This window comes from Microbacterium sp. PM5, from assembly GCF_003293595.1.
In the GTDB taxonomy this organism is placed as follows: domain Bacteria; phylum Actinomycetota; class Actinomycetes; order Actinomycetales; family Microbacteriaceae; genus Microbacterium.
Window position 1 is genome coordinate 2,147,073 of record NZ_CP022162.1, and the last position, 115,343, is coordinate 2,262,415.

The window sequence follows — 115,343 nt, forward strand, 5'->3', positions numbered from 1 at the left end:
CCGCCGAGCAGGACGCAAAGGCGCCCATCACGGTGTGGGTCGACTCCTCCCGTGAGCCAATCGCCAACGCCTTCAAGGCGGCAAACCCCGACCTCACCGTCAACGTCGAGACCTACGACGGCAACTCCGGCGGCAGCGACTCGTTCAAGACGAAGATCGCCCTGTTCGACCAGTCGGGCTCGGGCTGGCCCGACGTCGTGTTCTCGACGCAGCAGAACGACACGTCGTGGGCCAGCAAGTCGACCAACGGCGGTCAGCCGTTCGCGGCCGTGCTCAACAAGGGGCTTCTTTCGGACGACTTCCTCAACGGCTTCACCAAAGGCGCGCTCGACCCGATGACTGTCGACGGCAACGTCTACGGCGTGCGCAACGACCTCGCGCCGGTCGTGTACTGGTACAACGACGCGCTGATGAAGCAGTTCGGCTACGACGTGCCGAAGACGTGGGAGGACTACCAGGCGCTCAGCGACAAGGTCGCAGCCGAGCACCCGGGCTACATCCTCGGCTCCGTCGGTGACTCGTTCGAGGGTCCGTACATCTACTACTGGGGCGCACAGGCTCCGGTCTTTCAGGTGAATGGTGACACGTTCACGAGCAACTTCTCCGACCCGAACGCGGTGAAGGCCACGAAGCTCATCGACCACATGCTCGCCAACAAGACGCTCGTCAACGACAGCGTGTTCGGTGCGGACTTCGTGTCGAAGTACAGCGGCAAGGTGCTCGGTATGCCTGGGCCGGCGTGGTACTCCGGAGCGCTCTTCCAGAACAAGGACAGCCTGAACGCGCCCACCGGTACCGTCGGCGCCGCCGCCCCGCTGTACTGGAGCGGCTCGGACAAGGTCACCGGCAACGTGGGTGGTGGCGTCTGGTACGGCTCCAGCCACTCGAAGAACCTCGCCGCCGTGGCGAAGTTCCTGCAGTACGCAACGAGCTCCGACGACGCGGTCAAGCTGGCTTCGGGTCTTCCGGCCTATCAGTCGGCGGCAGACAAGTGGCTCACGCAGCAGGCCAGCTCCGGCTACTACGTCGGCGACTTCAAGTCGGCGCTCACGACGGCGGCGAGCAGCGTGTGGAGCGGTTGGGGATACCCTTCCTTCAGCCCCGAGGTCGCCTACGCCTCGATCGTCATCCCCGGCATCTCGGCCGGAAAGACCCAAGCCGACCTGGTCACGCAGCTCCAGAAGGAGTACGACAACCAGGCCCAGGTGCAGGGCTACACGGTCAAGTAATTCCCGTTCCACGCGGATGCCTCGGCATCCGCCGCGAGCAAAGGAAACTCTCATCACCACTTCGCTCACGGCTCCCGCCGCCGCCGTGGCCTCTTCGGAGGCCCGGCGGGGGCGGGAGCCTCGCTCCTCCGCCCGACGTCGCCCGGATCGCTCACAGAGCAGGATCGGATACATCTTCGTCTCCGGCTACGCGATTCTGCTGCTCGCGTTCGGCATCATCCCGACGCTCTATGCCGTCTTCCTCTCGTTCACGAAGAACGGCTCCTTCGCCGGCTTCGACAACTTCGTCAAGGTCTTCACCGACTATCGTTTTCTCCCCGCGGTGATGCACGTCGCGATCTACCTGGTCTTCTACCTCGTCTCGCTCCTCGTCTTCGTCGTGCTCCTCGCTCTTCTCGTGCACGGTGTGGGGCGCCGGTGGCTGTCGACGAGCTACCGCTTCGTCTACTACATCCCCGGAGCCCTCGCCGGCGCGTCGAGCGTCATGCTGTGGCTGTTCCTTCTCGACCCCACGGTCAGCCCGGTCGCCTTCCTGCTTCGTGCTTTCGGCTTCGAGAACTTCGTGCAGACGGTCTCGGTGGACAACCTGCCGATCATCTTCACGATCATCGCCTTCTGGACCGGCGCCGGCGGCTGGATCGTCATCATGTACGGTGCCCTCAACAACATCTCCGCCGATGTGCTCGAGGCGGCCCGCATCGACGGCGCCGGGGCAGTGCAGACCGCGATCCACATTCAGATCCCGCTCATGCGCAAGTGGATCTCATATATGGCCGTGATGTCGCTCGCGGCGGGCACGCAGCTGTTCGTCGAGCCTCGTGTGCTCTCCCAGGCCTCCAAGGGGGTCGTTCCGCCCGACTACTCCATCAACCAGCTCGCGTACCTGTACGCGTTCCGCCAAGGCGACTTCAACGGCTCCGCCGCGATCTCGCTGCTGCTCCTGCTCGTCGCAGGCGCCCTGTCGGCGATCTTCGTCTTCCGAGGAGGACTCTTTGAGCGCGATTGATCTCGACGTGCGCGCGCGCCGCCGAAACGGTGCGGCGATGTCACCCGCCCGGTGGATGGGCAGGGCCCTCGTCACCGTCGTTCTGGTCTTCTTCACCCTCTTCTTCGTCGTGCCGATCGTCTGGCTGCTGCTCGCGCCGACGAAGACACCGCGCCAGCTCCTACTGGACGGACCCTTCACCTTCGGAGGATTCGACACCCTGGCGAGCAACTGGAACGAGCTGATCCAGTTCCAGGGCGGCATCGTGTGGACCTGGATCGGCAACTCGGTGCTGTACACCGGTGTGGCCCTGCTCGTCACTCTCGTCGTGACGATCCCTGCGGGCTACGCTCTCGCGCTCACCGAGTTCCGTCTACGCAAGACGCTGCTGATCGTCACCCTGGTCGTCATGCTCATTCCGAGCACGGCGCTCGTGCTGCCGGTGTTCCTCGAGATGTCGGCGCTGAAGCTCGTCGGCAACCCGCTCGCGGTGATCCTGCCGTTCTCCTTCTTTCCCTTCGGCGTCTACCTGACCTACATCTACTTCTCGACGAGTGTGTCCAAAGACCTGTTGGATGCCGCGCGCATCGATGGGGCCGGCGAGTGGCGCGTGTTCGGGCGCATCGCGATGCCGCTGGCAACGCCCGTCATCGCGCTCGTGGGCTTCTTCAACCTGGTCGGAAACTGGAACAACTACTTCCTGCCGTTCGTGATGGCCCCGGGGCGCAAGTCGCCGATCCAGGTCGGGCTGGCGGAGCTGCTGTCGAACGTTCCGCTGTTCAACCCGACAAGTGGCGCATCGATCACGATCTCGTTGCCGGTCCTGGCGCTCGCCACGCTCGTCTCGGTCGGTCCCGTGCTCGTGATCTTCCTCTTCTCGCAACGCTTCCTCGTGACCGGCATGACCGCGGGCGGGACGAAGGAATGAGGATGTCGTCGACCCCGGTCCGTCGGTTCGGCATGGCCGCCCGACTCGTCCCGGAGAAGCGGGCGGAGTACCTTGAGCTGCACGCAGCCGTCTGGCCGCACGTCGAGGAGATGAACACGCGCTGCGGCATCCGCAACTTCACGATCTTCGTCCTCGACGACGTGATCCTCGGGTACTACGAGTACGTCGGCGACGACTACGAGTCCGACCAGGCGATCATGGCGCAGGATCCGATCTGTCAGCAGTGGTGGTCGTACACCGCGCCCTGCCAGCTGCCGCTGCGCAGCGGCTCACCGAGCCCGAACTGGGAGCAGTTCGCGGAGGTCTGGCACCAGGATTGACGTCAGGGCTTGCGGGCGGTGGGCTGACGCCGGCGCTGCCACGCGTCGAGGATGTGTGCGCGCATCGCCCTCTCGGCGGCCGCGGCATCCCCCGCCTCGATCGCCTCGAGAACGCGGCGGTGCTCCTCCAGGGTCAGATGGAAGACATCCTTCGACGGGTTCGTCGTGAAGCGGGCCGACTCGCGCGCGCGTGAGTACAACGTGCGGGTGATGCTCTCGGCGAGCGGGATCTGCGACTGCCGCATCACTTCGAGGTGAAAGAGCATGTCGGCGTCGTTGTACTCGTCCTCGTGATCGATGGTGTGCTCCATGCGCTCGTAGGCTGCGCGCAGGGCATCGAGCTCGGCATCCGATCGACGACCCGCCGTCGCGGCGGCCATCGCGCCTTCCAGCGCGCCACGCACGACCGCGAGATCGTCCAGTACGCCCAGCGACGCGTCGTTCTCGAGCATGACCTGCAGAACCACCGGATCGAGGACGTTCCAGGACTCGCGCGTGCGCACGGTCGTCCCGCTGCCCTGCACGACGGCCACGAGGCCCTTCTCCTCGATGCGCTTGATGGATTCACGCACGACCGTGCGGCTGACGCCGAAATGCGCGCTCAGCTCCGTCTCGATCGGCAGCATGGTGCCTTCGGGGATCTCCTCGGTGATGATCGCCGTCACGAGGTCGTGGACAACCGCGACGCCGAGCCGCGACACCGGGGTGCGCGCCGCCTGGCGATCGAACACGCGCGGCGGTGCGGCCTCCGGCCGAAGATCATTCATCGCAACATTCTATGCGTCGCGGTGCGTGGCGGGAGAAGACCCGGCTCGTCTCTCGGCAGCAAGGCTGAGCCCCGCGCGCAGGGGTCGCACGTGCGGTCCCGCGGACTGCAACCAGTCGCCGTCGTGGACCGCGGCACCGATCGCCTGCTCGTCCACGGTCAGTCCTGCGCCTGGGGCATCGCCGAGGATGATCCCTCCCTCGTCGACGTGCTCGTCGACGAGGACGCCGAAGGGCATGCCGAGGTCCTGGACCTCCGCGGTGAGGTGGTTGGGCACCGCCGCGGCGGCGTGACTCACCGCGGGATTGCTGGTCAGGCCGACCGGACTGATCGGCAGATCGCGTGCATGGGCGGCGTAGGCCAGTCGCAGGAAATGCGTGATCCCCCACACGGCGCCGGTCTGCACGACGTCGACGGCGCCGAGGTCGAAGAGCGCGCGGAACTGCTCGAGGCCGGTCAGGTTCTCGCCGGTGGCGACGGCGGCGCGCACCGACTGCGAGAGCCGCGCGTGGCCGTGGGCGTCCCAGCGACGCAGCGGCTCCTCGATCCACGTGAGATCGATCTCCGCCTCCACGGCGCTCACGTAGCGCACGGCCTGCTTCAGGTTCCATGACTCGTTGGCGTCGAGCATGAGCGCGGGATGCTGCGTGTTGCGCGCCAACTGCTCCTGAACGATACGCAGGCGGCGCAGGTCGGTCTCGACATCGCGTCCGCCCTTGAGCTTGCCACTCGTGAAGCCGCGCTCCGCCATCGCCGCGTAGAAGTCCGCCAGTCGCTCGTCGCTGAGAGCGATGTCGAGGCCCGACGCGTACCCCGGGACGAAGCGGTCCCGACCGCCTAGTAGACGCCACAGCGGCTCGCCGAGGGCCTTGGCCTTGATGTCCCAGAGAGCGGCGTCGAGCGTGGCGATCCCCCCGAACGTGGCCCCGTTGTGACCCGCCTTGAAGACGTGGGCGAGCATGCGGTCGTACAGGCCGGAGACGCCGCGGGGATCCTGGCCTTCGAGGGCGGGGAAGATGCGGGCGATGTCGTGGTCGGAGCCGACGGCCACCCCCTCGATCCCCTCATCGGTCTCCACGATGACGATCGGCACCTCGGTGATGCCGGATGCGATGAAGCCGTTGACGTCGCCCACGGGCCGCCCCCAGTCACGGTGGGTGCGGAGCGTGCGGTAGCCCGTGATCTTCATATCGTCCTTGACACTTTCCGGGGTGAATTCCTGCTATAGAGCATACATCATATGAACGATGAACGGACGCGGAGATGAGTCACACCCCCGTCCACCTCCAGCGCCGTGCCCGTGGTGGATCCCGCGCGGGGACTGGCGAGGTACAAGATCGCGTCGGCGACCTCCTCCGGGGTCACCATCCGCCCCGTCGCCTGTCGCGCATCCAACGCGGCCCGCTCGGCGGTCGGATCGGGGAACTGCTGCAGCATCCGCTCGACGAACGGCGTCGACACCGTTCCCGGGCTCACGCAGTTGACACGCACGCCCTCCGACACGTGGTCCGTCGCCATCGCGTACGTGAGCGCGAGGACGGCGCCCTTCGACGCGTTGTAGACGGCGCGCTGGGGCAACCCGTTGAGAGCGCCGATCGAGCACACGTTGACGATCGCTGCGTGCGCGGATGCGCGCAGATAGGGGAGAGCGGCGGCGCTGACGCGCGCCGTGCCGCGGACGTTGATGTCGAGAACCCGCTCCCAGTCGTCCTCCGTCGCCTCCTCGACAGTACCCACGCAGCTGACCCCGGCGCTGTTGACGACGACATCGATCCCGCCCAGACGCTGAGCGATGGCCTCGATGGCCACGTCGACGGAGCGCCGGGAGGTGACGTCGGCCTCGAAGCCCATCACCGCGGGCGGCAGTGCGGCGAGGGAGCGGTCGAGCACGGCCACCGTCGCTCCCGACGTGACGAGGGCGTTGACGCTGGCCAGGCCGATGCCGGACGCACCCCCGGTGACGACGGCGACGATGCCGTCGAAGTCTCCGGTGCTCATGCGTCGGCCAGCCGTTGCGCCGCCCGCCCAAGACCGTCGATCTCGAGCTCGACGAGATCACCGGCGCGCAGATACGGATGATCCGCCCGGCCGAGGGCTACCCCCGCGGGAGTCCCGGTGTTCACGAGGTCGCCGGGGCGCAGCACCATGAACTGCGACAGGTACCAGATCACATGGGCGACGGAGAAGATCTGCTGCGCGGTCGACCCGTTCTGTCGTTGCGCGCCGTTCACCCACAGGCGCAGGCCGAGCGCCTGCGGGTCGTCCACCTCGTCGGCGGGAACGAGAACCGGCCCCAGGGGATTGAACGTCTCACAGCTCTTGCCCTTGTCCCACTGCCCGCCGCGCTCGAGCTGGAACTCGCGTTCCGAGACGTCGTGCGAGACGACGTACCCGGCGACGTGTCGGAGGGCCTCGTCGGGCGAGGTGAGATAGCGGGCGGTGCGGCCGATCACCACCCCGAGCTCGACCTCCCAGTCGGTCTTCTGGGATCCGCGCGGGATGAGGATGTCGTCGAACGGGCCGACGATCGTGCGGGGATCCTTCATGAAGACGACCGGTTCGCCGGGAACCGCTGCGCCCGTCTCGGCGGCGTGATCGTGGTAGTTGAGGCCGATGCAGACGATCTTGCTGGGGAAGGCGATCGGCGCGCCGGTGCGGAGGTCCGCGGCATCCGGCAGAACCGTCAGCCGGCCGGCGTGCCACGCTTCCCGCACGCGCACCAGTCCGTCGTCGGCGAGGAAGGCGCCGTCGATGTCAGCGGTGAGGGGGCGCAGATCCCACGCGACGCCGTCGCGCCACATCGTGGGGATTTCGTGTCCGAGGGGTCCGAGTCGTGCGAAGCTCATGGGCTGTCTCCGAGGGTGTGGGGGTGACGATCAGCGGACAACGGTGATCCCGAAACCCTGATCGAGGTCGGACTGTCGCGCGGCACCTTGCCAGTCGCCGGGGTGCAGGCAGGCGAATGCTCCACACCGGGTCGCGACCCGCAGCCGCTCGTATGCAGGGTGCCCCGCCGCGCGCGCGGCGAGGTAGCCGGCGGCAAAGGCGTCACCGGCGCCGACCGTGTCGACGGGGGAGATCTTGTCGGCGGCGATCAGGTGCGCGGCGCCGTCGATCTCGGCGATCGCGCCTCGATCACCGAGCGTCACGACGGCTTCGCGTGGGCCGAGTGCGCCCAGGGCCCGCGCGAGCTCGGCGAGCGGGGCGGCACCCGAGGGTCGTGACACCAGCTCGGCCTCCTCATCGCTCGCGAAGACGATGTCGACACGCGGGAGAAGATCGAGATAGGCGGCGCGGGCCCGATCGCGGTCCCACAGCTTCGAGCGGTGGTTGACGGCGAAGGAGACGAGCAGGCCGTGAGCGCGGGCGCGGTCGACGGCCTCGTGCACCGTCGCACGAGCGCTCGCCGAGAGCGCGAGCGTCACGCCCGTGATGTGGATGATGCCGTAAGCGGCGAAATCGAGCCGATCGAGGTCGGCGGGGGTGAGGCGGCTTCCCGCGCTCCCGGCCCGGTAGTACTCGATCACCGTCGTTCCCGCCCTCGGCGTGGACTTCAGCATGAGACCGGTCGGCGCCGCGGGGTCGGTGATCGCGAGCACGTCGACCCCCTCCGCGCGCAGGTCACCGCAGACGCGACGCCCCAGCGCGTCATCGCCCACGCGTCCCAGCCACGTCACGGGCACGCCCAGACGCGCGAGCCCGACGGCGGTATTGCCCTCGGCGCCTCCCGTGTCGATGGATGCCGCGGGCAGGCGCTCGAAGCCGCCGATGCCGTCTCCACGGAGCAGACCCATGCTCTCTCCGAGGGTCAGCACGCGCAGGGGGGCGCTCATGCCGGGCCTCGCACCGCGTCGCAGAGCTCGCGGCACGCGCGTGCGAGATCGCGGATCGCCCCGAAGCCACCTGCCGCGATCTGCGCCCGCGGCACCATCCAGCTGCCGCTGCCGGCGAACACGGTCGGGCGACGCAGGTAGTCGCCGAGGTTGTCGGCACTCACACCTCCGCTGGGCAGGAGGCGAACGTCGGGAAACGGGCCGGCAAGAGCGTCGAGGTAGGCGGGTCCGCCCAAAGCCGAGGCCGGGAACACCTTGAGATGCGTGTAGCCGTCCTCACGCGCGCGTTGCAGTTCCGTCGCCGTCGCGATGCCCGGGATCATCGTGAGGCCGCGCTCGCGTGCCCTCACGTTGACGCCCGCGGCGTAGCCTGGCGACACCAGGAACCGCGCCCCGGCATCCGCCACGGCATCCACTTGGTCGGCGCTCAGCACCGTGCCCGCGCCCGCGATGAAGCCGTCGACGGCGGCCGCCGCGCGCAGCGCCCCCAGACCCGCTGGCGTACGCAGGGTGAACTCGGCGCAGCCGATACCGCCGTCTCGCAGCGCCTCCGCGAGCGGAGCGCCATGGAGGGGGTCGTCGAGGACGACGACCGGCACGATGCCGATGCGACCGATCGTTTCGAGCGTGTCCACGGTGCCGATCACCGGCCGAGCCAGCCGCCGTCGACGGGGAGGGCGATGCCCGAGACGTAGTCGGAGGCGGGTGCGGCGAGGAAGACGGTGGCGCCCGCGAGGTCGGACGCCTCACCCCAGCGTCCGGCGGGGATGCGCTCGAGGATGGAGCGCGAGCGGTCGATGTCGGCGCGCAGCGCCTCGGTGTTGTCGGTGGCGATGTAGCCGGGGGCGATCGCGTTCACGTTGACGCCGTGCGAGGACCACTCGTTGGAGAGTGCCTTGGTCAGACCGGCGATGCCGGACTTCGCGGCGGCGTACCCGGGAACGTTGATGCCGCCCTGGAAACTCAGCAGCGACGCGGTGAAGATCACCTTGCCGCGTCGGCGCTCGAGCATCTGACGGGCGACGGCCTGGGTGAGTCGGAACTGGCTGGACAGGTTGATCTGGATGACCCGGTCCCACAGTTCCTGCGGGTGCTCGGCGGCGGGGGCTCGTTCGATCGTGCCGGCATTGTTGACGAGGATGTCGACGCGGCGTTCGGCGAGGGTCCGGCCCAGAGCGTCGACGGCATCGACGTCGGCGAAGTCGCACGCGATGCCCTCGAAACGGCGGCCCGTCGCCGTGACGGCGTGCTCGATGTCGCTGCCGGATGCCGGTTGCGAGGCGCTGACGCCGATGATGTCGGCACCGGCCCCGGCGAGGGCCACGGCCATCGCGTATCCGATGCCGCGGCGCGCGCCGGTGACGACAGCCGTCGTTCCCGTCAGGTCGAACAGGTCGCTCATGACTGACCGGCCACGTCGACGAGGATCTTCATGGCACGGCCGGCTTCGAGGTCGGCGAAGGCTTCCGCGGTGTCGCCGAGCGAGACGATGCGCGTGATGAGTCGGTCGGCGGGGATCACACCCTCGGTGATGAGTTCCACCGCCGTCTCGAAGTCGGCGCGCTGGTACACGCGTGCGCCCAGGATGCGAAGTTCGCGCCAGAACACCCGCTGCAGGTCGATCGGACGGGGAGTCGGGTGGATCGCGACCACGACCAGGGTGCCGCGGACTTTGACGAGGTCCGTCGCGCCGAGAACGGCGGGTGCGGCGCCGGAGACCTCGAAGACGACGTCGGCGCCCGCGCCCGCTGTCCACTCCTCGACGGCATCCTTCTGGTCGCGCTCGCGCGGATCGAGGGTCGCGAAGCCGAGCTCGGCGATCTGGGCGCGTCGCTTCTCGTCGAGTTCGATCACGAGCACGTCGGCCCCGGCATGACGGGCGACGGTCGCGATGAGCAGACCGATCGGGCCGCCGCCGATCACGACGGCCTTGTCGCCCGGGACGAGCTCGCTGCGGCGGACATCGTGCACGGCGACGGCGACGGGCTCGATGAGGGCGGCATGGTCGAGCCGTGTGTCCGCGGGCACTCGTACGAGTGCGCGCACGGGCACGTTCCAGCGCTGTTGCAGCGAGCCGGGGGAGTCGATGCCGATGAAGTCGAGGTTCTGGCAGATGTGCTCATTGCCGGCAACGCACGCGGGGCACGTGCCGTCCCAGTCGAGCGGCATGACGGTGACGGCCTCACCCACGTCCCAGCCCGACACCCCCTCGCCGAGCGCGGCAACGGTTCCGCTCATCTCGTGCCCGAAGACGAGCGGCATGCGGACACGCGCGTCCATGTTCCCGTGGAAGATGTGCAGATCGGTGCCGCAGAGGCCGGTGTAGGCGACCGCGAGCTGCACCTCGCCTGCGGCGGGGGGTGTCGCGGGAGCGTCCACGGCGATGAGTTCGCGGTTGCCGGCGTAGGCGAGACCGTTCACGCTGTCGTCCTCTCGAGGGTCGGGGTGGAAGGAAGTCGGTAGAAGGCGCTCGCCGTGCCGCCGAGCGCGGCGTCGCGATCGGCGGCATCCCAGCCGCCGATGATCTCGGTGAGCGCGGCGTGGGCGCGGTGATGCCCGCCGGCGCGCACGACGATGGGCCAGTCGCTGCCGTACATCAGCCGTGCGGGGCCCAGGATCTCGACCGCGTCGTCGATGAACGGACGGATGTCGTCGACCGACCAGGCGGTCGTGTCGCCCTGAGGCGGGTAGAGTCCGGAGAGCTTGGCATGCACGAGCGGGTGCGCGGCGGCATCCCGCAGCAGTTCGCGCCAGCGCAGTCGCTCCTGGGCGGTGCCCCCGATCGGCGGCTTGCCGAGATGGTCGATGACGATCCGCAGCGCGGGATGGCGCCCGGCGAGGCCGGGGATCTCGCCCAGCGCCTCGGCGGAGGAGGTGACGAAGTCGAGCGCGAGGCCGGCCTGCGCCAGCAGGGCGAGCGCGTGGTTCTGCGCCGAGCCGGACAGCCAGCCCGGCTCGCGGTCGTGGATGAGATTGCGGATGCCGACGATCAACGGATCGCCGGCGAAGCTCTCGATGCCGCGCTCGAGGGCCGCGGGGTCGTCCAGCGGCAGCCACGCGACGATGCCGGCCACACGGCGCGGGTGTCGCCGCGCCTCGGAGCGCATGAGCTCCGTGTCGGCCGCGTTGTCGGCGGCCTGGACGAGTACGACGCGGTCGACACCGGCGTGGTCGAGGTCTGCGGCGATGTCATCGATCAAGAGGGTGCGATCGATCGGATGCAGTGCCGACGTGAGCCAGGGGTAGGGAGCCCGGGTCGGGTCCCAGACGTGCAGATGCGCATCGACGATCATGCGGTCTCCAGTTCCGTCCAGGCCTCGTCCGAGATCGGTGTCTCGTACCTGTCGACCGTGCTGTTCACCTGGGCGGCGTTGCGCATGCCCACCACGACCGAGACCACCGCGGGGTCGCGCAGCGGGTACTGCACCGCCGCGTCGGGCAGTGTGATGCCGTGGCGGGTGGTGATGTCGGCGAGGCGCCGTGCGTGGGCGATGACGTCGACGGGCGCGGGCCCGTAATCGTAGGTCGCATCGTCACGGACGATGGGACTGCTGAGCAGGCCCGAGTTGTAGACGGCGGCGGAAACCACGGCGACGCCGCGCTCGTGCGCCAGGGGCAGCATTTCGTCCTGGGCTCGGCGGTCGAGAAGCGTGTGCCGTCCGGCGACCATGACCACGTCGACATCGCAGTGAGCGATGAACTGCGTGAGCATCTCCGCCTGGTTCATTCCGGCGCCGATCGCACGGACCACACCTTGTTCGCGCAGTTCGACGAGCGCATCGATCCCGCTCGTGGACGCCTCGTCCCAGTAGTCGTCCGGATCATGCAGGTAGGCGATGTCGATGCGGTCGAGCCCCAGCCGATCGAGGCTGCCCTCGATGGAGCGGAGCACGCCGTCGCGGGAGAAGTCCCACTTGCGCTGGTGCGTGGCCGGTGCGGCGAAGCCGTTCTCGTCGTCGAGCAGTCCCGCTGCCGCACGGGCGGGGGTGGGGATGAGGGCGCGTCCGACCTTCGTCGAGACGACGAACGCGTCACGCGGCCGGCCCTGCAGCGCCCGTCCGAGGCGCAGCTCCGACAGTCCCACGCCGTAGTGCGGTGCGGTGTCGAAGTAGCGGATGCCGCGGTCCCACGCCGCCTGCACGGCCTCCGCCGCCTCGACGTCGGAGGTCTTGCGATAGAGGTTCCCCAGCTGCGCGGCCCCAAACCCCACTTCGGAGACATCGATACGGCCGCCGATGGCTCGCTGACGCATGTGACCTCCTTGTTCACAAATGATCATACATCACATGTGAGGTCACATCGAGAAGTGCGAACCCGCCTCCTGCCGGTCGCGGCTCAGACGTGCGGCCTGACCAATGGCGCACCCGCGGTGAACGCGTGCGCCGCGAAGCGAACGCCCATCCGCTCGTAGGCGGCGGCGTTCGGGTGAAGCCCGTCGTCGAGGTCAGCCACCTCGGTATCCGGAAGCAGCTCTCGACCGTCGAGGAAGAAGAGTCGCGCATCGTCCGCGCGCGCCGCGAGCACCCGCGCGAGCGCCTCGCGCACGACGCGGAGGTTCATCGCCCCGCGCTCGATCTCCGCCGGCGTCCCCGCGCTGCGTGCGCGGCCGCGATCGTCGAGAACGGTGGGACCCGGCGCCTCTTCGTGGGCCGGGCAGGGTATCGGCCCGAGCATCAGCACCGGCGCCTGTGGATGCCCTTCGCGCACGGTGTCCAGAAATCCATGCAGCACCGGTTCGAACATACGGCGACGCATGAGGTCGCCGTTGACGACGTTGATGCCGATCTCGATGCTGATCGCATCGGCCGGCTGGTCGCGGATCGTTCGAGCGACGAACGGGTCGCCCACCGCGTTGCCGCTGAAGCCGAGGCTGCGCAGGCTGTAGCCGCCGTGCGCCGCGGCGATCGCCGGCCATGTGCGGGTGGGCGCCGACGCTTCTCCGCACTGGCTGATGGACGACCCGTGGTGCACCCAGACGGGTCGATCGTCGCGCGGCGGCGTCACGGGTGCGTCGGCGCAGAGCGCGACGAGCTCGACGGCCGTGGTGTGCGGAAGCCAGATCTCGATCTCGCGCTCGCGTCGAGTGGCGCCGGTGTGGAACGTCACGGCGACGGGCGGGTGCTCCTGGGTCACCGTGCCGTCCGCAGCGACGAGGGTCTGGGCCGCGCCCGGCACGAAGACACGCTCGCGGTGCGCGCCGTCGACGACCAGATCGAGCACCGCCGGCGCTGCCGGGCGTACGCCGGTGTCGATGCCGATGATCGCGAGCTCCAAGGTCACACGCGTCGCCCCCGTGCGAGCGGCGATGCGCACACCGGATGTCATGCCGACGACGAAGTCGAAGACGGGGTCGGGGATCTGCCGTCGCGTCCAGGGCGGAAGCCGCCGTGGGCGGGGGCCGTAGATGCCCGGCACGCTGTCCAGCGCGCCGACGACGGACACCGCCGTCGAGGGAAAAGCGGTCGTGAACACCGTGTTCATCCGTGGGGCGAGTCCGTGCGCGACGTGCCGATGACGGGAGGTGCGGTGACCGTGCGCAGCAGGGTCTCGACCAGGCGATGACGGCGGTCGTCCCCACCCCGGGTCGTCGCCCCTTCGACGAATCGGGGAACGACGGGAGACGCATCGGCATCCTCATCGTCCAGGCTTCCGATGAGGTGACGGGCGGCGCGCTCGCCGACATCCGTCAGCCGAGGATCGATGGATGCCAGGTAGGGATCGATGTCGTCGCCGTAGCCCGCGACGTGGTCATAGCCGACGATCGCGACGTCCTCGGGAACGCGCAGGCCGGCCGCCTCGAACCCCGCGGCCAACCCGATCGCGATGGCATCGCTGCCGGCGAAGACGGCGTCGACGGCCGGCGTGCGAGCGTGGAGGATCTCGGCGGCGAGATGGCCCCATCCCCGGCTGAACGACCCGTGGAGGACGGCGGCCGGCTCGAGGCCCGCCTCGCCGAGCGCAGCAGCGAATCCGCGCGATCGCTCGCGGACGGAGGGGAGGTGCTCCTCGGCGGTGACGTGGGCGATGCGCCGGCGCCCGAGTGCGATGAGGCTCTGCGCGGCCAGCGCGCCCCCCGCACGCTCATCGGGGTGGATGCTGCTGGCATTCGTCGCATGGTGCGGTCCGAACGCATGGACCACCGGCCCGGAGAAGGAGACACCGAGGTCGTCGATCGCGACATCCGGACCCTCCCCGATGACGATGATGCCGTCGACTTGGCGATCGATCATGTGCCGGATGTGGTCGCGGCGCAGGTCCGGCTCGTGCTGAGCGTCGTACAGGACGCTGGCGAGGTCGTGCGCGCTGAGCGCCCGGTTGATGCCGATCAGAACGGGCATGCAGAACGCGCCGGCCGCATTCTCCGCGAGGACGCCGATCGTGCGACTGCGGCCCATGGCGACACTGCGGGCGAGAGCGTTGGGCCGATAGTCGAGGTCGCGGGCGGCCGCGAGCACCCGCTCCCGCGTCGCGTCCGCGACGCGACCGGTGTCGTTCATGACCTGCGATGCGGTCGGCACCGACACGCCGGCGGCACGGGCGACATCGACCAGGCGGGCAGAGCGCTGCGGCATCCTCACCATCCCTCGCTCCCGGTAGGGCACCGGGGCCGTGTTTTCGATGAGCAGTCTATGCCAAAGCGGTTCGGCATAGACTGCTCATGTGTCCAATGATGGTGCCACCGAGATCGCCGTGCACGGCGACGTCCGCTCCGATTTCGCTGCCGTGCGCTCGGCCTTCGCCGACGTCCTCCAGGCCGACCGAGCCGGGGGCGCGCTCTGTGTCGTCCACCGGGGCGAGACCGTCGTCGATCTGTGGGGCGGTGTCGATCCCCTCTCCGGGACGGCGTGGGAGCGCGATTCCACGACGCTCGCGTTCTCGGCGGCCAAGGGCATCGTCGCGATGCTGGTGGCCCAGCAGATCCAGCGGGGAACGATCGATCCCCTGGCGCCCGTCGCGGCCTACTGGCCGGAGTTCGCGGTCGCGGGCAAGGCGTCGATCACGGTCGCCGATGTCCTCACGCACACGGCGGGGATGCCGACGCTTCCGCTCGATGACGCGCGGGATCTTCTCGATCCCGTGCGGTTGGCCGCACGCGCCGCGCAGCGTTCCCCCGACTATCCGCCGGGCAGCGCCCGGGTCTACCACGTGCTCAGTTACGGCCTGCTGGCGGGCGAGATCCTTCGTCGCGTCACCGGTCTCGACGCCGGTGCGCTGCTGCAGCGGGAGATCGCGGCGCCGCTCGGCGCCGACCTCTGGCTGGGTACGCCTCCCGAAGCCGACGGTCGGTTCCGGCCGGTGCTGATGGACCCGATCGTGCCGCCTCCCGAGCCGGGCGGCACCGACTCCGCGTCCGGGGCCGCCTGCCGATCCGCCTACACGAGCACCCTGCAGATCGTGCCCCTCTTCGAGCGGGAGGACGGCGTGCAGGGAACGGAGCTCGTGAACGGCAGCGACTTTCGGAGGGCGCTCGTTCCCGGGGGCGGGCTCGTCGCCACGGCGCGCGGCATCGCGCGCGCCTACGGTGCCTGCGTCGCGCCCGTCAACGGCGTCCGACTGCTCGACGACGACACGGTGGCGAAGGTCTCGGCGGACTGGCTGGACGGCGTGGCCGAGCCGGCATGCAACCCCGCCGCGGCACTGACCACGCGCTGGGGCCTCGGCTTCGAGATCGCTCACGAGCTCTGCCCTATGCTCGGGCCGGGCTCGTTCGGCCACGCCGGCATGGGCGGGCGTCTCGCCTTCGCTCATCCCGGATCACGCACGGGCTTCGCCTTCATCGGTCAGCGGATGCTCTTTCCCGAACCGGGGCGCGACCCACGCTGGCGACGTCTGCTCGACGCGCTGGCGCCGGCGCTCGGCTGAACGGGGGGGGTGCTCGCGGCATCCGCCGGGGGTGGATGCCGCGAGCAGCTCATCCGTGCGCCGCTGCGCTCCGCGCGGCCTTCTCGCGTTCGAGCTGCGCCAGTCCGCGATAGTCGGGATCGGGATCGCTCGCCGCGTGGGCGGTGCGGACCGCCGCGCGCACGCGCTCGGGCGTGAACACCGCGGGGTGTGCCGTGCGTATCCGCCAGATCTCGTGCTCGCCCGGCAGGAGGGTGATCACGTTGCGGTCGGCGTGCGCGTCGGGGTCGAGAGCATCGACGAGCAGCGTCACGTCGCGCAGGAGCGTGTGCGCGTCGATGCGGATGCCGACACCGTCCGGCGCGACCTCTACGTTCAGCTCGAACGCCGGAACGCGATCGGGAAACTGCCGGTCGGTCCCGCCGAGCAGCGAGCTGCGGGTCGGACCGTCCGGCGCGAGCGCCGTGGCGATCAGGAGTTCGTCGGGCGCGAGCGCGGCGGCGATCACGGAGAGGTCTACGCGGGTCGAGCGATGCGGTTCTGCGACGACACGGAGTGAGCACCGCTCGACCAGACTGTCCGGACGCCAGCGCTGCACGTCGACGTCCACCGACCAGACCGTGCTCGTGCTGTTGCACACGAACAGCGCCGGAACACCGTCTTCGTGGCGCAGCACCACGATGCGATCGCGATGCGCCTCGCGCACGGCGTAGGCGACGGGCTTGAACCGATCGTTCACGTCGATCATCGACCAGGACAACGCGGGCCAGCAGTCGTTGAGCTGCCACACGATCGTTCCGCGGCAGAAGGGTTCCAGAGAGCGGAACCGTTCCACGCCGTACCGCACCGCCCGCGCCTGATCGAGTTGGGCGAGCCAGTACCACTCGTCGAAAGCACGCGGGACGCCGAAGTGCGCCGCGAGCACGTCGTTGATGCGCTCCGTTCCGCCCTCGGCCTTCTGCCGCTGCACCGTTCCGGGGGAGAACGGAGCGGGATCCGCATCGTGCGTCACGGCGTCGAAGGTCACACGTGCGGGAGGACCCTGGAAGCCGAACTCCGAGACGAAACGCGGCCTGACGTCGTCGTAGGCGCGATAGTCGTCGGGTATCCACCAGTGCACGACACCCCGTGTCGGATCGTTGGGATCGTCCCACCGCCCGCCCGAGGACGGACTGCCGATGAGGTACGTGCGCCCCGGGTCGAGCTCGGCGGTGACTGTCGGCAGGAGGTCGGTGTAGAACCCTTCGCCCCAGGTCGCGCCGTCGAGGGCATGCTCCCAGTCGTGCAGGAACCAGAACCAGAGGTTCTCGTTGTTGCCGTTCCACAGCGCCAGGCTCGGATGGGGCATGAGGCGGGTGATGTTCTCGCGCACCTCCGCCTCGACCTCGGTGCGTAGCGGCTCCTCCTCCGGGTAGGCCGCGCACGCGAAGAGGAAGTCCTGCCAGACGAGCATTCCGGCCTCATCGCACGCTCGGTAGAACTCGTCGGACTCGAAGACGCCACCTCCCCAGACCCGCAGGAGGTTCGCCCCCAGGTCGCGGGCCTCCGCGACACGTCGACGCACGTCGTCCTCTGTCACCGCGGCGAGCGACGTGTCGTCGGGGATCCAATTGAACCCGCGGACGTACAGCGGCACGTCGTTGACGGTGATGCCGAAGCTACGCCCGACCTCGTCGTCGACCTGCTCGACGACGAGGTCGCGGAAGCCGACGCGACGCGTCTGCGTGTCGAGCACGTCGCCATCCGAGGTCGTCAGGGTGACGACCAGATCGTGCAGGGTCTGCGGGCCGAGTCCTGCGGGCCACCAGCGCTCTGGCGCGGGAACGTCGAGGCGAGCATGCGCGCGGACGGCGCCGGGTTCGACGTCCACCTGGACGCCGACGTCCCCGATCCTGGCGATCATGATGAGGGCTGAGTCGGAGCCGACCGCACCCGAGCGCTCCAGTTCGACATCCAGGTCGACGACGCCGTCCACGCCGTCCAGGCGAATCGTCGGTCGCAGCGCGCTCAGACGGGCGGTCGACCAGGCTTCGATCTCGACGCGGCGCCAGATTCCCGACCCGGGCAGCGCGGGGCCCCAGTCCCAGCCGAACGCGCAGGCGTTCTTGCGGATGAACGGAGACAGATCGCTGAAGACGCTCCATCGTGCGCCGAGACGGTCGCGTTCGGCGGTGGCGACCGCCACGGGCGAGTCGATGTCGATGCGCAGGGCGACGGCATCCGCGGCGAGCTCCGGGACGGGGACGCGCCACGTGCGGTGCATGTTGCTGAGGCGGGCGCGCTCGTCGCCGTCGACCCGCAGCACCGCATGTGTATCGACGCCGTGGAGAACGAGGTCGATGCGTTCCGCGGTGGTGTCGATCTGCTCGAGAGTGGTCTCGTACGACCAGTCGGACTGTCCGATCCACGCCAGCCGGCGCTCGTTGTCGCCCTCGTGGGGGTCGTCGATCGCGCCCGCGCTGCGCAAGGCCATGTGGACGTCGCCGGGAACGGGGGCGGCAAAGCGACGCGGGGTGCCGTCGGGTGCGTGGGCGACCGCATCCGGCACCGGGCCGGACAGGGCGGTGAGCTGCCACGTGGCAGGGGTGGGTAGGCGCAGGAGCACGTGTTTTCATCCTTGAAGTCGGTCGCTCGGAGGCGGATGTGGTGATGCGGTCTTGCATCGTCGGCCCTTCGGGGGCTATCGTGCAAAAGCGCTTTGGCATCCCGATGAGTTCAAAGTACAACACGCACCGAGTGTCGGCAATCCGGCACCAGAAAGAGGAGTTTCGATGAAGAGACCACTCCGCATCCGAGGTTGGGTGGGCGCTGCAGCCCTCCTCGGCCTCGCATCGACCGGGCTCACCGCATGCAGCGGCGGCGCGAGCCCTGACCCGACCGGCCCCGTCGAGATCGTCATCGGCAATCAGCCGGCCGCGACCGAGACGGCGCGACTCGCGCAGTTCAACGCGCTCGTGGAGACCTTTAAGAAGGACCACCCGACGTACGTCGTCACCACGACCGAGGACGGTTGGGACGCTCAGACGTTCTCCGCCCGCCTCGCCGCCGGCGACCTTCCCACCGTCATGGGCGTGCCCTTCACGGAGATCCGCGGCCTCATCGAGCGCAAGCAGGTCGCCGACATCACGGATGCCGTCGACCAGCTCGGTGTCACCGCGAAGCTCAATCCGCAGCTGGTCGATCTGGTCAGCGCCGACGGGCGCTCCTACGGCGTTCCGACGATGGCGTACGCCATGGGGCTGGTGTACAACCGCGCCCTGTTCACGGCCGCGGGCCTCGATCCCGACTCCCCGCCCACGACGTGGGACGAGGTGCGCACGGCAGCCAAGACGATTCACGACAAGACCGGCGCCTACGGTTTCGCACAGGTCACCACCGACAACCAGGGCGGCTGGGTGCTGGGAGCCGAGGCGGCGTCGCGGGGCGGATCCCTCGTGAACGACAAGGGCGATCAAATCACCTTCGATGACAGTGCGACGACCGACGCGCTGCGCCTCATCCACGACATGCGCTGGACCGACGCCAGTATGTCGCCGAACGGGCTCATGGCGGCGCTCGACCTGGCGCAGGCATTCGCCGGCCGCCAGGTGGGGATGTTCGTCCTCCAGTCGGATGCCTATCGTCCGCTGACCGAACAGCTGGGCTTCCCCGGTTCCGACTTCGGCTTCGCGGCGATGCCGACCGCCACCGCCGGCCAGGCACCCGTCACGCTGTCCGGCGGCAACATCGAGGTCGTGCGCCCCGACGCATCTCCGGCACAGGTGAAGGCCGCCGTCGAGTGGGTGCAGCTGTCCGCTCTGGCGAAGTACGAGAGCAAGGATGCGGCACAGGCCGACGCGAAGGCCCTGGCCACGCAGGGCTCGGCCGTCGCGATCCCGGGCCTGCCCGTGGTCACCAGCGCGGCGTACGACCAGTACCTGTCCTGGATCTCCGACCTCAACAACGTTCCGCTGGCGAACTTCCGGCCCTACCTCGACAAGGTCGCCGAGCAGAAGGTGCAGTCGGAACCGCCTGTGAAGGGCCAGGACATCTACGCGACGCTCGATCCGGTCGTGCAGGCCGTCATCACCGACCAGAACGCCGACATCGGCACCCTGGTATCCGACGCGGCGAAGAAGGCGCAGGCCGTCTTGTCCCGGTGAGCACCGCGCTCGCCCGCGGTGGGGCGGCGGCGCGCCGCCCCACCGCACCCCTCTCGACACCGACGGAGTCCCGCATGTCCGCCCGCTCTCGACGCCACCGGCGCAGCGATCTGGTCGCCCTCGCGATCGCCGCGCCGACGATCGTCGTCTTCGCCGCCTTCTCCTGGTGGCCCATCGTCCTCGGCGCGCTGATGAGCTTTCAGCGCACGACCTTCATCGGCCCCGTCGACTGGGTCGGGTGGGACAACTTCGTCTATGTGCTCGAGGACCCGCAGCTCGCTCAGGCGGTCGTGAACACGCTCTGGTTCACCGCGCTCGCGATCGTGTTCGGATTTCCGCTGCCCCTGGCGCTCGCCGTCGTGATCTCGACGGTGCGGGCGCGCGCCCGCGGGGCGTATGCGGCGCTCGCCTACTTCCCGGTGATCGTTCCGCCCGTCGTCGCGATTCTGCTGTGGCGGTTCGCGTACGACCCGGCGCCGACGGGCCTGTTCAACAGCGCGTTGCGGCCACTCGGAGTGGGCCCGTTCGCCTGGCTCAACGATGCCGCGCTGGCGATGCCGTCCATCGTGCTTCAGGCGACCTGGGCCGCTGCCGGGACGAGCGTCCTCGTCTACCTCGCGGCGCTGACCGCCGTGCGACCCGAGCTGTACGAAGCCGCCACGCTGGACGGCGCCGGTGTGTGGGGGCGAATCTGGCATGTGACGCTTCCGCAGATGCGCACGATCATCCTGATCATGCTGCTGCTCCAGCTCATCGGGGCCGCACAGGTATTCACCGAACCCTTCCTCATGACCTCCGGCGGACCGCAGAACGCCACGCTGACCGTGCTTCTGCTCATGTACCGCTACGCGTTCGGCGGGTCGGCGGATTACGGCGCGGCGACAGCGCTCGGAGTGCTCCTCGCGGTCGTGCTCGCCGTGCTCTCCACCGTCTACCTCCGACTCACCAGGAGGTGGCAAGAGTGAGCGAGGTCGCGATCCTCACCCCGGCCGAGCGCCGCCGCCGCGGCGTCGCGGTACCGCTGTTCGTCGTGCATGCGCTCGTTCTCGTCGGTCTCGCGGTCGCCGGACTCGGCCCTCTGCTGTGGCTCGTCGCCGCATCGCTCGGAGAGACGGGCGACGTGCTCGCCGACCCGCTCGGCGTGTTCGCCCGGATGACCGAGTGGCAGCACTACGTCGACGCCTTCCGTGGCGTCGACACGGCGCGTCTGCTCGGTAACACCCTCGTGCTCGCCGCAGGTTCCGCCGCTGTGACGGTGGTGGTCGCCCTGAGCGCCGGATACGTCATCGCGATCATGCGCCCCCGATGGGCTCCGATCTTCTCGGCCGCGGTGCTCGCCACCATCTTCCTCCCGGCGATCGTGTCGTTCGTTCCGCTCTACCTGACCGTCGTCGACCTGTTCGGGACCGGTGTCTCGCTGCAGAACACCTATTGGGCCGTGTGGCTGCCCGCGGCGGCCAACGCGTTCGCGGTGCTGCTGGTCACGGGCTTCCTGCGAGGCCTGCCGCGCGAGCTCATCGAGGCCGCGCAGATCGACGGGGCCGGTCCCCTCCGGATCATGTGGAGCGTGGTCCTGCCGCTTGCGCGCCCGATCCTCGGCGTCGTCGCCCTGCTCGCGGCGATCGGAGCCTGGAAGGACTATCTCTGGCCGTCGCTGGTGCTCACCGACCCGAAGCTGCGCCCGATCTCGGTGGCGCTGCCGATGCTCGAGCGGACGAACGAGTTGACGACGTTCTTCGCGATCCTCGTGGTCGCCGCTGTCGTGCCCATCGCACTCTTCCTCGTCTTCCAGCGGCCGCTTCTCGCGAATGCGGGATTCTCGGCCGGCATGAAGGACTGAGGATCGCACTCCGTCCGCAACGGTGCGGACGGTGCACCTGAAGGAGAACCCATGAAACGACGGATCGTCCCCCTCCGTCTGCGCATCGCGAGCGCTCGCCCGCGGCCCCGGACGCTCGGCCGTCTCGCGCTCGCAGCGGCGATCGTCGCCGGCGGCCTGACGGCCGGCGCCGTGTCGGCCCCCGCCGCGATCGCGGCCGGAACGACCTATTACATCGACAGCGCGACCGGCAATGACGCCGCGGCGGGCACCAGCCCGGCGACGGCGTGGAAGTCCCTCGCCGCGGCCACGTCGCGCACGTTCGCGGCGGGAGACAGCATCCTGCTCGCACGCGGTGGTGCGTGGAGCGGTCAGCTCGCGCCCAAGGGCTCCGGTGCGTCGGGGGCGCCGATCACGATCTCGGCCTATGGCACCGGCGCGGCGCCGTCGATCTCGGGTGCACCGCTGGCGACCGGCGGCGCCGTCCAGCTCGAGAACCAGAGCTGGTGGACCATCGAGAATCTCGCCATCACGAACAACTCCGGCACCGACAACTTCGGCGCGACGACGCCGGGCACCGCGCGCGCCGGCATCCAGGTGCGAAACTCCGCGGGCAACACGACCCTGCGGGGGATCGTCATCCGCGGCAACACCGTGAGCGACGTGAACGGGTGCTTCGCATGCAGCGGCCTCGACGCCCATGACAACGGTGGCATCGTCGTCGACACGACCGCCATGGGTGCCAACTTCGACGGCGTGCTCATCGAGAACAACCACGTCGAGAACGTCGGCCGCACGGGCATCGTCGTCTGGGACAACAGCTACTTCACGACCAGCCAGACGGTCGTCGTGCAGTCCGCACTCACGTCGAACGTGCGCGTTCGCGCCAACACCGTCATCGATCCCGACAGCGACGGCATCCTCGCCTTCGGAACCGACGGCGCCGTGCTGGAGAGCAACGTGGTGCGCGGTGCCGGTCAGCGCACCTTCGAGGGGTCGGACATGCCCGCATCCGCCGGCATCTGGCCCACCCGGGGCATGAACACGCTCGTGCAGTTCAACGAGGTGTCCGGCACGCGCCTCCACAAGACGGACGGCCAGGGCTTCGACGTCGACATGGGCAGCACGAACACGCGCGTTCAGTACAACTACTCTCACGACAACGAGGGCGGCTTCCTCCTGCTGATGGGCGGCTTCTCGAGCGATGTCGTCGTGCGCGACAATCTGTCGATCAACGACGCGTGGGGCGGTCAGAAGGGCGTCATCACGTTCTCGTGGGGTGTGCCGGCGCCGGTGCGCATCTACAACAACACCATCGTGATCCCCCCGGGTTCTCCGGCCAAGCCGATCTACTGCGACGGGGATGCCGGGGCGTGCGCGTCCTCGACGCCCGGCCAGTGGTGGTTCACGAACAACATCGTCGACAACCGCGGCACGGGGGAGTACACCTACCCGGGCCTGGGGACGAACGCGGTCTTCTCGTCGAACCTCTTCTCGGGGAACCATCCAGTGAGTGAGCCGGCGGACGCGGCGAAGATCACCGCCGATCCCGGGTTCGTCGCTCCGGGGACGACGGGTGACGGCATCGGCGTGGCGAACGCGTACAAGCTGACGGCTGGATCCCCGGCGATCTCCAGCGGCGCCGTACAGTCCGCCAACGGGCTGCGCGACTTCTTCGGCAACGCGGTCTCGCCCACCGCGGCACCCTCACGCGGCTTCCATGAGGCCGCACCGCCGACGCCCGCCCCGGCGCTGTTCGATCCGGCGGCGGACTGGAGCATCAGCACCGCGCGATCGGCGAACATCGTCATCGACACGACGGGGCCGCTGTCGAACATGGCCGGCGACGCGGCGCGGTTCAAGCGCAGCAACAACGCCGCCGGCTGGATCCGGTGGGATGCGGCACCGGGCAAGGTCGTGACCCTCACGACCTTCCACTTCTCGCAGCCGCCGTCGGCGATCACGATCGTGGCACTGGACGCCTCGGGGGTCGAGACCGCCGTGCCGACGACGGCGACGGCCGCGGTCGCGACGACCAACGGATGGACCACGCGCACCATCACGAGCGGGGCGCTGCCGGCGGCGACCCGAGCCGTCGAGGTGCGCTTCGGGCCGGTCTCCGCCTGGGGCATCCAGGTCGGCGACGTCACGATCAATTGATGACCCCTCGGCGGCGGTGGCGGACCCGAACCCGCCGCCGCCGAGGCGACCACGCTCCACCGGAGGCGATGATGATCGAGCACGCTCTGATGCTGCGCGCACCCCGCAGCGACGACCGCGTGGTCATCGATGGTGCGCCGCGATTCACCCGGATCATCGAGATTCCTGCGCGACACGGCCCCGTGGTCACCGCTCGGCTCGCCGTCACCGCGGAGGGTCTCGTGGAGCCCGCCATCGACGGCGTCGGTGTGGGCTGCGACGTGCTGAGCCCGGGATGGACCTCCTACCCGTGGCGGCTGCGGGTGGCCACCCACGACGTGACGGCGATGATCGTCGCCGGTGCCCGTCACGAGCTGCAGCTCACCGCGGGCCGGGGATGGTACTGCGGCCGTCTGGGCTGGTGGGGTGCGGAGCGTCTCTACGGTGACGAGCCGGGTGTGGCGGCCGCGCTGGAGATCACCTTCGCGGACGGCTCGACGCTCGGCGTGGTCACGGACGCGACGTGGGACGTCACCGCGTCGGCTGTCGTCCGTGACGATCTGTACGACGGGCAGACCATCGACCTCACCCGGGACGGCGGCCCCTCGCATCCCCCCGACACGGAACGGATCGACGCGACGCGGCTCGTGCCGAGGCTCGGCCCGCCGATCGTGCGACACGAGCTCATCTCACCCGCGGAGATGTCGACCGACGGGCCCGACGCGGCGATCGTCGACTTCGGTCAGAACCTCGTCGGGTGGACGCGACTGCGCGTGCAGGGCCCGCGCGGTCACGTCCTCCGCATCCGTCATGCCGAGGTGCTCGAACACGGAACGCTCGCCACGAGACCGCTGCGTTCGGCCCGCGCCGAAGACATCGTGACGCTGAGCGGCGGCGAGGACGTCATCGAGCCGACGTTCACCTTCCACGGCTTCCGGTACGCCCGCATCGAAGGGTGGGATGCCGTCGAGGGGTCGGTCGAGGCGGTGGTCGTCGGCAGCGACCTCGAACGCACGGGACGCTTCTCCTGCGGTGATGCCCTCCTCGACAGGTTCCACCAGAACGTCGTGTGGAGCCTTCGCGGCAACACCGTCGGCCTCCCCACCGACTGTCCGCAGCGCGATGAACGCCTGGGATGGACCGGCGACATCGCGGTCTTCGCACCCACGGCCTGCTTCCTGTTCGACATGTCGGCCTTCCTGCGCGACTGGCTCGCCGATCTGCGGGCGGAGCAGCGGGCCGCACAGGGTCGCGTGCCGTACGTCGTACCGGATGTGCTGCGCAGCTGGACGGTCGATCCGGGTGCCGAGCCGGAGTCCGCGGCGATCTGGAGCGACGCCGCCGTGTGGGTGCCGTGGGCGATATGGGAGGCCTACGGCGATGTCGCCGTGCTGGAGGAGAGCTACGAGAGCATGTCCGCACACGTCGAGCGTGTGTGCGGACGGCTCTCCGCGCGCGGCGTGTGGGAGGGCGACTTCCAGTTCGGCGACTGGCTCGATCCGACGGCACCACCCGACGATCCGTTCGCCGCGGTCGCCGATCGCGATGTGATCGCCACCGCGGCTCTGTATCGGAGCATCGCCATCGTGGCGCAGACGGCGCGCGTTCTGGGGAGAGCGGAGGACGCCCGCGACGCCGAGCTGCGGGCCGATCGTCTGCGGCGCGACTTCGCACGGGTCTACGCCACGGCGAACGGGCGCCTGCACTCGGACGCCCCGGCCGTCTACGCCCTCGCGATCGTCTCCGGTGTGCTGACAGCGGATGCCGCGCGTGCAGCCGGCCGCCGCCTCGCCGAACTGGTTCGCGCCGCCGGTCACCGCGTCAACGCCGGCTTCGCGGGCGCGCCGTACCTCTGCGACGCGCTCACGCGCACCGGCCACCTCGACGACGCGCACGCGCTGATGCTCAACGTGAACCCGCCGTCCTGGCTCGCCCCCGTGGCGCAGGGCGCGACGACGATCTGGGAGCGGTGGGACTCGCTGCTGCCCGACGGCAGCGTGAACCCCGGGGAGATGACGAGCTTCAACCACTACGCCCTCGGCGCGGTCGCCGACTGGATGCATCGCGTCATCGGCGGTCTCGTCCCGGCGGCGCCGGGGTGGGCTCGGGTGCGCATCGACCCCCGTCCGCCGCTGGGCCTCCCCTGGGCATCGACGAGCATCGACTCTCCGCACGGGCGCATCGCGCTCTCCTGGTGGCGAGACGGGGAGGGCGCTCTGCGCGCCGAGTACGAGGCTCCGAACGGCGTCGAGGTCGACATCGCGCCGGCAATGGCCGGTCGGGTGAAACGCGTCGACGTCGTCACGCGGGCCGCGCCGCACCGCGTCGACGGGTGAGGCGGCCGCCGCGATCTCAGCCCGCGGCGGCCGACTCCACGATCGACAGTCCGCGCCCGCGCAGGCGCAGGCGGTCCTCGGACAGCGAAGCGAGCAGCCGGTCGCGCGTGCCGCGGGCGTGCGCGACGACGAGCGCCCGTGCGCGCTCGGCATCCCGGGCGGCGACCGCGGTCACGATCTCCCGGTGTTCGGCGGCCGCCTGGGCCCGGGAGGCGGCGCTGCGTACCTCGAGCCACCGCGTGCGGCTGAGGCGCAGAAGCGTGCCGGCGATCGCGTCGACCAGGAACGGGTTGCGCGACAGTCGTGCGAGGGCGACGTGGAAGTCGCTGCCGTCGCGCAGGACCGCGTCGGCATCGTCGTGCTCGCCGCCGGCGCGAGCGATCGCATCGAGGCTTTCGAGGTCCGCATCCTCGGCACGGTCCACGGCGAGCGCCACGACCGCGGTCTCGAGGGCCTCGCGGTACTCCATGAGCGCACGGATCTCGCTGAGGTCGATCGGAGTGACCCGCCAGGTGCGGGCGTCGCGAAGCGTCAGGCCTTCGTTCTCGAGGCGCATGAGGGCGGCGCGGATGGGGGTGCGGGATGCGCCCAGCATCGACTCGAGGCCCCGTTCACTCAGCCGCTCACCCGGCAACAGGTCGAGGGACAGGATGGCGGCGCGAAGGCGCTCGTACGGACCGCTCGTCTCGGGGGAGGTGGTCATCATCGCTCCTCTGGTGCACCAAAGTGGTATACCAGAGTGTACCCGACGGAGGATCCGACGATGCCGAGCACGAACACGACGACAGCCACGCCCACGCGGGCGTGGCTGATGCTGGCCCTGGGTGTGCTGGCGCAGGCCGCCGGCACCCTCCTGGTGTCGGCGCCGGCGTATCTGATCCCGCTCCTGCACACCGAGCGCGCCATGCCGCTCGCGCAGGCCGGGCTTCTGGCATCGGCGCCCACCATCGGCATGGTGTGCACGCTCGTCGCGTGGGGGGTCCTCACCGACCGCTACGGCGAGCGGCAGATCATCGCCGGCGGACTCGTCCTCACCGCGGTGTTCTCGCTCGCTGCCGCCGCAGCGAGCGGCGACGGATATCTCGTTCTCGGCGTGCTCCTCGCCTTCGGTGGCGCCGCCTCGGCCAGCACGAACGCCGCCAGCGGCCGCGTCGTGATCGGCTGGTTCCCCGTGGAGCGCCGCGGACTCGCGATGGGCATCCGCCAGATGTCCCAGCCGCTCGGTGTCGCCACCGCTGCGCTGATCGTTCCACCGCTGGCCGACGGCGGGCTCGCCGCGCCCTTCGTCGTGGTCGCCGTCGTGACGGCGGCGCTCGCCGTGCTCTGCGCGTGGGGCATCCGCAATCCTCCGCGACCTGCGCGCCGCGCGGGTGGAGCGGATGCCGCGGCCAACCCCTATCGCGCCGGCGCGTTCCTGGTCCGCATCCACGTGGCCTCGGCTCTGCTCGTCGTCCCGCAGTTCGCGCTCTCGATCTTCGGCCTGGTGTGGCTGGTGACGGCGATGGGGTGGAGTGCGGCGGCGGCCGGCGCGCTCGTGGCGGCGTCGCAGTTCGTGGGTGCGCTGGGCCGGATCGTCGTCGGCCACCTCAGCGACCGCGTCGGCACGCGCGTCGGTGTGCTGCGGTGGGTGGCCGGCGCCGGTGTGGTGGCGATGGCGGCGCTCGCGGTCGCCGGCGCCGTGCACGCCGACGCGCTCGTCGGCGTGCTGTATCTCGTCGCGTCCACGATCGCGGTCGCCGACAACGGCCTCGCGTACACGTCGGTGGCCGAAGCGGCCGGACCCTTGTGGTCGGGTCGCGCCCTCGGCATCCAGAACACCGGGCAGTTCGTCGCGGCGTCGGCGGTCGGCCCGCTGGTCGGGTCGCTCGTCACCCTGGTCGGCTACCCCCTCGCCTTCGCGCTGGTCGGCGCGACGCCGCTCGCCGCGCTCGCGATCACTCCGCGCCGAGACCGCGGCATGCACGGTTAGCGTGGTGTCATGAACGACCCGCATCGCTCCACCGTCGTCGTCTCCGGTGCCGGCACCGGTATCGGCCGTGCCGCCGCCCTCCGCCTCGCCGCATCCGGTCGCCACGTCACCCTCGTCGGCCGCCGGCGGGCACCGCTCGAGGAGGTCGCCGCCCACGATCCGTCGTCGTTCCTCGTCGTGGATGCCGATGTCAGCACCCCCGACGGCGCGCGCCGTGTGGCGGATGCCGTGCGCGACGCGGGGCTGGGCTGTGTCGGTGTGGTCGCCTCCGCTGGCGGGAACGCCCCCGCGGCGTCCGACGACAGCCTCGAAGCCATCCGCGATCATTGGCGTGCGGGATTCGACCTCAACGTGATGACCGCGGTCCTACTGGTCGAAGCGCTGCGACCCGCGCTGGAAGCCGACGGGGGACGCGTCGTGCTGCTGTCGTCGGTCTCGGCCCTGCGTGGCTCGCGGACCGGTTCGTACGGTGCGTCCAAGGCTGCCCTGCACGCGTGGATGTTCGATCTCGCTGCGCAGCTGGGCCGCTTCGGCGGCACCGCCAACGTCGTCGCACCGGGATTCGTGCCCGGGACCGAGTTCTGGGCGGGGGTCTCGGACGACGTCGTGCAGAACCGCATCGCGCAGACCCTCGTCGGCCGGGTGGGCACGGCCGAGGAGATCGGCGGGATCATCGCCTGGCTGCTCGGTCCGGATGCCGGGTGGGTGACCGGCCAGATCGTCTCGGCGAACGGCGGCATGGTGCTCGGACGCTGAACGCCGCCGGTCACTCGGCATCCGCCGACGCGCATCGGCGCGGGATCAGTGCAGATCGTGGAGCCGTCGCAGCGTCTCCTCGGCGCCGCGACCGTCGCGCTCGGCGAGCTGGCGTCGCAGCGCGTCGAAGAGGTCGACGCGACCGGCCGCTGCCGTGAGGAACGGGTCCCAACCGCGCAGATTCCGCTCGATCGTCAGCGCCACCTCGCGAACGACGCCGATGAACACCGTGTTGTGGGTGGCGCGGGTCATGAGCTCGAACATCTGCGTACAGCGGGAGAACAGCGACGCGATGTCGCGGTGCGCCGCGCTGTCGACGACGGTGCCGGCCACCGCGACGATGCCGTCGAGCTCGTCGTCGGTGGCGTTGGCGAGCGCGAGACGGATCGCGTTGCCCATGAGGTAGGCGGTGAACACTCCGGTTTCGCGTCGCACGCGCTCGTCGGGCACGGACACGCGGGTGTAGCGTCCGACGGCGATCTCGACGAGGCCGAAACGCTCCAGGCGCTGCAGAGCCTCCCGCACGGGAGTGCGCGAAATGCCCAGCTGCGCCGCGATGTCGCCGTCGCGCAGACGTTCTCCGGGCGCGAGGGAGCCATCGACGATGGCCGCGCCGATGCGCGCGTAGACCTCGTCGCTCAGGCTTACGCCAGTGGTCAGATCGTCGTGATCGATCGGTCGAAGAAAAGTAGACATCTTGCTGAGACGGTTCGGGTCATCTCAGTGACGAGTGTACGGCTGCCGGCCGCCGGCGGGCGAGCGTGTCGGGGTTGCCACCTTTGGCTGTGTTCTTGCAACGTTTGTGTCACCTTGTCTCATCTGATACTGCACGAGGCCATGCCGACCGTTAGCGTGGAGCCCGTCGGCGCACTCGCGTCGTCATCGCACGTCAGTAAGGCAGTTCATGAGCACCAGCGGTACCGTCAAGTGGTTCAACTCGGAGAAGGGCTTCGGGTTCATCGCTCCCGATGAGGGCGGCGCTGACGTCTTCGCCCACTACTCCGCCATTCAGTCGGGCGGCTACCGCTCGCTCGAGGAGAACCAGCGCGTCGAGTTCGAGATCGCCCAGGGCCCCAAGGGCCTGCAGGCGGAGAACATCCGACCCCTGTGAGTTCGACGGCCCGCTTTTGAGCGGGCCGTTTTCACGTCGGAGCGAGCCGTCGTCCACACCGTGTGGGACGACGGCTCGTTCGTCGTGAGCGAGGATCACTCCAGATCGAGCCGCACGATCTGCTCGGCGCCGACGGCGGCAGCGGCGACGGCGGCCACGAGGTCGGGGTAGGCCGGCAGGATCTCCGGCGTGCGCTTCGATGATCCCGGCAGCCCGAGCAGCCAGCGGCGGGTGGTTCCCGTCGGATCGACGACGACGAGTCGGCGGCGGGGATAGGCGGGCGGGCTGAGACGCACGGCGCGCTGCTGTGCGAGGAAGAAGGTCTGCCCGTCGACCGTGACGGCACCCGCCGACACGTCGACGCGTCCGGGTACCGAGCGAGCCCGCGCGGCGGTGACGAGCGCGACGACGCCCAGGATCACCGCGAGTACGAGCAGCAGTGGCACGACCACGACCGACACGATCTCGCGATCGTCGCGCACCAGCACGCCCGACATCGCCACGGCGATCGCGACGGCGGCGATGGCGACGACAACGGCGGCCGCGACGCCGGCGCGACGTGCGCTGCGCCGCACTGCCGTGGCATCGGGGCTGAAGCTCCGCGTGCCGACGAGAGACGCAGCGGTGTGGATGCCGTCGGCCTCTCGGACGGCGACGTGTTCCGTGAGCGGCGAGAGCAGGGCCACCAGCTCGGTGAACGCCTCGCGTGACAGCGGGACGTTCACTTCGTCGCGGCGGCCGGGCGACTCCACGATCAGCGTGCGATCGACGCCGGATGGGATGCCGTTGGTGTAGCGCTTGGTGATGCGACTGGTGAACGCCGCGTTCGAGCGCTCCCACCGATGCAGCAGCTGTCCGGGACGGCGGATCTCGACGGCGTCGCGGTCGACGATCACGCGCGTGTTCGCATACCAGAGCGCGCTGCCCCACACGAGGGCGACGACGATGACCGCGGCCGTGATGGCGAGAGTGGCCCGCGTCGACCTGCTCGTGGTGACGGGCAGAAACGAGGGCAGGGCGAACAGTGCCAGGGCACCGAGGATCGCCGACAGGACGAGGGCGCCGAGCGCCCGTCGGGCGAGAGAGCCGCGGAAGACGACCTGCTCGCCCGACGGCGTGCTCATCGGGCGGCGCCGGCGAGGCTGCCGGTCACCTTGCCGGACCGGTCGTAGACGATGCACGAGATCAGGCGGTCGTCGGCGCCCTCCCAGCTGTCCTTCGTCGGGAACAGGTAGCTGAACTCCAGCGTCGACTCTTCGTACGGCACGCCGACGAACGTCGAGAAGGCGTCTCCGCATCCCTTCTCGGCGGCGTCGGTCACCGCGCTGTCGCCGGGGTAGTCACCGGCCGGCATCGTCAGGTCGTAGTACACCTCGTTGTCGTGCGGGTCGGTGCAGGGCACGGCGGGAACATCGCTGATCTGCTCGCCACTCTGGTCGTTGAAGCAGTCGCCGACCTTGATGGTGAACGCGTCGGCCTTGCCGGATTCCGTCACCTGTCCGGTGTCGGCGTCGCGGACGGCCTGATCACCCCCGATCAGGTTCGTGATCGTGGAGCAGCCTCCGAGGAGGATCATGCTCGACACGAGGGCGGCGGCGGGGATGATGCGGTGCAGGCGCATGGGGCACTCTTTCCGGTTACGTATGTCGACTCACACTGGCCGCACGCTCCCACGCTCCGCGTGAGAGAGACAGGGGCACGTCACCGACTCCCGGCCGTGCCCCGACCGTGCAGCGCCCCCAATATATCGGTAGAGCTCAGCCGGCGTGAGACGCCGTCTCATCATCGATGAGCAGCAGTGACCGCAGCTGCGACGCATTTTCCACGGCGGCCGACGCGCCATCGGCCTCGTGGGGCCAGCTGAAGCCCCACCGCACGAAGACCACCGGCACTCCTTGCGCGGCGCCGCCCTCGACGTCGTGGTGGCGGTCGCCGATGAGCACCGGGCGGCTCGTGTCGACGCCCGCCGCGCGCAGGCGGCGCAGGGCTTCGGCGACGATGTCGGACTTCGATGCGAGCGTCTTCTCGTCGGGGGTGGAGCCGACCATCGCCGTCATGTGCGGCGCCAGATCGAAGTGCTCCATGAGTGCGACGACCTGCACCTCCGGCTTCGAGCTCGCCGTCGCCTGGGAGATTCCCGCAGCGTCGAGGTCGGCGATGATCTCGGCCACCCCCGGGTACAGTCGCGCTCCCGTGGTGTAACCGTCGGCCTTGCCCAGGGTGCGGTAGTACGCGACGGCCTCGGTGGCCTGCTCCGGGGTCATGCCGACGTTGTCCTGGAACGAGTTGAACATCGGCGGGCCGATCCAGTGCACGAGCTCGTCACGCGTCGGTGCGGGCTTGCCGAAGTGCTCGAGGGCGGTCGTGAGGCGCCGGAGGATGCCGTCGGAAGCGTCGACGAGGGTCCCGTCGACGTCCCAGAGCACGCACGTGAAAGGGGATCGCATCGTCATGGGTCCAGCCTAGGGTGCCGTCAGAACAGTCGCGGCGCGCCCGATTCGACGCCCTTCATGCCTTCGTAGTCGAGGGTCACGCAACGGATGCCGCGGTCGCCGGCGAGCGTCTTGGCTTGCGGTTTGATCTCTTGGGCGGCGAACACTCCCGCCACCGGTGCGAGGTGCGGGTCGCGGTTGAGCAGCTCCAGGTACCGGGTGAGCTGCTCGACGCCGTCGATGTCGCCACGGCGCTTGACCTCGACCGCGATGGTGCCGCCCGCGGGATTGCGCAGCAGCAGGTCCACGGGGCCGATCGCCGTCGGGAACTCCCGGCGCACGAGAGTGAGGCCGTCCCCGATCACATCGACCTGCTCGGCGAGCAGGCGCTGCAGGTCGGCCTCGACGCCGTCCTTCTGCAGGCCGGGATCGACACCGAGCTCGTGCGACGAGTCGTGCAGAACCTCGTAGATCCGAACGAGAAGCGCATCGCCGGTCTTCGCGTGGGTGACCCGCCAGTGTTCGATCACCCCGGCCGACGCCGACTCGGCATCCGGGGCCTCGACGGTGAGGGTGCACGGAGGGCTCATCCAGTTGAGCGGGGCATGCTGAATGTCCCGATGAAATGCGACGGTGCCGTCGGCTTTGATCATGATCAGGCGGGTCGCCAGCGGAAGATGGGTGTTCAGCCGTCCGGAGTAGTCGACGGAGCAGCGGGCGATGATGAGACGCACTCGTCCAGTCTCGCAGGGCGCGCGGGGAGAACTCGCGCGGTCGCTCAGAAGGGTGGCACGGATTCCGCGGGTGGATGCGATGGTGGGTCGACCGTGAACGCCACCAGGGGGACGGGGGCGTCTTCTCGGTAGACCCGTCCGGTGGGCGAGGTCCATTCGAGGATGCCGTCGGGGTGTTGTCGCACTCTCCAGGAGGTGAACTGCTTCATCGAGTGGTGCCGCTGACACAGGTGGGCGAGGTTCCAGAGGGCAGTGGGGCCGCCCTGCGCGTGGTCGACGGTGTGGTCGATCTCGCAGCGGATCGCGGCCCGTCGGCATCCGGGGAACCGGCAGTGCTGGTCGCGCGCGCGGAGAAATCGGCGCTGCGACTGTGCGGTGCGGTACCGATCGACGGCGATCACGGTCCCGTCGACGGGGTCGGTGAGGATCCGGGTGAGCGTGGGCGCGTTTGCGGCGAGAGCGCGGGCGGTGTCGGCGTCGACCGGGGTACGTCCGACGAGGTCGGCGGGTCCGTCGTCGGCGTCGAGCAGGGTGAGTGCGGGGACGATGACCTGAACCTGCGCACGGATCGCGCCCAGGGCCCCGGGCCGGTCGCCGACCGCGCTGGGGTCGAGGGTCGGGCTGCCGGTGAGCAGCATGTCGCTGAGCGCGCCGGCGCGAATCTGATCCATCGTCCGCGTATCGCCATCGCCATCGCCATCGCCAACGCCGTCGCCCTCGTGATGGCGGCTGTCGGCGATCACCATCGCCTGCTGCGTAAGACGGTCGAGGATGCCGTGGGCGATGACCGTCGGCACTGTTGCGACGAGGTCGGACATGCCATCAGCCCCGGGGATCACCCGGACCAGGCGGCACGCGCTCGCCGTGCGGTGGCGCTCGGTGAAGGAACGCTCCGCGGTGCGTTCGGCGAGAATCTCCACCGCCGCCCGCACCCGGTTGGGCGTATCCCCCTCACAGAGCCGGATCGCCTCCGCTTCGAACTCCGCCCGCCGCTCGGCGGGAACGAGCCCGCCGGCATCCACGATCACCCGCACATGACCACGCGTGATCCGCTCCGCCTCCCACGCGTCGAGGGTCGCGGGGTAGCTTTCGACGAGTCCACGCGCCTCACCGATCCGCTGCTGCACCGTCCGATCGGTCACCCGCAGCACCCCACCCAGCTCCGCCGCGATCGAGCGCAACACCATGTCGTGCTCCCGCACCGACCCCCGCTGTGCCGCCGCCTCCCGCTCCGCGAGCTGACCCGCCCGCGCCAGCACCCGCACCTCCGCGACCTGCGCCGCCGTCACAGCGCGAGCCACCACCTCAGTGTCCGCAACGAGACCCGACAGCACAGCCACGAACCGGCCGCCGCTGTCGGTCTCGATGACGCCCCCCGGCGCGATCTCCGTCATACCCCGAGTATACGGCGACCTTCGGACATTTGTTCGATCTCTCCACAGGTGACCGTCGCGGCATCCCGGGGAGAGCGACCGCCTCAGTGGTGTCCCGCGCCCACCTTCGAACCCGCGATCGGCTTGGCGGCGCCGGATGCCAAGCCGCTCATGGCGATGAGCCCGACGATGATCCAGAGGGTGTTCAGGATGCCGATCTGGTGGCTGACCCAGCCGAGGACGGGCGGTCCGCAGAGGAAGGCGACGTAGCCGATGGTCGCCGCCGCAGAGACGGATGCCGCGGCCTTGCGGGGATCGTCGGCCGCAGCCGACATGCCGAGGGGGAAGCCCAGCGACGCGCCGGCGCCCCACAGGGCGACGCCGATGAAGGCGACCGGAAGGTTCGGCGCGAGGATGAAGACGACCAGGCCCACCCCGGCGGCCACCGACAGGGCTCGCAGGGTCCACACGCGACCGATGCGGTCGACGAGCGGGCCGCCCACCGCGCGGAACACCGTCATCGCGACGGAGAAGACCGTGAGGAAGACCGCTCCGGTGGCCTCCGACTCGTTGTGACCGTCGACGACCGCGATCGTCAGCCAGTCGTTCGCACTGCCTTCGGCGAAGGCCATGCCGAGGATGATGGCGCCGATCGCGTAGGTGCGCGGATCGCGCCAGACCTCGAGCGCGGCGTGCAGACGCTCACGGCGCCCCGGAGACTCGGCATCGGGGTCGACCGTGACCTGCGCCTGCAGGGGGATGGATCGCAGCGCGTTGGCCGTGATCGCGAGCCAGACGACGGCCACGGTGCCGAGGTGCCATGATGCACCGACGCCCCAGGCCGTCATCGCGACGCCGATACCGGCGCCCGCGACGGTGCCGAGGCTGAAGAACGCGTGGAAAAGCGGCATGAGAGTGCGCTCGAACGCCTGCTCGACCTCGGCCGCCTCGACGTTCATCATGACGTCCGTGGCGCCGAAGCACAGGCCGAGGGTCGCCAATCCGATCACCGTCAGGGGATAGGACGACAGCGCGTCCACTCCCAGCGCGGCCAGGAACAGGCCGATGGCGATGCCCACGATCGTGACGGACAGCCCGCGCTTGGCGCCCCAGCGAACGACCACGACGTTGGCCGACATCACGCCGATGAGCGAGCCGGCACCCATGGCGAACAGCAGGATGCCGACCTCGAAGTCGTCGATCGCGAGGTTCTGCTTGACGGCCGGCAGCCGCGACGCCCAGGACGCGAAGGTCACGCCGCACAGGAGGAACAGCGTGAAGATCGAGGTGCGCCAGCGGACGAGCTGGCGGCGGTCGAGGCGGGAGCGGGAGATCACCCCCTCACTGTATCCACATTTCTCGAATCGATTCGATGCCTCGACGACGAGCGCGCCACATCCCCGATCTCCGGCCCGAAACGATTCGACGCGGGTTAGCATCGGGGAGTGACGAACCGCCGGGCCACCATCGCCGACGTCGCCCGCGTCGCGGGCGTCTCGCCGTCGACGGCGTCCGTCGTCTTCAGCGGCAAGACCCCGGTCTCGGACACCACGCGACTGCGGGTCATCGAGGCCGCCGACTCGCTCGGCTACACCGGGCCCGACCCCCGCGCCGCCTCGCTGCGTCTGGGCCGCAGCGGCATCGTCGCCGTCGTCGTCGGTTCATCCTTGAACTTCATGTTCGTCGACCCCGTCCAGCGTCTCCTGATGGACGGCCTCGCCGAGGCCGTCGCCCCCCTCGGTGCGGGCCTCCTCCTCCTTCGCCGCGATGCCGAGCTCGACATCGAGAACGCCCCCACCCTGACGACGGCGTCCATCGACGCCGCGGTGCTCATCGGCTGCGATGGGTCGCTCCGCGCGTCGCTGCCGATCGTCCAGGCCCGCGGCATCCCCGTCGTGGTGGTCGAAGGAGACGCCGGCGAGGGCATTCCCCGCATCGCGCTGGACAACCGCGACGCCCAGCGGCGTGCGGCGGAGCACATCCGCGATCTCGGACACACCCGGGTGGCGATCGTCACCCTTTGGCAGGACGCGGCGGGTACGGTCGGGTGGATCGCGCCGGATGCCGAGATCGCGGTCGACGTGACGCGCGATCGTCTTCAGGGAGCTCGTGACGTCTTCCCCGACGCGCCGGCCTTCGCGTGCGCGGGCAGCTCCATCGACGACGGATTCGCCGCGGGGCGCGTGCTGTTCGCCGACCCGCGCACCCGGCCCACCGCCGTCATCGCGCAGAGCGACCTTCTGGCCGCCGGTGTCATCCGCGCCGCCGAGGATGCCGGTCTGCGCGTGCCCCAGGACGTCAGCGTCACCGGGTTCGACGGCGTTCCCGTCGACGGGCTCGCCCCCTACGAGCTGACCACGCTCGTCCAGCCCGCGACGGCCAAGGGCCGCGCGGCAGGCGCCGCGATCGCTGCGATGCTCGACGGGCGTGAACCGGAGTCGGTCGACCTCACTTCTACATTCCGCATCGGTAATACGACCTCGCGCGCCGGGTGACACCGGGCGCCCGGTAGACTGGCCTTCCGACCCCCGCGACCTGTCAGGAGGCCAGATTGCTCGTGCTCCTGGCTGCGTTCGCGGTGATTCCGCTGGCGCTGCCGTGGCTGGTCGGGCGAATCGGCTCGCGAGCATTCTTCGTCGCAGCGCTGCTGCCGGTCGTGGCCTTCGTCCATGCCGCCATGGCCACGCCCGAGGTCATCGCCGGTCGGGTGCCGGCCGAGTCCGTTCCTTGGATCCCCCAACTCGGCATCGATCTCTCGATGCGCATGGACACCCTCAGCTGGGTCCTCACGCTCATCGTCACCGGGGTGGGAGCGCTGGTCCTGCTGTATTGCCGCTGGTACTTCGACGGCAAGACGCAGGGCGTCGGCCTGTTCGCCGCGGTGCTCCTCGGGTTCGCGGGGGCGATGTACGGACTCGTCCTGGCGGACGACATCATCGTGCTCGTGATGTTCTGGGAGATCACCAGCATCCTGTCCTACCTGCTCATCGGCTTCTACCACGCGCGCGGCGCGAGCCGACGAGCCGCCCTCCAGGCGCTGCTCGTCACGACGCTCGGCGGACTCGTGATGTTCGTCGGCGCGGTCATGCTCTCGGTGATCTACGGCACGAACAGCATCACCGCGATCGTGAGCGGTGCGGCGGCCCTGCGGCCGGGAAGTGACGGACTGCTCGCCACCGCGATCGTTCTGCTGCTGGTCGGTGCGCTCAGCAAGTCGGCCATCTTCCCCTTCCACTTCTGGCTCCCCGGTGCGATGGCCGCGCCCACGCCCGTGAGTGCGTATCTGCATGCGGCCGCGATGGTCAAGGCCGGCATCTATCTGATCGCCCGGCTCGCGCCGGCGTTCGCCGAGAACGAGCTGTGGCGACCGATTGTCATCGGTCTGGGCATCTTCACGATGCTGCTGGGCGGCTTCCAGGCGCTGCGCGAATCCGATCTCAAGCGCATCCTCGCGTTCGGCACGGTGAGCCAGCTCGGCATGCTCACGGTCGTTCTGGGCTACGGAGAGCGCAACTCCGCGCTCGCGGGCCTCGCGCTGCTGATCGGCCACGCGCTCTTCAAATCGGCGCTCTTCCTCGTGGTCGGCGTCATCGACCGTCAGCTGTCGACCCGTGACATCGGTGAACTGTCCGGCGTGGGTCGCCAGGCGCCGACGCTCGCGGTGGTCTCGATCATCGCCGTCGCGTCGATGGTGGGGTTCGCCCCCGCCGTCGGTTTCGTTGCGAAAGAGGCGGTGCTCAGCTCGCTGCTCGAAGGCGGCACGCGTCCTGATGCGCTCATCCCTCTGCTCGGCATCCTTCTCGGCTCGATCCTCACGACCGCGTACGGTCTGCGTTTCGTGTGGGGCGCGTTCTGGACGAAGAAGGATGCCGACGGCGCGGCCCGCCCTGCCACGCAATGGCCCGATCCACCGCTGGGCTTCCTCGCGGCGCCGATCCTGTTGGCCGTCCTGACTCTCGCCGCCGGCTTCACGGCACCGCTGCTCGATCACGCCTTCTCCGGCTACGCCGACACGCTCCCCACCGCTGGCGGATATCCGTATCACCTGGCGCTCTGGCACGGATGGGAGCCTGCTCTGTTCCTGTCGCTGGGCAGCATCGCTCTGGGTGCGGTGGTGTTCACGATCGCGCAGCGCACGGGCCGCATGCCGCGTCGCGTGCTGCCGTTCACGGCCGCCGACGTCTACAACCTGGTGCTGCGCATGATCGCGCGCATCGCCGTGTGGACCACGACCTTCACCCAGCGGGGTTCGCTTCCGGTGTACGTCGGCACGATCTTCGTCGTCTTCGTGGCGGCCGAGGGCACGGCGCTGTTCGCGGGCCGCGACTGGCAGATCTCGCTCGACGCCTGGCAGACGCCGATGCAGCTGGTCGTCGCGCCGATCATGATCGTCGCGGGCATCTTCGCGGTACGGGCTCGGAAGCGCTACACCGGCGTCGTCCTCGTCTCGGCGACCGGACTCGGCATGATCGCCCTGTTCGCGACGAGCGGGGCACCCGACCTCGCACTGACGCAGATCCTCGTCGAGACGGTCACGCTCGTGGCGTTCGCACTGGTGCTGCGACGGATCCCCGCGCGCCTGGGCGAGCACAACGCCTCGGTCAAGCCGATCCTGCGGGCGATCCTCGCCGTCGCCGTCGGCGCCACGATGGCGATGGTCGCGATGGTCGCGACCGGTGCGCGCGTCGCGACGCCGATCTCCGATCGCTTCCCCGACCTCGCCTATGAGCTCGGGCACGGAAAGAACGTCGTGAACGTCGCCCTCGTCGACCTGCGCGGCTGGGACACGATGGGCGAGCTGTCGGTCCTGATCCTCGCCGCCACCGGGGTGGCCTCGCTGGTGTTCGTCACCCACCGCTCCGATCTCATCTCGCGATCGATCTCGGCGCTGCCGACGGGGGTCACCCGCACGCGGCGGCCCCTCATCGAGACCGCGGAGGGGCCGCGTCCCCGCGGAAGCGATCCCGACAGCACGCGTCAGACATGGCTCGTGGGTGGACAGAAGGTACGCCCGGAGAATCGGTCGATCCTGCTCGAAGTCATCGTTCGGATCCTCTTCCACACGATCATCGTCGTGTCGATCTACCTGCTCTTCGCCGGTCACAACCTTCCCGGCGGCGGCTTTGCGGGTGGCCTGGTCGCCGGTATGGCGCTGGTCATGCGCTACGTCGCCGGTGGTCGGTACGAGCTCGGGGCGGCCGCCCCCACGGATGCCGGGCGCCTTCTCGGTGCGGGGATGACGCTCGCCGTGGCCTCCGCGGTGGTGCCGCTGCTGTTCGGCCTGCCGCCCCTGAAGAGCGTGTTCTGGGAGGCGGAGATCCCGGTCGTCGGTCACATCGAGTTCGTGACGTCGACGCTCTTCGACATCGGTGTCTACCTCGTCGTGATCGGTCTCGTGCTCGACGTGCTGCGTTCGCTCGGTGGCGAGGTCGACCGGCAGACGCAGGAGCTTCGCGAGAGGGGGGTGCTCGTCTCGTGACCGTCTCGGCCGTTCTCATCGTCATCATGGCCGCCCTCTTCGCGTGCGGCGTCTACGCCATGCTCGAGCGCAGCCTCACCCGCGTGCTCATCGGCTTCCTGCTGCTGGGCAACGCCACCAACCTGTTCCTGCTCGTCGTCATGGGCCGCCCCGGCATCGCCCCGTTCTTCGGTGCGGGCGGCGTCGACGAGATGAGCGACCCGCTGCCGCAGGCGCTGACGTTGACGGCGATCGTCATCACCTTCGCCGTCTCGGCCTTCCTGCTCGCGCTCATCTACCGCTCGTGGCAGCTCGGCCAGGCCGACACGGTGGTCGACGACGAGGAAGACATCGCCGTGCGTGATCGCGGTGCCGTCGAAGAGGACGAGATGGACGACGAGACGTCCATCGAGGACGAGGACGAGGACGCGACGACCGACTTCATCGGCACCGAGACCGCCCCGATCACGGTCCTGCACCATCGCGATCTCGACGGCATCCGCGACGACGCCCCCGTCGACCGTCCGGGTCGAGACGGCCGAGAGGGCGGTGATGCGCGATGAGCGCTCTGGTTCCCCTTCTCGTCGCCCTGCCGTTGCTCGGCGCCGGCATCGCGCTCGTCTTCGGTCGCCAGCGCCGCGTTCAGGTCGGTGTGTCGGTCGTCACGCTCACCCTCGTGCTGGCGATCGCCGCCGTGCTCCTGTACACCGTCGACTCGTCGGGGCAGGCGATCGCCGTGTCGGTGGGCGGCTGGCCGATTCCGTTCGGGATCGTGCTGTACGTCGATCGTCTCGCGGCGCTGCTCGTGGTGATCTCGAGCATCGTGCTGCTTGCCGTTCTGCTCTTCTCCGTCGGGCAGGGCGCCGCCGACGGCGACGACGACACCCCCGTGACGATCTTCCACCCCTCGTATCTCATCCTGTCGGCGGGCATCTTCAACGCGTTCATCGCGGGCGACCTCTTCAACCTGTACGTCGGCTTCGAGATCCTGCTGGTCGCCTCGTACGTGCTCATCACCCTCGGTTCCACGGAGTCGCGCATCCGCGCCGGAGTCGTCTACATCGTCGTCTCGCTCGTCTCCTCGATCCTCTTCCTCGCCGCCATCGCTGCCATCTACGGTGCCTTGGGCACCGTGAACATCGCGCAGCTGGCCGAGCGGATGACAGAGCTTCCCGATTCGACGCAGCTCGTCCTGCATCTGATGCTGCTGCTCGCCTTCAGCATCAAGGCGGCCGTGTTCCCGCTGTCGTTCTGGCTGCCCGACTCGTACCCGACCGCGCCGGCACCCGTCACCGCGGTCTTCGCAGGCCTTCTGACGAAGGTCGGCGTCTACGCGATGATCCGCACCGAGACGCAGATCTTCCGGGACAACGACGTCAACACGCTGCTGCTGATCGTCGCGCTGGCGACCATGATTGTCGGCGTCCTCGGCGCGCTGGCCCAAGCCGAGCTCAAGCGCATCCTGTCGTTCACACTCGTCAGCCACGTCGGCTACCTCGTGTTCGGGCTCGCGATCGCGACGCCTCTCGCTCTCGGCGCGACCATCTACTACATGGTCCACCACATCATCGTGCAGACCACGCTCTTCCTCGCGGTCGGGCTCGTCGAGCGTCGTGCCGGCTCGACATCGATCCTCAAGGTCAAGGGGCTGATGCGCGCCGCACCCCTGCTCGCGGTGCTGTTCTTCATCCCGGCGATCAACCTCGGCGGGCTGCCGCCGTTCTCGGGATTCATCGGCAAGCTCGCGCTGTTCGACGCGGCGGCCGAGGTCGGCACGCCGCTCATGTACCTCCTGATCATCGGCGGCATCGTCACGTCGCTGTTGACCCTGTACACCCTCATGCGCGCGTGGAACCTCGCCTTCTGGCGCGAGGACGACGACCATTCGGAGGAGACCGGCGTCGTCGAGCGCATCTCGTACCTCGGTGACGCCCCGGCAGCCGACGACGAGGGCGCGCGTCGCGTCATTCCGCGCATCATGACCGCGACGACGGCGGGGATGGTCGCGGTCACGGTCGCCCTCACGGTCTTCGCCGGTCCCCTCTACGCGCTGTGCGCGAGCATCGGCGACGCGCTGCTCACGCCCGTGACACTGGTGCAGCTCGACGACGGGGGCGGATCATGAGTCCGACGTCGTCGGTGGCGGCTGCCGTCTGGCGCCAGCTTCCCTTCTTCGTGTGGCTGGTCGCCCTGTGGATGCTGCTGTGGGGTCAGTTCACGGTGCTCGCCGCCGTGACCGGCGTCGTCGTGGCGCTCGTGGTCACCCGCGTGTTCCGCCTGCCGGCGGTCGAGCTGTCGGGACGGGTGAATCTCTGGTACGGCCTCGTCTTCGTGGTGATGTTCTTCCTCGCTCTGATCCGTGGTTCCTTGCTCGTCGCGTGGCAGACCCTCAATCCGCGGCGCTATCCGGGCACCGCGGTGATCGCGGTGCCGCTGCGCACCGACGACGACCTGATCATGGCCCACGTCGGCGTGACGGCGTCGCTCATCCCGGGCTCGCTGATCGTCGACGTCGACCGTGACCGGCGCATCCTCTTCCTGCACGTCATCGGCGTCTCCTCCGCCGAGGATGTGGAGAAGCAGCGCCGCGCCGTGCAGGGCTGGGAGGCGCGCATCGTGCGCGCGGTGGGATCGCGCGCCCAGCTGCGGGCCATTCAGCAGATCGGTGCGCGCTCGCCGCGGGAAGGCGGCGCACCTCGATGACCGTTCTCATCATCGCCATCTACGTCGTCTTCGCGGCGGCGGGCCTTCTCACGCTGTGGCGCATCATCGTGGGGCCGTCGATCCTCGACCGCGCCGTGGCATCGGACGTGCTGCTGACGCTCGTCATGTGCGCCCTGGGCGCGGACATGGTGATCAACCACCACACCCGGTCGCTGCCGGCGCTGCTCATCATCGCCGCCGTCGGTGTCTTCGGCTCCATCGCAGTGGCGCGCTTCGTCGCACGAAGGGACAACACCGACCGATGAACGATCTCCTCGACATCGCGGCCCTCGTGCTCGTGCTCATCGGCGGCTTGCTGTGCGTCACGGCGGCGATCGGGCTGCTGCGCTTTCGCGATGTGCCGACGCGGCTGCATGCCGCGACGAAGCCGCAGGTGCTCGGGCTCATTCTCATCTGCCTCGCGATCGCGCTGTCGCTGCGGAGCTGGCCGGTGGTCGCCTTCCTCGTCCCCGTGGTGATGATGCAGCTGGCCACCGCGCCGCTGTCGGCGCACATGGTCGGACGCCAGGCCTATCGCAACGGCACGATCGACGAACGCTCGCTGTACGTCGACGAGCTCGACGAGGCCCGTCGCACGCCCCCTGCGGCGGGCGGCTGAGCGCGAGAACTCCTCCCCATCGGCGGATGTGCGGGCGCTGCCGGCGGCACGTGTGGACAACGGCGCACACGTCCGGCATCGCCGCCACACTGGACGAGTCGGGGGCCGGACCGTCAACTGGGGGGTCACAGGTCCGGCCCCGGCATCCCTCCCCTCGGTCCGCGGCCGTGTCCCCCGATCGGCGGGAAAGTCCGGTCGCTCGGGCGATGCGGCCGACGCGGCGTGCTGGTGGACTGGAAGAACCGCGTGAGAGAGGCACGAATCATGACAACCGCGAGCACGCCACCCCTGACGCTCGAGCCGGCGATCCGCGACGACCTCGCCGACGTCGGTCGGCGCATTCAGGCGGCTTTCGCCCCCGCCGTGGAGAAGGAGACGGGGCAGCCCAGCACGGAACCCATTCCCAGCGATCGTGAGCTCGCAGAGTCGTTCGATGCTCCCGATGCCGAGGTGCTGCACCTGCTCGAGAACGGCGAACGCGTCGGAGGGGCGGTCGTCGTTCCGGGCCGGGAGGCGGGCCGCCGCGCGCTGGAGCTGTTCTTCATCGATGTCGGTCGCGAGGGCAAGGGACTCGGTCGGCGGGCGTGGCGCGCGATCGAGGAGCGCTACCCCGACACCCGCGTCTGGGAGACCTTCACGCCGCACTTCGAGGTGCGCAACATCCACTTCTACATCAACGTCTGCGGCTTTCACGCGGTCGAGTTCTTCCACGAGGGCCACCCGCATCCCGGCCCGCTCGAGGAGCCGGATGCAGCGGATCGACCGGGTGAGAGCTTCGACGGCGAGGATCGCGGCTTCCGTTTCGAGAAGGTCATGCTGCCGCTGCGGTGACGCGCCTCGCGCAGCGACCTCAGGGTGCGAGTGACGGCGTGCGGGCCATCCCGAACTCGTGTCGCAGCACACTCCGCGCGGCGAACCATCCCGACTGCCCGTGCACACCCGGCCCGGGGCTCGTCGCCGCGCCGCAGAGGTAGACGCCCGGCAGGGGTGTTCGCCATGGCTCAGTACTGAGCACGGGCCGTGCGAGCAGCTGGCGCAGGGTCGCGGCGCCGGCCGCGATGTCGCCGCCGATGTAGTTCGGGTTGTCGGCCTCGAGCTGCGCGGCCGACGTGCTGCGCGACGTGATGATGACATCGCGGAATCCGGGTGCGACGTTCTCGATCGCGCGGGTGACGGCCTCGGTCTGGTCGAGCGTCGAACCGGCCGGCACGTGCGTGTACGCCCAGAGGGCGTGGTGGCCGTGCGGCGCCCGTGTCGCGTCGAAGACCGATGGCTGGGAGACGAGCACATAGGGGGATGCCGCGTGTCGCCCGGCGAGCACCTCGCGTTCGGCCGCAGCGATGCGGGCGCGCGTGCCGCCGATGTGCACCGTGCCGGCCTCGGCGATCCGCTCGTCGGCCCAGGGGACCGGACCCGAGAGAGCGAACTGCACCTTGGCCGAGCCGCTGCCGTAGCGGAACCGCTCCAGGCGCCGCCGGTAGCCGCTCGGCAGCCGCTCGCCGGCGAGCCGCACGAGCGCGCGCGGGGTGACGTCGAGCACCACCGCGCGGGCGTTCAGCTCGTCGAGCGAGGCGATCTCGTGGTCGAGCACGATCTCGCCGCCGTGTGCGCGGAGATCGTCGGCGAGGGCGTCGGAGATCGCCTGGGAGCCGCCCATCGGGATCGGCCAACCGGCCGCGTGCGCGTGCGTCTGCAGGGCGAGGCCGGCGGCCGCGGCGATCAGGCTCGGCTGCGGCGCGATCGCATGGGCGGCGACACCGGTGATCATCGCCGGAGCGACGGCGCCGCTGAAGGGCGCATTCCAGGCGGCGCTGCCCTGCAGAACCGCCCGCGCGCCGAAGCGGGCGCTGACGAGAGGATGCGGAGGCACGCGCAGCAGAGGGGAACCCGTGAACCGGGCGATCTCGCGCGAACGCGCGGCGAGCGGCGCGATCAGGCGGCGGTAGGTGGCGCCGTCGCGGCCCAGGCTTTCGACCGTGCGCTCCAGATCGCGATAGGCGATGCCGGAGCCGCCGTCGGCGGCGCTCAAGGGATGTGCGAACGAGATCTCCGGTGTGACGAACTGCACGCGACGCGCGAGCCCGAAGGCGCGGAAGAAGGGTGAGGCCAGGGCCAACGGATGCACGGCCGAGCACGTGTCGTGCTGGTATCCGGGCGCGACCGTCTCGGCGGTGCGGGCTCCGCCGCCGAGGTGCGACATCCGCTCGAAGACGCGCACTGACAGGCCCGCCCGCGCGAGCGTGACCGCGGCGGCCAGGGCGTTGGGGCCCGATCCCACCACCTCGACGTCGGTCATCGGCCATGCGCTGGTCGCCATGGAGCCTCCTCCGGGGTCCCTTCCCATCGTAGAGGCGGGCCGCCCGCCGCCGCCGGGCGGGCGGCCGACGGGACGATGCCCCGGCGCCCTACCCGATGAGACTCGGCTGCAGGTCGCGGAGCGTTCGGCGGTGGGTCATCCGGGTCACCCCCACCGCCGCCAGCGCCAGCGCCCCGCCGAGCCACAGCAGCAGCACGCTGATGTCCGTGCCCACGCGGGCGAGGTCACCGCCGTACATCAGCTGGCGCATCGCGTCGACGACGTAGCCCATCGGCAGCACGTGATGCAGCGCCGCCAGCGGTGCCGGCAGCGTCTGCCAGGGGAAGGTGCCTCCCGCCGTCACGAGCTGCAGCACCATCAGCACGAGACCGACGAACTGGCCCACCGAGCCCAGCCAGACGTTCAGCGCCAGGATGATCGCCGCGTAGGTGAAGGAGGCGAGCATCAGGATGCCGAGAGTGCCGAGTGGGTTCGCGAACCGGAAGCCGAGGGCGAACGAGAGCACGCCGAACAGCGCGACCATGCCGACGCTGCCCAGGAGAGCCGGGGTGAGCCAGCCCGCGATGGTGACCCGGACCGGTGAGCGCAGCGCCGTGACGGCTCGGCGCGAGATCGGCTTGACGATGAGGAAGAGGGCGTAGATGCCGATCCAGCCGGCGAGGGCAGCGAAGAACGGCGCGAGCCCGGCACCGTAATCGCCCGCGGAGGTCTGCGCACTCGAGCTCACCGCGACCGGATCGGAGATGGTCTTGGCCTGGGCGTCGCGGGTCGCGGCATCCGTGTCGGGAATCGCCTGCACCCCCGAAGCCAGACCGTCGCGCAGCTGTGACGCGCCGCCGGCGACCTGGCCGGCACCGGACGCGAGGGTCGCTGCGCCGGCCGCGGCCTGGTCGGCGCCGTCGCGGAGCGAGCCGGCGCCGCCGGCGACCTGCGTCGCCCCGGCGGAGACCTGCGCGGCGCCGGCGGCGACCTGCGCTGCCCCGGACGCCAGCTGATCGACCTGTGACACGGCCGCCTGAAGACGGTTGTTGCCGGTCACCGCGGCGTCGCCGATGGGATCCAGCGCGGCGAGCACCCGGTCGATCGTGGCCTGGTCGACGCCGCGGTCGGCCAGCAGCGTCGCGATGTCGGCGCGAGCTTGCGGGAGGGCGGCGACCACCTGCTGCCCCGCGGATGCCGCGCGATCGGCGTACCCGTCGAGCGTCGCCGTCCCCGCCGAGACGCGACGGGCGCCGTCGGCGACCTGCGTGGCGCCCGCGGCGACCTGGTTGGCGCCGTCGGTGAGCGTTCCCGCGCCCTGCGCCAGTGCGGCGGTGCCCTGCGCCAGTGTCGTGCTGCCTCCGGCGACCTGGGCGGCCCCGTCTGCGAGGGTCGTGGCGCCGTCGGACGCCTGCACGAGCTGGGCGCGGATGTCGGCGAGCCCTCCCAACAAGCGCGAAGCCGCCTCCTGGCCGACGAGCTCGGCGACCGAGCGGCGGATCTTCTCGACGGCCTGGGTGCCGATGGTCGATGCGAGGTAGTTGTTGGCGTCGTTGGTCTGCAGGCCGATGGACGCCTGGCGCGGTGCGGAGCCGCCGGAGGAGACGAGGGCCGCGGAGAAGTCCGAGGGGATCGTGACGATGAAGTCGACCGTCCCCTCGTGCAGAGCGGTCGCGGCATCGGCGGCGCTCATCGCGCGCCAGTCGAAGGCGTGGCCGTCGATCAGCTGCTGCGAGACCTGGCTGCCGTACTGCGCCGCATCGCTGCCGGTCCCCGACCCCTCGTCGAGATCGACCAGGGCGACGGGAACCTCGGAGAAGTGCCCGTACGGGTCCTGGTTGGCCCACAGGTACAGCCCGCCGTAGAGGACGGGCACCAGCATGAGGGCGACGAGAGCGATGACCGACATGCGCGTCGCCGTCAGGCGCCGCAGCTCGGCGGCGATCATGGCGGGGATCTTCATCGGTGGCCTCCGGCGAGGGGAGCGGTGGTGCGCAGGCGCACCCGACTGGGCTTGAGGACGCGGGCGCTGGAGGGATGCGGCGCCAGGGATGCCGAGGTGTCGACCAGGGCCGACGCGGCGGCCTCGCCGGCGATGACGAGCACGGCGTAGCCTCGCTCGCCGAACTCCTCGGCGAGCTCCCACCACTGCACGGGGTCGCCCCCGTGGCGGTCGGGGGAGACGAGGACGAGGCCGTCGACCCCGGGGCGCGCAGAGGCGAGTTCGAGAAGGATGCGCAGTCGGTGCGCCGGTGCGAGGTCGGCGATCGGCAGTCGCGCCGACGAACGGAGGTCGTGCTCGTCGAGCCACCGTCGAGCCGACAGGGGGTCGGAGGCGAGGCCTGCGAACATGAGCTCCTCGGCGACGACACCGGCCACCGCGATGTTCGGGGCAGGCTCGCTCACGTCGGGAGCATCGACCAGAGCGACCCGGCGGCGCAGCGCGTTGTGTGCGCGGCGGTCGGTGGCGTCGTCGAGTGCGACGGTGCCGGCGTCGGGGCGCATACGCCCCGACGCGATGAGACCCAGCACGGTGGGGCGCTGTTCGGTCTCGGCGACCGCGAGCGTGGCGCGCCCGCTGCGGTAGGTGAGGCTCGTCGCCCCCAGGGCCTCGCCACGGCGCCCCTTCTGCACCTCATCCAGACGTACGCGCATCACTTCGTCTCCAGCACATCGGGGTGGGCGTTCAGCAGGGCTTCGGACTCCCGCCAGGACAGCCCGGCGATGCTGAGGACGGCCCGCACGGCCAGCGAGGTCGCGATGGGCGACGATGCATCGATGCGGCTGACCGCCGCGCGCGCCGTCTCCTCGATGAGGCGGGCGAGAGTCGGGGCGGCCATGTCGGCGCGAAGGGTGCCGTCGTCCTGGCCGGCGCGGACGACCTGGACGAGGGTGCGCCGCAGGGGGGCGAGTGCGGCGGCGGTCTGCTCGAGGCGGGTGTCGTCGAGCGCGAGCGCGGCGGCCACCTGCACGTGGGCGGCCTCCGCCCACAGGGCCGCCGTCAAGCGTGCGAGAGCGAGCGGGGGATGCGGCTCGTGGAGCGACGAGGCGATCGCATTGAAGCGCTGGGCGCCGGCGGCGATGAGCTCGGTGAGCAGTGCCTGACGGTCGTCGAAGTGTCCGTACAGCGCACGCCGTGACAAACCCGCCGCGCGCGCGATCTGATCGATCGAGGCGGACGGATCGAGCGCCAGGGTGGTCGCGGCCGCCTGCAGGATGCCGGCGCGATTGGCAGCGGCATCCTTTCGGGGGCGTCGAAGGGGTGGGGTGGTGGTCACCCGGTCAGTGTATTAACTTGCACAACGGTGTGCAAGTTTCCTTGGTGGGGAGCGCAGCGACGAGTCGAAACGCGGACGAGTCGGAGCGCAGGCTCAGTCGGCGCCGAAGTCGAACGACGCCGACTCGGATGCCTCGTCGACCGCCTCGGCGAGCTGTTCGCGCGCCTCGTCGAACGGAGCCGCATGCCCGGTGATCTCCGCCGACGCGCCCGACGCGAGCTCGCCCACCAGTTCGGCGGTCGCGCCGCCGATGAGCCCGAGACCCGCGTACTGCTCGAGACGGGCCCGCGAGTCGGCGATGTCGAGGTTGCGCATCGTGAGCTGGCCGATGCGGTCGGTCGGACCGAACGCGGCGTCTCCGACGCGCTCCATCGAGAGCTTCTCCGGCGCGTACGACAGGTTCGGCGACACGGTGTCGAGGATCGTGTAGTCCTCGCCGCGGCGAAGACGCAGGGTGACCGTGCCGCTGATGGCGGAGCCCACCCACCGCTGGATCGACTCGCGCAACATGAACGACTGCGGCTCCAGCCAGCGTCCCTCGTACATGAGGCGGCCGAGCCGGCGACCCTGCTCGTGATAGGTCGCCAGCGTGTCTTCGTTCAGGATGCCGTTGACCAGGCGCTCGTACGCGATGAACAGCAGCGCCATGCCCGGCGCCTCGTAGATGCCGCGGGACTTCGCCTCGATGATGCGGTTCTCGATCTGGTCGCTCATGCCCAGTCCGTGACGGCCGCCGATCGCGTTGGCCTCCTTCACGAGCGCGACGGTGTCGGTGAACTCGGCGCCGTTGATGGCGACGGGACGACCGGCCTCGAAGGTGATCGACACGTCTTCGGTCGCGATCTCGACCGCCGGATCCCAGAAGCGCACGCCCATGATCGGGTCGACGACCTCGAGTGAGACGTCGAGGTGCTCGAGGGTCTTCGCCTCGTGTGTGGCGCCCCAGATGTTGGCATCGGTGGAATAGGCCTTCTCGACCGAATCGCGGTACGGGAAGTCATGGGCGACGAGCCACTCGCTCATCTCCTTGCGACCACCCAGCTCGGTGACGAAATCGGCGTCCAGCCAGGGCTTGTAGATGCGCAGGGCGGGATTGGCGAGCAGGCCGTAGCGGTAGAAGCGCTCGATGTCGTTGCCCTTGTAGGTGGATCCGTCGCCCCAGATGTCGACGCCGTCCTCCTTCATCGCGCGCACGAGCAGCGTGCCGGTGACGGCGCGGCCGATCGGTGTCGTGTTGAAGTAGGTACGGCCGCCGGAGCGGATGTGGAACGCGCCGCACGAGAGGGCGACGAGCCCCTCTTCGACCATCAGCGGCTTGCAGTCGATGAGGCGCGACTTCTCGGCGCCGTACTGCAGCGCGCGACCGGGGATCGATGCGATGTCGTCTTCGTCGTACTGCCCCAGGTCGCCGGTGTACGTGTACGGAACGGCGCCCTTATCGCGCATCCACGCAACCGCAACCGACGTATCGAGCCCCCCGGAGAAGGCGATGCCGACGCGCTCGCCGACGGGCAGGGACTGAAGGACCTTCGACATGGAACCTCAGTCTACTGAGCGGCGGCGGTGCAACCTGCGGAGGTGGCCCCCGCACTCGCGGGGGTCACCGGATTCGCATAGCTGTGCATGTATGCCCTATGGTCGGACCCACGTGCGCCCTCCGATGTGGGATCGGGGCTGCCGACGTGGGGTCGGTGGCAGGGGCGCTCTACCTTGGGGGTAGTTGGCATGCGCGCTGCGCGCTCTTCCGTCGTGTCCGCGAAGCGTCCGTTCGTCGCGGGGCTTCTCGTCGTTCTTCTGGCGCTGGGCGGAGTCGTCGGCGGCATCGCGCCGGCAGCGACCGCCGCCGGTGGTCCCGGCGACTACCTGCAGATCGACAAGAGCGTCGACAAGCCGACGCCGCTTCCGGGTGACACGTTCACGTACACGGTAAAGGTCACGTGTTCGGAGCAGGACTGCTTGGGCGCTCAGCTCACCGATGCCTTCCCCGCTGCGCTCGTGGGCTTCGACATCGAGAGCGTGCGATTCGCTCCCGACACCACCCCGTACGCCGTGACCTGGACCGGGGGAGCGAGCACCCCGCCGGCGAAGGTCGCCGCCGGCACCGCCGTGACGGTCGACATCAAGGAAACGACCGACACCCCCGTCGGCGTCGGTATGTCGGCGGGCACCACCTTCTCGATGCTGGTCAGCCTCCGCGTGCCCGACAACTACCCGCCCGGCCAGAGCGGCGACATCGTCAACACCGCGAGGGTCACGGCGACCAACGCGAACCCCGTCGACAGCTCGGCGACGATCAACATCAACGTTCCCGAGAACATCGCTGTCGGCGTGACGAAGACATGGTCGCCGAACCGTCTGTCGTACGCGCCCGGAGCCGCGTCGGCCATCGCCCTCGGCGTCTCCAACGCCTCGAACGTCAACGTCGACAAGCTCGTCATCCAGGAGCCCAAGACCGCCGTCGACGGAGCGTCCACGCTCGACGCGAGCAACCCCTTCACGATCACCGACTTCACGGGGTTGCAGAACGTCTCGCTGCCGGCGTCGTGCACGTCCGTCCAGGTCGACGCGTATGTCTTCCAGGGCGGTACCTGGACGTGGAAGACGGGCCCGCCCGCCGCCACCCCGACCCTGCCGAACGGCGTCACGAATGCGCAGGTCGGCGGCATCCGCCTCACCTGCGTCGGCACCATCGGGCCCGGTGACACCGTCGCACTGGGGCTCGGCCTCGCCCAGCGCTCCACCCAGCGCGACACCGGAGCCGATCTGTCCACTGCCGAGCACCGCGTCGACAACGTGGCCAACGGCATCGCGGCCGTCGGTACGCGCACGGCCACGAAGGATGCCACGGCCAGCTACACGGTCGCACCCTCGATGCCGACGGTGCAGACCGCGAAGAACATCGCTCCCGGTCAGATCACCGCCGGCCAGAAGGCGTCGTCGACGCTCTCCGCCACCAACGGCGCGGTCCCCGTCAGCGAGCTGCGCGTGGCCGACCTCGACTTCTTCTCTACCGACGTGGCCTTCGGCGGGTTCACCGCCGCGCCCGTGTGGCCGGCCGGCGCCAGCGCGGCGAAGGTCGTCTACCACCTCGCCGCCGGCGGAACCCAGGATGTCTCCTTCGCGAATGGCGCCGTGCCGGCCGCGCCCGGAGGGCCCGTGACCGGCTTCGAGCTCGTCTTCACCGGCTCGCTGATCCAGGCGAACGCGACCGCCAACGCCGCCTTCACGATCGCCACCACCGAGAACGCGACCGGCGCAAAGCCGAGCGTCACGCTGACCAACACCGTCGCCTCGACGGTGACCGCCCCCAACGGTCTGACCGCGAAAGCGACCGACGATGCCACACTGACGGTCATCGACCCGTCGGTCTCCGTCACGATCGACAAGACGGTGCGCCCGGGTGCCCCCGTCGCCCCCGGTGACAGCGTCATCGCCTCCCTGCGCACCGTGGCCTCGGCCACCGGTGACGGAGCCCGCATCAATGACATCGTCGTGGAGGACGCCTGGAACGGCGCGCAGGACGCGTTCTGGAACGCCTTCAGCTTCACCTCCGTCGCGCCCACACAGGTGCCGGCCAACACGACGCTGACCGTGCAGGTGCGTCGTCACGACGGAACGTGGGTGACGCTGGCGACCGCGCCCGCGCAGGCGCAGGCGTTCGTCTTCCAGATGGATGCCGCGGCCACCGCGGCCGCCCTCGCGCCGCTGGCTGCCGCCGACGTGGAAGGCATCCGTTTCACCTTCCACAGCGACGCGGGGTTCGCCGATACCACCAACGTCACGCCGAACCTCGTCTTCGACGCCCGCGCCGATCGTCGCACGGGCGGCGCGACGACTCCCGGCCCCGACAAGCCCACGACCTACACGAACACCGCGGTCTCGAGCGTCACCGGCAAGAGCGACGGCGGCAAGACGCTGATCGACGATGCGACCGACACGGCACCGGGAACGATCCAGACCGAGCAGAACCCGCCGGGCCCCGGACCCGACATCCAGAAGCGGTGGACGCGTGACTTCCTCGATGCCCAGTCCGGGCAGCGTGCCGACACGACGCTGCGCTGGAACGTCTCCTCGGGCTTCGCGCCGGTGACCATCACCGACCCCGCCACCGACGCCGGCACACCGTCGTCGACGGCCTATGACGCGTTCGACCTCGTCTCGGTGGCGGCGATCGCCCCGAGCGCCGACCCGTACAGCAACGGTTGGTACCTCAAGTACGACACCGTGACCGCGGTCGAACTCTTCTTCGACGGCACGTGGCACACCGTCGCCGCGCCCGGTGGCAGCTGGATGACGGCAGGCCGCGGCTTCGTCGGATACACCCTCACCGCGGAGGAGTCGGCGAAGACCACCGGCGTCCGCCTGGTGATCGATGAGACGGCGGCCGACACCGCGGCCCGTCAGGCCGCGCGCCAGACCGGTCCCGCTTTCGATCCGTTCGCGCCCGCCCCGGGCTCGGGAGTCGGCTCCGGCAGCGTGCAGCGAGAGTTCGACCTCACCTGGCAGCTGCGTGACGTCACGCGCTCCTCGGGAACCCCGATCACGGCGGACTCGCTGCTGAACACCTCCACCAAGGGCATCGTCGACAACGCCGTCCAGATCAGCTCGCACCCTCTCGCGGGCGGCGCGGACATCACCGACGGCGACCACGACACGATCCAGATCCTCAACCAGCCGCCGGGAGTGAAGGTCACCAAGTCGGCCACGCCGACGAGCCAGATCTTCACGCCCGTCACCGGCACGCCCGCGCAGAGCTATCCGACGGCGCAGTGGACGATGACCGCGCACAACGACGCCACGGCCAAGGCGAGCGCGTTGCGGATGACCGATCCGGCCACCTGCAGCCAGACCGCACTGGCCGGGTGTCAGTCCGATGTCTCCGCGGCCTTCGCCGACCCGTTCGACACGTCGAAGAACTACCTCACGGACAGCGGCACTCCGACGCCCTTCGATCGCTTCGACGCGACCAAGATCACGATTGCCTCGAGCATTCCTGCCCAGATCGACGCGTCGGGCTCCACGGTATGGCTCCTGCATTACTCCGGCGGCACGTACACGACGACCTCGCACACCATCGCTCAGGTGAACGCGTTCACCGCCGAACAGCTCTCCGACGTCGTGGGCGTCAGCGTCACGTTCCGCGGCGTGAGCGCGGCGAACACGGGCACGATCGACCAGAGCAACGTCTTCACGGTCACGATCGACAGCCGACTGCGACCCACGCTGCGATCCAGCGGCGATGCGCAGGTGCTGCCGGCAGGAAAGACGGTCGACGTCTCGAACCGCGTGTTCGCCCAGTCGTACGACCCGGTGCTGGCGCCGACCACGAAGACGGGTGACGTCGCCGACGCGAAGGTCGTCCTCACCGGCGGTGTCGTCAACATCACCCCGACGAAGTCGGTGAGCGCGGCCTCCATCGCCGAGCCGGCGAAGAGCACGCCCGTCACGGTGACCCTGGGTGCGAACCAGGGATCGAACCCGCGCAGCACCCTCTCTCCGAACGTCGTCGTCGTCGAGGACTTCGCCGACGCGACCGCCTTCTGGAACACGTTCGACCTCGTCGGGCTCGGCGCGGTGACCCTGCCGGCAGGCGCCGACCGCGTGCGGGTGGATGTGCACACCGGGGGACGCTGGATCCAGGGAACCGCCGCGGCCACCGCCGCGCTGCCCACGGGCACCGACGTCACCGCTGTCGACGGCATCCGCTTCACCTTCACGCGCGCCGACGGTGCTCTGTTCTCCAACACGATCCCGGCGGCCAACTGGTCGGCATCGGCGGCCTTCACCGTGAAGGTGCGCGACGCCTACCGCGACGCCAGCGGTCCGGTGAGCTTCGACCACACCGTAACCAACACGCAGTCCTCGCAGTCGACGCGCGTCGACGGCAACGACTCCGCCCTGAAGCAGGCGTCCGCCCAGATCGCGCTCACGCAGGGCACGCACCAGATCGCGGTGAACAAGCTGAGCAACAACGGCGACCGCCTCGTGTCGGTCGGCTCGCCCGTGCCGTTCGATCTCACCTTCCAGAACACCGGCACCGGCTTCCTGACCGTGTCGGAGCTGACCGACACGCTGCCGGTGCAGCTGGACTACCTGACGACACCGGCGCCCGTGTTCACCAAGCAGGCCGACGGCCTCCTGTCGGACAAGGTCACGGTGGGCCTCAGCCCCGACGGTCGCACGGTCACGTTCACGTGGCCGTCGGACGGCAACCGCATGAAGCCCGGTGAAGTGTTCAAGGTGCGGCTGTTCCTCGAGCTGCAGCCCGGACTGTCGCAGGGCGACCGCGCGACCAACACGATGACGGTGAAGACGGCGCAGCAGCTCACCGCGTGCCGCAACACCGTGCCCGGCGGATCGACGACCAGCGCGTTCGCGAACGACCCCACGACGTGCGGCACCACCGACTACGTCGGCGTGGTCGCCGGCTCGAACCTGTACACCGTCAAGGGTGTTTCGGGCGCGCTGCCCGGTGCGTACCAGCCGGGCGCCTCGGATGCGATCTGCCAGCAGAATCTCGTCGTCGGCGACAAGGGCTACTTCCGGTCGCCGTGTGTCGCGAACTCCGAGGTGGGCGGCACGGACGAATGGGTGCTGCACAACGTCAACGCGGGGACCGTCCCGGTCGCCGAGATGACCGTGTTCGACCAGCTGCCGACGCCGGGTGACACGCTGCTCATCTCGGGCACGGGTCGCGGCTCGACGCTGCGCCCCGAGCTCCTGGCGGGCTCGCTCAAGGTCGCCGCTCCGGCCGGCACGACGCAGACCGTCGAGGTCACCACCAGCACGGGAGTGTGCGTCAACACGTGGTCGACGCTCACGACCGCGCCGGTCTGCGAGCAGAACGGTGAGAAGTGGACCGTCGCGTCCGACGGCACCGATTGGTCGAAGGTCACCGGCATCCGCGTGCACCTCGACTTCCGCACGACGCCGGCCAAGGCGCTCACGCCGGGTCAGGCTGCCGACGTCACGTTCTCCACCGTGAACAAGCCGGCCGCCGCTGACCGTCCCGACGGCGCGTCGACGAGCGTCCCCGCGAGCGATCAGTTCGCCTGGAACCAGTACGGCGTCAAGTACGAGCTGACCACCGAGAGCACGTTCCGCAAGATCGCTCCGGCCGTCGTCGGCAGCCACCTGCGCTTCGGCTCGATCGCGGTCACCAAGAAGATCACGGGACCGGCGGCGCAGTACGCGCCGACGAGCTTCCTCGCCGATGTCGTCTGCTCCGCCGGCGGGTCACCGCTCGACCTCGGAGCGGCGTCGACCGTCACCCTCAGTGCGGCCAACGACTACACGGCGCGCATCGACGGCATCCCGCTCAGCGCCGAGGGCACGACGTGCACCGTCACCGAACAGGGCGCCGTCGGCGCGTTCGGTGAGACCTCCCGCAGCGGATCGCCCACGACGATCGCCGTTACCGAGCCGGCCCCGCAGGACGGTGATGCGGGCGACGTGCCCGCGCTGCAGGTCGCGACGCTGACGAACGACTACCAGTACAGCGGCCTGTCGGTCACGAAGCAGGTGCAGACCGAGGCGACGGCCGGCGAGTTCGGACCGTTCACTTTCTCGCTGACGTGCACGAGTGCGACGGGAATGCCGGTGGCGTTCGACGATCAGGGTTCCCACAAGCTCACCTTCACGCTCGAGGCGGGCCAGACCTGGACCGCTCCGGCCGACCGCATCCCCGCCCGGGCACGCTGCACGGTGACCGAGACGGACTCGTTCTTCGCGAACCACATCGTGTTCACGGGCACGAACGTCGTCGACGCCGGTGACGGCTCGGCCACGGTCACGCCCGGGGTGGAGGCCGCCGCGGTCACCGTGACCAACGGGTACGACGCGGGTCGACTCACGGTCGGCAAGGTCGTGACCGGTGCGGGCGCCGACCTCTACGGCACGGGTTCGTTCGACTTCTCCGCCGTCTGCACGTACCAGGGTCAGAGCCTGCTCGACCAGCGCTTCTCGCTGCGCCACGGCGACACCGAGACGTTCGGTGTGTACCCGACCGGCACCGTGTGCGACGTGAAGGAGCTGACGACGGGGGGTGCGACCGCGGCGACGCTCGACCCGGCCGACGGCCAGGTCACGATCGTGGCGCCGACCGACCCGGTCGCGATCGGCGACGTCAAGGTCACGGCCACCAACCGCTTCGACCTCGCCTCGTTCGACGTGGTCAAGGAGCGCCAGGGCAACATGCTCAATCCCGGTGCGGCGGGACCGTTCACGGTCAGCGCGGTCTGCACGTACGTCGTGGACGGCACCGTCACCGACATCGCGGTGCCCGGGGGAGCGGAGCGCCAGCTCGCCGCCGCGAACGACTACCGGGCGGCCTACACCGACCTTCCCGTCGGCGCGACGTGTGAGGTCACCGAGACCGTCACCGGTCACGCGGCCTCCACGAGCATCACGGTGGACGACGCCGACCCCGTGACCGGGACGAGCGCGACGATCGACCTTCACGGGGGCGACGAGCCGCAGCTCATGACCATCGCCAACACCTTCACCGCCGGTCAGATCTCGGTGACGAAGACGGTCAGCGGCACCGCGGCATCCGCCCACACCGGCGACACCTTCGGTGTGACGCTCGTGTGCACCTGGTACGGCGAGAACCTGCCGATCCCGGGCGGCGCCGTCCGCGATCTCACCGTGGGAACGCCCGTCGTCTACACCGATCTGCCGACGGATGCCGCGTGCGTGCTCACCGAGACGCGCACCGGCGAGGCGAAGCAGGTCACCATGACCGTCGACGGCGGCCACTCCGCCAATCCGGCGAGCGTCGTCATCACCGCCGACAGGACGATCGCGGTCGGCGTCGACAACCGCTTCGACAAGCCGTTGCCGGCCACCGGTGGCAGCTCGGCGCTCGTGCTCGGGGTGTCCGGCTTCGGGATCGCAGGTCTGATCGTCGGCATCGTGCTGTTGACGCGCCGCCGCCGTCGCGAGATCTGACGGATGCGCTGAGCGGACGGGCGAGGTGACCCTCGCCCGTCCGCTCAGCGGTGTCGGAGCGCAGGACGGGCCGCTCGATAGGATGGGGTGTACCGGCATTCCCGGTGCAACCGTCCGATATGCGCCAGAAGGCCGAAAACGGGGGAGCAGTCCATGCCAGGAATCGTGATCGTCGGCGTCCAGTGGGGAGACGAGGGCAAGGGCAAGGCCACCGATCTGCTCGGTGAGCGCACCGACTGGGTCGTCAAGTTCAACGGCGGCAACAACGCCGGTCACACCGTCGTCATCGGCGATGAGAAGTATGCACTGCACCTCTTGCCCTCCGGCATCCTGTCCCCCGGCGTCAACGCCGTCATCGGCAACGGCGTCGTCGTCGACCTCGAAGTGCTCTTCGCCGAGCTCGAGGCGCTCAACGCCCGCGGCCTCGACACGTCGCGCTTGAAGATCAGCGCGAACGCGCATGTCATCACCCAGTACCACCGCACGCTCGACAAGGTCACCGAGCGCTTCCTCGGCAAGCGCATGATCGGCACGACCGGTCGCGGCATCGGCCCGACGTACGCGGACAAGATCAACCGCGTCGGCATCCGCATCCAGGACCTCTTCGACGAGAACATCCTCCGCCAGAAGGTCGAAGGCGCGCTCGATCAGAAGAATCACCTGTTGGTGAAGGTCTTCAACCGCCGCGCGATCACCGTCGACGAGGTCGTCGACGATCTGCTCTCCTACGTCGAGCGCCTGCGCCCGATGGTCTGCGACACGGGGCTGCTGCTCAGCCGTGCCCTGGATGCCGGCGACGTCGTCGTCTTCGAGGGCGGCCAGGCCACCATGCTCGACGTGGACCACGGTACCTACCCGTTCGTGACCTCCTCCTCTGCCACCGCCGGTGGTGCGTCGACCGGGTCGGGGGTCGGTCCCAACCGCCTCGATCGCATCGTCGGCATCGTCAAGGCCTATACGACGCGCGTCGGTTCCGGACCCTTCCCGACCGAGCTGTTCGACGACAAGGGCGAGTGGCTCCGCAAGCGCGGCTTCGAGTTCGGCACGACGACGGGTCGGCCCCGCCGCGTGGGCTGGTACGACGCGCCGATCACGCGCTACGCGACCCGCATCAACGGCATCACCGACCTCGTGCTCACCAAGCTCGACATCCTCACCGGGCTCGAGCAGATCCCCGTGTGCGTCGCGTACGACGTCGACGGCGAGCGGTTCGACGAGGTGCCGGTCAACCAGAGCGACTTCCACCACGCGACACCGATCTTCGAGTACTTCCCGGGCTGGCAGGACGACATCTCCGGCGCGCGGAGCTTCGAGGACCTGCCCGTCGCGGCGCAGGAGTACGTGCTCGCTCTGGAAGCGATGAGCGGCACGCGCATCTCGGTGATCGGTGTGGGTCCCGCCCGGGACGCGGTCATCGTGCGCCACGATCTCGTCGACTGAGGTGCGCTTCTTCCTCGGCGGGTATTCCGCCGACATGGGCGGTCGCGCGGAGGGCATCGGCACGCTCCTGGCTGGAGACCCCGATGATGGATCGGCCGGGGGAGAGCTCGCCCGGCGCGCGGAGGTCGCCGTCGGTGCCGAGTCGCCGTCATGGATCGCGTGGCATCCGACGCGTGCGGTCGTCTACGCCGCGCTGGAGGGGCGCGGCGTCGTGCAGGCATATCGCCGCACCGGCGAGGAGGGCTTCATCGCCCTCGGCGCTCCCGTGGAGGCCGGCGATGCCGTCTGCCATCTCGCCGTCGCCCCCGCCGGCGACGCATTGATCGCGGCCTGCTGGGGTGATGGGCGCCTCGTGCGCATGTCGCTGGATGCCGAGGGACGCCCGTCCCAGCCGAGCGTGCTCGCCGCCGCGTCCGACCCGTATGCCCTGGTCGGCATATCGCAGGAGCCGCGGCCGTCGCGCGCGCACCACGTGCGGTTCCTGCCGCGCGACACGATGGCGACGACCGATCTCGGGCTCGATCTCGTGCGTTTCTGGCGGGGCACGGGGGAGCAGGGCTCGCGCGACGTCGCGCTTCCGCGGCAGACCGGGCCGCGCCACAGTCGATGGCATCCGTCGGAGCACCTCTTCGTGGTGACCGAGCTGTCGAACGAGCTCTATGCGCTGGCGCCCGACGCGAGCGGGCAGTGGCGCGTCGCCGCCGGCGTGGCGTTGTCGCCGGGCACGCTCGCCGGAGACGCCGCGGCCGAGCTCGCCTTCTCGCGTGACGGCCGCTTCGTCTACGCGGGGCTGCGCGGTTCGAACACGATCGCCGTCGTGGAGGTGCGCGGTGACGGGGCGCAGCTGCGTCCCGTCGCGCTCGTCGACGCGGGCGTGGAGGGGCCGCGGCATCACGTCGTCGTGCGCGACACCCTCCTCGTCGCCGGTCAGCACTCCGACGAGATCGCCGCGCTCACGCTGAACGAGCGCACCGGGGTGCCGGGGCGAGCGCGACGCCGTGTCGACGCCCCCTCGCCGACCTGTCTGCTCCCGGCATCCTGAGGCGTGGGGCTCAGACGGCGAACAGTTCGCTGCGGGGAGTGTCGATCAGTGCCGTGATGGGCATCAGCGCCGATCCGAGCGCGACCGTGTCGCCGCCGAAGGACGCCGGGACGATCTCGAACTGGGTGCCCAGGCGCGTCAGGCAGTTGCGCCGCACCGCATCGGCGATCCGTGCGGATCCGTGCTCCATCAAGCGCATCCCGACCCATCCGCCGACGACGATGCGTTCGGGGTTGGTCAGGTTGACGACGCTTCCCAGCGCCGCGCCGAGCGCCTCCACAACCCCGTCGACGACGGCGCGCGCGTCCGTGTCGCTGTCCGCCGCGGCCAGCAGCGCGCCGATCGCCTGCCACCCCGAGCCCTCGAAGGAGCCGCCGCGGATCTGCCATTCGGCGAGGATCGCGTCGGCGCCGAGGTAGGCCTCGACGCAGCCGTTCTGTCCGCACCGGCAGCGCGCGCCGCCGACCACGATCTTCGTGTGACCCCACTCGCCGGCGCTGCTGAACGCGCCGTGCGCGAGGGCTCCGTCGCTGATCACGCCGAGTCCGACGCCGCGACCGAGGAGGGCCACGACGGCATGGTCGATTCCGCGTGCGGCGCCGTACCAGAGCTCGGCCCGCGCCTGCGTCTTGGCACCGTTCTCCGCGAAGACGGGCAGATCCGCGTCCAGGTCGCGCGGGATCGGCCACGGCTCCCAACCGAGACTCTGGGCGTAGAGCACCTGGGCACCGTCGGGTCCGGTCTCGACCACACCCGGAAGCCCGAGCCCGATGCCGAGGACACGCGGCCACCGCTCCTGATTGCGCATGCGCAACGCGGCGATGGCTTCGACGAGATCGCGGTGGATGTCCGGCGGGGTCTCGTCGTGGCCTCCGCCGCGGAACTCGCGGTCGACCATCGTCAACGACAGGTCGAAGAGCTCGACGGCGACGCCGCGCTCGCCGACATCGACGCCGATCGCGTAGGCACCTTCGGCGCGGGGCGCGATGAGTGAGATCGGTCGTCCGCCGCGCGAGGAGACCGAGCCGACCTCGGCCAGCAACCCGTCATCGATGAGCTCGGAGGTGATGTTCGCGGCGGATGCCGCAGAGAATCCGCAACGCCGCGCGAGATCGGCCCGGGTCGTCTCGCCCTGCTGCAGCACGAAGCGCAGAGCGGCCGCACGATTCTGCTGACGCAGCGTCGTGACGGTCGCGGAGGCGGGCGCCGCGGAGGCGGCGCCCCGCGCCTGTGCACTCATGGTTCGACGATAGCCCGTCACATGCTCACCTCGAGCCGTCGCACCCGCACGCGCTCCGAGGCGCTGAGTCGGAGGCTGCCCTCGTGCCAGTCCGCCGTCACGGCGTGGGATCGGTCGGCGTCGACCCGCCAGGATGCCGGGCGGGACGAGAACGCGAACGCGAGGCGGTCTCCGGGGGTGATCTCCACGGGAACGTACTCGGCGGCAGCGTAGGCCGCCCCCGCCGTGTGATGCCAGAGGCCCTCTGGCAGCGGGGCGGCCACCTGCTCGGAGATCGAGGTCTCCGCCTCGCCGCCCACCCCGGCCCACGCCGGCAGCTGCAGAGCGGGGCGCGCGAACAGTGCATCGAGAACGGCCGTGCGCACGTCGCAGCGCTCGACGGCGACGGCCGCCAGGAACTCCCGCAGAATCCGCCACGCGTGGTCGGGGTCGAGCTGCGCCGTCGGGTCGGCGATCAGCTCCCAGCCTTCGGGGGTGCGCGCGGACAGCGGCGAGGTGAGAGTGTCGAGCTTCTTCCAGGGCCAGAAGTTCCATCCGATCCCGTGGCGCTCGTAGAGGCGCGTCGCCGCGTAGATCCACCCGGGCGTGTTCTCGCCGCCTTCGCCCATGTAGATCGGCAGTCCCGCGTCGCGCCGCAGCTGGAGGAAGTCGGCGATGCTCGTCTCGTCGGGGGCGCACCAGTAGCGGTGGAACTGCACGGCCTGGTTCTCGTCGAAGCGCACCCGCACCGGGTCGGGGTTGGTCGCCCAGTGGCTGCCTTCGTACATGAGCAGGTGATTCGGGTCGATCTCGCGGATCGCCGCGGTCAGCTCGCGGTAGAGATCGACGAGCTCGTCCTGGTAGCGGTGCTGCCACTCGTTCGGCAGCGGTTCGTTGAGGAGGTCGTAGCCGAGCACGGTCTCGCTGTCGCGGAAGCGACGGGCGATCTCGCGCCATAGCGCCACCGTCTGCGCGCGGTAGTGCTCCGCCATGAACAGCTCCGGGATGCCGCGCGGCGAATCGTCGATGTTCGTTCCGGTCTGCCCGCCGGGAGCGCCGTGCAGATCGATCAGTACCCGCAGACCGTGGCGCTCCGCCCACTCGACCGCCCGGGCGATCAGTGCGAAGCCGTCCTCTTGGAAGCTCCCGTCATCGGCGATCACGCCGCGCGCATTGAGAGGTAAGCGGACGTGATCGAACCCCAGCTGCGCGATGAGCGCGAAGTCCCTCTCGGTGACGAACTCGTCCCGGAACCGGCGCCAGAACTCGGCCGCCCGCGCGGTGCCGACCAGCTCGGCGATCCGCGCTTCGATCTGGCGCGGAGAGGCCAGCTCGTCGCCGAAAAGCCACATGTACCCTTCCGCGAGCAGCCAATTGCCGAGTCCCACGCCGCGAAGGAGCAGCGGTCCCTCGTCGTCGACGAGCTCTGTGCCGACGGCGCGGACGAAACCGCGGGGGCGACGGGGTGGTGTCATGGTGTTCCTCACGGGACGGATGCTCACTTCAGACCGGACAGGGCGAAGCCTTGGACGACGTAGCGCTGGAAGACGACGAAGACGATGAGGATGGGCACGACCATCAGCGTCGACGCCGCCATCTGCAGCGACGGGTTGGTGGAGATCTGCTGATTGAGCAGCGAGATTCCCACCGAGAGGGTGTAGAGCCCCTGGTCATTGGCGATGATCAGCGGCCACAGGAAGCTGTTCCATCCCGCGATGAAGGTGAGCACCACCTGCACGGCCAGGATCGGTCCCGACATGGGCAGGATGATCCGGAAGAAGATGCGCCACTCTCCCGCGCCGTCCATCCGTGCGGCCTCGAGGATCTCTGTCGGGATCGTCGCCATGAACTGCCGGAACAGGAACACGGCGAATCCCGACACCAGCATCGGCAGGGCGATGCCGATGAGCGTGTTCGTGAGCTTCATCCCGTTGAGGATGAGGTAGCTCGGGATCATCGTGACCTGGCCGGGGATCATCATCGTCACCAGAACCAGGAAGAACAGGGCATCTCTGCCGGGAAAGGCGAACTTGGCGAAGCCGTAGCCGGCCGCCGCCATGAGCAGCAGACCCACCATGCAGATGACGACGATGAGCAGGGTGTTCAGGAGGTAGCGCCCGAAGTCCAGCTCGGTGAAGAGCTGGATGAAGTACTCGAGCGTCGGATTGCGCGGCAGCAGCTGCGGGGGGAACGCGACGGACTCGCTGCGCGGCTTGACGGAGGCGAAGATCATCCACAGGAACGGGAACGCGGTGATCAGCGCGCCGACGGTCAGCAGCGCGCCGATCACGATGGTGCCGGTGCGGCCGCGGCGCCGTCCGGCTCGGGTGCCCCGTCGTGCGTCCGACGTCTTCGCGAGGCCCCGTCCGCCGCGGGTGATGAGCTCAGTGGTCGACATCGGACCTCCTCAGGCGCAGCTGGACGATGGTGATCGTCGCGATGATCGCGACGAGGACGACCGAGCCCGCACTGGCGTAGCCGAACTGACTCGACGAGAAGCCCTTCTGATAGAGGAAGAGCGCGATCGACGTCGACGAGCCCAGAGGTCCGCCCTTGGTGAGCACGAAGGGTTCGTCGAAGAACTGCAGCCATGCGATGACGGTGGTGATGGTGACGAAGAAGATGGCGAAGCGCAGCAGGGGGAGCACGATCGAGACGATGCGGCGCAGCCCCGAGGCGCCGTCGATCGCCGCCGCCTCCAGGTACTCCTTCGGCACGCCTTGCAGGGCCGCGAGGAAGATGATGACGTTCAGCCCGAGGCCGCGCCATACGGCGACCAGCCCGACGGAGAACTTCACGACCGTGGGGTCGGAGAGCCAGGGAACCGGCGGCAGCCCGACGAGCGAGAGCAGGTAGTTGAACAGGCCGAACTGTGTGTTGTAGAGGTAGCCCCATACGAGGGCCACGGCCACGATCGCGGTGATGGCCGGGACGAAGTAGAACGAGCGCAGCGCGCGGAAGAAGCGGCCTTGCGACCTGTTGAGCGCGAGCGCGATCGCCAGGGAGAGGACGATCACGCTGGGTACCCCGACGACCGCGAACAGAGCGGTGTTGCCGAGGGCCTGCCAGAAGTCGGGGTCGGCGAACAGCGCCGTGTAGTTGTCGCCGCCGATGAACTGGATCCGCGACCAGTTTCCCAGGCCCGCGAGGTTCATGTCGGTGAAGCTCACGAGGAGCGCCACGGCGATGGGCAGGATGCCGAAGACGATGAGCAGGAGCATCGCCGGGGCGATGAACGTATAGGGGACGATGCGGTTCTTCATGGCCTCGTGGCCGGGGGTGCGCGGTGATCGGGTCACCGCGCACCCCCGGAGCTCAGTTCGCGGGGGTCCCGGCGGTGGTCGTGAACAGCGTCTTCAGGGCGTCGTCGCGGTTCGCGCCGGTGAGCACGATCGAGTTGAGCGCGTCGAGCAGCGCCTTGCCCGTCTCACCGTCCCAGTTCGGCACGAGCGGCAGCAGGCGGGAGGACGCGAGCTGCTTCGTGTAGACCGACACCATGGGGTCGCCGGTCAGCGCGCTGTCGGCGAGCGCCTTCTTCACTGTCGGCAGCTGCCCGTCGGACTGGTACCAGCTCACCTGCACGTCGGGCTGCGAGAGGTAATCGAGCAGCTGAAGTGCGCCGTCCTTGTTCTTCGTGGAGCCCCAGACTCCGAGGTTCGACCCGGCGAGCAGCGACGTGTCCTTCGCTCCGGACGGCACGGTGGTCACGTTCCACTTCCCGGCCAGCTCCGGCGCCGACTGCGAGATGGCGGCCGCAAGGTAGGGACCGCTGACGAGCATCGGCGTGCTTCCCGTGATGAAGCCCTGCGTCTGGTCGAAGTCGCTGTTGGTGGGCACGCTCTTGTCGGCGTAGAGGCCGGTGTACAGGTCGACCGCCTTACCGAACGCGGGCGTATCGAAGTCGATCTTGCCCTGGCTGTCGACGATGTCGCCGCCCTGGTCCCACGTCATGATCACGGGCAGTACGCTGTCCCATTGGGGGATGTAGTAACCGTACGAGCCGTCACCGCGGCCGGCCAGTGTCTTCGCGTCGGCGCGCAGCTGATCCCAGGTCGCCGGCGGAGTGCTGATACCCGCTGCCTGGAGGATGTCGCTGCGGTAGAAGAGAACGCGCGTGTCCGACACCCACGGCACGGAGACGACCTTGCCCCCGATGGCGGTCGCATCTCCGGCGACGCCGTCGACGAAGTTGGATGCCGCGAGGTTCTCGTGACCCGACAGTGCCGCGTCGTCGAGGGTGAGCAGTGCGCCGCTGTCGGCATAGGTGCGCAGCTTGGAGAGTCCGATCTGCAGCACGTCGGGGCCGTCGCCCGAAGCGACCGCTGTCGTGAACTTCTGGTCGACGCTGTCCCAGGGGATGGCGACGGTCTTCACGTCGATTCCCGTCTTGTCTTCGAACGGCTTGACCAGCGCATCGAAGTGGGCAGAGCTGTCGCCCATGACCCAGACGGTCAGTTCCTTGGCGGCGGTGCCGCCGTCGGCGGGTGCGGATGACGAGCATCCGGCGAGGGTGGCGGCCGTCAGGGCGGCGGTGCCCAGCGCGAGCCAGCGCATTCTCTTCATCGAGAGGTCCTTTCGGGGTGCAGGAGGTGCGGTGTCGAATCGGGATTCGGCGGCGAGAGGACGGGAAGAGACTCCCTCGTCCTTTCTCTACGACTTAGATTAAGGTATGTCCGATTGTCTGGCAAGAGGCGGAGCGGCGAAACGAGCGCAGGGGGCCGCCACGTCGCGACCCCCTGCGCCGATCGTCGTCAGTACGACGAATAGACCGTCACCTCGTCGATAGACCACCACTGCGGCGCCACGCCGGTCTGGGTGATGCGGATGTACCGCGCGCTGACCGGTGCGATCGAGATCGGACGCTTCCATCCGTAGGCGATGCCCGTGGCGGCTGTCGTCCAAGAGGAGCCGTCGAGGGAGGTCTCGACGGTGAATCCGCGCGGATAGTCCCACGTCGACGAGCTGTCGGTCTGCACCGTGACCATCGCGACCGTGCGGGTCGAGCCCATGTCGATGCGGTACCACTCCCCGCCCGCCATGGCCTGGCCGCTCTTCCACGATGTGCCGTTGGCGCCATCGATGCCCGCACTCGGCGAGCTGCCCGCCGCCGTCGTGGACGCCGTCGCGGTCCAGCCGGTGTGGCTCACCGCGGACGGGGCGAACGTCGACAAGCCGCCGGCGTACTTGGCGATGGTGGCGACGAACCGCGCGTTCTGCGTGAAGTTGGCGGTTGCGAACTGCGACAGCTTCGACTGGAAGGTCGCCGCATCGTCACTGTTGATGACCGGCACCGGCTTGCGGTCGTCGTAGTACATGCCCCAGTAGGCGAAGCCGTCCTCGGCCGAGCCCTTGACCTTGTACGACCAGTTCGACCACGACACCTGCGAGGCGTTGAGTCCCGCCATGAACCGTGCCCAGACGTCGTCGTTGTAGTACAGGGAGTATTCGCCGTAGAGGATCGGCACCCCCGGATTCGAGAGCTTCGCAGCCAGTCCGCCCAGTTCGTTCGTGACGAGTTGGTTCTGGGCCGTCCAGTCCTTCGAGTTCGGCATGTCGTACGGGTGGTATTCGTAGACGACGTTCGTCCACCCGTAGGTCGACGGCGGTGCGATCTTGTCCAGGCCGAAGAACGCGCCGAGGAAGATCGCGTGGTCCGCATCGATGGCACGTACGGCGGTGTACAGCCGGTTGTAGTAGTCGCTCTTCTGGGCCACATCGTCGCTGTCTTCGTTGTAGTCGATCAGGGGCTCGTTGATGAGGTCGTAGCCGGCCACCGCGGGATTGCCGTTGTAGCGCGTCGCGATCTTCTTCCAGATGTCCTCCACCCAGTTCTGATAGGTCGCGCTGCCCCAGAACCCGTTGGGGTTGGGTCCGATGCGACCGCACGAGCCCCACGGACAGCCGCCGCCCGGCACCGTGTGGAGGTCGATGAGGACATAGATTCCGCGCGCCGCGGCTTCGTTCACGACCCAGTCGATCTTCGACCACGGATTCGACTTCCAGGTGCCGTCGAGATTGAGGAACACGTTCCACCCGATCGGCACACGGATGAAGTTCATTCCCGTGGCCTGGATCGCGTCGAGGTCGTTCGCCGTGAACCATGTGTCCTGATGCGTGCCGACGACCGAGGCGGTCGTCGTCGCGCCGAAGCGTGCGGTCATCGTGTTCGTCAGCGAGTAGTCGTCGTTGTAGAGCCCGGCGGTGAGCTCGCCGATCGACCACCAGTTGCCTGCGGAGCCGGTCTGGGTGAGGCGGAAGTACCGTGCTGCCTGCGCCGTGAACCCGATGGTCGACGCCTTCTTGGTTCCCGCCCCGGTTGCGACAGTGCTCCAGGAGGACCCGTCGCGTGAGAGCTGGAGCGTGTACCCGCGCGGCCAGTCGTCCTCGTCGGTGGTGTTCTTCGCGGTGTCGGTCGTGACGTTGTTCAGCGTGATGAGCGCGCCCATGTCCACGGTGACGGCCTGACCCGGCGCCTGGGCCGCACCGGTGGTCCACCGCGTCGAGGTGGTGCCGTCGATCATGTTCGACGGGGAGGCGCCCAGCGAGGAGGTGACGACCCATCCGCCGCGATCGAGGGAGGTTCCGCTCGAGATCGCGACCTCGGCCACCGACCACCACTGCGACGAGGTGCCGTTCGAGGTGATCCGAAGATAGCGACCGTTCTTGGTCCCTTGGAAGTCGGCCTGCACGACGCGATTCGCGCCGTAGCCGCTCGCGACCTTCGTCCAGTTCGCGTTGTCGTAGGACGTGAAGACGTCGTAGACCCGCGGGTAGTCGTTCGCGGTGGTCGCGCCCGCATCGAACAGGACCTTGTCCATGTCCACGTTGCGCCCGAGATCGATCGTCAACGACTGCCCGGGCGCCTGCGGGGCACCGCTCTGCCACACCGTGGAGACGTTGCCGTCGAGCGTCATCTGGGCGTTCGTGCCGGGGGCGTTGGAGGTCGCCGTCGCGGTATGCGTGCCGTTGAACAGGACCGGGTCGCTGTAGAGGTTGATCTCACCGACCGACCACGGAGCGGCCGCGGCGCCGGTCTGTGTCACCCGCACGTAACGCGCGACCTGCGGGGCGAACTTCACCGTCGTGAGACCATCCGTGCCGGGCTGGGTCGCCACGCTGGTCCAGGTCGAGCCGTTGGACGATGTCTCGATGTTGAGTGCTCGCGGCCACTGGCCCGCGTTGGCGGTGTTGTCGATGGTGAGCCGGTTGAAGAGAGTGGGCGCCCCCAGGTCGAGACGAATCCACTCCCCGCCGGCCTGATTCGCGCCGGTCGTCCACCGGCTGGTTCCCGATCCGTCGAGGGCGTTGGCCGGTGCTCCCGCGGACGCGGTTGCACTCCAGCCGGTGCGGTCGGCGGCGAACTCGCCGAGGGGCGACATCCAGTCCTCCTGGGTGAGCCATCCGCCGATGTTCGTGCCGCGGAGGTTCACCGCGGCGCCGGTCCCCGACGATTTCTTCAGGACGTTGCCGCTGGCTTTGAGGAAGTCGGCGGAGGTGAGGGCGGCGGCATGCGCCGCCGTCACAGGTAGGACGGCAGTGGCCGCCACGGCCGCAGCTGTCACCAGCGCGGCGAGAACACGTCGTTTCACGATCCTCCTTGATCAGTGCGGAGCATGGCTGCGCTCCGTCGCTGGTCAGCATCGCGAGACGACGTCTACTTTGTCAAGGCCTTAAAATAAGCCCAGCACTTACTCGGGCTCAGAGTGCGGCGTCCTGCTTGGGGATGAAGACCTTCTTGATGATCAGCAGGATGGAGGCGGTCACGGGAATCGCGACGAGCGCGCCGAGCAGGCCCATGAGCGTCCCCCCGACGAGCGCGCCGATCACGACGAGGGCTCCCGGTACCGCGATGGCCTTGTTCATCACCTTCGGCGTGAGCACGTATGCCTCGAGCTGCATGTAGACCAGATACGCGACGGCGAAGATGAGCGCCGACAGGGGGCTGGCGAAGAGGGCGACCACCGAGGCGATGCCCCAGAACAGCACGGTTCCGACGAGCGGAATGATCGTGAGGCAGAAGGCGACGACCGCCATCAGTGCGGGGAAGGGGAGGCCGAGAACCGTGTACAGGATGAAGCTCACGACCGCGTTGAAGAAGGCGAGCACGACCATGCCGCCCAGGTAGCCGCCGACCGACTCCGTGATCTGCTCGGTCAGATCGGCCGTGAGTGCGCGACTGCGGGCGGGCACCATGCGGTAGAACGCCTGCTTGATCTCCGGCAATGACGCGAGGAAGTACAGGCTCAGCACGATGATGATGATCATCCCGGAGATCGTCGTGCCGATGGAGATGCCGATCTGCAGCACGCCCCCGCCGATCGCCGCCAGATGGCCCGGATCGGTGAGGAACTTCTGCACCTCGGCGACGATCGCGGGCACCTGGTCGCCGAACTGATCACGTGCCCAGTGGTAGAGGTCGGTCTGCTGGAACGACGTCACGAGAGTCGGGACGTCCGTGATGAACTGGGCGATCTGGCGCACCACCGTGGGCACGATGAGCCACAGCACGGCGACGAGCAGCAGCGCCAGAGCGAAGTACACGATCACGATCGCCCAGGCTCTGCCGACGCCGTGCCGCTGCAGGCGCTGCACGACGGGGTTGAGTCCGAGAGCGACGAACAGGGCGAAGGCGACGTAGATCCACACCGTGACCAAGCTGGTGACGGCCATGCCCAGCAGGATCGCCACCAGGCCGCCGAGCGTCAGGAAGAAGCCCACGACGAAGGGGCGGTTCAGGGTCGTCCACACCGCGCGTCCCGTGTGCGGGCGATGCGCAGCAGCCTCGGACGACACCGCACCGTCGGTCGTTCTCGCCCGGTCGGAGTCCGCCGCGGTCTTCGCCCCACGCCGGAGGGAACGCGGGCGGGGCTCGTTGGATGCTGCTGCCATGGTCACACTCTAGGGCTGTCAGCGGATGCCGCTGGGAGAGGCGGTAATGTCGGCGAGGACGAGAGGAAGCCCATGACCGACGCCGCCGTTCACCTGCAGCGCCTGCGTGCCAGCATCGACAACATCGACGCGGCGCTGATCTTCATGCTCGCCGAACGCTTCCGCTGCACGCAGCAGGTCGGGGTGCTCAAAGCGGAGCATCGGATGCCGGCATCCGACCCCGCTCGCGAAGAGCAGCAGATCGCGCGTCTGCGTCGCCTCGCTCTCGAGGCCGACCTCGATCCCGAGTTCGCCGAGAAGTGGTTCAACTTCGTCGTCGCCGAGGTCATCCGCCATCACACCGCCGCAGCGGCCGCCGACTGATTCCGGCGCCCGTCCGGCGGCCCCGATGCGTCAGGGGATGGCGCGGCGCAGCGTGAGGAACGACGCGGCACCGAGGATGCACGTCAGCACGGCCAGCACCGCGGTCAGCCCCATCGGCCCCAGGTCGGCGAGCCACGTCCACACCGTCGCCCAGGCATCCATCCGCCCGACGAGCCACAGGGCGGCGATCAGCAGCACCCCCACGCCCGACAGCGTGAGCGTCAGCCCGAGAGCGCCGAAGCGGCGGTAGAGCGTCGCGCCCCAGAACCCGGCCACGAAGAGCACCATCGCCACTACGGCGAAGAAGAGCCCGGCGCCCCCGGGGCCGGCGGTCCACACCCAGTCCAGCGAGAAGAAGTAGCCGTTGACACCCCATCCGCCCGTGGCGCGTTCGATCGCGCCGCCGACGGCGAAGACGGCGCCCAGCAGGACGGCCGTCACCAGTGCCGCGAGCATCGTGCCGAAGAAGAACTCCCGGCGCGTGATGCTGAGGGCCTGCGAGAACGGGAAGGTGTAGCTCAGCGACATGATGCCCAGGCCGAAGAAATACCAGATCGGAGCCTGGCTTCCGCCGCCGTACTTCGCCCCGCCGTAGGGGATGAGCGCGAAGATCGCGATCGAGAGCACGAGGCTGACGACGAGGATGAGCAGCGGCAGCCACACGAACGTGTACTTGTTGACGAACTGCATCCGGGTGACGGTGAAGACCCGATTCATCGGCGTGCTCCTTCGGCGGTGGTGGCTGCGGCGGCGTTCGCCGTGGCCGAGGATTCGGCATCGTGCTGGGTCAGGCGGACGATCAGCTGCTGCAGAGAGACCGCACCCACCTCGAGCCCGGATGCCGCGAGCTGCGCCCGGTCCTGGATGCCGAGTTCGCCGAGAACCGTCGCGCTGGCCACGCGCCCGAGGCTCTCGCGGTGCAGCACCTCGCGTCCCGCGGTGAAGGCGTCGACGGCGACGGCGTCGCCGATGATCGTCGAGGCCCGGCCGCGGACGGCATCGGTCTCCTCGTCGAGGATGATGCGCCCGCGATCGATGACGATCACCCGTTCGATGAGGTCGGCGACCTCGTCGATGAGGTGACTGGACAGCACGATGGTGCGGGGATGGTCGGCGTAGTCGGCCAGGAGGCGGTCGTAGAAGATCTGGCGCGCGACGGCATCCAGTCCGAGGTAGGGCTCGTCGAAGAACGTCAGCTCGGCGCGCGAGGCGAGTCCGATGATGACACCGACCGCCGACAGCTGCCCGCGGGAGAGCTTCTTGATCCGCGTCTTCATGGGCAGCTGGAACGCATCGATGAGCTCGTCCGCGAGATCCTGGTTCCAGTGCGGGAAGAACATCGCCGCCATCCGGAAGGCGTGGACGGGTCGGGCGTCGTCGGGATAGCGCTGACTCTCGCGCACGAAGCAGATCCGGCCCAGCACGCGGCTGTTCTCGTACGGGTTCTCGCCGAAGACGCTGACCTCGCCGCTCGTCGCGAAGTTCTGGGCGGTCAGGATCGACATCAGGGTTGTCTTGCCGGCGCCGTTGCGGCCCAGCAGGCCGTAGATGACATTGGCTTCGAGCGTCAGCGACACCCCATCCAGGGCGGCGGCGTTCCTATAGCGCTTGACGAGATCGGTCACCTGGACGACGGTCATCGGGCGCCTCCTTCCGTGGTCGATGTGATGTGGGCGGCCGCGCGGTCGCGGACCATCGTGGCGAGTTCGTCGGCACTGAGGCCGAGCGTGTGAGCTTCTGCGAGCAGAGGCTCGATGAACCGGGCGGCGAAGGCGGCACGCCGCTCGGCCCGCAGGCTCTCGCGGGCGCCGACGGCCACGAACATGCCGATTCCACGGCGCTTGACGAGCACGCCCTTTTCCACGAGCATGTTCACTCCTTTCGCGGCCGTGGCCGGGTTGATGCGGTAGAACGCCGCCAGTTCGTTGGTCGACGGCGCGCGTGTGTCTTCGGGAAGGCTCCCGTCCACGATGGAGTCCTCGACGCTCTCGGCGATCTGCACGAAGAGCGCTCGTCCCTCATCGATCACGTGGCCTCCCGGCATCCAGTGAATTGGTTAGTTACTTGACTAAGTAACCACATAACGCTAGCGACGTCAAGCGCTGCCGGAGCGCCTCCGCCTTCGCGTGCGCGCGATAGCGAGAAGTCGGCGTCGCGTCCAATTTGCGTGCGCATTCACCCGGATGAAACGGTGGTGGCGGCCCCCACGCGGGGTCGACCCCAGACCAGTCCGCGACCGCTGTCGTGCCCGTTGGCACCGGCGGACGTAAGGTCGGCGGCCTGTGCCCGGATCCGATGTCCGGTGCCGAGCGCTCTGCCCGAGCGCGAGTGGCCGTCACCCGGGCGTGACCGATGCAGCCTGTGCACCGGGCTGCCGAGGTGTTCTGTGACCGACGCTGTTTCCGCTGCGCCCCTGTTGGAGGCGCGGCATCTGTTCAAAGTCTTCGGGCGTGATCCGAAGGATGCCGTGGCGCGCCTGCGCGCGGGTCACTCCCGCGCCGACGTGGCCGATGCCGGCACCGCGGCCGTGGTGGACGCGAGCTTCACGGTGAACCGTGGCGAGATCTTCGTCATCATGGGGTTGTCCGGCTCGGGCAAGTCCACGATCATCCGCATGCTCAACGGCCTGCTGACCCCCACCGCCGGCGAGGTGACCATCGCCGGCCGCAACGTCACCACGGCCTCGCCGGCACAGCTGCGCACCATCCGCCGCGAGTCGGTGTCGATGGTCTTCCAGCACTTCGCCCTGCTGCCGCACCTGAGCGTGCTCGACAACGCGGCGTACGCGCTGGAGATCCAGGGCGTCGGCAAGACCGAGCGCCGCGAACGTGCGCGTGACATCCTCGAGCGCGTGGGCCTCGGCGATCGCGCCGATGCGCTTCCCGACCAGCTCTCCGGCGGCATGCGTCAGCGGGTCGGCATCGCGCGCGCCCTGACGGCCGGCACCGACATCCTGCTGATGGACGAGGCCTTCTCGGCGCTCGACCCGCTCATCCGCCGCGAGATGCAGGAGCAGCTGGTGGAGCTGCAGCGCGAGCTCGGCCGCACGATCGTGTTCATCACGCACGACCTCAACGAGGCGATGTTCCTCGGCGACCGCATCGCCGTGATGCGTGACGGTCGCATCGTGCAGAACGGCACACCGGAAGAGATCCTGACCGACCCCGCCAACGACTACGTGGCGCAGTTCGTTCAGGACGTCGACCGGGCGCGCGTGCTCACGGCATCCGCCGTCATGGAGCCGCCGTCGCTGTCGACGCCGATCACGGCGGGCGTGCGCGGGGCACTGCGCACGATGCGTGAGAACCAGGCCGGTGCCGTGTTCGCGACCGAGAACCGCCGGCTCGTGGGCGTGGTCACCGACCGGGCGGTGATCCGAGCGGTGAAGTCGGGCGAGAGCGACCTGCGGCGCATCGTCGACACCTACGTGCCGACGGTCGGTCCCGACGACCTGCTCACCGACATCGTCGAGACCGCCGTGGAGGCGTCCGTTCCCCTGGCCGTCGTCGACGATCAGGGACGCCTGCGTGGAGTCATCCCGCGCATCACACTGCTCGCCGCTCTCGGCAACGTTCCGGCGACGACGCGCGAGATGGCGGTCGTGCAGACCCCGCTGGAGATGGTGGCCGAGTTCACGCCGCTGGTGGATGCCGCGACGGAGGGAGAGCGCTGATGGACGGGTTCCGCATTCCGGTGGGCCAGTGGGCCGAGACGGTCGTCGATGTCGTCGGCGACGCGCTGCGCGGACTGTTCGACGCGGTGGCGCTCGTTCTGGGCGCCGTCTACGACGCGGTGGACGCCGTGCTCATGGCGCCGCCGTTCTGGCTGCTGATCGTCGTGCTCGCCGCGGCGGCGTTCGCCGTGAGCGGCTGGCGCCTGGCGCTGGGCACCGCCCTCGGCCTGCTCGTGATCGTGGGCGTCGATCAGTGGGACAACGCGATGGACACCCTCGCCCTGGTCATCGTCGCGGCGCTCGTCGCGATCGTGATCGCGATCCCCGTCGGCATCTGGGCCGCCCGCAGCGACGCCGTCTCGCGCATCGTGCGCCCCGTGCTCGACTTCCTGCAGACGATGCCCGCCTTCGTCTACCTCATCCCCGCGATCATCTTCTTCGGCGTCGGGGCGGTGCCGGGCATGATCGCGACGATCCTCTTCGCGATCGCCCCCGGCGTGCGGCTGACCGAACTCGGCATCCGGGGCGTCGACAGCGAGGTCGTCGAGGCGGGGTACGCGTTCGGGGCTTCGCCGGCGCGTGTGCTGCGGCAGATTCAGATCCCGCTGGCGCTGCCGTCGATCATGGCCGGCGTCAACCAGGTGATCATGCTGAGTCTCTCGATGGTCGTCATCGCGGGCATGGTCGGCGCCGGCGGACTCGGCGGCGAGATCGTTCGCGCCATCGGGCGCATCAACGTGGGCCTGGGCTTCGAAGCCGGCCTGTCGGTCGTCATGATCGCGATGATCCTCGACCGTCTGACTTCGGCGCTGGGCCGGCCTCGTGCCCCGCGCCGGGCGGGCGCGGTTCGCCGCACCCGCAACGGCGGGTCGACGGCCCGCCCCAGCCGCGGAGAGTCCGCGGCTGACACCGACCGATCCGCGGACAGCACGCGGATGGAGAGGACGTCAGCATGAACAAGACCAAGAGCATCCTGGGCGGTATTGCCCTGAGCGCCGCCGCAGCGCTCACCCTGAGCGGCTGTGCCGGCGGCACGGGAGGCGCGGGCGGTTCCGACGCGAAGTCGATCGAGATCGCCGTGTTCAACGGGTGGGACGAGGGCATCGCCGCGTCGTACCTGTGGCAGTCGATCCTCGAGGACAAGGGCTATGACGTGAAGCTCACGTTCGCCGACGTCGCGCCCGTCTACCAGGGCCTCGCTCGCGGCGACTTCGACCTCGTGCTGGACACCTGGCTGCCCACCACGCACGCCGACTACATGGAGCGCTACGGCGACAAGGTCGACGACCTCGGGGCCTGGAACGACGACGCGCGACTCACCGTCGCCGTCAACGCCGACGCGCCGATCGACTCGCTCGATCAGCTGGCCGCGGCATCCGACCAGTTCGGCGGTCGCATCGTCGGCATCGAACCGGGCTCGGGGCTCATGCGCATCACCGGCGACGATGTCGTTCCCGGCTACGGGCTCGAGGGGATGGAACTCGTGGAGTCGTCTACGCCGGCCATGCTCGCCGAGCTCAAGAAGGCGACGGATGCCGGGCAGAACATCGCGGTGACGCTGTGGCGGCCGCACTGGGCGTACAACGCGTTCCCGGTGAAGGACCTCGCCGACCCGAAGGGTCTGCTGGGGGATGCCGAGAGCATCCACTCGGTGGCGGCGAGCTCGTTCGCGAAGGACCACCCCGAGGTGCACGGCTGGATCTCGAACTTCACGATGCCCACCGACACGCTCGCCTCGCTCGAGAACGCGATGTTCAACGAGTACAGCGGTGACGACTACGCGCCGGTGATCAAGAAGTGGATCGCCGAGAACCAGGAGTGGGTCGACAGCCTCACGTCCTGACGATCGCGGTCAGGAACGGGGTCCGGCGTCTGCCGGGCCCCGTTCGTCGTCGGGGGTCGGCTGCGGACGCTCGAGCTGCAGGGCGACCTTGGTCTCGAGACGCTCGACGGCCTCGTCGGAGAGCGCCAGCAGACCGTCGACCTCCTCCCGCACCCGGCGATAGGCGACCTGACGCTCCGCCGGGGTCGCGGACTGGTCGAGCGCGACGGCCAGCAGCTGTTGCGCCGTGGCCAGACGCTTGCGCTCGGCATCGCTGAACTGGGAGTCACGCACGCGCCGGGCGTCACGCTCTGCGAGATCGAACGCGACCTCGTAATCGGTGACGGCGCCGCGGTACTCGGCGACCTGTTCCGCGCTGACCCGCGCATCCGCCGACGCCGGGCGCAGCCGGTCGGCGATCTTCTTGGCGCGCAGGAACGCGGCGGTCAGGGGCTGCCGCCCGTCGCTCATGGTGGGAAATGCGATCATGCGAGCGACGTCGAGCTCGTACTCCAGCCAGCGCGCGGTGACGTCGTCGTGCACCGCGAACAGTTTCTCGAGCTGGTCGGGCAGCGGTGACGGCTTCGTGATCGGTTGTGGTTCGCCGGCGCGGCTGACCCGTGTGGACGCGGTGACGGACTTCAGTTCGGCCTTCGCCCGCATGACCTCGAGCCGGCGCGCGTGACGGCGCTGCGCCAGCACGTCCCAGCGACGCACGACGCCGCCGGCGACGCCGAGAAGGGGAAACACCAGCCACCAGTAGCTGCCGGCGAAGGTCCAGAAGTGATCCACGGGCTTACCTTACGCGCGCGGGCGCGCGGGGACGGGCCACACGCGACGGCCGTCATCACCGTCGGCATCCGGACCGCCCGCGGCGCCGGCTCCGGTCGCCGTGCCCGAGGATGCCGTGGGGCGCGTCGCCGGCGACGTGCGCGCCGCCACCACGCGGGCCAGCGCTTCGGTGCCGCGCGCGAGCGCGGTCTGCGTCAGGCTGTGCGCGATGATCGTCCACTGGTCCCGCACCGGGGCACCGGTGCTCGCGGCATCCGGATCTCCGGGTTGGGGGCGTGCGGGTGCGTCACCCGCCGTGCGCGCCTGCCGCCAGGCCTCGGCCTCGGCCACGGCGAAGGCGCGCCCGGCTGCCGCCACCGCGTCGCGGTACGCGGTGAAGCGAGCGGGTGCGACACGGGCGTGCGCCGTGGCGGGGCGGTGCTGGCGCGCCACCTGATCGGCGGCGAGGAAGGCGGCGGTGGCGGGCTGGCGCGCATCGGTCATCGCCGGGAAGGCGATGAGCCGTGCCGGATCGGTCTCGTACGTCATCCACCGCGCGATGATCTCGTCGTGTGCGCTCATCACGCGCGCGAGTGGCAGGTGCGCGTCGTCTCCCACCGGCGGCAGTGCCGCACGAGCGGCCGACACGTGTGCACGCCGCGAGCGGGCCGTCGCGGCCGCCACGCGGACCTCGTCGGTGGCGCGATCCAGCTCCCGACGGGCCGCGGCGACCTCTGCCGCGCTCGCCCGACCGGTGGTGCGCTCAGCCTGCAGCCGATCGAGCTCTGCGCGCGCCACCCGCACCGCGGCACGGGCTGTCGCCGCATCGCGCTTCGCGGTGCGCAGCTCGAGTCGGGCCGCGTCCAGCTCGATGCGCCGGCGGCGCTCGCGCCGTTCGCGGCGCAGGCCGAGCCAGCCGAGGGTGCCGGTACCGATTGTCGCCGGTCCGATCCACCAGAACTCGGCGATTGTCGCCCAGAGCGGATCCACGCCCTCAGCCTAGCCAGGCCGCCTGGGAGCGCTCGCAGAGAGGGATGCCGCGGCATCCGCCCGGGTGAGCCGTGACGAACTCCGCAGATGGTGACGAACTCCGCACGTGCGCAGGCGTTGCGCTGCGGAGTACGTGCGTTCCTGCGGAGTTGGTGGCGTGGCTCAGCCGAAGAGCAACGCGAGCACCGTCGCGCCGCCGCCCACGAGGATGAGGGCGACGATCGTGACCCAGGCGATGATGCGGGTGCGGCGCGTGCGCGCCTCGTTCATGCCCTCGTACTCGTCCTGCTCGCTCATGCGGCTCAGCCTACGGGCTCGACCACCGTCGGCCCGAACGCGGCCGGCAGTGTCGCCTGCGACCGCGCGCGCAGCTCGGAGACGGTCAGGGTGAACACGTCCTGCACCTCCAGGGCGTTCTCGGCCGCGTCCGTTGCCGCGTCGGTGACGCCGATGCGCAGCACGGGGTAGCCCCGACCCTCGCACAGCCCGCGGAACTTCACGTCCTCCTCGCGCGGCACCGAGACGATGACGCGGCCGGTGGACTCGCTGAACAGGGCGGTTGCGGCATCCACACCGTCGCGCTCCATGATCTCTCGCAGCCAGACGCGGGCGCCGACGCCGAAGCGCGTCACCGCCTCGGCCAGGGCCTGGGCGAGCCCGCCCGACGAGAGGTCGTGGGCGCTGGAGACCAGCTCCTGCTGGGATGCCGCGTGGATGAGCTCCGCGAGACGCTTCTCCTGGGCGAGGTCGACCGCCGGCGGGCGTCCGCCGAGGTGGCCGTGCACGGTCTCTGCCCACGCCGAGCCGCTCAGCTCGGTGGCCGTGACGCCCAGCAGGTAGATGTTCTCGCCGGCATCCTGCCAGCCGCTCGGAATGCGACGGGCGACGTCGTCGATGATGCCCAGAACGCCGACGACCGGCGTCGGGAAGATCGGGGTGTCGCCGGTCTGGTTGTAGAAGCTGACGTTGCCGCCGGTGACCGGCACGCCCAGCTCGAGGCACGCGTCGGCGAGACCGTCGACGGCCTGACCGAACTGCCACATGACCTCGGGGTTCTCCGGGCTGCCGAAGTTGAGGCAGTCGGTGACGGCGGTGGGCACCGCACCCGTGACGGCGACGTTACGGTACGCCTCGGCGAGGGCCAGCTGCGCGCCCGCGTAGGGGTCGAGCTGGCAGAAGCGCCCGTTGCAGTCGGTGGCGATGGCGAAGCCGAGGCCGCTCTCCTCGTCGACGCGGATCATGCCGGCGTCGTCGGGGAAGCTGAGGGCGGTGTTTCCCATGACGTAGTAGTCGTACTGGTTGGTCACCCAGCTGGTGTCGGCGAGGTTCGGGCTGCCGAGCAGGTCGAGGAACTGCGCCTTCAGCGTCTCGGCGTCATCGGTACGGGGCAGGGCCGATGCCGAGTCGTCGCGCAGGGCGTCGATCCATGTCGGGTAGGCGACGGGGCGCTCGTAGACGGGGCCGTCGACGGCCACGGTCGAGGGGTCGACGTCGACGATCTGCTCGCCGTGCCAGAAGATCTGCAGCCGGCCGTCGCCGGTCACCTCGCCGAGGACGCTCGTCTCGACATCCCACTTGCCGGTGACGGCGAGGAACGCGTCGAGCTTCTCGGGCGCGACGATCGCCATCATGCGCTCCTGGCTCTCGCTCATGAGGATCTCCTCCGGCGTGAGCGTGGGGTCGCGCAGCAGCACGTTCTCGAGGTCGACGCGCATGCCCGAGCCGCCGTTGGCGGCCAGCTCGCTCGTCGCGCAGGAGATGCCCGCGGCGCCGAGGTCCTGGATCGCCTCGACGAGTTCGTCGCGGTAGAGCTCCAAGCAGCACTCGATGAGCACCTTCTCGGCGAACGGGTCGCCCACCTGCACCGCGGGACGCTTCGTGGGGCCGCCGTCGGCGAAGGTGTCGGAGGCGAGGATCGACGCGCCGCCGATGCCGTCGCCGCCGGTACGCGCTCCGAAGAGCACGACCTTGTTGCCGGCGCCGGTGGCGTTGGCGAGCTTGATGTCTTCGTGGCGCATGACGCCGACCGCGAGGGCGTTCACCAGCGGGTTGCCCTGGTAGACGGCGTCGAACACCGTCTCGCCGCCGATGTTCGGCAGGCCCAGGCAGTTCGCGTAGAAGCTGATGCCGCTGACGACGCCGTGCACGACGCGGGCGGTGTCGGGGTTGTCGATGGCGCCGAAGCGCAGCTGGTCCATGACGGCCACCGGGCGCGCACCCATCGAGATGATGTCGCGGACGATGCCGCCCACGCCGGTCGCCGCGCCCTGGAAGGGCTCGATGTAGCTGGGGTGGTTGTGGCTCTCGACCTTGAACGTGACAGCCCAGCCCTCGCCGACGTCCACGACGCCCGCATTCTGGCCCATGCCGACCATGAGGCGGGCCTTCATCTCCTCCGAGACCTTCTGGCCGAAGCGGCGCAGATAGATCTTCGACGACTTGTAGGAGCAGTGCTCGCTCCACATCACCGAGTACATCGCCAGCTCGCCGCTGGTGGGACGGCGGCCGAGGATCTCCTTGATCTGCGCGTACTCGTCGCTCTTGAGTCCGAGTGCCGCGTACGGCTGCTCCTTCTCCGGCGTCTGGACGGCGTTCTCGACAGTGTCTGCGACCTTGCTGTCGGATGCGGGGGTGCTCACGCGGCGGGACTCCAAGACTCGGGTGCCGGGGACGGCCTCAGTCTAGCCGGGCCGCCGTCGACCGGGCGGCCCCGAGCTCCGCCACCCGCGGTGAGATGGAGGAGGCCGGGACGGGCCCGGTCAGGCCTCGTCGTCGATCACGCCGATGCCCACGGCGTGATGGCTGGGTTCTTCCGCCTGCGGCAGCGTGGGTTCGATCGGGTTCGGGGCCAGCGGCTCGTCGGGGTTCGGGGCGAGCGGCTCGTCCGGGTGCGGCGCCAACGGCTCTTCGCCGGGATCCTTCTCCGTGCTCGGCTCGGTCAGCTCCTCGGTATCGGGCTCGGTCGCGGCGGGGGCGTCTTCGGTCCCGACGCCAGGCGTCGTGTCGGGGGATGTCTGCGGGGTGGTCATGTCGTCCTCCTTCGTCATGAACTCCACTGTTCGCTGCCGTCGGCGGCGACGCACGGGGGTTGACAGGAGGGGTCGTGGATGTCGTCGCCGCGACGTATCCTCGCCCTCATGACCGGACTCACTCCGTACCTCTCCTTCGACGGCACCGCACGCGACGCCCTCGAGTTCTACCGCGGGGTGTTCGGCGGCGAGCTCGTCCTCGCGACGTTCGGCGAGTTCGGGCGCGACGACGGGCCCGCCGACCGCATCGCGCACGGCATGCTGCAGGGGGTCGTCGAGCTCTTCGCCTCGGATGCCGCGAGCGGGGAGCCGACACTCGAACTCCGCGGCATCCTGTTCTCCCTGCTGGGCACCGCCGAGCCGGCCGTCTTGGAGGAGTGGTTCGCGGCGCTCGCCGACGGGGGCGATGTGCTCGACCCGCTCGCGTTGCGACCCTGGGGTGACCACGACGGTCAGGTGCGCGACCGGTTCGGGGTGACCTGGCTCATCGGCTACCAAGGATGACCGACCCGGTCGACCGGCTTCGCGCCCGCGCGGCGGAGCTCGACGCGTTGTGGGCCCGGCTGGACGCCGACGAGGCGTCGGTGCTCTCCGACCGTGCCGACGCGACGGCCGACGACGAGCACGATCCGGAAGGGTCGACCCTCTCCGGCGAGTGGCAGCGCATCGACGCACTGCGTCGTTCGGTGCAGGACGAGCGGGCCGAGGTCGCGGCCGCGCTTTCCCGCGTGGAGGCCGGCACGTACGGAACCTGCGTCGTCTGCGGCGGGCCCATCGCCGCGGGCCGGCTCGAGGCACGGCCGATGGCCACGACCTGCATCGCTTGCGCCGCCTGACGGCACAGCCGCGGGCGATTCGAGCCCCGACCCGCGGGGGCTCGAACTCCTCCCGGGTTCGAACTCCTCCATTCGGCGAGCTTGCGTCGGCGTGGAGCGCCCTGTCGCACAGGCATTGGATGCGGCGAAACGCCGATGCATGGCCATGACACCTCATGTCGGGACCCCGGCGGGATGACACTGAATGCAAAGGTGATGCCAGTGCAAGGGCCGGGCTTGGCCGGACTTTGTCGTGACACTTTCCTGACGCCGCCCACTGGTCGGACTCACCGTTGCACGGTCCAGACCTACCGCAAGGGGCGGTCATCGGCCCGACGGGGGCTCCAGTCCGCGACTCTCACTTGAGCGAAGCAACGAGTCGGAATCCCGAGCGTTTGAAGTGGTCCTCCTTCACGCGACGCACTGTGTCTCCCACTAACCGCTCGAGGATAGTCCGATGCGCCGCATCTTTCGGAAAGTTTGGTCGACCGCTCCCACCATCCGCCACCCTCGCGTAGTCTCCGCCGAGTGCGCGCAGGATCTTCTTGACCTGCTCCAGACCGATGTCGTTCCCCCAGTTAGCGGTGAGCACAAGGATCTGGCTAGAGCGCGCGCCAGCCGAGAGCAGCGCAAGGATGCGTGAAGTCTGAATACGCCAGCCCCCCCGAATCAGGGCGGTCGCGACTTCTCGTGCCTGTGTGGCTGTCGCCGAAGTGAGGTAGCTCTCGAGGGTGTGGATAACGGCTAGTCGCTCATCCTTGGAGACTTGCGTGCTCTGAATGAACTGCGGAAGCCACGCAACGGGAAGCACGTCCGGTGCCACGAATGTTTTGAAGTTCTTCGAGACCTTGATGGCTCGCTCCATGGACTCCCAGTCGGGCAAAAGCGTGGTGGTGAAGGATGCGTCGTCGTCCGGGAGGAGTTGCGCTTTGATGAGCCTCGCGACTAGATCGCCGCTTTCGCCTTCCACAAGTGTCGGGTCGAGGAGCCCGGTGTTCATCGAGAGGACCGTCTGCGTGCGGGCCAGTGTCGATGGGATGGCGTCACTTGCGGCGAGGATCGCGTACGCCACTTCGCAGCGGGCAGCGCGGCCCGCTGCTTGAGGGGTGACGATCCGTCGAGCTTTGAGCAGCGCTGCTAGTGACCCGTCGACTCCCGCGTAGGCGATGTACGCCTCCACATTGACGAAGGTTGGAAGTGTGCGTCGCGCCGCCGCGATAGCTGCCCAAGTTTCGCGCGGTACAGAAGCGAGATCGTCGATGCGCACATCCGGTGGGCAGGCGTCCAAGAGTGACCGCAGCGTTTCGTTGCCCGCTTCGCTGAAGTCGTTGAGGAGGTTGGTCGCTTGCGCCGAGTCTCCCGCGACGGCGAACGCGGCTGGCTTGACTTTGACGAGTTGGAGATAGTCGGAGATGTGTTGTGAGAGGTGTCGATACAACTGCTTGTGAGTACGACGGATGCCCGCGAGGACCACCTTGCCGCTCGGAACGATGGCGCGCACGTTCGCTTCGGTTACCGGGAACAGACCAAGTGACAGGGCTGCTTCGCGGGCGACGGGATTCAGCGGCGCGAGGTCGAAGATGGTTCCGCCTGCGGCGCCCACGAGCCTGAGTACAGTCGCCGCGCTCTTCGCGTCAGCGGGTTCGGTCAGCGCTGTCATCGAGCCGTAGTTGAGCTCGACAAGCCGCGCGAACGCGGCACTGCCGGTCACCGCCGGGCCGTTGACTGTCTGGAGCGCGGAGTTGACGATTCCGACCCGCTTGTCGGGTGGTACGGCCTCTGATGAGACGGCATACTCGACGCTTCCGGACCAACGCGGAGCGAGGTGGCCGAGTAACATGCCGGGCTCACGCCCTTGAGCCACATACGCGTCTAGGAACTCTCGTCGACCGTCACCCATCGAGGCGAGTTGCTCCGCGACTGTCGCGGCGGCTCCCGGGCGCTCAGAGAGTAGAAAGTCGACGATGTTGACGTTGAGAACGCTCTTATCGCTGAATAGGTCGGCATCATCCCTTCTATCGGCATGCTGCTCTCGGAGAATCTGCCGGGTTTCTTTTCGGCTCAGCGGAAAAGTCGTGTCGGGCTCTCCCGGTCCGATGCAGCGATAGATGTACTCACGCGCGTTTGCACTCAGGTGCTTGCCGTAGTACTTGGATATGTAGAGGGCGAAGTGCGATGTCAGGTACTCGTGACGCACCAGTTCTCGGGCAAGCTCGGAGGGGAGGGTCGCGCTCACTATCTGGGCGAAGTTGACCTCATCGCCTTCGTTGAGTGCCTCGAGACGCCTGAGTTCGTCGTCGGTGAACGAGAACAAGCTCTTGGGAAAGGTGATGTCAGCGCGTGCGTGGAGGTCGGCCCACGTGTGGTGCCGCAGGAAGCTGATTTCAGCCAGCAGGTCACTTTCCTCACGGGTAGTGGCTTCCGCGTCCGCTTTAGCCCAGTTAGACGGATCGACGTCTGCCCCGAGCATTCGAGCCAGAGCTTCCGCACTGAAGGTGAAGGTTGTTGCTGTGCTGCCCCCACGAGTCAGGGTCAGTTGGAGAGAATCCTCTTCGACGATCCTCGCCCAGGTTTCCGGGGAGTCGAGAGTTCCCTCTTCATCCTCAGCAAGGCTGAGGGCATAAGGGGCGGGTATCGCGGCGTCGAGGTCGTCACGTAGACGGAGAAGCCGCTCTCCCAGGTCAGCCGCCCGGTCATTTTGAGAGGAGAGCGCCTCGCGCGAGCGCAGGCCTGTAAGGGCTGTCGCCCTAGTCGCGATCCCGCTTCGAACCGCCGCCCGCCAGGCCACGTACAGGTGGTCCAGCGCGCTATCGCGATGGCGGATGCTCTCGTAGTCGGCGAGGTGGGTGTTCTTGAAGAGAACGATGGCGAACACGAGGTCGTCGGTAATGTCTGGAAGCGCCATGTCGGGAACGACAAGCTCGTTGCGGTAGATCTCAAACTCATTGCGAATGTTGTGGATGAGTCGCATGTCGGCCACGTGTCGCGCGGCCAAGCGGATCAGGCCAGGGTCGATCTTGTAGGCCTTGCTCTTCATCGCCGTGGACATCACGTCGCGAGCGTTGTCGGGGCTTACGAAGGGTACGACGGGGATGATGATGTCGAAGAATTTCGTCCGGCTGGCGCGCTTGAGCGCCTGTTTCGCGTGATCCGAGAGGGCGTGGGTGGGTTCCTCGGGCAGGTCAGACGAGCCGATCTCCTCGAAGACGCTGTCCCGGATGGCGTAGATGAACACGATGCGACGACCGATCTGGCCGGAGTTGTTGAGTAGACCGTTGAGGGAGCGGAGCGTGTCGAAAACCTGCACATCCTCGAACCTGTCCAAGTCCTCGATGACGACGATGTCCTTCTCCGTGGCCTCAAAGAAGTAGACGATCTCGTCAAGGTACGCGTCGAAGTAGGTATCAGATTGTTTGGTGAGGGTAACGGTGGTGATGGCCGCGTTCACTGATGCACTCATCAGCGGACGGACACGAAACGCGACAACGAGGGCCCAAGCCAGTCCGACGATGGTCACCGTCGCAACCACATATGCCAGGACATGCCGCCAGGTCTCGCCGAACCACGAAGTGATAAGCGGGTGGAGCGGCCCGAGCAGAAAGAGCACGGCAGCGACCAAAAGCCCAACTGCAACCGCGAGCCAGAACTCGCCTGCGCGCTTCGGGACAGTGGCGCGACGAAAACGAGACTGCGGTACCTTCCGTACCGGAGTGCGATACAGAAGCTGCTTGACGATCTCCTTCTGTATCTGGTTGACACGTGACGTCGGAGAGCCGTCGGCGGGCTCAGCAACCTGCGTTTCCCGATCACGGGGCGCGGCGGTCGATAGCGACAAGCCCACGATGCGGCCTGAATACTCCGCCGACTCGAGCAAGTGAGAAAGCACGCTGCTCTTGCCGGTCCCGTAAGCGCCCGTCAGAGCTACATTGCGGGTGTCCTTGTGAGCGATGGCTCGAACTAGCAGATCGAAGTAGACCTTGTGGCTTTCGGCGTCGAACTTCGGAGCGAGGCTCGTGAGTCGCAACGCCTCGCCGGTGTCCGCGCCGTCGTGGGCTGCCGGCGCGATGAGATTGTCGGACATGGGCACATCGTATTCAGATAGCTCGCTTCGACACCTACTCGGAGGAGCCGCCGCCGTCTTTGGCGCTGAACGGGAGCATGAGCACCGATGTCCCGGGGATCTCAACGAATCCGCTTTTGATCCAGTCAGCGCGGACGGCATCTCGCTTCGCCAGATCGAGGACGAGCTTTCCCGTCTCGTCTCGGGAGAGCTCGGCGGGCATCAGCGCGACGATGTCCTTGCGGAAGATGTGGGCGGCGCCACGCGCGAGCGCGAGGCTGTTTCCGGACCCGCGATGCTGCTCGGGGACACCGACGAAGTCCAAGATCACCAGGCTGGAGGCGAACACAGAGTCTTCGTCGACCCCCATGATGACGTCCTCATCGAGGAACGCTTCGCCGACTTGTTGCAGGTCGCCGGATACGGCATCCAGCGAATCCAGCCAGTCGTCGTCCCATCGGTTCACACGGAGGATGGCCGCGCGCGCGATCAGTTGTCTGTCGAGTGGACCGTGGTCATCCTCCGGGTCGGACAGCGCGAACAGCTGAGCGTTCCAGGCCTCGGCGGCTAGCTCGTGCGTCTCGCTGTCGATCGAGAGGTCCAACGCTCGCTGCGCGCCGATCACCGACTCGTTGCTCTCTACCGGGGCTCCCGGCGCCGAGGCTACCGGACGCTCGGTGCAACACCCGGTTTGTGGCAATGGGAATGTCGAGCCGCGAGCTCGCCTGAGTTCTGCCTGTCACCGCATCGCAGCCACGATTCGCGCGATCAACTCGCCGGCGAGTTCGTCGGCGCTGCTGGCGATGGCGTCTCCGCGCACCGTGTCTGAGATCGTCAACGGGAACACCGCCGAGCGGAGCATTCCCATCGACGCGGAGTTGCGGCCGCCCACAACCGCCGAGTCGCCGACTATCACCGCAATCAGCGGATCCACCCGAGCCGTGAACCCATAGCGCTCGGCAAGCGGCAGGTCGATGGTGGTGAGCGTCCGGAGCAGGCTCGCCAGACGCGGCTGGATGTGCTGCGGGTCCAGGACACTCCCGAGGGTGTCGTGAGGCAGGGTGATCCACGCGCTGCGCTGTCCCGACCGGGTGACGAGAAGGCCAGCCTCATCGCCACTCCGGTCTCGCTGACTCCTGGCGTGGGCGACTTCGGCGGTGTGGGCGTGGTCGACCGCGCCGCCATGCGTGAACAGTCCGCTGTCGCGCCCGACGGCCACCATCTCGAGCGCTACTGCCTCCAGCTGACTTACGGGGAGGGACTGCACCTCGGCCGGGACGAGCGTGATCTCGACAGTTGATGGGCCGGACCGCGACCAACCGTGCGGCAACGCCTCAGCCCGAGCTACCGAGCTGAGAGCCTTGACGGCTGGTGCCCAGTCCAGGTTCCGGGAGCGCGGCTGAGGCGCTGTGCTCCGATCCGAACCCGGAAACCGCGGCTCAGTCGCGGGCTTACTGCGGCCCGGTTCGACCCCGGCAATCAGGGCGGCTGCGGCATCCTCTGTCGACAGGTTGAGGAGGTTGATGTGAACGATCTGGTCGAGGAGGCCGCCTGTCTCCGTCGGCGCCACGAGTACAGGGAGGATCGTCCGGTTGATCCCCGTCGGATCCTTCGCGAATGCCGCGGCCCACTCGGGCTGCGTGAACCTGCTGGCCATGAAGTTCGGCGACAGAACGACGAGGGTGCGCTTTGCCGTGCCGGCAGCGCGGTCCATTTCCAGGACGAAGTTCGTGCCCGGGCGGAAGTCCCAAGCCTGAATGACCGTGCTGTACCCGACGCGTTCCAGCTGCCATGCGATCCACTCCGCCCACTCCTGGTCCTTGGAGGTGTAGCTGACGAAGAAGTCGGGTCCGTCGGCGGCGGGAGCGGTCATGACGTGATCCTCGCATGCCGCGTGGTCTCCGTCTGCCGGCGGCGAACACGGGCTTGCAACCGGGGTCGAACTGTCACGGTTGCAGGCATGACGACATTCACCTCGACCATCCCCTTCTCGACCACGTATGAGTGCCACCCCGACACCGACGTGGTGATCCCCATCACCAAGAGTGACCACAAACTCGCCGACGACCTCAAGCAGAACGCTCCGTCAGCCCGGTTCGACAGGCAGTCCGCCGTCGTCACGGTTCCTCTCTCGATGGCCGGATGGGCTGTTGCATACATGCAGCACTCGTACGGGCCTGGCGTACCTGAACTGGTCGGAGATGTCACCACGTCTTCACCAGCGCTCACTGCCCTGTATGCGGCGGCGAGGGTACTCGCGGATGCTAGCGCGCCCTCGGGCCTCGCCACACAGGCTGTCCGCTTTCAGGGAGCCGCCAAGGTGACGTTAGATCTCAACACCGACGATTCTTTCGCTCGCGTGATCTGGACGGGATCCCTCCACGTGACATGGGAAGACGTCGCCGCAACGGCCTGATGTGCTCGCTCGACGATGAGCCCGCCCGGCGAAGCGACCTCGTCTGCTGAGTCCGTCGAACTTCCCGCGCCGCTACGGCGTCACCTTCGCGCAGGCGGGCACGGGTCACCCCAGGCCCGCGAAGCCCGCAGTGCACTCGAAAACTTGGAGACGGTGTCGGGGTGGGTGACACAAGGTGTCATCCAAACCGTTGCTGGTATCACCTAAGGCTGCCAAGTGTCACGTGACCGCATTGCCGACAACACAGGTGTTGACACTCGGCATCCGCGGCTCTAACCTACAACCAAATGGTTGTACAAACTGAGTTGAGCGACGATGAGACCGACCGGCTGTTCCACGCCCTGGCGGCGGCGACGCGGCGCGACATCCTGCGCCGCACGATCGTCGACGAGCAGTCGGTCTCGGCGCTCGCCGCGGACTACGACATGTCGTTCGCCGCGGTGCAGAAGCACGTGGCCGTGCTGGAAGCGGCCGGCCTCGTCATCAAGCGCGCCGAGGGACGCGAGCGCCTCGTGCGCGCCGATCCGCGCATGATCGCGCGTGCCCGAGCGCTGCTCGCCCGCTACGAAGACCTCTGGCGCTCGCGGATCGACCGCCTCGACGCTCTGCTCGCTGAACCCCACGATCCCCGTCCCACGCAAGGAGACTGACATGCCCGTCACCGACATCACCACCGATCCCGAGAACCTCACGATGACCCTCGTCGCGGATGCCGCGGCACCCGTGTCCCGCCTCTGGGAGGCCTTCACGAACCCGCGTCAACTGGAGCGGTTCTGGGGTCCTCCCGGGTGGCCCGCCACGTTCACGGCGTTCGACCTCCGCCCCGGCGGTCGCGTCGACTACCGGATGACGAGCCCGCAGGGCCAGCGCTCCGCCGGATCGTGGGAGGTGCTGAACGTCGACCCCGGACGCAGCTTCGAAGTCCTCGACTCCTTCGTCGGCGACGATGGCGAGAAGCTCGACGGCTTCCCCTCGATGCGCATGGTCTTCTCGTTCGAGGCGACCGCCGACGGTTCGCGACTCACCAACACCACCTACTTCACCTCGCTCGAGGCGCTCGAGCAGGTCGTCGCGATGGGGGCGATCGAGGGTTCGCGTCTGGCGATGAGCCAGCTCGACGCCGTGCTGCAGGACCTCCGGGCGTACGCGCAGGGCAAGGGCACTCGCACCGAGCTGCTGACCGATCAGCACGTGCGGATCACCCGGCTCATCGAGGGTTCGCGCGAGCTCGTCTGGCGTGCCCACCACGAGCCGGAGCTGCTGCGTCAGTGGCTGCTCGGCCCCGACGGCTGGCAGATGGTCGAGTGCGAGGTCGGCGAGACCACCCGCTTCGTGTGGCAGCAGGGCGACGACGAGTCGACGCGATTCGGCTTCGAGAGCGAGCGGCTGCTCAGCGAGCCGATCTGGCGCGAGGTGTCGACGGAGCGCATGATCGGCACCCCGGGGCCGTCGACCGTGAACGACCTGCAGTTCTACGAGGAGGACGGCGCGACCCTGCTGACGCTGCTGATCGAGTACCCCGACAAGGAGACCCGCGACATGATCCTCGCGACGGGGATGACCGACGGCATGGAGGCGTCGTACGCGCGCCTGGAGGCGGTCGTCGCGGGCTGAGTCGCGGGTCAGTCGCCGAGCACGAGTCGGTAGCCCATGCCCTGCTCGGTGAGCAGATGCTGGGGATGCGCCGGATCGCGCTCGAGCTTCTTGCGCAGCTGCGACATGTAGAGGCGCAGATAACCCGAGTCGGCCACCTGGTCGGTTCCCCAGATGTCTCTCAGCAGGTTCTGCCGGGTCACGAGCGTGCCGGGGTTGCGGGCGAGGAACTCGAGCATCCGCCATTCCGTCGGCGTCAGGTGCACGACCTCGCCGCCGCGGACGACCCGGGTGGCGGCGAGGTCGACCTCCACATCGCCGAAGCGCACGACAGGCGTGTCCACGGATGCCGCCACGCCCCGCCGACGTGCGAGGGCGCGCAGGCGTGCGAGCAGCTCGTCGATCTGGAACGGCTTCGTGACGTAGTCGTCGGCGCCGGCATCCAGTGCTTCGACCTTGTCGGCCGAGCCCGTGCGTCCGGACACGACGAGGATCGGCACGTCGGTCCACCCGCGCAGCGCGTGGATCACCTCGATGCCGTCCAGGCGCGGCATGCCGAGATCCAGCATGACGACGTCGGGGCGCGCCTGGGCCGCCGTGGCGATCGCGGCGGCGCCGTCGGGCGCGGCGATGACGTCGTAGCCGTGCGCGGCGAGGGTGATCCGCAGCGCCCGCACGAGCTGCGGATCGTCGTCGGCGACCAGGATCTTCACGACCTCATCCTCCCGCTTCGGCGACCGAGGGCGCGGCGAGAGTGGATGCCGCGGCATCCACCGGCAGCGAGACCACCATCGTCAGCCCCCCGCCGGGCGTGGTCTCGGGCGTCAGCGTGCCGCCCATGCCCTCGGTGAAGCCCTTCGACAGGGCGAGCCCGAGCCCCAGCCCGGTGGTGTTGTCGGTGTCGCCGAGCCGCTGGAAGGGAGCGAAGATGTCGTCCTGGCGGTCGGCGCTGACGCCCGGGCCGTGGTCGACGATCCGCAGCTCGACGGTCGAGCCGAGCCGGCTGGATGCGATGCGCACGCGCGTGCCGGGCGGCGCGTAGCGGCGCGCATTGGCGAGGACGTTGACGATGACCCGCTGCAGCAGCACGGGGTCGGCGCGCACCGCAGGAACGGTCGGATCGAGCGCGAGTTCGACGACGTCGGGTCCGATGCCCAGCTCGTCGAGGGCTTCGAGAACTGCCCCCGCGAGATCGACGGGGGAGAGCGAGACGGCGAGCACCCCCGCTTGCACGCGGCTCACATCGAGCAGGTCGGTGACCAGCGCCGCGAGCGCGGCGAGCGACTCGTCCGCGGTTTCGACGAGCTCGTCGCGGTCGGCTGCGGTGAGCGAGGGCCCCGCGGCACGCAGGCCGCCGACGGCGGCGATGGCGGCCGCGAGCGGCCGGCGCAGATCGTGGCTGACCGCCGACAGCAACGCCGTGCGCACCTGGTCGGTCGCGGCCAGGGCGTCGGCGGTGCGGGCCGTCTGCGTGAGCTCGCTGTGCTCGAGGGCCGCGGCGAGTTGCGCGGTGATGACGTCGAGGAGGCGTCGTTCGGGGCCGCCGACGTCGCCGCCGTGCAGCTCCAGCGTGGCCCGAGGGCCGCCCGCGGCATCCGTGCCGACGGGCACCACGACCGCCCGGCCGTCGCGCACCGGCTCGCCGTCGGTCGCCAGCACCTGCTGCGTCGATCCGTCTCCGGCCAGCAGGCGCGCCCCGCTCACGCCGAACGCTTCCCGCGTGCGACTGACCAAGGCCGGAACGGCGCTCTCGCCCCGCAGCACGCTGCCCGACACCGTCGCCAGCAACTCCGACTCCGCAGCGGCGCGCCGTGCCCGGCGGGTACGACGCGCGGCCTGGTCGACGATCCAGCTCACCAGGATCGCGATCACGACGTACAGCACGAGCGCCAGCGCGTGCAGCGGGTTGTCGATCGTGACCGTGAAACGCGGATGGATGAAGAGGAAGTCCAGCGTCAACCCCGACAGCACCGCCGCGAACAGCGCCGGCCAGATCCCGCCGATCAACGCGACGACGACCACGAGCAGTTGGTAGGAGAGCACGTCGGAGGTGATCGTCTCTTCGTTCGCGGTCGCGAACAGCAGCCACGACAGCAGCGGCCCGCCGGTGAGAGCGACCACCAGCCCCAGGATGCGCCGCCGCCAGCCCAGCGCCCCTCCGGTCAGCCGCGGCAGGTGCAGGTTTCCGCCTGCGGCGGCGTGGGTCACGATGTGCACGTCGATGTCGCCCGACTCGCGGATGACCGTGGCCCCGATGCCCGGACCGGTGAAGGCCGCGCCGAGCCGGCTGCGACGACTGGCGCCCAGCACGAGCTGGGTCGCGTTGACCGACCGGGCGAACTCGACCAGCGTCCGCGGCACGTCCTCGCCGATCACCTGGTGGTAGCTGCCGCCGAGCGACTCGACGAGTGCGCGCTGGGCCGCGAGGGCACCGGGGGCGGCCGCACGCAGCCCCTCCTGCGTCGTCACGTGCACCGCGAGCAGCTCGCCCCCGGCGGCACGCGCGGCGATGCGCGCTCCGCGCTGCAGGAGCGTGTCGCCCTCCGGGCCGCCGGTGAGGGCGACGACGACCCGCTCGCGCGCCTGCCACGCCCCGCGGATGCCGTGCTCCTCGCGGTAGCTCTGCAGCGCGCTGTCGACCTCGTCGGCGAGCCACAGGAGGGCGAGTTCGCGCAGGGCCGTGAGGTTTCCGAGGCGGAAGTAGTTCGACAGGGCCGCGTCGATGCGCTCGGCGGGGTAGACGGCGCCGGCGGCGAGCCGGTCGCGCAGCGACTGCGGGGCGAGGTCGACGACCTCGATCTGGTCGGCGGCGCGAACCACGGCATCCGGCACCGTCTCGCGCTGAGTGACCCCGGTGATCTGCGCGACCACGCCGCCCAGCGAGGCGATGTGCTGGACGTTGACGGTCGTGATCACGTCGATGCCGGCGGCCAGCAGCTCCTCGACGTCCTGCCATCGCTTCTCGTTGCGGGAGCCGGGTGCGTTGGTGTGGGCGAGCTCGTCGACGAGCGCGATCTCGGGATGCCGATCCAGCAGGCCGTCGAGGTCGAGCTCGTCGAGGTCGACCTCGCGATGGCGCAGACGCCGGCGTCCGAGCGTGGGCAGGCCCTCCGCGCGGGCCGAGGTGGCCGCGCGGCCGTGGGTCTCGACGATGCCGACGACCACGTCGCGCCCGTCGGCGAGCAGACGGTGTCCCTCGGACAGCATCTCGTAGGTCTTGCCGACGCCCGGCGCCGCTCCGAGCAGCACGCGCAGTCTGCCCCGCTTCATGCGTTCACCCTAGTTCTCCCGCCGCCGCGCAGCCGCCCCGAACGACGTGCAAGCGATGCCGGCGGACGCGCCGCGTCGCACGTCACCGCAGCCATCGTCACCGCGTGGCGGCGTCGAGGGCGAGGTTCAGCTCGAGCACGTTCACGCGGGGCTCGCCCAGGAAGCCGAGGTCGCGCGAGCTCGTGTGCTGATCGACGAGCGCCGAGACCACCGCCGGGTCGAGGCCGCGCGCCGCGGCGATGCGGGCCACCTGTAGCTTCGCGTACGCCGGCGAGATGTGCGGGTCGAGTCCCGATCCGGATGCCGTGACGGCATCGGCGGGGATCTCGTCCACCGCGACACCGTCCGCCGCGGCGATCGCGGCCTGGCGCTCGCCGATCGCGGTCACGAGGTCGCTGTTCTCCGGGCCGAGGTTCGACCCGCTCGACGCCGCGCCGTCGTATCCGCTGCCCGCGGCCGATGGCCGCGACTGGAAGTACTGGGGGAGGGCTGCCCCGTCGGCATCCGTGAAGGACTGGCCGATCAGCGCGCTGCCGACGACCTGACCGCCGGCGTCGCGCACGAGCGAACCGTTGGCCTGCGCGGGCAGGACCACCTGGCCGACGCCCGTGATGACGGCGGTGTAGGCGATGCCGAGGACGACCGTGGCGAGCAGCATCGCGCGGGCGGCGACGCCGAGATGGCGGAGGGAAGTGCGGGTGGACATGACGATGCCTTTCGAAGAGACCGGTCAGAAGCCCGGGAGAAGGCTCACGACGAGGTCGATGAGCTTGATGCCGACGAAGGGGGCGATGACTCCGCCCAGTCCGTAGACGAGGAGGTTGCGCCCGAGGATCTGCGAGGCGCTCGCCGGCCGGTAGGCGACGCCCTTCAGCGCCAGCGGGATCAGCACCACGATGATGATCGCGTTGAAGATGATGGCGCTCGTGACCGCCGACGCGGGCGAGTGCAGCTGCATGAGGTTCAGCGCGGCGAGTCCCGGGAAGACGCCCATGAACATCGCCGGGATGATCGCGAAGTACTTCGCGATGTCGTTGGCGAGGGAGAACGTCGTCAGTGCTCCTCGGGTGATGAGCAGCTGCTTGCCGATGCGGACGATGTCGATGAGCTTGGTCGGGTCGCTGTCGAGGTCGACCATGTTGCCGGCCTCTTTCGCGGCCGACGTGCCCGTGTTCATTGCGACGCCGACGTCGGCCTGCGCGAGCGCGGGGGCGTCGTTGGTGCCGTCGCCGGTCATCGCAACGAGGGCACCACCGGCCTGTTCGCGCTGGATGAGCGCCAGCTTGTCCTCCGGGGTGGCCTCGGCGAGGAAGTCGTCGACGCCCGCCTCGGCGGCGATCGCCCGCGCCGTCAGGGGGTTGTCGCCCGTGATCATCACGGTGCGGATGCCCATCGCCCGCAGCTGCGTGAACCGCTCGGCGAGGCCCTCCTTGACGACGTCCTTCAGGTGCACAACGCCGAGCACGCGCGCCCCTACGGCATCCTGAACGGCCACCACCAGCGGCGTGCCGCCCGACTGCGACACGGACTCGATGTCCGAGGTCAGCTGCGTGCGCACGGAGGCCGACACCGGACGGGTCTGCTCCATCCAGGCGAGCACGGCGCTGCCGGCGCCCTTGCGGATGACGGTGCCGTCGGCGAGATCCAGACCGCTCATGCGGGTCTGGGCGGTGAACGGGACGGCGACGGCATCCGCCGGGGCGGAGACCTCGACGCCGCGCGCGCTGGCGAGCTCGACGATCGACACCCCTTCGGGGGTGGGGTCGGCCAGCGACGACAAGGCGGCGGTGCGGGCGAGTTCGGTCTCCTCCACCCCGGTCAGCGGCAGGAAGGCGCTCGCGCGACGGTTGCCGTAGGTGATCGTGCCGGTCTTGTCGAGCAGCAGCGTCGTGACGTCGCCGGCGGCTTCGACCGCGCGGCCCGACATGGCCAGCACGTTGTGCTGCACGAGACGGTCCATGCCGGCGATGCCGATCGCCGACAGCAGCGCACCGATCGTCGTGGGGATGAGGCAGACGAGCAGCGCCACGAGCACGGGGATGCTGACCGGGCTCGCCGCGTACGAGGCGATCGGGTTGAGGGTCAGCACGACGACGACGAACACGATCGACAGGCTTGCCAGCAGGATGCCGAGGGCGATCTCGTTGGGGGTGCGCTGACGGTTCGCGCCCTCGACGAGAGCGATCATGCGGTCGACGAAGGTCTGACCGGGCGTGGACGTGATGCGCACGACGACGCGGTCGCTGAGCACCCGCGTGCCGCCGGTGACGGCGCTGCGGTCGCCGCCGGATTCGCGCACGACGGGGGCCGATTCGCCGGTGATGGCCGATTCGTCGACGGTCGCGATGCCCCAGATGACGTCGCCGTCGCCGGGGATGAGCTCGCCGGCCGACACGACCACGACGTCGTCCAGGGTCAGCTCCGACGAGGCCACGTCTTCGGTCGCGGCGGTGGTGGCCGCGGCATCCGCGGCGCCGTCGTAGCCGCGTACGCGGTGCGCGACCGTGGCGGTGCGGGTCGTGCGCAGGGCCTGCGCCTGCGCCTTGCCGCGGCCTTCGGCGACCGACTCGGCGAGGTTCGCGAACAGCACCGTCAGCCAGAGCCACACGGCGATGCCCCACGTGAAGCCGCCCGGCACCGGGGTGCCGCCCGAGCTCTGCGGGCCGCCGAGGAAGGGCTCGGCGATCGCGATCGCGGTGGTGAGGGCCGCGCCCACCCACACGAGGAACATCACGGGGCTGCGCCAGAGCTCCGCGGGGTTGAGCTTGCGCAGCGCCCCCGGAAGGGCCTCGATCAGCTGGCTCCAGCCGAAGGCGCGGCGGGTCGGAGCGGGCGAGGACGCACGGTCGTCACCGGTGGGTTGCGGACGGTCGAGGACCGGAGCGGACGTGTTCATTTCAGGAAAGACCTTCTGCCAGGGGACCCAGCGCGAGAACGGGGAAATACGTCAGTGCGGTGATGACCACGGTCACGACCGCGAGGAGCCCGACGAACTGCGGGCGGTGCGTCGGCAGCGTGCCGGCGGTGGCGGGCACGCGCTCCTGTGCGGCGAGCGAGCCGGCCAGGGCGAGCACGAGCACGATCGGGACGAACCGTCCGAGCAGCATCACCACACCCAGCGCCGTGTTGAACCAGGGCGTGTTCGCGGTGAGTCCGGCGAACGCCGAGCCGTTGTTGTTCGCGGCCGACGTGAACGCGTACAGCACCTCCGTCATCCCGTGGATGCCGGGATTGAGGATCGAGGTCGCCTCGACGTCGGCGCGCACGGCGGGGATGCCGAAGCTCAACGCCGTTCCCGCCAGCACCAGGGTCGGAGTCACCAGGATGTACAGGCTCGCGAGCTTGATCTGGGTCGGGCCGATCTTCTTGCCGAGGTATTCGGGGGTGCGACCGACGAGCAGACCTCCGACGAACACGGCGATGATCGCGAGAACGAGCATGCCGTACAGGCCCGAGCCCACGCCGCCAGGGGCGACTTCGCCGAGCATCATGTTCAGCAGCGGAATCATGCCGCCCGTCGCGGTGTACGAGTCGTGCATCGAGTTCACCGCGCCGGTCGAGGTGAGCGTCGTGACGGCCGCGTACAGCGCCGAGCCGACGATGCCGAACCGCTGCTCCTTGCCCTCCATCGCGCCGCCGGCCAGCTGCGGGGCGGTGCCGTGTCCGGCGACCTCGAGCGCGCTCACCGCGGCGATCGACGCGATCGCGAGGGTCGACATGACCGCGAGGATCGCGTAGCCCTGGCGGTTGTCGCCGACCATGCGACCGAACGTGCGCGGCAGCGAGATCGGGATGACGAGGATCAGCAGCAGCTGGAACAGGTTCGTCCACGGCGTCGGGTTCTCGAAGGGGTGCGCGGAGTTCGCGTTGAAGAACCCGCCGCCGTTGGTGCCGAGCATCTTGATCGCCTCCTGCGAGGCGACCGGTCCGCCCGGGATCGACTGGGTGGCGCCCGCGAGGGTGTGCGCATCGACGAAGCCGTTGAGGTTCTGGATGACGCCGCCCGCCAGCAGCACGACCGCAGCGACGAGCGCGATCGGCAGCAGCAGTCGGCCGAGGCCACGCGTGAGATCGACCCAGAAGTTGCCGATCGTGCTCTGCCCGCGCCGCGCGAAGCCGCGCACGAGCGCGATCGCGACGGCGATGCCGACGGCGGCCGAGACGAAGTTCTGCACCGTGAGGCCGGCGAGCTGCACGAGGTAGCCCATCGTCGCCTCGGGGGAGTACGACTGCCAGTTGGTGTTGGTGACGAAGGATGCCGCGGTGTTGAACGCCAGGCCCTCGGGCACGGCCGGCAGCCCGAGCGAGGCCGGCAGCAACGCCTGCAGGCGCTGGAGCGCGTAGACGAAGAGCACACCCATGAGTGAGAAGGCGAGGACGCCCCGGGTATAGGCCTGCCAGGTCTGTTCGCTGCGCGGATCGACCCCGATGAGGCGGTAGACGACCCGCTCTGCGGCGGCATCCTTCTCGCCCGTGAAGATGCGGAACATGAGGTCGCCGACCGGGCGGTACAGCAGTGCGAGCAGCAGGACGAGGGTGGCGATCTGGAGCACACCGAACCAGATGTCGGCGGAATCGACGCCCATCAGAAGCGTTCCGGTTTCACGAGGGCGACGACGAGGTAGACGACGCTGGCGATGCCCAGCACGGCGCCGATGATCGAGAAGACGTCCATCAGAGTCGTTCCGCCCCCTTCGCGACGAGGGTGACGATCGCGAATACCGCGACCGTCACGACGACGTAGATCACATCGAGCACAGCAACTCCCGGACACTGACCGCGCTCCGACGTCGGCGCGGGCGCCCACGGTGGGCACGGCATCCGATCCAACTCCTGCGCGGGGGCCGCTCCCGGCGTCCTTACGGTTTCCCTACGGCCCGGCGGGCGGTCCTCACGGCACGCTCACGTCGCCGGCGGGGGTGGGGCGTTTCGACTCGCTGCGCTCGCTCAACGACCGGGACTGCGCTCGCTCAACGACCGGGGAGCTTCCCCGCTGTGGTGCGGTCGAATGTGACGGTCGTGTAAAGCTTCGCCGAATATCTGAAAAAAAACTTCATAACGTGGTTCACTGGGCGACGTCACCTTCCGCACCGTCTCGTGAGGACACCATGAAGCGAAATCTTGCGATCGTTGGCGCCGCTGTGGTCGCTCTCGTCGTCATCGGCGGCGGCGTCTCCGCCGCCGCGCAGGCGCCCGGCCCATCGGCGCGCACCGTCACCACCGCCGTCGCGAGGGCCGACACCGCTGCCGCCGAGGCCGACGGCTGGACTGTCGCCTCCAGCGAGGGGAGCGCGGTGCCGCAGGGTGGTCGCGTCGTGGCCGCCGCGCCACACGACGTTGTGCCGATCCAGGTCTCGCTCGATCAGACCTCCATCGAGCAGTACTGGATGTGGGCGTCGGGTGTCGAGGTGACCGCTCACGGCATGACCCCCGGCGCGACGGCGACGATCTCCATCACGTTCGCCTCGGGCCTGCAGAAGCACTGGGCACCGATCACCGCGGATGCCGACGGCTCGATCGTGACCAGGGTGCGAACCCTCGACGTCGACCCCGAGAACACCCAGCCGGAGCCCGGCGTCGCCCGCATCACCGTCGACACGTCCACGGGAGAAGCAGGGTCCGCTCTCCTGGACATCACCGTCCCCGACGGCGAGCGCCTGAAGGTGTGGAGCGACCCCGCATCGATCACCCAGGACGAGTTCCTGGACAAAACCGTCGTCGTTCACGCGAGCGGCTTCGCCCCGATGACCCACGTCTTCTTCAACCTCGGCATGCCTGACACCACGATGGTGGCGATCGGCGAGAACGAGGGGCTGCACTCGGATGAGAACGGCGATTTCTCTTACGAGATGCAGATGGTCTCCGTCAACGCGCTCGTCGGTGAATGGCTCATCAGCCTGCAGTCCGCGGACGGCACTCAGCAGGGTTCCGGCACCTTCATGGTGACCCCGGGGGCACCGCGCACGCAGAACAAGACGCTCACGCCGTCCGCACCACAGATCTCGGCCGCCGCGTTCGCGACCGCGCCCGGAATGGCCTTCGACGTGACCGGCTTCATCCCCTTCGATACGTACGAGCTCACCCTGGTGACCTCGCGTGGCATTCGAATCCCGCTGGGCATCTCGCGGACGAATGGCGAGGGACGTCACCACAACAGCGTCAAGGCGCCCGACGGTGCGGCCGAGGGCGTCTATACGCTGGAGGCGCGCTCCACGATCACCGGTGACTACGCCCTCGGGACGTTCACCGTCACCGGAAATCCCGACAGCCCCGCCTCCTCGTTCGCGTTGACGCCGTCGACGGTCGCGGCCCGCGTGCTCAGCGATCCTGCGGGAGGGATCGTCGTGACCGGCGCAGCAATCCCGTCGGGAACGTCGCTGCGGGTGTCTCTCCGGGACGCGCAATGGAAGCGGATGCCGCTGACCGTCGGCGCCGATGCCTACGCCGATGCCGGGGAGGACGGCACCATCCGGATGCCGCTGGTCACCCTCGACCCGATCGCCGCGGGCTCCTACACCGTGTGGATCACCGCCGGCAGCGCGCCGTTCGGGTACAGCATCCAGCTGCCGCTGATGGTCACCGCAGAAAGCTCCGCCGCGCCCAGTGCGGACATCGCGCCCAGCTCCGGTGCCTCCAGCAGTGCGGTGGCTCCCGCTCCGAGCTCGCCGCTGGTGGCCATCACGCCGTCCACGACGACGCCGCGCGTCGACCGGCCCGCTCCGCCCGCGCCGAGTGCCGCGCCGAGCCCGTCGCCGTCGCCGGATGTCGATCCGCTCGAGGGCGACGTCGCACCCCCGGCGCTTCCCGTTCCCACCTCGCCCGCTCGTTGAACCCAGGAAAGCACACGATGCCCCGCACACCCCTTCGCGCTCGGGCGGCCGCAGCCGCCCTGATCGCCAGCTGCCTCGTCGCCGCCGGCGCCGCGCCTGCCTTCGCTGACACCGGCTCGCTGGACGAGATCCCCGTTGCCCCGGCATCCGCCGGCGGGCGCACGGCAGTACTGCCCGACAGCATCGCCTCCGCCGCCGGCCCCGTGGACGTCTTCATCCAGACGGACGGCGAAGGTGCGCTGGCCGCGAGTACTGACCAGCGGCGGCAGGGCGCATCCTCCGCCACGGCGAGTTCGGTGGCCGAGGACGTCGCGGCGAAGAACGAGGAGAAGACGAAGGACGTCGCGGCTGATGTCACCGCCGTCGACAGCGACGCGCGCATCCTCTACACCTCGACGTATTCCGTCCCGGGTGTCGCCGTGACCGCTGACGCTGCGACGCTGGCTCAGATCGCCGAGCGCCCCGACGTGGTCAAGATCTCGCGCATCGTGCCGCAGTCGATCGAGGTCCCCGCTGTCGATGGGGCCACGCCGAGCAACGGCGCCTCGGATGCGTTGACGCGAGCCGTCGACACGTGGCAGCAGACGGGGCACACGGGCACGGGCGTCACGGTGGCCGTCATCGACACCGGCGTCGACTACACGCACGCCGATTTCGGAGGCCCGGGCACGTCTGCCGCCTACGCCGCGGCGCTGGCGTCCACGGACGCCCCTCAGCCCGGTTCGTACGATCCGAGCGTGTATCTCGGCGGGTGGGACTTCGCCGGTCCCACCTACAACGGCGCCATCGGTCAGCCCGGCTACGATCCCATCCCGGTGCCCGACGCCAACCCCATCGACGGCCCGGGCGGAAACCACGGCACGCACGTTGCCGGAACGGTCCTGGGGCGCGGCGTCAGCAACGACCTCACCACCTTCCGCGGCGACTACCGCAGTCTGTCGTCGGAGAGCGTGCAGAAGGACTTCTCGATCAGCCCCGGGGCTGCGCCGCAGGCCGGCCTCATCGCGCTGAAGGTCTTCGGCGACGGCGGCGGCAGCACGTCGCTCACCGGAGCGGCACTGGAGTGGATCGCGCAGAAGGTCGCGTCCGGAACCGAGATCGATGTCGTCAACCTCTCCCTCGGCACGAACTACGGCGCCATCGACGACCCCGACAACGCGAAGCTCGATCAGATCGTCAAAGCAGGAGTGCTGCCCGTCGTCGCGGCGGGCAACTCCGGCGATGTGACGGACGTGGCCGGCAGCCCGGGCACTACCGAGAGCGCCTTGACCGTCGCGGCATCCGCGAGCGGTCACGGTCTCGCCGACGCGGCGCTGGCGACGATCGGCGATCCGGCTCAGAACGCCGCGGAGCAGATCCGGGTGCAGTACGGCCAGTCCTACGTGTGGGACTTCGACGTCACCGCCTCGGTCATCGGGCTCACCGACACGGGCAACCTGGACGGATGCCGGCCGTTCAGCGCGGCGGACGCGCAACGAGCGAGCGGCAAGATCGTGTGGCTGGAGTGGGACGACAGCAACGTGGCGTGCGGTTCGGCGACGCGTTTCGACAACGCCCGCGACGCGGGGGCCGTCGGCGTCGTCCTCACCAGCCAGTCCGACAGCTTCGAGAACGGCATCGCCGGCAACGCGGACATTCCCGGTGCGCAGCTCACCGGCGGAGAGTCGCAGAGTCTGCGCTCCGCGATGACGTCCGGCACACTCGTGATCGAACTGCGCAGCGACCTGCGGCACGTCATCGATCACACCGACCCGTCACGCATCGATACGATCGCCTCGTTCACCTCCCGTGGAACGCACGGCTCGATCGACAACGTGCTCAAGCCCGATGTGGCCGCCCCCGGCGTGACGATCACGTCGGCCGGGAACGGCAGCGGCGCAGGGCGCGAGGTCATGAGCGGTACTTCGATGGCCACCCCGCATGTTGCGGGCATCGCCGCGCTCGTGAAGGAAGCGCATCCGGATTGGGCGCCCGAGCGGGTGAGGCAGCAGATCATGAACACCGCGGCTCACGACGTGCTCACCGTCGGCAGCAACCCGATCGCATACGGCCCGGCGCGCGTCGGCACGGGACGGATCGACGCGCTCGCCGCTGTCCGCGGGACGATCAGCCTGCTGTCGGAAGAGAACGGGGATCTGCTGAGCGCGTCCTTCGGCGTCGTCAACGTCGGCACCCAGCCGGTCGTCCAGACCCGGACCATTCGGGTCGGCAACGATGGACCGACCGCCCAGACCGTCGCGTTGCGCTACGCGCCGCGCACGGAGACACCGGGCGTCAGCTACGACGTCTCGCCGGCCTCCGTGACCGTTCCGGCGAAGGGGTCCGTGGCGGTGACGCTGACCTTGCGCATCGACGATCCGACCGCACTTCGGCACACGATCGATCCGACCATGTCGAAGATCGTCGACACGGCGCCGCGGCAGTTCGTGACCGACGCTTCCGGTGTTCTCGAAGCGATCGGGCCGGTCGGCACCTTCCCGGTGCGCCTGTCCGTGTACGCCGCACCGCGTCCGTACTCCGAGACGCATGTCGACGGTGTCGCATTCCAGGGCGCCACCGGCTCGCTCGCCATGTCGGGCCGCGGGCTCGACCAGGGTGCCGGCAGCGAGCGCTACCGGTCGATGATGGTTCCGCTCATCCTCGGCGCGACCTCCCCTGCACTGTCGTTCCCGGCCGGATCGGCGCAGCACACGCTGAAGAGCGCCGACATCCTCGCCGTCGGAGCGTCGTCGACGGCGCCGCTGCTGAGCGACCCCACGCAGGGCGTGCTGACGTTCGGCGTGCAGATGGCCGGCGAATGGGCGCGGATGTCGCCGCTGACGTGGCCGATGGTGCAGTTGGATGTCAACGGCGACAGCCGCCCCGACTTCATCGTGCAGCTGCAGCCCGGGCAGGACGCCGACGGGGACATCCCGGTCGCGATGACGATCGACGCGGTGACCGGAGACGTCATCGAACAGCGTCCCGTGAATGGCCTCTTCGGCGACCAGGGCACCAACGTCTTCGACAACACGGTGGTGACCCTGTCGACCTCCCTGTCGGCGCTGGGCTACACCGCGAAGACCACCGCGACGACGGTGCGCTACATCGTGCAGACCCGTTCGTTCTACAACCCGGCCTTCGACGGCGGCATCCGCAGTGCGCTCGTTGATCAGACGGCGCCGGCGACCATCGACGCCTACCGGCCCGCACTGCAGTTCGGCACGACCGGAACGCCGATCTTCGCCGACCAGCCCGGTTCGCTGACGGTGACCCGTCGTGGCGACGCCTTGCTGCAGATGCTCGTGCTGCACCTGCACGGCGACGATGCGGCGCGCGCGGAGATCGTGACGCCCACCGCGACGGATGCCGGTGGGTCGACCCCGACCCCCGTAACGCCCGCGCCGGGAGGCTCCACCCCCGGCGATCCGACGGGATCGGGCGGCTCGGTGAGCAGCGCGCCGCGGGGTGGGTCGCTGGCCACATCCGGACAGGATGGGACCGGCGTGCTCCTCCTGGTGGCGTGCGCCGGCATGCTCGTCGCGGGCGGCTCGGTGCTCGTGTGGCGTCGTCGCCGTCGGTCCTGACCGCCGTCGTCGCAGGCGCCCCGCATCCCGAAGGGTGCGGGGCGCCTGCGGGCGCGGCAGACTGGGCAGGGATGTCCTCGCATACCCTCCTGATCTCCGACCCCCGCGCGGTCCGAGCCATGGCGAACCCCTTGCGCCAGGTGGCTGTCGACGAGCTGTATCGCCGCCAGGGGCCGGCCACGGCCACCGAGCTGGCGGAGCTGGTCGGGTTGTCGCCGAGTGCGATGAGCTACCACCTGCGCGCGGTCGAGGCGACGGGGCTCATCCGCCGCGGGGAGTCCACCGACGGCCGGGAACGGCCGTGGCTTCCCGCCGCCCCGGACTACTCGCTCGTCGCGAGCGCCGACGCCGACGCCGTGCACCGCACCATCTTGATCGACTCGCGACTGACCCCGATGCGTCAGCGCATGGAAGAGGTCTTGGCGGCGCGGTCGGTACGACCTCCGGATGCCGATATCGCCTACATGGTGCTGGCCACGGGCCAGATGCTCCTCGCTCCCGATGAGGTGGCGCGTCTGCAGGAGCGTGTGCAGGAGATCTTCGACGAGTACGAGGCATTGAGCGCCGACCGTCGTGAAACCGGGGATCTGCGCCGCTCGCGCTACATGTGGTCGGTACTTCCGGAACGCGTCCAACCGGAAGACTAGACCGTTGCTGCTTCCGAGACGCCCCCGCGGAAGTGGGCGATCTTGTCGTCCATGACCGCGATCGCGCGAGACAGCACGCGCCGGCGCTCTTCGAGGGCGGCACGCCGCTCCCGGAGGAAGTCCACGGGGTTCACCGCCCCGCGCGACCCGTGCAGCAGATCGGCGAACGTGCGCAGGTCGTCGATGCCGAGTCCGGCATCCTTCATACACGTGACCACGCCGATCCAGGCGAGATCGCTGTCGCTGAACACTCGATGATTGCGGTGATCGCGCTCGAGCGGGCCGATGATCCCCTCGTCCTCGTAGTAGCGGAGGGTGTCGGCCGAAAGGCCGCTCGCCGCGACGGCCTCGCCCATCGTGAGCATCGTGGTCATTGCGCCTCCCTTCCGTCGAGCACGGCGCGCGCCTCGGCATCCAACGGCAGGGCGAGCGCGTCCATCGCCTCATCCAACTGTGCGATGTCGGAGACCCCCACGATGGGCGTGACCGCCGGCGTGCCGCCGATCAGCCACGCGAGCACCACCTGGTTGCGCGTGGCGTCGAGGCGCTGCGCGACGCGGTCCAGCGCGGCCAGGCGCCGCTCGGTGTCGGGATGCCGGTACGCGTGCGGTAGCCGCTCCGGTCGTGCGTACGCTCCCGAGAGCAGCGTCGTGTAGGCCCACATGCCGAGCCCCTCGGCGGCGGCGTAGTCGAGGGATTCGGCGGTGGCGGCCATGTGGCCCGACGGCAGCGGCACGAAGGGGATCGGCTGGAGGTAGCTGTGCCGCAGTTGGAGGGCATCGTAGGAGGCCAGTCCGCGCGTGCGAGCGAGGGAGCGCGCACGCTCGACGCGCCAGGTCGCGTGGTTCGACGCACCCAGTCGGCGGACGCGCCCCTCGGCGACGAGCGATCCGAACGCCTCGACTTGCTCCTCGAGGGGAGCCGCGCGGTCCTCGATGTGCGCCCAGAGCAGATCGATGACGTCCACACCGAGACGGGCCATCGACGATGCGACCGCCTCCTCGACGGCGCGCGGGCCCAGACCCTCCATCGGCGCGTCCCACGTGCCGGGCACCGTCGGGTTCGCGCCGACCTTGGTCGAGATCGAGATGTGCTCGCGGATGCCGGGGTTCCGGCGCAGCCATCGTCCGATCACGGTCTCGCTCGCGCCGCCGTGCCCCGTGGGTGACTCCCAGAAGGCGTAGTTGTCGGAGGTGTCGAGCCAGCGGCCGCCCCGCGCCACGTAGTGGTCGAGCAGCGCGAACGCGGTGGTCTCATCCTGTCGCGTGCCGAACCAGATCGTGCCGAGAGCCAGTTCGCTGCGGTGAGTGGTGTCCATGGCTCCACAGCACACCACCTGGAGCGCGCTCCATGTCAAACGCAGAACGGGAGCTCAGCCACGCGACCCAGCCGTGTACCTTAGGTAAGGCAATCCTTATTCAAGACCGGGCCCCGGTCGTCGTCCCACAGGAGCTTCCGTGCGCCCTGCCCCGTCTGCGCGTTCCGCCGCGATCGTCCTGCTCGCGGTCGTTGCGGCCGTCTCTCCCGCCGTCCCCGCCGCCGCGACGGGAGAGGCCGATCCCGCCGACTGCACGGTGACGTCCGCATCGCTGACGTGGGGGTTCAAGGAGTCGTTCCGCTCCTACATCTCGGGCTCGATCGCCCGCGGTGGGTGGGAGACGGTCGATGGTGCGACATACACCACGCCCGCCTTCCACTGGTCCGCCGGCACCGGCACCGTCGCCCCGGACGGCACCGTCGGCGCGGTCTCCTTCCCCGGCGGCATCCGCTTCACGGGGCACGACGGTCTGCTCGACACGACCGTCGCCCACCCCACGCTCGAGCTGTCGGCGGGTGGGGCTCGGCTGCTCCTCGACGTCGCGGGCGTCTCGATGGAGAACGCAATGGCCGGCGACGGCACCGTCGACACGGTCACTCAGACGCCGTTCGTCACGGTCGACGCGGCCGCGATCGAATACATGCGTGCCGGTGACGTCGTCACGGTCTCCGCGACGGATGCCGCGACCGCCGTGACCGAGGAGGGCTTCGCCGCCTTCGGCAGCTACCCGGCCGGAACGGCGTTCGACCCGCTCACGTTCTCGGTCACGGCGCAGTGCCCGGCATCCACCCCGACCGCCGAGGTGGCGCCCGGCGCCCCTGCGGAATCTGGGACGGACGACGCCGCACTCGCCGCGAGCCGTGAGCCCTCGGCGCCGGTCGGGGCGATCGCCGGAGCGGCCGCCGTTGTCGTCGCGGCCGCAGCGGCCGCGCTGCTCTTCGTCCGTCGGCGTCACAACCGCGCCGGCGCGGAAGGGGAGGGCTCGTGATCCTCCGCCGCGTTGCGGCGACGGCGCTGAGTCTCGTCGTCGTGCTCCTGGCCGGCTGCTCCGCCGCGGCGGCGCCCGCCGAGCCCACGGCATCCACTCCGCGTGTCGCGTTGTCGGATGTCCGCCCGCTCGCCGACCCCAAGGCGTACGTCGGCCCCTCGACCGCGACGCTCGACGACGCCGCGATCGAGCCCGTCCTCGCCTCGCCGTCGTCGCAGCTGCCGGTCACCGTGACCTCCCACGACCTGTCGGGCGATGTGGAGGTCACCGTCACCGACGCCTCCCGGGTCATCGCCATGGACCTCTCCGGTTCCCTCGCGGCGACCGTCGCGGGGCTCGGCTTCGCGGATCGACTGGTCGGCCGCGACATCTCGACCACCTTCGCGGGCGTGAGCGACCTGCCCGTGATCACCTCCAGCGGCCACTCCGTCAACGCGGAGGCGATCATCGGGCTCGCGCCGACGCTCGTCATCACGGACGGGAGCATCGGTCCGGCCGACGTGGTCCAGCAGCTGCGCGACGTCGGCATCACGGTGGTGTTCGTCGAGCGCTCGTCCTCGTTCGCGGGCGCCGTCGCGCAGGCGCGCGCCGTCGCCGCGATCTTCGGTGCCGCCGACGCCGGAGAGCTGCTGGCCGACCGCATCGAGCGCGAGCTGCAGACCGTCACCGCGCAGATCTCCCGGATCGCGCCCGCCGCCGAGTCCGAGCGGCTGCGCATGGTCTTCCTGTATCTGCGCGGGACATCGGGCATCTACTACCTGTTCGGCAACGAGTCCGGCGCCGACGACCTCATCGGCGCCCTCGGCGGGATCGACGTCGCCGGTCAGCTGGGCTGGCGCGGCATGCAGCCGATGACCGACGAGGCCATGGTCGCCGCCGACCCCGACCTGATCCTCGTCATGACCGCCGGCATCGCCTCGGTCGGCGGCATCGACGGGCTGCTCGCCGAGAAGCCCGCGATCGCGCTCACCGCCGCGGGCCAGCACCGACGCTTCGTCGACATGGCGGACGGACAGATCCTCTCGTTCGGCCCGCGGTCGGCGGAGGTGCTGGACGCGCTCGCGCGGGCGGTCTATGCGCCCGACGATCCGTCGGATGCCGCGTCGCGGGCCGTGCCGGGGGAGCCGGGCCCGTGACCCGGGTCGCCCCCGCGGTCTCACCCCGTCCGTCGCGCGACGCGGCGACGCGGGTGCCGCCGCCCCCGCGCCGTCGGGGCCGCGCGGGGGCCGTCTACGCGGTGACGGCGGCCCTGCTCGTGGTCGGGGTCATCCTCTCGGCGGGGATCGGTCAGTTGCCCGTCGGCCCGGCGGAGGTCGTCGGTTCCCTGCTGCGCTCCCTCGGCATCCCGAACGCCTGGGCACCGTCGACGCCGTTGATCGAGCAGACGCTGTGGCAGATCCGGTTTCCCCGCGTGGCCATGTCGGTGCTGGTGGGAGCGTTGCTCGCGCTTGCCGGCGCCGTCATGCAGGCCATCTTCGCCAACCCCCTGGCCGAGCCCGGTGTCGTCGGGGTGTCTTCGGGCGCCGCCGTCGGGGCCGCCGCCGCGATCACTCTCGGCCTCACCTCCCTCGGCGGCTGGGCGACCGCCGCGTTCGCCTTCGTCGGAGGGCTGGCGGCGACCCTCGTCGTCTACGCGACGGCGCGGTCGCAGGGGCGCACCGAATCGGTCACGCTGATCCTCACCGGCATCGCGGTCAACGCCTTCACGGGAGCCGCGCTCGCCGTGCTGATGTTCGCGGGTGACACGGCTTCTCGCGAGCAGATCGTCTTCTGGCAGCTCGGCTCGATGAACGGCTCCCGGTGGACCGAGGTCGGGCTCGTCGGCCTGGTCGGGCTGGCCGCGGCATCCGCCACGGTCGGTCTCGCCCGCCGGCTCGACCTGCTGGCCCTCGGCGACCGGACGGCGGCGCACCTGGGGGTGCGGGTCGAACGGCTGCGCGTGGTCGCGATCGTGCTGGTCGCCCTGCTCACGGGGGTCGCCGTGGCCTTCGTGGGCATCATCGCCTTCGTGGGGCTGGTGGTGCCGCACGTGATGCGGATGCTGCTGGGTCCCTCCAACCGCGCGCTGCTTCCCGCCTCGCTGCTCGGCGGGGCGGTGGTGCTGGTCTACGCCGACCTTCTCGCCCGCACCGTGATCCCGTCCGCGGACCTCCCCATCGGCGTGCTGACGTCGCTCGTCGGCGGGCCGTTCTTCTACGTGCTCATCCGCCGCACCCGTCGCCGCGCCGGAGGCTGGGCATGAGCGGGCTCGCCTATGCGCTCCGCGACGTGTCCTATCGGGTCGGGGCGCCCGGGGGAGGCGTCGAGATCCTCGCGGGCGTCACCCTCGACATCGCGTACGGACGGGTGCTGGCGCTCGTCGGCCCCAACGGCGCCGGGAAATCCACTCTCCTGAGCGTGCTGACCGGGGATGCCCTGCCTTCCGCCGGCACGGTGGAGCTCGACGGGCGTCCGCTCGCCCAGTGGCGGGCGCGGGAGCTCGCACGCGCACGGTCGGTCCTTCTGCAGTCGCATCAGGTCGCATTCTCGTTCACGGCGGCCGACGTCGTGGAGATGGGCCGAGCGCCCTGGATCAACACGGCGCGGGCCGACGACGACGATCGCCTCATCGCCGAGGCGCTGAGGCGGGCGGACGTGTCTCATCTGCGTGAGCGGGAGTTCCCGTCGTTGTCGGGCGGCGAGAAGGCGCGGGTGTCGCTGGCCCGCGTGCTGGCGCAGGACACGCCCGTCGTGCTGCTCGACGAGCCCACGGCCGCCCTCGACCTCCGTCACCAGGAGGACGTGCTGCGGATCGCGCGCGAGCTGGCGGCGGAGGGGCGCGCGGTGGTCGTGGTGCTCCACGACCTGTCGCTCGCCGGCGCCTACGCAGACGAGATCGCGGTCATCGATCGCGGACGACTCGTAGCGCACGGCCAACCCGCGGAGGTCTTGGCGGAGGAGCGGATCGCCGAGGTCTACGGCATCCCCGTGCGCGTGCTGGCCGACCCCGACACCGGCCGGCCGATCGTCCTCGTCCGGCGCGATCCATCGGGATGAATGGACTAAATAAGGTTAGGCTAAGCTAAGTTAAAGCTGAGCGTTTGCCCTGCGGCATCCGCATCCTTTCGCCACACTCCTGGAGGTTCTCCCGTGCACAGAACAAGGAGGCCGTCGCTCAGACGCGCCCTCGCGAGCGGGCTGGCCGCCGTGCTCGTCACCGCCGGCGCGTTCATCGGCGTCGCCGCGCCCGCGCAGGCCGCGTCCGATCCCGCGCTGACGGCCACCGTGACCGTCAACCCGGGGAGCGGCATCGAGATCGCGGTCGCAGGCACCGGGTTCCAGGACGTGCAGGCCCAGCCGGGTCAGACGGCACCGAGCGTCTACCTCGCGCTGGTGACGCGCGACGGCTACGACGTCGACCAGGCCAGCACTCCGAACACGGACGCGGTCGTGGGTGCCGACGGGAGCATCGCCGGAACCCTCACGCAGATCGCCGCGAAGCTGGACCGCGCGACGTCGTACGACGTGATCGCGTGGCCGTCGCGATCGTTCCCGTCGGCGTCGAACCTGCTCGCGCGCAGCGCGGTCACCATCGACGGGGAGGCGCTGTACCCGCCCGCCTCGACCACGACGACCCTCGCCGTGTCGCCGAGCGCGACCGCCGCGTCGGGCACGAGCGTGGCACTGACCGCGACCGTGACGCCCGCGGCATCCGGCGCCGTGGAGTTCTTCGACGGCTCCGCGTCGCTGGGCTCCGTCGCCGTCGCCTCCGGCTCGGCGCGGGTGAGCACCTCGACATTGAGCGTCGGCGGCCACACGCTGACGGCCGTGTTCACCCCGGCCGACACCGCCTCCACCGGCGCGACGTCGGATGCCGTCGCCTACGACATCACCGCGGCCGTCGAGCCCGAGAAGCCGACACCCGCCGTCTCGGTGTTCCTCGCCGACGGCGTCACGGCGTACACGGGTCAGGCGCTGTACGACGGCGACACCGTCGTCGTGAAGGGCAGCGGCTTCGTGCCGAACGCACCGGCGACGGACGGGACGCGTCCGCCTCTCGCGGGTGCCTTCGGCGGCGCGTACGTGGGCTTCGGCTCGTACGCCGGCGACGTCTGGACCTCGGCGGGCCGCACCGCGGAGTACACCAAGTGGGCCGTCTCCGAGGGCGATGTCGCCAAGATCGGCGGTGCGACGGCGGGTGCCGTGGCCATCGCCGCCGACGGCACCTTCTCCACGACGCTGAGCGTCGTGCGCAGCGCGACGGCACCCGACGGCGCCCGCTTCGGCGTGCGCACGTGGGCTGCCGGCGGTGCGGTCTACGCGCCGTTCTCGACGTTCACCGTCGTCGACGCGTCGGGGCCGGCACCGGAACCCACCCCGACCCCGAAGGTCACCGTGTCGAAGACCGCGGATCTCGACCCGAACGGCGAGACCGTGACGGTCACCGGCTCCGGCTTCCTCCCCCACGCGCCCGACACCGACGGCACCCGGCCGCCGCTGCAGGGCTCGTTCACCGGGGCCTACATCGTGTTCGGGTCGTTCGCCGCCGAGTGGCGACCGAGCACCGGCGCGATCTCCTCCGCGCGCAAGGGTTTCGACACGAAGTGGGGCCTGCTCGCTTCCGACATGGCGAAGGTCGGGGGCGCCGCCGCCGGCGCCGTCGAGATCGCCGCCGACGGCAGCTTCTCGACCACGCTGCACGTCTCGAAGGCCGACGGCGCTCTCGCGGACGGCACGTGGGGGGTGTACACCTACGCCGCCGGCGGTGCGACGTACGCACCGTTCGAGACCGCCACGCCGCTCTCGTTCGCGGCCGAGGTTCCCCCGACCGATGGTCCGAAGGTCACCGTGACCCCGGCATCCGAGGTGGACCCCGCCGTCGAGAACGTCCTGACCGTCTCGGGCACCGGCTTCAGCGGACCCGGTGCGGCCAACGGCGTCTACGTGCTGTTCGGCGAGACCTCGCTGTGGTCGGGGCAGTCCGCCCTCCCCGCCGGCGGGTGGATCGCGCAGGCCTGGGTCCCGACGATCCTCGACGGCGCCTTCACCACGACGCTGACGATCCCGGCCGGCACCCTCGAGCCGGGCACGAGCTACCAGGTCGCGACGTCCGCGGCCCACGGACTGTCGCTGACCGACCGCAGCCTCGACACCTTCACGGCGGTGACGGTGGCGACGCCGACCACCACGACACCCGCCGTGTTCCTCAGCGCGCCCAGCGTCGTCCAGGGCGGCTCGCTCACGGTGCGCGGCAGCGGCTTCCCCGCCGGGGTCGCCGTCACCGTCGAGGTGCACTCCGACGTGGTCACCCTCGGCACCACGACCGTCGGCGACGGCGGCCTCTTCTCGGTCACCGGTCTCATCCCGGCCACCCTGCCCGCCGGCGCCCACACGGTCGTCGTCCGTGCGGGCGACATCACCGTGGAGCAGCCGATCGCGGTCGAGGCCGCATCGGCATCCGCCGCACCCGAGGCGGTCGCCGCACCCGTCGCGGTCTGCACGGCGCGTGCGGTCGACGGGGCCGCCCTCACGTGGGGTGTGAAGCAGAGCTTCGTGTCTTACGTGAACGGCCCGATCGCGAAGGGCTCCGCGTCGATCGCGTGGCGCAGCGGGTCGGGGGCCTTCAACACCGAGGAGGGCATCGGCCGGGTGGCCTTCGGCGGAGCGGCGAGCTTCACCGGGCACGGAGGACTGCTCGACCTGACGATCTCGAACCCCGTGATCCAGGTCACCGGCGCGCGCACCGCGACGCTCAGCGCCTACGTGCAGTCGAAGGGGTACGGCGGCAGCGCGTCGGTCGACGGTCGCGTCGTGCTCGCGAACCTGACGCTCCCGGCGGCGATGACCCGCGGCGGCGCGCTCGCGTGGGCGGATGCCGCGGCGACCCTGACCGCGGCCGGAGCGGAGGCCTTCGGAGGCTTCTACTCGGCGGGCGAGAGCCTCGACCCCGTGTCGTTCACCTTCCCGCTGGGCGCGGAGGTGCCGTGCGACACGGCGACGTCGGGAGCACTCGCGGCCACGGGTGGAACGATGCCGTACGGAACCGTCTGGGTGGGGCTCGGAATGCTCCTGCTCGGTGCGGGCCTGGTCGCACTCCGCCGACGCGCTGTCGCAGGTCGCTCGGCCTGAGCCCTCGAACCCGCAGCGCCCCGCCTGGCTTCGGCGGGGCGCTGCGGCGTTCCGGCCCGCCGCGGCTCGACGCCACACGGGTCGGGGAGGTCAGGCGAGGGGCGAATCAGTCGCCATCGACTCCGGCGCTCACGCCGGCGTCGGCATCCGCGGCCGCGCGCTGCTCGGGCGTGAGCCGCCGGCGCTGCGCCTTCGACGGTCGGATCGCCGGCACGTCGCCGACGATCGGCACCGGCGTCCGGTACAGGTGCACGCCGTAGCGCGCGACCAGACCGATGAGCACCATCAGCTTGTTGCGCGGACCGAGCAGGCTCGTGATGTGGACGAAGAGCCACGTCAGCCAGCCGAACGAGCCGGTGAGGGCGACCGTCTTGCGCAGGAGCGGAATCTTCGAGAGGAAGCGCAGACGGTGCAGTCCCGGGAGGTTGGCGATGCCGGGCAGCTCGCCGATGGCCGCGCGTCGGCCGATGATCGCCAGCTGCCCCTTGTCGTAGTACGAGAACGGCTCCGTGGGCTGTCCCGCGATGAGCCGCACGATTTGGCGGGCGACGTGCTCGCCGCCCTGGATCGCGGGCTGGGCGAGCTGGGGGAGGTCCTGTGGAGCGACGGCGACGTCGCCGGCGGCGAACACTCCGTGCAGTCCCTCCACCTGCAGGTCCGCGCCCACGCGGATGCGGTCGCCCTTGTCGAGCGGCAGGCTCCAGTCGCGCACCTCCTCGTGGGGCGCGACGCCGGTCGCCCAGACGGTGAGATCGGAGGGCAGCACGGTGCCGTCCGAGAGCACGACGGCATCCGGTCGCACCTCGTCGACGCCCGCGCCGAGGCGCAGCTCCACGTCGCGGCGCCGCAGCTGCGCCGCCGCGTAGTCGCGCAGCTTCGGCAGGAACGGCTTCAGGATCTCGCTGCGCTGCACCAACGTGATGCGGAACGCGTCACCGTCGAGTTCGGGGTAGGCCGGCTCCAGGCCTTGGTCGCGCAGCTCGGCGAGAGCTCCCGCCATCTCGATGCCCGTGGGGCCTCCGCCGATCACCACGACCGACAGTCCCTTGGTGCGCCCGTCCCGCACGGCCGCTCGCTCGAGCCGGGTGAAGAGGGAGTCGCGGATGGCGATCGCCTGCGAGCGCGAGTACACCGCGAACGAGTTCTCCTTCGCGCCGGGCGTGCCGTGATAGGCCGTGGTGACGCCGTTGGCGACGAGCAGGTAGTCGTACGACATCTCCTGACCGTCGAGCAGGCGCACCGTGCGGCCTTCGGGATCGATCTCCATGAGGTGCTCGTGCACGACATCGAGGTTGGGCTGGCGCACCCGCAGGCTCCGGAGGAAATGGGTCACGTCGCCGGGGTTCAACCCGCCCGTGGCGACCTGGTACAGCAGGGGCTGGAACGTGTTGTACACGCGGCGATCGATGAGCGTCACCCGTACGTCGGCGTGCCGCAGGGCTCGCGCGGCGCTGATCCCGGCGAAACCGCCACCGACGATGACCACGTGCGGCCGCGTGTCGTGCGTCGTGTTCGTCGAGCCGTCGGAAGCCTGGGATGCGGATGCCGTCATAGCCGCAGATTACCGCGACCGCGTGAACCGCCCCTGTCGCACCCCCATGCTTGACACGGTGGGACAATGGGTGCATGAGCTCCTCCGCCGCGCACCGCATCGAGACCGCGCAGGTGCGCCGCAGCCCGCGATACACGGTGTTCCTGCTGGCGGGCGCGGTCCTCGGCATCCTGGCCGCCCTCGTGCTCACGTTCGCCTTCGGAGGCGGCGAGAACGAGAGCGCGACCACCGGCGTCTCGTACTCGACGACGCAGGTCTTCGGGTTCATCTGCCTCTTCGCGATCCCGGTCGGCGTCGCCGTCGGCGGTGTGGTCGCGCTCGTTCTCGACCGCTCGCTGGCCCGTCGCGCCCGTGAGGTGCGCGTCGAGCGCGAGGTCATCACGATCGACGACGCGGAGTAGTCGCGCCGCGCCAGAGCGCCTGTGCTCGACCGGCCGGCGGACGCTGCGACCGGCGGACGCCGTCAGGCGATGTCGGCGATGATCGGCGCGACCGCGGCGTCGAAGGCGGCGATGTCGCCGCGCAGGCCGTCGGTCACCGCGATCGTGAGCGCCCCGATCCACCAGACGCCGCGCTGCGTGAACGGCAGCACTTGGACGTTGAGTTCGAACGAGTGCGCGCGCCGTCCCACGACGCGTTCGTGTTCGGCGATCGCGCTGGCATAGGCGCGGTACGACGCACCCGTACCCAGACGCGACCGATAGCGCTGATGCTCGGCGCGGGCGTAGGCCACGGCATCCGTCCCGTGCGGGGCGATCGCATCGGCGAGCTCGTCGAAGCCCTCGACCGGGAGCGCCACCACCGTCTCGAACCCGTCGATGAGCTCGAGGGGCACGGGAGAGGGATTGGCCTGCGGCTCGACCGTCAGATCCCAGTACGCGCGCCACTGCCGCTCGATCGCCGA

The 115,343-nt window shown here is 69.6% G+C and carries 96 protein-coding genes (2 of these 96 cut by a window edge); 42 read left to right on the forward strand and 54 right to left on the reverse strand.

The features are described from left to right. The 4 genes from CEP17_RS10435 to CEP17_RS10450 all read left to right on the forward strand — a co-directional run. Window positions 1-1,229, forward strand: the 3' portion of a protein-coding gene (locus CEP17_RS10435; protein WP_112932180.1) for an ABC transporter substrate-binding protein. The gene continues 136 nt to the left of window position 1, outside the view; only the last 1,229 of its 1,365 coding nucleotides appear in the window; its start codon lies beyond the left edge, outside the window; the stop codon is at window positions 1,227-1,229. Window positions 1,230-1,314: 85 nt separating this feature from the next. Further along, window positions 1,315-2,235, forward strand: coding sequence for a sugar ABC transporter permease (locus CEP17_RS10440; protein ID WP_239498505.1), 921 nt, complete (start codon window positions 1,315-1,317; stop codon window positions 2,233-2,235). After that, on the forward strand, window positions 2,222-3,142 hold the full coding sequence (locus CEP17_RS10445; RefSeq protein ID WP_239498506.1) for a carbohydrate ABC transporter permease: 921 nt from the start codon (window positions 2,222-2,224) through the stop codon (window positions 3,140-3,142). The genes CEP17_RS10440 and CEP17_RS10445 overlap by 14 nt, the downstream gene beginning before the upstream one ends. Before the next feature lie 2 nt (window positions 3,143-3,144). Further along, window positions 3,145-3,483 carry an L-rhamnose mutarotase gene (locus CEP17_RS10450; RefSeq protein ID WP_112932181.1) on the forward strand — a complete coding sequence of 113 codons (339 nt, stop codon included), beginning with the start codon at window positions 3,145-3,147 and terminating at the stop codon, window positions 3,481-3,483. A 2-nt stretch (window positions 3,484-3,485) separates the two neighbouring features. Here the strand turns inward: CEP17_RS10450 and CEP17_RS10455 are convergent, their stop codons facing one another. From CEP17_RS10455 to CEP17_RS10510, 12 genes are all read right to left on the reverse strand, one after another. Next, window positions 3,486-4,250, reverse strand: coding sequence for an FCD domain-containing protein (locus tag CEP17_RS10455; protein WP_112932182.1), 765 nt, complete (start codon window positions 4,248-4,250; stop codon window positions 3,486-3,488). Window positions 4,251-4,259: 9 nt separating this feature from the next. After that, a complete protein-coding gene (locus CEP17_RS10460; protein WP_112932183.1) occupies window positions 4,260-5,438 on the reverse strand; it encodes a mandelate racemase/muconate lactonizing enzyme family protein in 1,179 nt (392 codons plus the stop codon). A 47-nt stretch (window positions 5,439-5,485) separates the two neighbouring features. Further along, window positions 5,486-6,247: an SDR family oxidoreductase gene (locus CEP17_RS10465; protein ID WP_112932184.1), complete on the reverse strand. Its 762-nt coding sequence runs from the start codon at window positions 6,245-6,247 to the stop codon at window positions 5,486-5,488. Beyond that, a complete protein-coding gene (locus tag CEP17_RS10470; RefSeq protein WP_112932185.1) occupies window positions 6,244-7,095 on the reverse strand; it encodes a fumarylacetoacetate hydrolase family protein in 852 nt (283 codons plus the stop codon). Before CEP17_RS10470 ends, CEP17_RS10465 begins: the two co-directional genes overlap by 4 nt. A 30-nt stretch (window positions 7,096-7,125) precedes the next feature. After that, window positions 7,126-8,082 carry a sugar kinase gene (locus CEP17_RS10475; RefSeq protein WP_112932186.1) on the reverse strand — a complete coding sequence of 319 codons (957 nt, stop codon included), beginning with the start codon at window positions 8,080-8,082 and terminating at the stop codon, window positions 7,126-7,128. After that, complete coding sequence (locus CEP17_RS10480; protein ID WP_239498507.1) at window positions 8,079-8,717, reverse strand: bifunctional 4-hydroxy-2-oxoglutarate aldolase/2-dehydro-3-deoxy-phosphogluconate aldolase; 639 nt, start codon at window positions 8,715-8,717, stop codon at window positions 8,079-8,081. The genes CEP17_RS10475 and CEP17_RS10480 overlap by 4 nt, the downstream gene beginning before the upstream one ends. A gap of 8 nt (window positions 8,718-8,725) precedes the next feature. Beyond that, a complete protein-coding gene (locus tag CEP17_RS10485) occupies window positions 8,726-9,484 on the reverse strand; it encodes an SDR family NAD(P)-dependent oxidoreductase (protein WP_112932188.1) in 759 nt (252 codons plus the stop codon). Further along, window positions 9,481-10,503: an alcohol dehydrogenase catalytic domain-containing protein gene (locus CEP17_RS10490; RefSeq protein ID WP_112932189.1), complete on the reverse strand. Its 1,023-nt coding sequence runs from the start codon at window positions 10,501-10,503 to the stop codon at window positions 9,481-9,483. The genes CEP17_RS10485 and CEP17_RS10490 overlap by 4 nt, the downstream gene beginning before the upstream one ends. After that, window positions 10,500-11,375, reverse strand: a complete 876-nt coding sequence (locus CEP17_RS10495) for an amidohydrolase family protein (protein WP_112932190.1) — start codon at window positions 11,373-11,375, stop codon at window positions 10,500-10,502. The genes CEP17_RS10490 and CEP17_RS10495 overlap by 4 nt, the downstream gene beginning before the upstream one ends. Further along, window positions 11,372-12,334 (reverse strand): aldo/keto reductase, encoded by a 963-nt coding sequence (locus tag CEP17_RS10500; RefSeq protein ID WP_112932191.1) that lies wholly within the window; start codon window positions 12,332-12,334, stop codon window positions 11,372-11,374. Before CEP17_RS10500 ends, CEP17_RS10495 begins: the two co-directional genes overlap by 4 nt. 83 nt (window positions 12,335-12,417) lie before the next feature. Beyond that, window positions 12,418-13,554 carry a GDSL-type esterase/lipase family protein gene (locus CEP17_RS10505; RefSeq protein WP_204359825.1) on the reverse strand — a complete coding sequence of 379 codons (1,137 nt, stop codon included), beginning with the start codon at window positions 13,552-13,554 and terminating at the stop codon, window positions 12,418-12,420. A gap of 5 nt (window positions 13,555-13,559) precedes the next feature. Beyond that, window positions 13,560-14,654, reverse strand: coding sequence for a LacI family DNA-binding transcriptional regulator (locus CEP17_RS10510; protein ID WP_162722435.1), 1,095 nt, complete (start codon window positions 14,652-14,654; stop codon window positions 13,560-13,562). An 88-nt stretch (window positions 14,655-14,742) separates the two neighbouring features. On the opposite strand from CEP17_RS10510, the gene CEP17_RS10515 reads away from it, so the two are divergent. Further along, the gene (locus CEP17_RS10515; RefSeq protein ID WP_112932193.1) at window positions 14,743-15,945 is read left to right on the forward strand and encodes a serine hydrolase domain-containing protein; all 1,203 of its coding nucleotides are present in this window, start codon (window positions 14,743-14,745) and stop codon (window positions 15,943-15,945) included. Window positions 15,946-15,994: 49 nt separating this feature from the next. Here CEP17_RS10515 and CEP17_RS10520 read toward each other — a convergent pair whose 3' ends face one another. Next, window positions 15,995-18,529 carry a glycoside hydrolase family 2 protein gene (locus tag CEP17_RS10520; RefSeq protein ID WP_112932194.1) on the reverse strand — a complete coding sequence of 845 codons (2,535 nt, stop codon included), beginning with the start codon at window positions 18,527-18,529 and terminating at the stop codon, window positions 15,995-15,997. A gap of 166 nt (window positions 18,530-18,695) precedes the next feature. On the opposite strand from CEP17_RS10520, the gene CEP17_RS10525 reads away from it, so the two are divergent. From CEP17_RS10525 to CEP17_RS10545, 5 genes are all read left to right on the forward strand, one after another. Beyond that, entirely contained in the window at window positions 18,696-20,066 is a 1,371-nt protein-coding gene (locus tag CEP17_RS10525) for an extracellular solute-binding protein (protein WP_112932195.1), read from the forward strand. A 74-nt stretch (window positions 20,067-20,140) separates the two neighbouring features. Next, window positions 20,141-21,031 carry a sugar ABC transporter permease gene (locus CEP17_RS10530; protein ID WP_112932196.1) on the forward strand — a complete coding sequence of 297 codons (891 nt, stop codon included), beginning with the start codon at window positions 20,141-20,143 and terminating at the stop codon, window positions 21,029-21,031. Continuing rightward, window positions 21,028-21,906: a carbohydrate ABC transporter permease gene (locus tag CEP17_RS10535; RefSeq protein ID WP_239498508.1), complete on the forward strand. Its 879-nt coding sequence runs from the start codon at window positions 21,028-21,030 to the stop codon at window positions 21,904-21,906. The genes CEP17_RS10530 and CEP17_RS10535 overlap by 4 nt, the downstream gene beginning before the upstream one ends. A gap of 51 nt (window positions 21,907-21,957) precedes the next feature. Continuing rightward, on the forward strand, window positions 21,958-24,045 hold the full coding sequence (locus CEP17_RS10540; RefSeq protein ID WP_112932197.1) for a right-handed parallel beta-helix repeat-containing protein: 2,088 nt from the start codon (window positions 21,958-21,960) through the stop codon (window positions 24,043-24,045). Between the two features lie 71 nt (window positions 24,046-24,116). Further along, window positions 24,117-26,360 (forward strand): alpha-L-rhamnosidase, encoded by a 2,244-nt coding sequence (locus CEP17_RS10545; RefSeq protein WP_162722436.1) that lies wholly within the window; start codon window positions 24,117-24,119, stop codon window positions 26,358-26,360. A 16-nt stretch (window positions 26,361-26,376) separates the two neighbouring features. On the opposite strand, the gene CEP17_RS10550 is transcribed toward CEP17_RS10545, so the two are convergent. Next, the gene (locus CEP17_RS10550) at window positions 26,377-27,063 is read right to left on the reverse strand and encodes a GntR family transcriptional regulator (protein WP_112932199.1); all 687 of its coding nucleotides are present in this window, start codon (window positions 27,061-27,063) and stop codon (window positions 26,377-26,379) included. A gap of 60 nt (window positions 27,064-27,123) precedes the next feature. Between CEP17_RS10550 and CEP17_RS10555 the strand changes: the two genes are divergently transcribed. Together CEP17_RS10555 and CEP17_RS10560 are read left to right on the forward strand one after the other, a co-directional pair. After that, the gene (locus CEP17_RS10555; protein WP_112932200.1) at window positions 27,124-28,329 is read left to right on the forward strand and encodes an MFS transporter; all 1,206 of its coding nucleotides are present in this window, start codon (window positions 27,124-27,126) and stop codon (window positions 28,327-28,329) included. Window positions 28,330-28,338: 9 nt separating this feature from the next. Then, window positions 28,339-29,085: an SDR family oxidoreductase gene (locus CEP17_RS10560; protein WP_112932201.1), complete on the forward strand. Its 747-nt coding sequence runs from the start codon at window positions 28,339-28,341 to the stop codon at window positions 29,083-29,085. A gap of 45 nt (window positions 29,086-29,130) precedes the next feature. Here CEP17_RS10560 and CEP17_RS10565 read toward each other — a convergent pair whose 3' ends face one another. After that, window positions 29,131-29,781, reverse strand: a complete 651-nt coding sequence (locus CEP17_RS10565; RefSeq protein ID WP_112932202.1) for a GntR family transcriptional regulator — start codon at window positions 29,779-29,781, stop codon at window positions 29,131-29,133. A gap of 208 nt (window positions 29,782-29,989) precedes the next feature. On the opposite strand from CEP17_RS10565, the gene CEP17_RS10570 reads away from it, so the two are divergent. Further along, window positions 29,990-30,196, forward strand: a complete 207-nt coding sequence (locus tag CEP17_RS10570; protein ID WP_028496198.1) for a cold-shock protein — start codon at window positions 29,990-29,992, stop codon at window positions 30,194-30,196. Window positions 30,197-30,291: 95 nt separating this feature from the next. Here CEP17_RS10570 and CEP17_RS10575 read toward each other — a convergent pair whose 3' ends face one another. The 6 genes from CEP17_RS10575 to CEP17_RS10600 form a co-directional block, all read right to left on the reverse strand. Beyond that, the gene (locus CEP17_RS10575) at window positions 30,292-31,320 is read right to left on the reverse strand and encodes a hypothetical protein (protein WP_112932203.1); all 1,029 of its coding nucleotides are present in this window, start codon (window positions 31,318-31,320) and stop codon (window positions 30,292-30,294) included. Then, window positions 31,317-31,817, reverse strand: a complete 501-nt coding sequence (locus CEP17_RS10580) for a septum formation family protein (protein WP_036286801.1) — start codon at window positions 31,815-31,817, stop codon at window positions 31,317-31,319. Before CEP17_RS10580 ends, CEP17_RS10575 begins: the two co-directional genes overlap by 4 nt. A gap of 136 nt (window positions 31,818-31,953) precedes the next feature. Then, the gene (locus CEP17_RS10585) at window positions 31,954-32,649 is read right to left on the reverse strand and encodes an HAD hydrolase-like protein (protein ID WP_112932204.1); all 696 of its coding nucleotides are present in this window, start codon (window positions 32,647-32,649) and stop codon (window positions 31,954-31,956) included. Between the two features lie 20 nt (window positions 32,650-32,669). Next, complete coding sequence (nucS, locus tag CEP17_RS10590) at window positions 32,670-33,362, reverse strand: endonuclease NucS (RefSeq protein ID WP_039415284.1); 693 nt, start codon at window positions 33,360-33,362, stop codon at window positions 32,670-32,672. Window positions 33,363-33,406: 44 nt separating this feature from the next. Next, window positions 33,407-34,756, reverse strand: a complete 1,350-nt coding sequence (locus CEP17_RS10595) for an HNH endonuclease signature motif containing protein (protein ID WP_112932205.1) — start codon at window positions 34,754-34,756, stop codon at window positions 33,407-33,409. An 83-nt stretch (window positions 34,757-34,839) separates the two neighbouring features. After that, window positions 34,840-36,072: an MFS transporter gene (locus tag CEP17_RS10600; protein ID WP_112932206.1), complete on the reverse strand. Its 1,233-nt coding sequence runs from the start codon at window positions 36,070-36,072 to the stop codon at window positions 34,840-34,842. Window positions 36,073-36,180: 108 nt separating this feature from the next. On the opposite strand from CEP17_RS10600, the gene CEP17_RS10605 reads away from it, so the two are divergent. The 8 genes from CEP17_RS10605 (at window position 36,181) to CEP17_RS10640 (ending at window position 44,346) form a co-directional block, all read left to right on the forward strand. Continuing rightward, window positions 36,181-37,230 (forward strand): substrate-binding domain-containing protein, encoded by a 1,050-nt coding sequence (locus tag CEP17_RS10605; protein WP_112932207.1) that lies wholly within the window; start codon window positions 36,181-36,183, stop codon window positions 37,228-37,230. A 56-nt stretch (window positions 37,231-37,286) separates the two neighbouring features. Next, entirely contained in the window at window positions 37,287-40,214 is a 2,928-nt protein-coding gene (locus CEP17_RS10610; RefSeq protein ID WP_112932208.1) for a Na+/H+ antiporter subunit A, read from the forward strand. Then, the gene (locus CEP17_RS10615; RefSeq protein WP_112932209.1) at window positions 40,211-40,756 is read left to right on the forward strand and encodes a Na(+)/H(+) antiporter subunit C; all 546 of its coding nucleotides are present in this window, start codon (window positions 40,211-40,213) and stop codon (window positions 40,754-40,756) included. The genes CEP17_RS10610 and CEP17_RS10615 overlap by 4 nt, the downstream gene beginning before the upstream one ends. Continuing rightward, the gene (locus CEP17_RS10620) at window positions 40,753-42,318 is read left to right on the forward strand and encodes a Na+/H+ antiporter subunit D (RefSeq protein WP_036319434.1); all 1,566 of its coding nucleotides are present in this window, start codon (window positions 40,753-40,755) and stop codon (window positions 42,316-42,318) included. Before CEP17_RS10615 ends, CEP17_RS10620 begins: the two co-directional genes overlap by 4 nt. Then, complete coding sequence (locus tag CEP17_RS10625; RefSeq protein WP_036319432.1) at window positions 42,315-42,896, forward strand: Na+/H+ antiporter subunit E; 582 nt, start codon at window positions 42,315-42,317, stop codon at window positions 42,894-42,896. The genes CEP17_RS10620 and CEP17_RS10625 overlap by 4 nt, the downstream gene beginning before the upstream one ends. Beyond that, entirely contained in the window at window positions 42,893-43,162 is a 270-nt protein-coding gene (locus CEP17_RS10630; RefSeq protein ID WP_036286829.1) for a monovalent cation/H+ antiporter complex subunit F, read from the forward strand. Before CEP17_RS10625 ends, CEP17_RS10630 begins: the two co-directional genes overlap by 4 nt. After that, window positions 43,159-43,515 (forward strand): monovalent cation/H(+) antiporter subunit G, encoded by a 357-nt coding sequence (gene mnhG, locus CEP17_RS10635; RefSeq protein ID WP_036286831.1) that lies wholly within the window; start codon window positions 43,159-43,161, stop codon window positions 43,513-43,515. The genes CEP17_RS10630 and mnhG overlap by 4 nt, the downstream gene beginning before the upstream one ends. A gap of 264 nt (window positions 43,516-43,779) precedes the next feature. Continuing rightward, window positions 43,780-44,346, forward strand: coding sequence for a GNAT family N-acetyltransferase (locus CEP17_RS10640; protein WP_112932210.1), 567 nt, complete (start codon window positions 43,780-43,782; stop codon window positions 44,344-44,346). Between the two features lie 19 nt (window positions 44,347-44,365). Here CEP17_RS10640 and CEP17_RS10645 read toward each other — a convergent pair whose 3' ends face one another. From CEP17_RS10645 to argG, 5 genes are all read right to left on the reverse strand, one after another. Then, window positions 44,366-45,811 (reverse strand): NAD(P)/FAD-dependent oxidoreductase, encoded by a 1,446-nt coding sequence (locus CEP17_RS10645; protein ID WP_112932951.1) that lies wholly within the window; start codon window positions 45,809-45,811, stop codon window positions 44,366-44,368. Window positions 45,812-45,920: 109 nt separating this feature from the next. Next, window positions 45,921-47,774, reverse strand: a complete 1,854-nt coding sequence (locus CEP17_RS10650; protein ID WP_112932211.1) for a YhgE/Pip family protein — start codon at window positions 47,772-47,774, stop codon at window positions 45,921-45,923. After that, window positions 47,771-48,466, reverse strand: a complete 696-nt coding sequence (locus CEP17_RS10655) for a hypothetical protein (RefSeq protein WP_112932212.1) — start codon at window positions 48,464-48,466, stop codon at window positions 47,771-47,773. The genes CEP17_RS10650 and CEP17_RS10655 overlap by 4 nt, the downstream gene beginning before the upstream one ends. Beyond that, the gene (locus tag CEP17_RS10660; protein ID WP_112932213.1) at window positions 48,466-49,089 is read right to left on the reverse strand and encodes a TetR/AcrR family transcriptional regulator; all 624 of its coding nucleotides are present in this window, start codon (window positions 49,087-49,089) and stop codon (window positions 48,466-48,468) included. The genes CEP17_RS10655 and CEP17_RS10660 overlap by 1 nt, the downstream gene beginning before the upstream one ends. Before the next feature lie 93 nt (window positions 49,090-49,182). After that, the gene (gene argG / locus CEP17_RS10665) at window positions 49,183-50,625 is read right to left on the reverse strand and encodes an argininosuccinate synthase (protein WP_112932214.1); all 1,443 of its coding nucleotides are present in this window, start codon (window positions 50,623-50,625) and stop codon (window positions 49,183-49,185) included. Window positions 50,626-50,814: 189 nt separating this feature from the next. Between argG and CEP17_RS10670 the strand changes: the two genes are divergently transcribed. The 3 genes from CEP17_RS10670 (at window position 50,815) to CEP17_RS10680 (ending at window position 60,520) form a co-directional block, all read left to right on the forward strand. Then, window positions 50,815-58,038 carry a DUF5979 domain-containing protein gene (locus tag CEP17_RS10670; RefSeq protein ID WP_162722437.1) on the forward strand — a complete coding sequence of 2,408 codons (7,224 nt, stop codon included), beginning with the start codon at window positions 50,815-50,817 and terminating at the stop codon, window positions 58,036-58,038. A 153-nt stretch (window positions 58,039-58,191) separates the two neighbouring features. Next, window positions 58,192-59,478 (forward strand): adenylosuccinate synthase, encoded by a 1,287-nt coding sequence (locus CEP17_RS10675; RefSeq protein WP_036286848.1) that lies wholly within the window; start codon window positions 58,192-58,194, stop codon window positions 59,476-59,478. 1 nt (window position 59,479) lies between these two features. After that, entirely contained in the window at window positions 59,480-60,520 is a 1,041-nt protein-coding gene (locus CEP17_RS10680) for a beta-propeller fold lactonase family protein (protein WP_112932216.1), read from the forward strand. A gap of 10 nt (window positions 60,521-60,530) precedes the next feature. On the opposite strand, the gene CEP17_RS10685 is transcribed toward CEP17_RS10680, so the two are convergent. The 7 genes from CEP17_RS10685 to CEP17_RS10715 form a co-directional block, all read right to left on the reverse strand. After that, a complete protein-coding gene (locus CEP17_RS10685) occupies window positions 60,531-61,760 on the reverse strand; it encodes an ROK family transcriptional regulator (protein ID WP_112932217.1) in 1,230 nt (409 codons plus the stop codon). 17 nt (window positions 61,761-61,777) lie between these two features. Further along, window positions 61,778-63,214, reverse strand: a complete 1,437-nt coding sequence (locus CEP17_RS10690; RefSeq protein ID WP_112932218.1) for a cellulase family glycosylhydrolase — start codon at window positions 63,212-63,214, stop codon at window positions 61,778-61,780. A gap of 23 nt (window positions 63,215-63,237) precedes the next feature. Further along, window positions 63,238-64,137, reverse strand: a complete 900-nt coding sequence (locus tag CEP17_RS10695) for a carbohydrate ABC transporter permease (protein WP_112932219.1) — start codon at window positions 64,135-64,137, stop codon at window positions 63,238-63,240. After that, window positions 64,124-65,038 carry a sugar ABC transporter permease gene (locus CEP17_RS10700; RefSeq protein WP_239498509.1) on the reverse strand — a complete coding sequence of 305 codons (915 nt, stop codon included), beginning with the start codon at window positions 65,036-65,038 and terminating at the stop codon, window positions 64,124-64,126. Before CEP17_RS10700 ends, CEP17_RS10695 begins: the two co-directional genes overlap by 14 nt. A 16-nt stretch (window positions 65,039-65,054) precedes the next feature. Continuing rightward, a complete protein-coding gene (locus CEP17_RS10705) occupies window positions 65,055-66,302 on the reverse strand; it encodes an extracellular solute-binding protein (protein ID WP_239498510.1) in 1,248 nt (415 codons plus the stop codon). Window positions 66,303-66,490: 188 nt separating this feature from the next. After that, complete coding sequence (locus CEP17_RS10710; RefSeq protein WP_112932222.1) at window positions 66,491-69,328, reverse strand: discoidin domain-containing protein; 2,838 nt, start codon at window positions 69,326-69,328, stop codon at window positions 66,491-66,493. Between the two features lie 109 nt (window positions 69,329-69,437). Beyond that, a complete protein-coding gene (locus CEP17_RS10715) occupies window positions 69,438-70,628 on the reverse strand; it encodes an AI-2E family transporter (protein WP_112932223.1) in 1,191 nt (396 codons plus the stop codon). 72 nt (window positions 70,629-70,700) lie between these two features. On the opposite strand from CEP17_RS10715, the gene CEP17_RS10720 reads away from it, so the two are divergent. Then, the gene (locus CEP17_RS10720) at window positions 70,701-70,991 is read left to right on the forward strand and encodes a chorismate mutase (RefSeq protein WP_036288797.1); all 291 of its coding nucleotides are present in this window, start codon (window positions 70,701-70,703) and stop codon (window positions 70,989-70,991) included. Between the two features lie 30 nt (window positions 70,992-71,021). On the opposite strand, the gene CEP17_RS10725 is transcribed toward CEP17_RS10720, so the two are convergent. Genes CEP17_RS10725 through CEP17_RS10735 form a run of 3 tightly spaced genes read right to left on the reverse strand, consistent with a single transcriptional unit; the run spans window position 71,022 to window position 73,020 of the window. Further along, window positions 71,022-71,708: a hypothetical protein gene (locus CEP17_RS10725; RefSeq protein ID WP_112932224.1), complete on the reverse strand. Its 687-nt coding sequence runs from the start codon at window positions 71,706-71,708 to the stop codon at window positions 71,022-71,024. Then, window positions 71,705-72,631, reverse strand: a complete 927-nt coding sequence (locus CEP17_RS10730) for an ABC transporter ATP-binding protein (protein ID WP_036319341.1) — start codon at window positions 72,629-72,631, stop codon at window positions 71,705-71,707. Before CEP17_RS10730 ends, CEP17_RS10725 begins: the two co-directional genes overlap by 4 nt. After that, on the reverse strand, window positions 72,628-73,020 hold the full coding sequence (locus CEP17_RS10735) for a GntR family transcriptional regulator (RefSeq protein WP_036319338.1): 393 nt from the start codon (window positions 73,018-73,020) through the stop codon (window positions 72,628-72,630). The genes CEP17_RS10730 and CEP17_RS10735 overlap by 4 nt, the downstream gene beginning before the upstream one ends. A 357-nt stretch (window positions 73,021-73,377) precedes the next feature. On the opposite strand from CEP17_RS10735, the gene CEP17_RS10740 reads away from it, so the two are divergent. From CEP17_RS10740 to CEP17_RS10750, 3 genes are read left to right on the forward strand one after another with little or no spacing between them, the layout of a single operon-like run. After that, complete coding sequence (locus tag CEP17_RS10740; RefSeq protein WP_112932225.1) at window positions 73,378-74,664, forward strand: glycine betaine/L-proline ABC transporter ATP-binding protein; 1,287 nt, start codon at window positions 73,378-73,380, stop codon at window positions 74,662-74,664. Next, window positions 74,664-75,620 carry an ABC transporter permease subunit gene (locus tag CEP17_RS10745; RefSeq protein ID WP_036319335.1) on the forward strand — a complete coding sequence of 319 codons (957 nt, stop codon included), beginning with the start codon at window positions 74,664-74,666 and terminating at the stop codon, window positions 75,618-75,620. Before CEP17_RS10740 ends, CEP17_RS10745 begins: the two co-directional genes overlap by 1 nt. Further along, window positions 75,617-76,507 carry a glycine betaine ABC transporter substrate-binding protein gene (locus CEP17_RS10750; RefSeq protein ID WP_036319332.1) on the forward strand — a complete coding sequence of 297 codons (891 nt, stop codon included), beginning with the start codon at window positions 75,617-75,619 and terminating at the stop codon, window positions 76,505-76,507. The genes CEP17_RS10745 and CEP17_RS10750 overlap by 4 nt, the downstream gene beginning before the upstream one ends. Before the next feature lie 9 nt (window positions 76,508-76,516). Here CEP17_RS10750 and CEP17_RS10755 read toward each other — a convergent pair whose 3' ends face one another. From CEP17_RS10755 to CEP17_RS10770, 5 genes are all read right to left on the reverse strand, one after another. After that, window positions 76,517-77,278 carry a hypothetical protein gene (locus CEP17_RS10755; RefSeq protein WP_112932226.1) on the reverse strand — a complete coding sequence of 254 codons (762 nt, stop codon included), beginning with the start codon at window positions 77,276-77,278 and terminating at the stop codon, window positions 76,517-76,519. Between the two features lie 9 nt (window positions 77,279-77,287). Further along, window positions 77,288-78,247: a hypothetical protein gene (locus tag CEP17_RS10760; protein ID WP_112932227.1), complete on the reverse strand. Its 960-nt coding sequence runs from the start codon at window positions 78,245-78,247 to the stop codon at window positions 77,288-77,290. A gap of 162 nt (window positions 78,248-78,409) precedes the next feature. Next, window positions 78,410-78,544: a hypothetical protein gene (locus tag CEP17_RS15340; RefSeq protein WP_259457186.1), complete on the reverse strand. Its 135-nt coding sequence runs from the start codon at window positions 78,542-78,544 to the stop codon at window positions 78,410-78,412. A gap of 5 nt (window positions 78,545-78,549) precedes the next feature. Next, window positions 78,550-80,886, reverse strand: a complete 2,337-nt coding sequence (gene purL, locus CEP17_RS10765) for a phosphoribosylformylglycinamidine synthase subunit PurL (protein ID WP_112932228.1) — start codon at window positions 80,884-80,886, stop codon at window positions 78,550-78,552. Window positions 80,887-81,006: 120 nt separating this feature from the next. Continuing rightward, the gene (locus tag CEP17_RS10770) at window positions 81,007-81,276 is read right to left on the reverse strand and encodes a hypothetical protein (RefSeq protein WP_061681242.1); all 270 of its coding nucleotides are present in this window, start codon (window positions 81,274-81,276) and stop codon (window positions 81,007-81,009) included. 108 nt (window positions 81,277-81,384) lie between these two features. On the opposite strand from CEP17_RS10770, the gene CEP17_RS10775 reads away from it, so the two are divergent. Together CEP17_RS10775 and CEP17_RS10780 are read left to right on the forward strand one after the other, a co-directional pair. Next, complete coding sequence (locus CEP17_RS10775) at window positions 81,385-81,780, forward strand: VOC family protein (protein WP_112932952.1); 396 nt, start codon at window positions 81,385-81,387, stop codon at window positions 81,778-81,780. Next, window positions 81,777-82,112, forward strand: coding sequence for a TraR/DksA C4-type zinc finger protein (locus tag CEP17_RS10780; protein ID WP_112932229.1), 336 nt, complete (start codon window positions 81,777-81,779; stop codon window positions 82,110-82,112). The genes CEP17_RS10775 and CEP17_RS10780 overlap by 4 nt, the downstream gene beginning before the upstream one ends. 337 nt (window positions 82,113-82,449) lie before the next feature. On the opposite strand, the gene CEP17_RS10785 is transcribed toward CEP17_RS10780, so the two are convergent. From CEP17_RS10785 to CEP17_RS10795, 3 genes are all read right to left on the reverse strand, one after another. Continuing rightward, window positions 82,450-86,172 (reverse strand): hypothetical protein, encoded by a 3,723-nt coding sequence (locus CEP17_RS10785; protein ID WP_112932230.1) that lies wholly within the window; start codon window positions 86,170-86,172, stop codon window positions 82,450-82,452. Window positions 86,173-86,206: 34 nt separating this feature from the next. Continuing rightward, window positions 86,207-86,776 carry a hypothetical protein gene (locus tag CEP17_RS10790; RefSeq protein ID WP_112932231.1) on the reverse strand — a complete coding sequence of 190 codons (570 nt, stop codon included), beginning with the start codon at window positions 86,774-86,776 and terminating at the stop codon, window positions 86,207-86,209. A gap of 114 nt (window positions 86,777-86,890) precedes the next feature. Beyond that, window positions 86,891-88,024 (reverse strand): toll/interleukin-1 receptor domain-containing protein, encoded by a 1,134-nt coding sequence (locus tag CEP17_RS10795; protein WP_112932232.1) that lies wholly within the window; start codon window positions 88,022-88,024, stop codon window positions 86,891-86,893. Between the two features lie 87 nt (window positions 88,025-88,111). Between CEP17_RS10795 and CEP17_RS10800 the strand changes: the two genes are divergently transcribed. The 3 genes from CEP17_RS10800 (at window position 88,112) to CEP17_RS10810 (ending at window position 90,181) form a co-directional block, all read left to right on the forward strand. Next, entirely contained in the window at window positions 88,112-88,567 is a 456-nt protein-coding gene (locus CEP17_RS10800) for a hypothetical protein (protein ID WP_112932233.1), read from the forward strand. Window positions 88,568-88,854: 287 nt separating this feature from the next. Further along, window positions 88,855-89,217: a helix-turn-helix domain-containing protein gene (locus tag CEP17_RS10805; RefSeq protein ID WP_036319301.1), complete on the forward strand. Its 363-nt coding sequence runs from the start codon at window positions 88,855-88,857 to the stop codon at window positions 89,215-89,217. A 1-nt stretch (window position 89,218) separates the two neighbouring features. Beyond that, complete coding sequence (locus CEP17_RS10810; protein ID WP_036319298.1) at window positions 89,219-90,181, forward strand: SRPBCC family protein; 963 nt, start codon at window positions 89,219-89,221, stop codon at window positions 90,179-90,181. Window positions 90,182-90,189: 8 nt separating this feature from the next. On the opposite strand, the gene CEP17_RS10815 is transcribed toward CEP17_RS10810, so the two are convergent. From CEP17_RS10815 to kdpF, 6 genes are all read right to left on the reverse strand, one after another. Continuing rightward, a complete protein-coding gene (locus CEP17_RS10815; RefSeq protein ID WP_112932234.1) occupies window positions 90,190-90,873 on the reverse strand; it encodes a response regulator in 684 nt (227 codons plus the stop codon). 4 nt (window positions 90,874-90,877) lie between these two features. Next, window positions 90,878-93,430 (reverse strand): DUF4118 domain-containing protein, encoded by a 2,553-nt coding sequence (locus CEP17_RS10820; RefSeq protein WP_112932235.1) that lies wholly within the window; start codon window positions 93,428-93,430, stop codon window positions 90,878-90,880. 97 nt (window positions 93,431-93,527) lie between these two features. Next, a complete protein-coding gene (kdpC, locus tag CEP17_RS10825) occupies window positions 93,528-94,136 on the reverse strand; it encodes a potassium-transporting ATPase subunit KdpC (RefSeq protein WP_112932236.1) in 609 nt (202 codons plus the stop codon). A 24-nt stretch (window positions 94,137-94,160) separates the two neighbouring features. Next, window positions 94,161-96,326: a potassium-transporting ATPase subunit KdpB gene (gene kdpB, locus CEP17_RS10830; RefSeq protein ID WP_112932237.1), complete on the reverse strand. Its 2,166-nt coding sequence runs from the start codon at window positions 96,324-96,326 to the stop codon at window positions 94,161-94,163. Between the two features lies 1 nt (window position 96,327). Further along, window positions 96,328-98,016 carry a potassium-transporting ATPase subunit KdpA gene (kdpA, locus tag CEP17_RS10835; RefSeq protein WP_112932238.1) on the reverse strand — a complete coding sequence of 563 codons (1,689 nt, stop codon included), beginning with the start codon at window positions 98,014-98,016 and terminating at the stop codon, window positions 96,328-96,330. After that, window positions 98,016-98,105 (reverse strand): K(+)-transporting ATPase subunit F, encoded by a 90-nt coding sequence (gene kdpF, locus CEP17_RS10840; protein WP_036319279.1) that lies wholly within the window; start codon window positions 98,103-98,105, stop codon window positions 98,016-98,018. Before kdpF ends, kdpA begins: the two co-directional genes overlap by 1 nt. A gap of 433 nt (window positions 98,106-98,538) precedes the next feature. Between kdpF and CEP17_RS10845 the strand changes: the two genes are divergently transcribed. From CEP17_RS10845 to CEP17_RS10855, 3 genes are all read left to right on the forward strand, one after another. Continuing rightward, a complete protein-coding gene (locus CEP17_RS10845) occupies window positions 98,539-100,260 on the forward strand; it encodes a hypothetical protein (protein ID WP_162722438.1) in 1,722 nt (573 codons plus the stop codon). Between the two features lie 17 nt (window positions 100,261-100,277). After that, entirely contained in the window at window positions 100,278-103,826 is a 3,549-nt protein-coding gene (locus tag CEP17_RS10850; protein ID WP_112932240.1) for a S8 family serine peptidase, read from the forward strand. A gap of 71 nt (window positions 103,827-103,897) precedes the next feature. Next, complete coding sequence (locus tag CEP17_RS10855) at window positions 103,898-104,473, forward strand: winged helix-turn-helix domain-containing protein (RefSeq protein WP_112932241.1); 576 nt, start codon at window positions 103,898-103,900, stop codon at window positions 104,471-104,473. Here the strand turns inward: CEP17_RS10855 and CEP17_RS10860 are convergent. Both CEP17_RS10860 and CEP17_RS10865 read right to left on the reverse strand, forming a co-directional pair. Further along, window positions 104,470-104,847 (reverse strand): MerR family transcriptional regulator, encoded by a 378-nt coding sequence (locus CEP17_RS10860; protein WP_112932242.1) that lies wholly within the window; start codon window positions 104,845-104,847, stop codon window positions 104,470-104,472. The genes CEP17_RS10855 and CEP17_RS10860 overlap by 4 nt on opposite strands. Then, the gene (locus CEP17_RS10865; protein WP_112932243.1) at window positions 104,844-105,791 is read right to left on the reverse strand and encodes an aldo/keto reductase; all 948 of its coding nucleotides are present in this window, start codon (window positions 105,789-105,791) and stop codon (window positions 104,844-104,846) included. The genes CEP17_RS10860 and CEP17_RS10865 overlap by 4 nt, the downstream gene beginning before the upstream one ends. Before the next feature lie 139 nt (window positions 105,792-105,930). On the opposite strand from CEP17_RS10865, the gene CEP17_RS10870 reads away from it, so the two are divergent. The 5 genes from CEP17_RS10870 (at window position 105,931) to CEP17_RS10890 (ending at window position 112,887) form a co-directional block, all read left to right on the forward strand. Next, complete coding sequence (locus CEP17_RS10870) at window positions 105,931-106,779, forward strand: HtaA domain-containing protein (protein ID WP_112932244.1); 849 nt, start codon at window positions 105,931-105,933, stop codon at window positions 106,777-106,779. Beyond that, window positions 106,776-107,915, forward strand: coding sequence for an ABC transporter substrate-binding protein (locus tag CEP17_RS10875; protein ID WP_343234072.1), 1,140 nt, complete (start codon window positions 106,776-106,778; stop codon window positions 107,913-107,915). The genes CEP17_RS10870 and CEP17_RS10875 overlap by 4 nt, the downstream gene beginning before the upstream one ends. Before the next feature lie 101 nt (window positions 107,916-108,016). Next, a complete protein-coding gene (locus CEP17_RS10880) occupies window positions 108,017-109,021 on the forward strand; it encodes an iron ABC transporter permease (RefSeq protein ID WP_239498629.1) in 1,005 nt (334 codons plus the stop codon). Further along, the gene (locus CEP17_RS10885) at window positions 109,018-109,815 is read left to right on the forward strand and encodes a heme ABC transporter ATP-binding protein (protein ID WP_112932246.1); all 798 of its coding nucleotides are present in this window, start codon (window positions 109,018-109,020) and stop codon (window positions 109,813-109,815) included. Before CEP17_RS10880 ends, CEP17_RS10885 begins: the two co-directional genes overlap by 4 nt. Before the next feature lie 150 nt (window positions 109,816-109,965). Further along, a complete protein-coding gene (locus tag CEP17_RS10890) occupies window positions 109,966-112,887 on the forward strand; it encodes an HtaA domain-containing protein (RefSeq protein WP_162722439.1) in 2,922 nt (973 codons plus the stop codon). A 106-nt stretch (window positions 112,888-112,993) separates the two neighbouring features. Here CEP17_RS10890 and CEP17_RS10895 read toward each other — a convergent pair whose 3' ends face one another. Continuing rightward, window positions 112,994-114,373: an NAD(P)/FAD-dependent oxidoreductase gene (locus CEP17_RS10895; RefSeq protein WP_112932954.1), complete on the reverse strand. Its 1,380-nt coding sequence runs from the start codon at window positions 114,371-114,373 to the stop codon at window positions 112,994-112,996. Window positions 114,374-114,513: 140 nt separating this feature from the next. Here CEP17_RS10895 and CEP17_RS10900 point away from each other — a divergent pair, with 140 nt between their 5' ends. Beyond that, window positions 114,514-114,840: a hypothetical protein gene (locus CEP17_RS10900; RefSeq protein WP_036319227.1), complete on the forward strand. Its 327-nt coding sequence runs from the start codon at window positions 114,514-114,516 to the stop codon at window positions 114,838-114,840. A 62-nt stretch (window positions 114,841-114,902) separates the two neighbouring features. Here the strand turns inward: CEP17_RS10900 and CEP17_RS10905 are convergent, their stop codons facing one another. Further along, window positions 114,903-115,343 carry the 3' portion of a hypothetical protein gene (locus tag CEP17_RS10905; protein ID WP_036319224.1) on the reverse strand. Its footprint extends 168 nt past the window's final position, so 441 of the gene's 609 nt are visible here — the last part of the coding sequence; its start codon lies off the right edge, out of view; it ends in the stop codon at window positions 114,903-114,905.

Coding starts and splice junctions, on each gene's coding strand:
- CEP17_RS10475 (WP_112932186.1), bottom strand. CDS start 8,082: ATGAGCGCCCCCCTGCGCGTGCTGACCCTCGGAGAGAGCATGGGTCTG.
- CEP17_RS10510 (WP_162722435.1), bottom strand. CDS start 14,654: ATGCCGCAGCGCTCTGCCCGCCTGGTCGATGTCGCCCGTGCCGCCGGC.
- CEP17_RS10530 (WP_112932196.1), top strand. CDS start 20,141: ATGTCCGCCCGCTCTCGACGCCACCGGCGCAGCGATCTGGTCGCCCTC.
- CEP17_RS10655 (WP_112932212.1), bottom strand. CDS start 48,466: ATGCGCGTACGTCTGGATGAGGTGCAGAAGGGGCGCCGTGGCGAGGCC.
- CEP17_RS10780 (WP_112932229.1), top strand. CDS start 81,777: ATGACCGACCCGGTCGACCGGCTTCGCGCCCGCGCGGCGGAGCTCGAC.
- CEP17_RS10685 (WP_112932217.1), bottom strand. CDS start 61,760: ATGAGTGCACAGGCGCGGGGCGCCGCCTCCGCGGCGCCCGCCTCCGCG.
- CEP17_RS10495 (WP_112932190.1), bottom strand. CDS start 11,375: ATGATCGTCGATGCGCATCTGCACGTCTGGGACCCGACCCGGGCTCCC.
- kdpC (WP_112932236.1), bottom strand. CDS start 94,136: ATGTCCACCCGCACTTCCCTCCGCCATCTCGGCGTCGCCGCCCGCGCG.
- CEP17_RS10795 (WP_112932232.1), bottom strand. CDS start 88,024: ATGACCGCTCCCGCCGCCGACGGACCCGACTTCTTCGTCAGCTACACC.
- kdpF (WP_036319279.1), bottom strand. CDS start 98,105: ATGGACGTCTTCTCGATCATCGGCGCCGTGCTGGGCATCGCCAGCGTC.
- CEP17_RS10750 (WP_036319332.1), top strand. CDS start 75,617: ATGAACAAGACCAAGAGCATCCTGGGCGGTATTGCCCTGAGCGCCGCC.
- CEP17_RS10570 (WP_028496198.1), top strand. CDS start 29,990: ATGAGCACCAGCGGTACCGTCAAGTGGTTCAACTCGGAGAAGGGCTTC.
- CEP17_RS10575 (WP_112932203.1), bottom strand. CDS start 31,320: ATGAGCACGCCGTCGGGCGAGCAGGTCGTCTTCCGCGGCTCTCTCGCC.
- CEP17_RS10690 (WP_112932218.1), bottom strand. CDS start 63,214: ATGACACCACCCCGTCGCCCCCGCGGTTTCGTCCGCGCCGTCGGCACA.
- CEP17_RS10630 (WP_036286829.1), top strand. CDS start 42,893: ATGACCGTTCTCATCATCGCCATCTACGTCGTCTTCGCGGCGGCGGGC.
- kdpB (WP_112932237.1), bottom strand. CDS start 96,326: ATGAACACGTCCGCTCCGGTCCTCGACCGTCCGCAACCCACCGGTGAC.
- CEP17_RS10450 (WP_112932181.1), top strand. CDS start 3,145: ATGTCGTCGACCCCGGTCCGTCGGTTCGGCATGGCCGCCCGACTCGTC.
- CEP17_RS10585 (WP_112932204.1), bottom strand. CDS start 32,649: ATGACGATGCGATCCCCTTTCACGTGCGTGCTCTGGGACGTCGACGGG.
- kdpA (WP_112932238.1), bottom strand. CDS start 98,016: ATGGGCGTCGATTCCGCCGACATCTGGTTCGGTGTGCTCCAGATCGCC.
- CEP17_RS10525 (WP_112932195.1), top strand. CDS start 18,696: ATGAAGAGACCACTCCGCATCCGAGGTTGGGTGGGCGCTGCAGCCCTC.
- CEP17_RS10800 (WP_112932233.1), top strand. CDS start 88,112: ATGACGACATTCACCTCGACCATCCCCTTCTCGACCACGTATGAGTGC.
- CEP17_RS10645 (WP_112932951.1), bottom strand. CDS start 45,811: ATGACCGACGTCGAGGTGGTGGGATCGGGCCCCAACGCCCTGGCCGCC.
- CEP17_RS10640 (WP_112932210.1), top strand. CDS start 43,780: ATGACAACCGCGAGCACGCCACCCCTGACGCTCGAGCCGGCGATCCGC.
- CEP17_RS10810 (WP_036319298.1), top strand. CDS start 89,219: ATGCCCGTCACCGACATCACCACCGATCCCGAGAACCTCACGATGACC.
- CEP17_RS10675 (WP_036286848.1), top strand. CDS start 58,192: ATGCCAGGAATCGTGATCGTCGGCGTCCAGTGGGGAGACGAGGGCAAG.
- CEP17_RS10855 (WP_112932241.1), top strand. CDS start 103,898: ATGTCCTCGCATACCCTCCTGATCTCCGACCCCCGCGCGGTCCGAGCC.
- CEP17_RS10485 (WP_112932188.1), bottom strand. CDS start 9,484: ATGAGCGACCTGTTCGACCTGACGGGAACGACGGCTGTCGTCACCGGC.
- argG (WP_112932214.1), bottom strand. CDS start 50,625: ATGTCGAAGGTCCTTCAGTCCCTGCCCGTCGGCGAGCGCGTCGGCATC.
- CEP17_RS10900 (WP_036319227.1), top strand. CDS start 114,514: ATGAGCTCCTCCGCCGCGCACCGCATCGAGACCGCGCAGGTGCGCCGC.
- CEP17_RS10625 (WP_036319432.1), top strand. CDS start 42,315: ATGAGTCCGACGTCGTCGGTGGCGGCTGCCGTCTGGCGCCAGCTTCCC.
- CEP17_RS10545 (WP_162722436.1), top strand. CDS start 24,117: ATGATCGAGCACGCTCTGATGCTGCGCGCACCCCGCAGCGACGACCGC.
- CEP17_RS15340 (WP_259457186.1), bottom strand. CDS start 78,544: ATGAGCGAGCAGGACGAGTACGAGGGCATGAACGAGGCGCGCACGCGC.
- CEP17_RS10865 (WP_112932243.1), bottom strand. CDS start 105,791: ATGGACACCACTCACCGCAGCGAACTGGCTCTCGGCACGATCTGGTTC.
- mnhG (WP_036286831.1), top strand. CDS start 43,159: ATGAACGATCTCCTCGACATCGCGGCCCTCGTGCTCGTGCTCATCGGC.
- CEP17_RS10845 (WP_162722438.1), top strand. CDS start 98,539: ATGAAGCGAAATCTTGCGATCGTTGGCGCCGCTGTGGTCGCTCTCGTC.
- CEP17_RS10745 (WP_036319335.1), top strand. CDS start 74,664: ATGGACGGGTTCCGCATTCCGGTGGGCCAGTGGGCCGAGACGGTCGTC.
- CEP17_RS10550 (WP_112932199.1), bottom strand. CDS start 27,063: ATGACCACCTCCCCCGAGACGAGCGGTCCGTACGAGCGCCTTCGCGCC.
- CEP17_RS10670 (WP_162722437.1), top strand. CDS start 50,815: ATGCGCGCTGCGCGCTCTTCCGTCGTGTCCGCGAAGCGTCCGTTCGTC.
- CEP17_RS10705 (WP_239498510.1), bottom strand. CDS start 66,302: ATGAAGAGAATGCGCTGGCTCGCGCTGGGCACCGCCGCCCTGACGGCC.
- CEP17_RS10885 (WP_112932246.1), top strand. CDS start 109,018: ATGAGCGGGCTCGCCTATGCGCTCCGCGACGTGTCCTATCGGGTCGGG.
- CEP17_RS10560 (WP_112932201.1), top strand. CDS start 28,339: ATGAACGACCCGCATCGCTCCACCGTCGTCGTCTCCGGTGCCGGCACC.
- CEP17_RS10595 (WP_112932205.1), bottom strand. CDS start 34,756: ATGACGGAGATCGCGCCGGGGGGCGTCATCGAGACCGACAGCGGCGGC.
- CEP17_RS10455 (WP_112932182.1), bottom strand. CDS start 4,250: ATGAATGATCTTCGGCCGGAGGCCGCACCGCCGCGCGTGTTCGATCGC.
- CEP17_RS10565 (WP_112932202.1), bottom strand. CDS start 29,781: ATGTCTACTTTTCTTCGACCGATCGATCACGACGATCTGACCACTGGC.
- CEP17_RS10620 (WP_036319434.1), top strand. CDS start 40,753: ATGAGCGCTCTGGTTCCCCTTCTCGTCGCCCTGCCGTTGCTCGGCGCC.
- CEP17_RS10785 (WP_112932230.1), bottom strand. CDS start 86,172: ATGTCCGACAATCTCATCGCGCCGGCAGCCCACGACGGCGCGGACACC.
- CEP17_RS10730 (WP_036319341.1), bottom strand. CDS start 72,631: ATGACCGTCGTCCAGGTGACCGATCTCGTCAAGCGCTATAGGAACGCC.
- CEP17_RS10775 (WP_112932952.1), top strand. CDS start 81,385: ATGACCGGACTCACTCCGTACCTCTCCTTCGACGGCACCGCACGCGAC.
- CEP17_RS10460 (WP_112932183.1), bottom strand. CDS start 5,438: ATGAAGATCACGGGCTACCGCACGCTCCGCACCCACCGTGACTGGGGG.
- CEP17_RS10650 (WP_112932211.1), bottom strand. CDS start 47,774: ATGAAGATCCCCGCCATGATCGCCGCCGAGCTGCGGCGCCTGACGGCG.
- CEP17_RS10555 (WP_112932200.1), top strand. CDS start 27,124: ATGCCGAGCACGAACACGACGACAGCCACGCCCACGCGGGCGTGGCTG.
- CEP17_RS10860 (WP_112932242.1), bottom strand. CDS start 104,847: ATGACCACGATGCTCACGATGGGCGAGGCCGTCGCGGCGAGCGGCCTT.
- CEP17_RS10470 (WP_112932185.1), bottom strand. CDS start 7,095: ATGAGCTTCGCACGACTCGGACCCCTCGGACACGAAATCCCCACGATG.
- CEP17_RS10770 (WP_061681242.1), bottom strand. CDS start 81,276: ATGACCACCCCGCAGACATCCCCCGACACGACGCCTGGCGTCGGGACC.
- CEP17_RS10805 (WP_036319301.1), top strand. CDS start 88,855: ATGGTTGTACAAACTGAGTTGAGCGACGATGAGACCGACCGGCTGTTC.
- CEP17_RS10500 (WP_112932191.1), bottom strand. CDS start 12,334: ATGCGTCAGCGAGCCATCGGCGGCCGTATCGATGTCTCCGAAGTGGGG.
- CEP17_RS10725 (WP_112932224.1), bottom strand. CDS start 71,708: ATGAATCGGGTCTTCACCGTCACCCGGATGCAGTTCGTCAACAAGTAC.
- CEP17_RS10820 (WP_112932235.1), bottom strand. CDS start 93,430: ATGAAGCGGGGCAGACTGCGCGTGCTGCTCGGAGCGGCGCCGGGCGTC.
- CEP17_RS10695 (WP_112932219.1), bottom strand. CDS start 64,137: ATGTCGACCACTGAGCTCATCACCCGCGGCGGACGGGGCCTCGCGAAG.
- CEP17_RS10540 (WP_112932197.1), top strand. CDS start 21,958: ATGAAACGACGGATCGTCCCCCTCCGTCTGCGCATCGCGAGCGCTCGC.
- CEP17_RS10580 (WP_036286801.1), bottom strand. CDS start 31,817: ATGCGCCTGCACCGCATCATCCCCGCCGCCGCCCTCGTGTCGAGCATG.
- CEP17_RS10465 (WP_112932184.1), bottom strand. CDS start 6,247: ATGAGCACCGGAGACTTCGACGGCATCGTCGCCGTCGTCACCGGGGGT.
- CEP17_RS10850 (WP_112932240.1), top strand. CDS start 100,278: ATGCCCCGCACACCCCTTCGCGCTCGGGCGGCCGCAGCCGCCCTGATC.
- CEP17_RS10720 (WP_036288797.1), top strand. CDS start 70,701: ATGACCGACGCCGCCGTTCACCTGCAGCGCCTGCGTGCCAGCATCGAC.
- CEP17_RS10715 (WP_112932223.1), bottom strand. CDS start 70,628: ATGGCAGCAGCATCCAACGAGCCCCGCCCGCGTTCCCTCCGGCGTGGG.